The organism is Pseudomonas sp. 2995-3, from assembly GCF_002742565.1.
Lineage (GTDB): Bacteria > Pseudomonadota > Gammaproteobacteria > Pseudomonadales > Pseudomonadaceae > Aquipseudomonas > Aquipseudomonas edaphica.
On record NZ_LJSB01000223.1, the window covers coordinates 224,683 to 340,025 of the forward strand.

Here is a 115,343-nt window from a genome sequence, read left to right on the forward strand (position 1 = left end):
GGAAGTGGTGCCGCTGCTCAAGACCTACCCGTCGATCAAAATCTGGATCGCCGGGTGCAGCACGGGCGAGGAGGTGTACTCCATGGCGATCCTGCTGCGCGAAGAGGGTTTGCTGGAGCGCACCATCATTTACGCCACGGACATCAACCCGGCGTCCCTGGACAAAGCCAAGCAAGGGATTTTCTCCCTGGAGAACGTGCGTGCGTACACTGCCAATTATCAGCAGGCGGGCGGCCAACGTTCATTTGCCGACTACTACACAGCGGCTTACGATTACGCGATCTTCGACAAGACGCTGCGCGAGAACGTGACCTTTGCCGATCACAGCCTGGCAACCGATAGCGTCTTCTCAGAAACTCAGTTAATTTCATGCCGTAACGTATTGATTTATTTCAATAAAAAGTTACAGGATCGAGCGTTTGGGTTGTTTCATGAATCGCTGTGCCATCGCGGCTTCCTGGTGCTGGGCAGTAAGGAAACCCTGGATTTCTCCGCCTACAGCAAGCAATTCGAACCCTTGGTCAAACAGGAACGGATCTACCGAAAATCATGAGCGAGGCCGCAACTAACCCGCCACGCGGGATTGAAGCCATCGTCGTCGGCGCCTCCGCCGGCGGTGTTGAGGCGTTGCTGACGATTTTTGGTACGTTGCCTGACACCTTCAGTTTGCCGATTATTGCCGTGTTGCACCTGCCGGATGAGCGCCGCAGCCAGCTGGCCGAAGTCTTTGCGCGGCGCCTGAGCATTCCGGTGCAAGAAGCACGCGACAAGGAAACGATTACGCCAGGCACCCTGTATTTCGCCGGCCCCGGCTATCACCTGTCGGTAGAAAGCGACCGTAGCCTGTCGATGAGCCAGGAAGACCGCGTGCACCATTCGCGGCCGGCCATCGATTACCTGTTCGCCTCGGCTGCCGACACCTACGGCAACAGCCTGCTGGCGATTCTGCTGACCGGCGCCAACCAGGATGGCGCGCGTGGCCTTGCCCACGTCAAAGACTCGGGTGGCACCACCATCGTCCAAGAGCCCACAGAAGCACGTATCGCCGTGATGCCCTTGGCGGCGCTGGCCTTGCACACACCTGATCATATTCTCACCTTGAGCCGGATTGGCTCACTGCTGGCTTCCCTGGAATCTTCCCCATGTTAAGTACTGTCCAGGCCAAACTGCTGATCGTCGACGATCTGCCGGAAAACCTGCTGGCCCTTGAGGCGCTGATCAAGCGCGAAGATCGGCAGGTTTTCAAGGCCTTGAGCGCTGACGAGGCCTTGTCACTGTTGCTGGAGCATGAGTTCGCCATGGCGATTCTCGATGTGCAGATGCCCGGCATGAACGGTTTCGAGCTGGCCGAACTGATGCGCGGCACCGAAAAGACCAAGAACATCCCGATTGTGTTCGTCAGCGCCGCCGGCCGCGAACTCAACTATGCCTTCAAAGGCTATGAAAGCGGTGCGGTGGATTTTTTGCACAAGCCGCTGGATATCCATGCGGTGAAGAGCAAGGTCAATGTGTTCGTCGACCTGTACCGCCAGAGCAAGGCCATGAAACAGCAGGTCGAAGCCCTGGAGCGCAGCCGCCGCGAGCAGGAGCTGCTGCTGACGCGCCTGCAGGCCACCCAGGCGGAGCTTGAACAGGCTGTACGCATGCGTGACGACTTCATGTCGATCGTCGCTCACGAAGTGCGCACACCGCTTAACGGGCTGATCCTGGAAACGCAGCTGCGCAAGATGCACCTGGCTCGGGATAACGCCGCCGCGTTTACCCTGGACAAGATGCACGCCATGGTTGACCGCGACGAGCGCCAGATCCAGAGCCTTATCCGCCTGATCGAGGACATGCTCGACGTGTCGCGCATCCGCACCGGCAAACTGTCGATTCGCCCGGCGCGCTTTGACCTGGCGCAACTGGTGCGCAACCTGGTGAAAAACTTCGCCCCGCAAGTGGCATCCGCCGGTTCTTCGATGCACCTGGTTGCCGATGAACCTGTGGAGGGCAATTGGGATGAGTTCCGTATTGAGCAAGTGGTCACCAACCTGCTCACCAACGCTTTGCGTTACGGTGCCAAAAGCCCAGTGGATGTGCGTGTGTACACCGAGCACGGTGAGGCGCGCGTCGAGGTGCGTGACCGTGGCATCGGCATCAGCGCAGACAACCAGAAGCGCATTTTCCAGCAATTCGAACGCGTTTCGGCCAGCCATGTAGCGGCAGGCCTGGGCCTGGGGCTGTTTATTTCCGAGCAGATCGTGACGGCCCATGGCGGCACCATCGAGGTGGAAAGCCAGATAGGCGAGGGCGCGTTGTTCAGGGTGTGCCTGCCACTTGGCGAGCCGCAATGAAATCAATCGTCGCCTCGACGCAACCTCTGCGTGACCCCATGGTCGTACTTGCAGCAACTGACCGGACAAAGGCTTCCCATGAGTGAAGATGCACAAGATGTCGTACTGATCGTCGAAGACGACGAATCCATTATGTTTGTGCTGGGTGAATACCTGGCAGGCCTGGGCTACCGGGTGCTGAAGGCGATCGATGGGGAGCAGGCCTTCGAGATTCTGGCGACCAAGCCGCACCTGGACCTGATGGTCACGGATTACCGCCTGCCGGGCGGGATTTCCGGGGTGCAGATCGCTGAGCCTGCGATCAAGCTGCGACCTGAATTGAAAGTGATCTTTATCAGCGGTTACCCGCAAGAAATACTCGACTGCAACAGCCCGATCACGCGCAACGCGCCAATCCTGGCCAAGCCGTTTGATCTGGATACCTTGCAAGAGCATATCCAGCGCCTGCTGGCCTGAAGCAATAGGGCTGCCTCGCAGCAGCCCTATTGCTTGATCATCTCACGCACCTTGGCCGTCAGCAGGTCGAAGGTGAACGGCTTGGTGATCAGTTGCATCCCTGGGTCCAGGAACCCGCCGCGCACCGCCGCATGCTCGGCGTAGCCAGTGATAAACAATACCTTGAGCTCCGGGCGCAATTGCCGCCCGATTTCTGCCAGCTGTCGCCCGTTCATGCCGGGCAAGCCCACATCACTGATCAACAGGTCAATGCGTTGGTCGGATTCGATGATCGGCACGGCGGTATTGGCATCGCCGGCCTCGACAAAGGCATAGCCCAATTCCTTGAGCACTGCGCTGACCAGCACGCGTACGGCGGCGTCGTCTTCGACGATCAATACTGTCTCACCGGCATTGGCGAATGGCAGCAGTGCCGGGTTGGTGACGGCGTCCGCGACGTGCTCACCGATAAAACGCGGCAGGAACAGGCTGACTGTCGTGCCCTTGCCGACTTCACTATGGATGGTGACATGGCCATGGGATTGGCGGGCAAAGCCGTAGATCATCGACAAGCCGAGGCCGGTGCCCTGGCCGATCGGCTTGGTCGTGAAGAACGGGTCGAAGACGCGACCCAACAGACTTTCGGGAATACCACAGCCGGTGTCGCTGACGCTCAGTTCCACGTAATCGCCTGGCAGCAAGGTGCCATAGGCGGCCGTGAACACATTGTCGAGGTGGCGGTTGGTGGTCTCAACGGTCAGGCTACCGCCGCTGGGCATGGCATCGCGCGCATTGATCACCAGGTTGAGCAGGGCGCTTTCCAGCTGATTGGGGTCGGCCTCGGCGGTCCAGAGTTCATCGGTCAGACGCATGTCCAAGGCGATGCTTTCATTGATACTGCGTTGCAACAGTTCGCCCATGGAGCTGACCAACTGGTTGATCTCCACCGGCTTGGAGTCCAGCGACTGGCGACGTGAGAACGCAAGCAGGCGATGGGTCAGGCCGGCGGCGCGGTTGGCCGAGGTGACACCCAGGTCAATCAGACTGTCCAGATCGTCCAGTTTTCCACGCGCGACCCGCCTGCGCAGCAACTCCAGGCTGCCGATAATACCGGTAAGCATGTTGTTGAAGTCATGGGCGATACCGCCGGTCAACTGGCCGACAGCCTCCATTTTCTGTGACTGGCGCAAGGCTTCTTCGTTGTTGCGCAATTGCGCTGTGCGTTCTTCAACCTGCTGCTCAAGGGTTTCCAAAGTGCTTTGCAGGCGCTGCTCGCTCTCGCTCAAATCAACCAGGCGGTCACGGGCCTCGTATTGGCGGCGCCGCCCACGCAGTGCCGCGCTCACCAGACTGATCAGGGTTACTGGATGGAAAGGGCGCTCCAGGAAGGTCACGTTGCCCAGCAGGCCACTCAGGTGGGATGAGCCGTTCTGTTCACGGCCGCCATGGTGGGTCATCAGCACGATGGGCAAATCGGACCAGGCCGACTGCTCATGCAGGTAATGCAGCAGGGGCTCCAGATCGACACCGCGCAGGGCTTCAGCGGCAATCACCAACATACCGACGCCTTGCCCAAGTGCTTCGCAGAGTTCAGTCAGGTTCCCGGCAACCATGCCGGTGTAGCCGGCTTCCTTGAGCATCATCAGCGCCAGGGAGCCGTCACGGCCCAGTGGCGCGAGAATAATTGCGCGCTCGGAGAGGGGAGAAAGGCCGGTCACACGCCCTCTTCCTTGAGCAGTGGGGAACCGGCGCCCATATAAGTCGGGATACCGCGCAGTACGCCCTGGAAGTTGTCGAGCGGCTCGCCCACTGTCAAACCACTGCCGCCGATACGGTATTCACGAATGGTGGACTCGTGGCTGCCGGTACGTTTCTTGATGATCGAAATGGCCCGGCGAACCTTGCCGAGTGCTTCGAAATAACGCAACAGGATCACGGTATCAGCCAGGTAAGTAATATCGACGGGGGCCTGCATGTCGCCTACCAACCCATGTTGGGCCACCGTCATGAACGTCGCCGCGCCGCGACGGTTCAGGTACAGCAGCAACTCGTGCATATGCAGGATCAGAGAGTTTTCCTCAGGCATCGCTGCCTGGTAGCCGTTGATACTGTCGATGACCACGGTTTTGATCCCGCGTTCATCGACGCAACGCCTGACTCGGTGGGAGAATTCGCCTGGCGACAGCTCTGCCGCGTCCACCTGCTCGATCAGCAGGTTACCGGTGTCTTGCAGCGCGGCGAGGTCGATACCCATATTTTTCATGCGTTCGAACAACAGGCCCAGCTCTTCATCGAAAATAAACAGCGCAGCTTTTTCGCCACGCGACACCGCGGCGGCGGCAAAGATCATCGAGATCAACGATTTGCCGGTACCGGCCGGGCCGAGGATAAGCGTGCTGGAGCCGGTTTCTACGCCGCCGCCCATCAAGGCGTCCATTTCACGGATGCCACTGCTCAAAGTCTGACGCACGTAACCACCACGATGCTCGGCGGCCACCAGGCGTGGGAACACGTGGATGCCGTCTTGCATGATGGTGAAGTCGTGAAAGCCACCACGGTATTTCTGGCCACGGTACTTCACCACGCGGATGCGGCGGCGTTCAGCGCCGTAAGTGGGCGTCAGCTCTTCCAGACGAATTACGCCGTGGGCCACGCTGTGCACGGTTTTATCCAGGGATTCGGTGGTCAGGTCGTCAAGCAGCAGGACGGTGGCGTCGTAGCGCACAAAGTAGTGTTTGATCGCCAGGATCTGGCGGCGATAGCGCAGCGAGCTTTGGGCCAGCAGGCGGATTTCCGAAAGGCTGTCGACCACCACGCGGGTGGGCTTGATCCGTTCCACCACTTCAAAAATCTGCCGGGTTGCCTCACCCAGTTCCAGGTCGGAGGAATACAGCAGGCTTTGCTGGTGCTCGGCGTTGAGCAGGCTTTCTGGCGGGGTCAGCTCGAAGATGTGAATGTTGTCGTCCAGGTCCCAGCCGTGGGACTTGGCGCCCTGACGCAACTCGCGTTCGGTTTCTGACAGGGTGATGTACAAGGATCGCTCACCGTTTTTCGCGCCGGCTTGCAGAAAGTGCAGCGCTACGGTGGTTTTCCCGGTGCCGGGTTCGCCTTCCAGCAGGAACAGGTGGCTGCGTGATAGCCCCCCGGAAAGAATGTCATCAAGACCTTCGATGCCGGTGGCCGCCTTTTCACTGAACAGCTCTTTGGATGTAGACAAGAAGTGCCCTCGGGTCACGTACAAGTAAAGGGAGGCGCGTCGGCTTGGACGCGCCATATTTACTTGACCGTAGCGGGTTGTGGCGGTTCAACCTGTCGTATAAATCGTGGTGGATTTGTGACCTGCGCCAAAGCGCTGCTTGTGTGTGGGAGCTGGCTTGCCTGCGATAGCATCACCTCGGTTTATCTGTCAGACCGAGGTGTCTGCATCGCAGGCAAGCCAGCTCCCACATAGCGCGCGAAACTAAAGCCCCTGCTGCAACGCCGGATCATCCGGATTCTGCTGCTCCAGCTGCGCCAGTAACACCTGCACATTCTGCAACTGCCCGGTTTCCTTCCAATAGCTGACCAGCAACACACGCGCCTTGCGATTGGCGGGGTGGCGCTGGACGATTTCTTCCAGCTGACGCTGGGCGGCGTCCACCTCTTCCTGGTCGTGCAGCGTGGTGGCGAGGTCGAAGCGGTAATCCTGATTGTCAGGCTCAAGCTCCACGGCTTTGGACAGGCCAAGCAACGCGTATGGCCGCTCCCCATGGTGCAACAGCCACATGCCCAGGGCGTGTTGCAGGTAGGCCGACTCCGGATGTGCCGCCAATTGCCGCGCCAGCAACTGGCGGGACTCATCGGTCTTGCCCTGCTTATCGAGCAATTCGATTTGTGCGACCACAGCTTGCAGGTTGTCCGGTTGCAGGCGCATGGCCTGCTCCAGTGCATGTTGCGCGTCCGGCAGCAGGGCGCTGTGGATGTACAAGCGCGCGAGCTGAATCCAGCCTTCGGCGGTTTCGGGCTCAGCCTTGAGCTTTTTCACAAACTCATCGAGCACTTGCTGCAAAGGCCCGAAATACAGGCCCAGGGTATCCGGCGACAGGCCGAGCAGGGCATTGGCGGCGGCAAAACGCACGGCTTGTTCAGGATCGTCCAGTGCCGGGCCAAGCAGTAAGGTGCGTTGGCCGCTGGGCACCAGGCCAACAATACTGTGAATCGCCGCTTCACGAACCAACGGCGACTCATCAGCCAGGTCTTTATCCGCCAGCTTCAACGCCTGAGGGCTTGGGTAATTGGGCAGTTCGGCGTGCAATGCGGCGCGACGTTCAGGCGACAAGTCCGGGCGGCCCAACTGTTGATACAGCACACGGGCGGCGCCGGGTTCGCCGTTACGTGCTTGCTTCAACGCCTTGGCGTAACCATGGGCGATCGCCGGCGGCACGGCCACCGGAGTGGAGCGGGAGAAAAACCAGGTGACCAGGACAAGCAACAACAGGGCGCACAGGCCGACGATGGAGTAACGGCGTGACTTTGACATGCAGGCGTCCAAAAGCTGGGGGCAGCTAATCGCAAAGCCTCAAGCTTCGGTCAGACCACGACGAGTGTCAAACCCGTATCAGCCGAGCACGTATTCCACTGGTTCCAGAGCAGGAGGCAGATCGATCTCGCCCAGGGCGGCGAGAATCTCGCGCTCCAGGGTGCGCACTATCGCATTGCAGGGCAGATCGTTTTCATCAAAACCGAACGGGTCTTCCAGATCATCACCGATTTCATCCAAACCGAAGAACGTGTAGCTGACGATGGCGGTGAACACCGGCGTCAACCAGCCCAGCGGTTCGGCCATGGCGAACGGCAGCAAAATGCAGAACAGGTAGATGGTGCGGTGCAATAGCAGCGTGTAAGGGAAGGGCAGTGGCGTGCTCTTGATCCGCTCGCAGGCGGCCTGCACCAGGCTGAGGCTGACCAGCCGGGTTTCCAGCTGGGTGTAGCGCCATTCACTGATCACACCCTGTTCGGCCAGCCGCGAAAAGCGCGCGCCCAGTTGTTGCAGCACGTTGTCGGGGAGATTGGGATGCGCCCGGTCAACAGTTATCCAGGGTGTGATAACGCGGGCCTCGTCTTCACGGCGCAGGTGCGCGACCAGGCCGTGGGCAAACCCGCACACCCCACGCAGCAGGCTGGCGCGCTCGGGTGAGTTGCCCAGCACTTGGGTTTCGCGAATCAGCGAGCGCACCTCAATGATCATCTGCCCCAGTTGCTTGCGGCCTTCCCACCAGCGGTCGTAGCAGGCGTTGTTGCGAAAGCTCATGAAGATCGACAACGACAACCCGAGCAAGGTGAACGGCGTGGCATTGACCTTGGAGAAGTAGGCCGGGTGCAGGGTCTCCACCAGCACGATCACTGAAGCCAGCAACGTGACCATCAGGCTGCGCAAGGCAATGCGCTTGGCAATCGAACCTTTAAGGGAAAACAGGATACCCATGAGGTTGGGTTTGGGACGGACGATCATCGGGACACGGCTTCTTTGGCGGCGCAGGCCTGGAGATTAGGCGTTTGCGCCCAGAGCGTCCAATCACTGCGGCTGACCGGCTGATAAGCCGGATCAATGATTGGCCAAACCAGTCAGCCAAGTTGAAGGCTTTGACCATTGCCGCCAAAGCGCTCTAGAGCGACTATTTCAGCGATTCTCGTCGTGAAAAATGTCCTGAAAATAAAAACACACAAGGATTTGGAACCATGCGTGAGTATTTGGCTGCCACCACTGCCTTCGACTACCAGCACACCGTCAACGCCGCCCTGTCCGGCAACCTGCAAGCCCTGAATGCCTGTGTGGAGTGTTGCGATCGCCACGCGCTGCCGGGGCGCATTGCGTTGTTTTGGGAAGGTAAGGATGGGCGCAGCGCCAGTGTGACCTTCACCCAATTGCAGGACCAGGCGGCGCGCTTTGCCAATTTCCTCCTGGCCCAAGGCGTGCAACAGGGTGACAAGGTGGCGGGGCTGCTGCCACGCACGGCAGAGTTATTGGTGGTGGTGTTCGCCACCTGGCGTATCGGCGCGGTGTATCAGCCGCTGTTTACCGCCTTCGGACCCAAGGCCATCGAGCATCGGCTGAACAGCTCCGGCGCCGTACTGGTGGTCACGGATGCGGTCAACCGCCCCAAGCTGGCTGAAGTCGAAGGCTGCCCGACCATCGTCACGGTGGCCGGGGACAAGGGCGAAGGCATCGTGCGCGGCGACTACAGCTTCTGGGCTGAACTGCCGAACTATTCGAATACCTGCGAACCGGTGCTGCTGGGCGCAGAAGCCCCGTTCCTGCTGATGTTCACCTCGGGCACCACCGGCCCGTCAAAAGCCCTGTCGGTGCCGCTCAAGGCCATTGTCGCCTTCCAGAGCTACACCCGCGACGCGGTGGATTTGCGCCCCGAGGACGCGTTTTGGAATGTCGCCGACCCGGGCTGGGCCTATGGCATCTATTTTGGCGTGACCGGGCCGTTGTCCATGGGCCACCCGATTACGTTCTACGATGGGCCGTTCACCCTGGAAAGCACCTGCCGGGTGATCAATAAATATGGGATTACCAACCTCACCGGTTCGCCCACCGCTTACCGCCTGCTGATTGCTGGTGGCGAACAGTTCGCGCGCGCTATCAAGGGCAAGCTGCGTATCGTCAGCAGCGCCGGCGAGCCGCTGAACCCGGAAGTGATCCGCTGGTTTGCCGACAACCTGGGCGTGACCATTCATGACCATTACGGCCAGACCGAACTGGGCATGGTGCTGTGCAACCACCACGGCCTGGAACACCCCGTGCATGTCGGCTCTGCGGGCTTTGCCTCACCGGGCCACCGCATTGTGGTGCTCGATGATCAGAACCAGGAATTGCCGGCAGGCCAGCCCGGTATTCTCGCCATCGACCGTGAACAGTCGCCGATGTGCTGGTTCGCCGGCTACGACGGCGTAAAGACCAAGGCGTTTGTCGGCAAGTACTACCTCAGTGGCGACACCGTGGAGCTCAACCCGGACGGCAGCATCAGCTTTGTCGGGCGCAGTGACGATGTGATCACCACATCGGGCTACCGCGTAGGGCCATTCGATGTCGAAAGCGCACTGGTCGAGCACCCGGCCGTGATCGAAGCCGCTGTGGTCGGCAAACCCTGCCCGGAGCGCACCGAGCTGGTCAAAGCCTTTGTGGTGATCAACGAACAGTACCGCGCTACGCCCGAGCTGGCCGAGGAGCTGCGTCTGCACGTGCGCAAGCGTTTGGCGGCCCACGCCTACCCACGGGAAATCGAATTTGTCAGCGACTTGCCCAAGACCCCGAGCGGCAAGCTGCAACGTTTTATTTTGCGTAATCAGGAAATTGCGAAGGCACAGGCCATCGCCTGATCCACTTTTAAGGAAACAATGATGCAGATTGAAAACAAGGTATTCCTGGTCAGCGGCGGTGCTTCGGGCCTCGGCGCGGCCACCGCTGAGATGTTGATTGCCGCTGGTGCCAAGGTGATGCTGGTCGACCTGAACGCTGACGCTGTGGCGGCCAAAGCCAAGCAGCTGGGCGATAACGCCCGCAGCGCCGTCGCCGATATCAGCCAGGAAGCCGCCGCCGAAGCGGCCGTACACGCCGCCGTTGCAGCCTTTGGCGGCCTGCACGGCCTGGTGAACTGCGCCGGAGTGGTACGCGGCGAAAAAATCCTCGGCAAAAATGGCCCACACGCCTTGGCCAGCTTTGCCCAGGTGATCAACGTCAACCTGATCGGCAGCTTCAACCTGTTGCGCCTGGCGGCTGCCGCCATCGCTGAAACCGCGGCGAACGCCGATGGTGAGCGCGGCGTGATCATCAACACCGCGTCGGTAGCCGCCTTTGACGGGCAGATAGGCCAGGCGGCGTATGCCGCCTCCAAAGGCGCCATCGCCAGCCTGACCTTGCCCGCTGCCCGCGAACTGGCGCGCTTTGGCATCCGCGTGATGACTATTGCCCCGGGCATTTTCGAAACGCCGATGATGGCCGGCATGACCCCCGAAGTGCGCGATTCCCTGGCCGCGGGTGTGCCATTCCCGCCACGCCTGGGCAAACCGTCCGAGTACGCCGCGCTGGTACGCCACATCATTGAAAACAGCATGCTCAATGGCGAGGTGATCCGTCTCGACGGCGCCTTGCGTATGGCAGCCAAGTAAGGAGAACACCCCATGAACGATCCGATTGTTATTGTCAGCGCCGTGCGCACACCCATGGGCGGCTTCCAGGGCGACCTCAAGGGCCTGACCGCGCCGCAACTGGGCGCTGCAGCGATCCGCGCCGCCGTCGAACGCGCCGGGATTGCCCCGGATGCCGTGGACGAAGTGCTGTTCGGCTGCGTGCTGCCCGCGGGCCTGGGCCAGGCGCCTGCGCGTCAAGCGGCGCTGGGCGCCGGGCTGGACAAGGCCACGCGCTGCACCACCTTGAACAAGATGTGCGGCTCGGGCATGGAAGCGACCATCCTCGCCCACGACTCGCTGCTGGCCGGCAGTGTCGACGTGGTGGTCGCCGGCGGCATGGAAAGCATGTCCAACGCGCCGTACCTGCTCGACCGCGCGCGCAGCGGCTACCGCATGGGCCACGGCAAGGTGCTTGACCATATGTTCCTCGACGGCCTCGAAGACGCCTACGACAAGGGCCGCCTGATGGGCACCTTTGCCGAAGACTGCGCCGAGCACAATGGCTTCACCCGTGAAGCCCAGGACGCCTTCGCCATTGCCTCGCTGACCCGCGCGCAAGAGGCCATCACCCATGGCAGCTTTGCTGCTGAGATCGTCCCGGTGCAGGTCACCGTCGGCAAAGAGCAAAAGACCATCCTGCATGACGAGCAACCGCCCAAGGCCAAGCTGGACAAGATCGCCAGCCTGAAACCGGCGTTCCGCGAGGGCGGCACGGTGACGGCGGCCAACTCCAGCTCGATTTCCGATGGTGCGGCGGCGTTGCTGTTGATGCGCCAGTCCGAGGCGCAACAGCGTGGCCTCAAGCCCTTGGCGGTGATCTACGGGCATGCGGCCTTTGCCGACGAGCCGGGGCTGTTCCCGGTGGCGCCCGTGGGTGCGATTCGCAAGCTCATGAGCAAGACCGGCTGGAACCTGGGCGACGTTGACCTGTTTGAAATCAACGAAGCTTTCGCGGTGGTCAGCCTGGTGACCATGAGCAAGCTGGAAATCCCCCACAGCAAGGTCAATATTCACGGCGGCGCCTGTGCCCTGGGGCATCCAATTGGTGCTTCCGGTGCGCGCATCCTGGTGACGTTGCTCTCGGCCCTGCGCCAGAAAGGCCTCAAGCGCGGGGTTGCCGCCATTTGTATCGGCGGCGGTGAAGCCACGGCCATGGCCGTCGAATGCCTGTATTAAGGACTCAACATGCTGCCCAATGACGAACAACTGCAAATCAGCGAAGCGGCCCGGCAATTTGCCCAGGAACGCCTGAAACCCTTCGCCGCCGAGTGGGACCGCGAGCACCGTTTCCCCAAGGAAGCCATTGGCGAAATGGCCGAGCTGGGCTTTTTCGGCATGCTGGTGCCGGAGCAGTGGGGTGGTTGCGACACGGGCTACCTGGCCTACGCCATGGCCCTGGAAGAAATTGCCGCCGGCGATGGCGCGTGCTCGACCATCATGAGTGTGCACAACTCGGTGGGTTGCGTGCCAATCCTCAAATTCGGTAACGAGCAGCAGAAACAGCAGTTCCTCACGCCGCTGGCCAGTGGCGCCATGCTCGGTGCCTTTGCGTTGACCGAGCCGCAGGCAGGCTCCGATGCCAGCAGCCTGAAAACCCGCGCACGCCTTGAGGGCGACCATTACGTGCTCAATGGCTGCAAACAGTTCATTACCTCCGGGCAGAACGCCGGAGTCGTGATTGTGTTTGCCGTCACCGACCCGGCCGCAGGCAAGCGTGGGATCAGCGCGTTTATCGTGCCGACCGACTCGCCGGGCTACACGGTGGCGCGGGTTGAAGACAAACTCGGCCAACATGCGTCCGACACCTGCCAGATCCTCTTCGAAGACGTAAAAGTGCCAGTCGCCAACCGTTTGGGCGAGGAGGGCGAAGGCTACAGGATCGCCCTGGCCAACCTCGAAGGCGGCCGCGTCGGCATCGCCTCGCAATCGGTGGGCATGGCCCGCGCCGCCTTCGAAGCCGCGCGTGACTATGCCCGTGAGCGCGAAAGCTTCGGCAAGGCGCTGATCGAACACCAGGCCGTGGCCTTCCGGTTGGCCGACATGGCCACGCAAATCGCGGTGGCCAGGCAGATGGTGCATTACGCCGCAGCCCTGCGTGACAGCGGCAAGCCGGCCTTGGTCGAGGCGTCGATGGCCAAGCTGTTTGCTTCGGAAATGGCCGAAAAAGTCTGCTCGGCCGCCTTGCAAACCCTGGGCGGTTACGGTTACCTGAGCGACTTCCCATTGGAGCGGATCTACCGCGATGTGCGGGTCTGCCAGATTTACGAAGGCACCAGCGATATTCAGCGCATGGTCATCTCACGCAACCTTTAAGGAGCCGATACATGAGTTACGAAACCCTTTTGCTCGAAGTCCAGGGCCGCGTCGGGCTGATTACCCTCAATCGCCCGCAAGCCCTGAACGCCTTGAACGCCCAGTTGGTGAGCGAGTTGAACCAGGCACTGGACGGCCTGGAAGCCGACCCGCAGATCGGCTGCATCGTGCTGACCGGCTCGAAAAAAGCCTTCGCCGCCGGCGCCGACATCAAAGAGATGGCCGAGCTGACCTACCCGCAGATCTACCTCGACGACCTGTTCAGCGACAGCGACCGCGTCGCCAACCGCCGCAAGCCGATCATTGCTGCGGTCAACGGTTTCGCCCTGGGCGGCGGCTGTGAACTGGCCTTGATGTGCGACTTTATCCTGGCCGGTGACGGCGCCAGGTTCGGCCAGCCGGAAATCAACCTCGGCGTACTGCCCGGCATGGGCGGCACCCAACGGCTGACCCGCGCCGTGGGCAAGGCCAAGGCCATGGAAATGTGCCTGACCGGGCGCTTTATTGATGCCGTTGAAGCTGAGCGCTGCGGGATTGTGGCGCGCATTGTGCCGGCCGATGACCTGCTTGAAGAAGCGCTGAAAACCGCGACCTTGATTGCCGGCAAGTCCGTGCCGATCAGCATGATGGTCAAGGAAAGCGTGAACCGTGCGTTTGAGGTGAGCCTGTCTGAAGGCGTGCGCTTTGAGCGGCGGGTGTTCCATGCCGCGTTTGCCACCCAGGACCAGAAGGAAGGCATGGCGGCGTTTGTGGCCAAGCGCGCGCCGGAGTTCAAGGACCAGTAACCCGGCCGTAAACACTGAAGATCAAAATGTGGGAGCTGGCTTGCCTGCGATGCAGACACCTCGGTTTATCGGTTAGACCGAGGTGATGCTATCGCAGCGGTGCGACGATTCGACAAGCCAGCTCCCACATTGGTCTTGTGTGGCTTTTAGAGCTGGTAGTTCTTCAGCTCCCTGGCAATCACCATCCGCTGAATCTCGCTGGTGCCTTCGTAAATCTGCGTAATCCGCGCATCCCGGTATTAGCGCTCCACCGGGTAGTCCTCAAGATACCCATACCCGCCATGGACCTGCATCGCCGAGGAGCAGACCTTTTCGGCCATCTCCGAAGCAAACAGCTTGGCCTGGGAGGCTTCCGACAGGCACGGCTTGCCGGCGCTGCGCAGGCGTGCGGCGTGCAGGATCAGCAGGCGGGCGGCATTGAGCTGGGTCTGCATGTCGGCCAGCAGGTTGGCAATGCTTTGGTGCTCAATGAATGCTCGTTCCCACGCTCTGCGTGGGAATGCCGCCCTTGACGCTCTGCGTCAGCGCTTGAGGCGTGACGCAGAGCGTCACCGGATGCGTTCCCACGCAGAGCGTGGGAACGAGCAACTGGCAGTCAGAGCTGGTAGTTCTTCAGCTCCCTGGCAATCACCATCCGCTGAATCTCGCTGGTGCCTTCGTAAATCTGCGTAATCCGCGCATCCCGGTAGTAGCGCTCCACCGGGTAGTCCTCAAGATACCCATACCCGCCATGGACCTGCATCGCCGAGGAGCAGACCTTTTCGGCCATCTCCGAAGCAAACAGCTTGGCCTGGGAGGCTTCCGACAGGCACGGCTTGCCTGCGCTGCGCAGGCGTGCGGCATGCAGGATCAACAACCGGGCGGCATTGAGCTGGGTCTGCATGTCGGCCAGCAGGTTGGCAATGCTTTGGTGCTCGATAATCGCCTTGTTGAATTGCACCCGATCACGCGCATACGCCAGCGCCGCCTCAAAGGCTGCACGGGCGATGCCCAACGCTTGGGCGGCAATGCCGATGCGTCCACCCTCGAGGTTGGACAGGGCGATGGCCAGGCCCTTGCCGCGTTCACCCAACAGGTTGGCTTCGGGTACTGTGCACTGGTTCAGCGTGACGGCGCAGGTGTCCGAGGCACGAATGCCCATCTTGTGTTCGGTACGGTCGACCACAAAGCCTGGTGTGTCAGTGGGCACCAGGAAGGCAGAAATACCTTTCTTGCCCAGTTCCGGGTCCGTCACCGCAAACACAATGGCCAACTTGGCGCGCTTGCCATTGCTGACGAACTGCTTGGCACCGGTGATCACCCACTGGCCGTCGCGCAGCTCGGCGCGGGTGCGCAGGTTATGGGCTTCGGAACCGGCCTGAGGCTCGGTGAGGCAGAAGCAACCAATGGCCTGGCCGCTGGCCAGGTCAGCCAGCCAGGTGTGTTTCTGCGCATCGGTGCCGTAGTTGAGGATTGGCCCGCAACCGACTGAATTATGGATACTCATGAGTGCGCCGGTGGCGCCATCACCGGCGGAAATCTCCTCGACCGCCAGGGCATACGCCACGTAGTCGACATAGGTGCCGCCCCATTCTTCCGGCACCACCATGCCCAGCAAGCCGAGTTCGCCCATCTTCGCGACCAGGGCGTCATCGATCCAGCCGGCTTTTTCCCAGGCTTGCGCATGCGGGGCGATTTCGCCACGGGCAAAGTCGCGCGCCATGTCGCGAATCATCACTTGTTCTTCAGTGTATTCAATATCTTGCATGGCTTATTTCCCACTCTGCTTGAAGTCACTGAAGAAGCTCTCGACATGGCTGGCGTCCAACTCATGGATCGTCGCGGGGTTCCAATGCGGGGTTTTATCCTTGTCGATAATCAACGCGCGAACGCCTTCGATCAGGTCGCCGCGTTCGAACCACTGGCGATCCAGGTGCAATTCCAATGCGAAGCACTGCTCCAGCGACAAGCGCCGGCCACGGCGCAGCATCTGCAGGGTAACGGCCATTGCCAGCGGCGAGCGGGTCTGCATCAGGGCGGCGGTGCTGAGCGCCCATTCGTGGCTGTCGGCGACAGTGACTTGCTGCAGTTGCTCGACCATGCTCGGCACATCCGGCAACGCAAAGAAGTGGTCGATCACCGGGCGTAGCGCGGCCAGCGGGGCATCGGGCAATTGTTGTACCGCAAGTTTTGCCAATACGCCCTGAAGGTCCTTGAGCGGCGAATCCTGCCATTGCAGGTGGTCGAGCTTCTGGTCGAGTTCGGCGAGTTTCGCGCTGTCGATACACCAGTCCGCCAGCCCGCAGTACAGCGCATCGGCGGCGCGAATCTGCACGCCGGTGACCCCAAGGTAAACCCCCAGCTCGCCAGGGATGCGCGAGAGGAAATAGCTGCCACCTACGTCCGGGAAATAACCAATGGCCACTTCCGGCATCGCCAGGCGGCTGCGCTCGGTCACCACACGCAAGTCGGCGCCTTGCACCAGGCCCATGCCACCGCCGAGGACAAAGCCGTCCATCAGGGCCAGCACGGGCTTGTGGTAATGGTGAATTGCCAGGTCGAGGGCGTATTCCTCGACGAAGAAGTCCTGGTGCAGGCTGTCGCCCTGCTTGAAGCTGTCGTAGAGAGAGCGAATGTCGCCACCGGCGCAGAACGCTTTTTCACCGGCACCGCGCAGGACCACGGCATACACCTGCGGATCGCTCTCCCAAGCCAGCAGTTGTGTGGTCAGGCTGCGGACCATCTCCAGAGTGATGGCATTCAAGCCAGCGGGGCGGTTGAGGGTGAGGTGGCCAATATGGTTACGGACTTCGGCCAGCACCTCGCCCTGAAGAATCCTGGTGTGGCTTGCTTCGGATGAAACCTGAGCAGTCATCACTAACTCCCTGCTTTTATTGTTCTTTATCAAGATGTTCGCGCACGAACTATCTCGCGATCGTACCAGTGCAAATTTGCCCAGTACAACCCGGAATCATGCAGGTCGTTTTTGCATTTATGCAGCGCTGCGGCCACCCAGCACTTCACCGATGCTGCGGCGCCGGGCATGCCCTTCAGCCGCATGAATCAGTTGCTCCAACTCCGTCGGCTCCACATCAAAGAACCGTTCCATCTCGGCCAGGGCCAGTTTCAGATCGGCTGCCGTGATGGCGGCATCTGTCACCGGCGCTGTGCTGCCCAGGACCACGGCGGGCGATTCGATCGCGCCTTTGGGGTAACGCGTGCGTGTCACGTTGTTATAGGCCAGCGCACCGGCCAGCAGCGCGCCAGCCCCGAGCATCACCGGCCCCACTTCCTGCCAACCCAGGGCGATAGAGGCCGGATCGGCGAGCACCAGCGTCATGGCCAAGCCACCGGCGGGCGGGGGCAGGCAGCGCAGCCAGCAAATCAACACGACGGTCATGCCCGCAGCCAGGCATGCGCTGCCCAGCGTGCGGCCAAGCACCCGCGCCACCAGCAGAGCCACAACGGCAGCGCACAAGTAGCTGCCGATAATCGACCAGGGCTGTGCCAACGCACCGGAGGACACGGCAAACAGCAAAACCGCCGATGCCCCCAGCGGGCCGAGCAGGTGCAAGGCGACTTCCATACCGAATACCTGGGCACACACCCAGACACTCAATAGCGTGCCCAAGGCCATGCCAATGGCGGCGCGGCTCCATTCGACGGGGCGGGTATTGATTGCAGCGGGTAACCAGCGAGCGAGCATCGACACGATCCATAAAGCAGCAGACGAAAAAAAAGGCTCGCCTGGTTGCCCGGATAAGCCCTTTGAACGTTCCAACATTTGGGGGAGGAACCTGTGCAGTGTGCCGAGCTTGATGCCATGGCGCCAATGCATATTAATGAGGGTTAAATGCAAAAATAATGCAGTTAGTGACCCTCGTCATAGGTGATGCGATGCGTCGGTTGCGGCAGCGGCGTGCTGATGCGTCCGAGCACGCGGCTATCAGCCTCTTCGTTGAACAGCTGCCTTTGCAGGTTCTCTCGCAAGGCAGGGTCGTCGGCCAAAGGCCCCTTCAATGCCACCAAGGCATCGCGCAACGCCATCAAGCGATCCAGCCTCGGCGCAGGGATAAGCAACAGGTCTTCTGGCACGGCATTGCCCTTTTGATCAAGCAGGTCTGTGTGCGTGGAAGGCTGACGGCGCCCGGTAGTAGATAGTTAACGCACATGACAAAGGAGTCTACATTTGGGTTCCGGGCATCGAAAGGCAAAGTGCGCCAGCGTTTACGCATAGCCATGTAGGGGCTTTCCGGGCAGTCATAACGAAAAACGCCCACTCTTGAAGGAGTGGGCGCTGTTTCCGTCAGACCACTGTCAGCGTAATTACGGCGCGCTGACTTTCTCTAGATGGAGCAACACATACGGGTCTTTGTCGAACTCCCCGGTGAGTGTCGGGGTGATCGAACGCAAGCGCGGATCCTGCAGATTTTCGAAGTCTTTCGTGCTCATTACCAGCCATGCCGGACCTTGCAGTGGCGTCAGGTCTGCAGCCGACTGGGTAAACAGCGGCACCTTATCGCAGTTGAAGTTGACCATGAACTTGATGGCTTTTGCATCTTTGCCCAAGCCATGCAGCACCACGGGGGCCGGTTGCTGCATGATCTGTTCTTTGACGCCAAGGCTGAATGTGCGGGTGTCGTAAAGCGTACGCTCCAATGGCTCGACCACCACAATGTAGGTCGACCAGAGCGCCAGCACCGCCGCGAGTGCCGACCCCAGCGGGCGTAGACGCGCCTTGAGCAGTGACAGCAGCGACACTATTTGCAGCACGCCAAGCACGCCGAAGACCACGCCCAGGTTGTCCAGCTGTGCCGGGTAACGCTTGCGCGCCACCACCAGCCCGATCACCAGCAGCGCCGGCAGCAGCGTCCAGATGCCCAGCATCAAGCCGCGCAGCCAGGCGAACAGCCGCCCCTGGGTGACCTGGAACGGGTAGGCCGCAATGATCGCCGCCATGGGCAGCATCGGCAGGATGTAACGTGCCTTCTTCGCCTGAGGGACCGACAGGCCGAGCATCACCAGCAAACCTGCCGCCGCGCAATACAGCACCAGTTTCAGTGCCGGGTCGGGTGACCGACGACCGCCGATGGCGATTGCCAGGAGCACCAGCAACGCCAGCGGATAAGCCAGCGCGTAGTTGCCCATGGAACTGGTGAAGTAATACAAAACCCCGCTGGAACCTTCGGTGCCGTCCATACGCCCCAGGAACTGCATGCGGATCACGTCCTGCATGAAGTCTTCGCCACCACTGAGCTTGGCCAGCAGCAACAACAGGCCGACACACGCCGCCAGCACTGCCAGCGCGATAAAGCCGAAGGTGAACAGTTGGCGCCATTGGCGGTTGATCAGGTAATAGCTGCACAGCACGCCAGTGGGGATCACCAGGCCGATTGGCCCACGCACCGCAAAGCCCAGGATCAGCAGCAAAAACAGCCAATGCAAGCGTTTGGCTGCCCCGAAGTGGTCATGGGCATAGCCCAGATAGAACACGGTCAAGGCGATGGCCGCGAGCATCTGGTCCAGCGACACCGCGCGGGTTTCGCTGATGAAGGTGCTGCTGAGCAGCAGCATCGCGATGCTGAGCAAACCCCAGCGCGTGGAGTAGGGCGCCGTAAGGCGATACACCAGCACCACGATCACCGCCGAGGCGATGGAGGTGGGCAACCACGCGGTGAGGCTGCTGACCTCGCCAAACGGCAGGGACAACAGCCAGGTCAGCAGGGTCGAGGTCGCCAGGTAGTCCGCGTAAGGCTGGCCATAGGTGGTGGGGAAAAAACTCGGTCCATGGCGCAGCATTTCCTGGGCAAACACCACGAAACGCGAGTCAAAGCCGATGATTGCCTGGTGCCAGTTGCCGACAATAAACAGCACCAGCGCCAGGAGCCCGAGCCCCAGCGACTGATTGCGGATCGTTGCTGTAAGCAGCGGCGATTGAGCTTTGTTCACGTCTTTAGTCTTCCTTGGCTGGCGCTACCCAGTTTTGCTGTGGAATCGGCAGCTCGCAGGAGTCGCCACGGCCCATCGGGAAATATTTGAAGCCCTTGCGCGCCAGGCGCTCGCCGTCGTACAGGTTCCGACCGTCGAAGATCACCGGGTTTTTCAGGCGGGCGTGGATCAGTTCGAAATCCGGCGCCTTGAATTGCTGCCACTCGGTGCACACGATCAACGCATCGGCGCCGCTCAAGGCCGATTCCGGCGTGCCCAGCAGGGTCAGACGCGACTCGTCACCGTAGATGCGCTGGGTTTCCTGCATGGCTTCGGGGTCGAACGCACGGACATTGGCGCCGGCCGCCCACAGGGCTTCCATCAGCACGCGGCTTGGGGCATCGCGCATGTCATCGGTGTTGGGCTTGAAGGCCAGGCCCCACAAGGCGAAGGTCTTGCCTTGCAGTTCGCCTTTGAAATACGCATTGATACGCTCGAACAGCTTGCTCTTCTGGCGCTGGTTGATCGCTTCGACCGCTTCGAGCAGGTCGCTGGAGCAGTTGGCTTCCTTGGCGCTGTGGATCAGGGCGCGCATGTCTTTGGGGAAGCACGAACCGCCGTAGCCGCAGCCCGGGTAGATGAAGTGGTAGCCGATGCGTGAGTCGGCGCCAATGCCCAAACGCACGGCTTCGATGTCGGCGCCCAAGTGTTCGGCCAACTCGGCGATCTGGTTGATGAAGCTGATCTTGGTGGCCAGCATGCAGTTGGCGGCGTACTTGGTCAGTTCGGCGCTGCGCAGGTCCATGAAGATGATGCGGTCATGGTTGCGGTTGAACGGCGCGTACAAATCACGCATCACTTCGCGCACTTCTTCGCGTTCACAGCCGATGATGATGCGGTCCGGGCGGCGGCAGTCGGCAACGGCCGAGCCTTCCTTGAGGAATTCGGGGTTGGAGACGATATCGAACTCCAGGTGGCGACCGGCAATGTGCAGGTTTTTTTCGATATGGGCACGCAGGGTGTCGCCCGTACCGACCGGCACGGTGGATTTTTCCACCAGGATCACCGGTTCCACGCGATGGCGGGATACGGCATCGCCCACCGAAAGCACGTACTTGAGGTCGGCCGAGCCGTCTTCGTCCGACGGCGTGCCCACGGCGATAAACAGCACCTCACCGTGCTCTACGGCGAGTTTTTCATCATAGGTAAAGTGCAGGCGCCCGCTTTCCAGGTTTTCCTTGACCATCGCAGCCAGGCCTGGCTCGAAGATGGTCACGTGGCCTTTTTGCAGCGACTCGACTTTGCTCTTGTCCACGTCCATGCAGATCACATCGTGACCGACTTCGGCCAATACGGTGGCCTGTACCAGACCGACGTAACCGCTACCAAATACACTGATTTTCATGGGGCATTCCTGGGGCTTGCAACGCTAGCACGACGAGAGTTAATAACCAGAACACCGAGAATGACCAAGGCCACCCCCAGGGTTTTTGAAAGCGAAAAATGTTCGTTGAACACCGGCAGGCTGGCCGCCAGCAGGTACACCAGCGCGTAGCTGATGCTTAGCAGCGAATAGGCGCGGCCCAGGGGCAAGTGCTTGAGCGCGCCGAGCCAGCACAGCATCGACAGCGCATAGGCGATGATCGCCAGGATCACCACGCCCAGGGCGCCAAGATCAATCGATTGACTGTTAAACGCATTGAGCCACTCAGTGGGCAACGGCAGGCGCGTCATGCTCCAGCGCATGCCCAATTGAGCAGCACTGACCAGGCCAACACTGCCCAAGGCCAGGGCAAACCCTTGTGTGCGGCTCATACGTGACGACCTAGCAGCACAACGCCACCAATCACCAGCGCTACACCCAGCCAATGACGGCCATCGATCTGCTCATGGAAGACAAACCGCGCCATCAGTGTCACCAGCACAAAATTGAGGCTGAGCATGGGGTAGGCGATGCCCACTTCCAGGCGCTGCAACACCAGCAGCCATACCAGCAGGCCAAGGCCCAGGCACACCAGCGCCGACCACAGCCACGGCGAGCGCAGTTTCGGCGCCCAACCGTCGGGCTGGTCACGCCAGCTTTCTACCGCAAACTTTTGCGAAACCTGGCCCATGCAGGTGAGCAGACAGGCGCTCAACAGGAGAAGCAAGGTGATCATTGCGCAGCCTGTGGGAAGATCAGGATGACGATATTGCCTTGCTCATAGCGCTTGCCGTCTTGGGGCAGCAGGTTCACTTCGGCCACTTCATCGTCGCCCTTGACCCGCATGACGACGCCAACCGAGCCTTTTTTACGCGCCTCGCTCATCCATTGCTGGACGTCGGCGGTGCCGATCTTGCGATACGCAGTGTCTGGATAGGCAATGCCGTACTTCACTTCACCGACCGTGTTGTACAGCGCAACGTCCGGGCGGCCCAGGCGCCACGACAGCGCCGAGGCAGCGCCAAGGTCATTGCTGAGCAGTGCCGCGGTGGGTTGCAGTTCGGGCAAATGGTCGATAATGAACTGGTCCGGGGTCTTGTTATAAACCACCGAATGCGGAAGGGCAGCCGGCACCAGGGCCACCAGCAACCAACTGCCGATGGCCGGCGCAGCCCATAGCTTCAATGGGCGTGCAGCTTGCAGCAGGTTGACCACGATCCAGCCGAACAGGAACGTAAACACCAGCACCAGGCTGAAAGTCTCCTGACCCGGCTCATACACCGGTTTTTTCAATTGGAACCAACTGATGGCCAGCAACGCCACGATACCGATAGCCAGGTTCAACCAGCCGTTGATGCGCAAGGCGCGGCCATGGCCCTTGGCCAACTTGTCGCTTAGCGTCGAGCCCATCAACAGGGCCAAGGGCAGCAGGCACGGCATGACATAGGACGGCAGCTTGCCTTTGGCCAAACTGAAGAACGCCAGAGGCATCAACAGCCACAGCAGCAGGAACGCGGTCTTGGGCAGGCGCTTTTCCAGCCAGGCCTGTTTGACCGTGGACGGCAGCAGGGCGATCCATGGCAACGAGAACGCAACCATCAGCGGCAGGTAGAACCAGAACGGCTCGGCATGCTGGGCGTCATCGCCGGCAAAGCGTTGGATGTGCTCATGCCAGAAGAAGAAGTTCCAGTAGTCCGGCTCTTGCAGGTGCACGGCGAGTGCCCACGGCAGGCTGACGATAATTGCAACGGCCACAGCGACCACACCATAGCCAAGCAATTCACGAAAGCGTTTCTGCCAAATAGCGTAGGGCAGGGCGATCAACACTGGCAGCAGCCAGGCAAGAAACCCTTTGGTCATGAAGCCCATGCCGCAGGCAAAGCCGAGCAAGGCCCAAGACCCCAAGCGGCCGTTGCGCGTGGTGCTGTCGAAGCAGAACCACAGCGCAACGCCGGTGAGGTTGACCCAGAAGGTGAACTGCGGGTCCAGGTTGGCGTAACCACCAAGCAGCGCCACGCTGACAAAGCTCATGTACAGCACGCTGCTGACCAGGCTTTTTTGCGGGTTGTTCCACAGCCGGCGCGAGACCAGATAGACCAGCAGGATGCTCAGCCCGGTGCTCAAGGCCGACGCAAAGCGCACGCCGAACAGGTTCTGCCCGAAAATCGCCTGGCCCAGCGCGATCATCCAGTAGCCGGCAGCGGGTTTTTCGAAGTAACGGATACCCATGAAGTGCGGCGAGGCCCATTTGCCGGTCAGCAGCATTTCCTGGCTGATCTGCGCGTAACGGGTTTCATCCGGGATCCACAGGCCATGGCTGGCCAGTGGCAACAGGTAGAACACAGCAAACGCCAACAGGAGCAGGGGCAATGCCCAGCGCCGGATCATGCCTGCTGTACTCCGAGCCAACCCTCGCGGCCGCTGAGCGCGCCGCGTACCAGCTGTTGCTGGGGCAGGGTGGTCACATCCGCGGGCAACAGGTCGCCCAAGGGTTTGAAGTCAATGCCGCGCTGCCCGGCCTGGGCGAGCAGTTGGCGAAAATCTTCAGCCATCAGAATCCCTTCTACTTCTGCGTGGATCGTATAGACGTTCAGCTTCGACTCGGCGAACCGGTCAAGAATGAAGCCGTTGAAATCTTTGGCAGCCACCACCGGCCCGACGACTTCGTCGAAGGTCGGCAGGTCTACCGGAATTTGTGGGGTGCCCGCACTGCCATCGGCCAGGGTTGGGCGAAACAGGCTGGTGCCCCGGCAATCACTGTTGTAGCGAAAGTTGAAACCTTGCTTGGCTTGCACCACGCGCTCATCGGCACGCCAGCCGGCGGCTGCGGAACAGTCGATGCGCTCACCCAGGATGTCGCTCAGGGTGTCCACGCCTCGACGGATCTGCTCGACCAGCTGTGCGTCGCTCCAGCGCCCGGTGTTGGCTTGCCAGCCGTGATGGTCCCATGCGTGCAGGCCGACTTCATGGCCGGCGGCCTTGGCCTGGCGCATCAAGTGCCCCAGGTCACGGCCGATCGGCTTGCCTGGCCAGGCGGTGCCGGCCAGCAAGATGTCCCAGCCATAGAGGCCGGCAGCATTGGAACGCAGCATCTTCCACAGAAATTGCGGGCGGATAAGGCGCCACAAGTGGCGCCCCATGTTGTCCGGCCCGACGCTGAAGAAGAACGTCGCTTTTACCCCGGCTTCATCCAGGGATTCGAGCAACCGCGGCACGCCCTCACGGGTGCCACGGTAGGTGTCGACGTCGATTCGCAAGCCTGCCTGCATTACTTCTTGTCCGCGATTTCGAGCATGGCTTCTTTGAGGAAGAAGTCCAATGTGTTGCCGATGGTTTCGCTCATCTCAACGGTTGGCTCCCAGTTCAACAGGCGCTTGGCGTTTTCGATGCTTGGCTTGCGGTGCGCCACGTCCTGGTAACCGGTACCGTAGAACGCCTTGCTTTCTACGTCGCGGAAACCGGCGAACGGAGGGAAGTTGCTGCGCAGCGGGTGAGCTTCGAACTGACGCAGCAGTTCTTCGCCCAGCTGACGGATGCTGGCTTCGTTTTCCGGGTTGCCGATGTTGATGATCTGGCCGTTGCAGATATCGTTGTCGTTATCAATGATGCGTGCCAGTGCTTCGATGCCGTCGGCGATGTCGGTGAAGCAACGCTTCTGCTCACCACCGTCGAACAGGCGGATCGGGGTACCTTCCACCAGGTTCAGGATCAGCTGGGTGATGGCACGGGAGCTGCCGATACGTGCCGAGTCCAGACGGTCAAGGCGCGGGCCCATCCAGTTGAACGGACGGAACAGGGTGAAGTTCAGGCCCTTGTCGCCGTAAGCCCAGATCACGCGGTCCAGCAGTTGCTTGGAGACCGAGTAGATCCAGCGCTGCTTGTTGACCGGGCCAACCACCAGATTGGAGGTGTCTTCGTCGAAGTACTGGTCCTGGCACATGCCATAGACTTCGGAGGTCGACGGGAAGATCACGCGCTTGTTGTACTTGACGCAGTAGCGAACCAGTTTCAGGTTCTCTTCGAAGTCGAGTTCGAATACGCGCAGCGGGTTACGGGTGTATTCGATTGGCGTAGCGATGGCCACCAGCGGCAGGACCACGTCGCACTTCTTGATGTGGTACTCGATCCACTCGGAGTGGATGCTGATGTCGCCTTCCACGTAGTGGAAGTTCGGGTGGCTGCGCAGGCGCTCAATGGCGTCGGAGCCGATGTCCAGGCCGTAGATTTCATAACGGTCGTCACGCAGCAGGCGCTCGGACAGGTGGTTACCGATAAAGCCGTTCACACCCAGGATCAGTACACGAGTGCGACGTGGCTTGCGGCCGGACTCGGCGCCGCGCAGCACGGAACCGTCGACCAGGCCCAGTTCGTCAGCCAGGGAAGGGCCGGCCAGGTACAGGCCGTTTTCGTTGCGCTGGCCGAACTTGACCACCAGGGAATCTTCACCGCAGGCGATGCGCAGCGGGTTGACGCTGATCACACGGCCTGGCGCCAGGCCTTCGTTGCCCTTGACCACTTCAGCTTGCCAAACGATGAGTTTGTGCTCGCCGACAGCGCAGAATGCGCCTGGGTACGGTTGGGTCACGGCACGAACCAGGTTGAACAGCTCTTCAGCCGGTTTTTTCCAGTCCAGCTTGCCGTCAGCGGCAGTGCGGCGACCGAAGTAGGTGGCCTGGCTTTCGTTCTGGGCCGTTTCGGCCAATTTGCCTTGGGCCAGCTGTGGCAGGGCATCACGCAGCAAGTTGGTGGCCGCATCACGCAGTTTGGCGTGCAGGGTCAGGCCGGTGTCGGTGCGGTCGATAATGACTTTTTGCTGGGCCAGGATCGCGCCGGCATCGGCACGCTTGACCATGCGGTGCAGGGTCACGCCGGTTTCGGTTTCGCCGTTGACCAGCACCCAGTTGGCCGGAGCGCGGCCACGGTATTTAGGCAGCAAGGAACCGTGCAGGTTGAACGCGCCTTTTTTGGCAGTGGCCAGCAGGGCTTCGCTCAGCAGGTTGCGGTAGTAGAACGAGAAGATGAAATCCGGGTTCAGCTTGGCAATACGCTCGATCCACAGCGGGTGGTTGGCGTCTTCCGGAGCATGTACCGGGATGCCGTTGCGTGCGCAGAGTTGGGCGACGGAGCCGTAGAAATTGTTTTCCTTGGGGTCGTCGGCATGGGTGAACACGGCAGCAATGTCGTAGCCGGCGGTCAGCAGGGCTTCAATACCTGCACAGCCAATATCGTGGTAAGCGAAGACAACAGCTTTTGAATTCATGACGAAACCTGATCGGAAGGAGAAGTAGGAGAGTGGGAAGTTGTAAGGCCGTCGACCACGACGACCGGAGCCGGCTCTGCGGGTTGGTTACGCAGCACCTTTTCAATAAAGAACCGTGGACGGGCACGCACGTCACTGTACATGCGGCCCAGGTATTCACCCAAGAGGCCCATGCCGATGAATTGGCCGCCGGTGAACACAAACAGCACCGCGAACAGCACGAACATGCCTGAACCGGCCCATTCGGCGCCGAAGACCAAGCGCAGGAACACCAGCGCAAAGGCAAACAGCATGCCCAGTGCCGCGAGGCTGAAGCCGACGATGCTCAGCAGACGCAGCGGGGTGGTGGTCATGCAGGTCAGCAGGTCGAACATCAGGCTGATCAGGCGCATGGCGCTGTATTTGGACTCGCCATGCTCACGCTCGGCGTGGTGCACCAGGATCTCGGTGGTGTGCCGGGCAAAGCCGTTGGCCAGAATCGGAATAAAGGTGCTGCGCTCGCGGCAGGCCAGCATCGCGTCGACGATGGTGCGTCGGTAAGCACGCAACATGCAGCCGTAATCGGTCATGGCCACGCCGGTGGAGCGTTGCACGGCCAGGTTGATCAGGCGCGAAGGCCAGCGGCGGAAGGCCGAATCCTGACGGTTGTTACGCACAGTGGCGACGACGTCGTAGCCCAGGGCGGCTTGCTCGACCAGCCGCGGGATTTCTTCGGGCGGGTTCTGCAGGTCGGCGTCAAGGGTGATGACCACCTCGCCACGGCACTGCTCGAAGCCGGCCATGATCGCGGCATGCTGGCCATAGTTGCGGTTGAGGATCACCGCCACCACGTTGCTGCCGTCTTCTGCGGCAGCGTCTTCCAGCAATTGGGCCGAGTTGTCGCGGCTACCGTCATCCACCAGGATGATTTCGTATTCGTAAGCCAATTGCTTGCAAGCTGCAGTCGTGCGACGCAGCAATTCAGGCAGGCTCTCTTGTTCGTTGTAGACCGGGATAACGATCGACACGCAATGAATAGGGTAGGGTTTCAAAGATTCATGACCTCGGGGCTAGAACAATTGGAGCGTGAAAACAGCAGTAATCAGTCGGCAACAACGCCGGCCGATTAAATGTAGCGTGGGTGTGCGGCATTCGTTCGACTTTCCTGAGGACGAGCAACGGTTTCTTCCATGGGCTAGCAGAGTAAAGACGAAAACTATGAAAGGTAAAGCGTAATCAACAGGTTAGTCGGGGAAGACGCGGTTCGTTCTCAAGTCCTGCGGTCAAGATTAAGCGGAAAATTGTTGAACGAATATGAAAGGCGGATGAAAAACTCGTTTATTTGACAGGTAGACAGGTCGGGTTCAGCTAAACCGCTGAAGCGCCTGGGGATTGGTTCTGCAGGCAAAACCGCGACGGATTCTGCACCGCTGCGCAGGCGCGCAAGGTAATTCAACAAACTTCTCTGCAATGGCCCTCAAGTGCCGGTAAAGTAAGCCATCTCTTGCCAGGGTACTCGGATGAATAGTGTGCGGATTTTGCACGGCCAGTTGCGGCCTGCATTGATGGGCTTGTTGATGGTGGTGGCCTGTGTCACCACCGTTCGAGCCGACGATGGCGTGGCGCTTACCAGCATCGAGCAGGTGCCGGACGGCGTGGAAGTGCGCGGCAAACAGGTCGCGGCCTATACCTGGGACGACCACCAAGGCAAGAACTTGCTGGTACTCGCCGAGCAAGTCAGCGAGCGTGATGACGACGGTACCCAGTCGGCATTTGTCTACGCGGCCCAGTATTTGCTCGGCGGCGACCGCCCCAAGCGTGTCTGGATGCTCTATGACGATGTGCAGCATTGCGAATTCGATGCAGGGCTGCGTTTTGATATGGCGGCAACCAAGGTCACTGACCTTGCCGGCGATGGCATTACCCAGGCCACGGTGGGTTACTCGCGCACCTGCACCAGCGATGTCAGCCCGCGTGAGTTCAAGCTGATCATGCATGTCGGCAAGTCCCAGAAGTACCGCCTGCGCGGTGTCGATCGCGTCGGTGCAAGCTGGTGGGACGAGGATGCCGGTGCCCTGCGAGGTATGCCGCTGCCTACTGACTGCAGCGTTGCCGCACAGCAGGCACTGGTCAGCCAGTACAAGGAGCAGGGCACCGAGTTGCCGCTGCCGGGCTGTTATGGCGATGAAAGCGACTTTGCCAAAGCGCCGGACAGCTACCTGGCGTTCATGCGTCAGCACTGGTTTGCACTGATGCACAAACAGGATGCCGACTGGAGCCAATCCCAGGCGCAACCTCAGGCTGAAAACCCGACCGAGGACGACGAATCGGCGCCGTGATGTTGTGCCGTGATTTGGTGCCAAGCCCGGTCCTGAGTTAGACTCGACCTCCGCCAATTCACTAAATACCTCGATTAAACAAAGGCTTGAATGAGGTATTTAATCCAAAGGCTGATCTACCTTGACTGAGTCTATCCGCAACCCACTGACCCTTTACCTCACCCGCTTGGCGCCCTCCAGCCAACTGACGATGCGCTACGTGCTGCAAGATGCCGCCGACCGCCTGGGCTATGAAGATATCAACCTGGAAGAGATCGACTGGCACCTGCTGCAACCCGAACAGGTGATTGCGCTGGTCGGCGCATTGCGCGAGGACGGCTGCGCGCCGAACACTTCTTCGCTGTATGTGAATGCGGTACGCGGGGTGATGAACGAGGCCTGGCGAATGAGCCTGATCAGCCAGGACCACCTGTTGAAGATGCGCTCGGTCAAGGCCACGCCGGGCACACGCCTCAGCCAGGGCCGTAACCTGCGCCGCACCCTGATCCGCGAAATGATGGAAGTCTGTGCCGCCGACCCACGCCCTCAAGGCCTGCGGGATGCCGCCGTGATCGGCATTTTGTATGGTTCAGGCATGCGCAAGTCGGAGTCGGTCAACCTGGACCTGGCGCAGATCAACTTCGATGAACGCAGCTTGCGTGTGATTGGCAAAGGCAACAAAGAACTGATCAAGTACGCCCCAGCCTGGGCGTTCGACAAATTGCAGGCCTGGCTGGCGTTTCGTCGCGAGCAGCTCAAGGAAGGTGAGCAGGACGATAGCTTCCTGTTCAATCGTATTCGCCGTGGCAGCCATATCACCCGTGAACGCATCACCAAGCACGCGATTTACTACATCGCCCGTCAACGCGGTGAGCAGGTGGGCGTGAAGATCATGCCCCATGACTTCCGACGCTCGTTCATCACGCGGGTGATTGAAGAACACGACCTGTCGATTGCGCAGAAACTGGCGCATCACACCAATATCCAGACCACCGCCAGTTATGACGTGCGCGATGACAACGAGCGGCGCCGGGCGGTGGACAGGTTTGATTTGTAGCTTCCAGGTCAGACACTGATTAAAACTGTGGGAGCGAGCTTGCTCGCGATTGCGGTGTGTCAGTGACAGATTGACTGCCTGATACACCGCAATCGCGGGCAAGCCCACACATTAGGGCTATGTGAGGTTTAGAGAATCGGTTTGCCGCCAGTGACCGCGTACCGCGAGCCGGAGATATAGCTGGCTTCGTCTGAGGCCAGCAGCACATAGATCGGTGCCACCTCTACAGGCTGGCCTGGCCGCCCGAGCGGTGTTTCGCAGCCAAAGCTCTGCACATCCTTGTCGGGCATGGTCGCTACAATCAGCGGCGTCCAGATCGGCCCTGGTGCCACACTGTTGACGCGAATACCCTTGTCACCCAGCAACTGCGCCAGGCCACCGGTGAAGTTGGCAATCGCGCCTTTGGTGGCGGCGTAGGCCAGCAGGGTTGGCTTGGGCATATCGGAATTGACCGAACTGGTGTTGATGATCGAGCTGCCGGCTTTCATATGCGGCAGGGCCGCCTTGCAGATTCGAAACATCGCGGTGATGTTGATATCGAAGGTCTTGACCCATTCTTCATCCTCGATCTCTTCGAGGGTTTCGTGGGTCATCTGGAACGCGGCGTTGTTGACCAGCACATCGATGCGGCCAAACTGCTCGACGGTCTTGTCCACCAGCGCCTGGCAGTTGGTTTTTTGCGCGATATCGCCCGGCAACAACAGGCATTGACGGCCCGCTTCTTCGACCCAGCGTGCGGTTTCCTGGGCGTCTTCATGCTCATCCAGGTACGCGATGGCTACGTCGGCGCCCTCACGGGCAAAGGCGATCGCCACCGCGCGGCCAATACCGCTGTCGGCGCCGGTGATCAGGGCGATCTTGTTGGCCAACCGGCCGGAGCCTTTGTAGCTCTTCTCGCCGCAGTCGGGGTACGGGTCCATTTTCTTCTGGGTGCCCGGTACGGACTGGGCTTGAGGCGCGAAGGGTGGGCGAGGGTAGTCGGTCATGTCTAACTCCATAGAACGTCAAAGGTGCTATGGAGTTAGGTGTTTTGCCGCCCGCGATAGTTGTAATGGATGGGCCACGCCCCCGACGAATGGCGTCAATCACGCGCCAGGTGAGCCGGCAAACGACGCAGGGTCCATAAGGTCACCAGCATCGCCGCCACCGCACACAGCGCGATGCCGACCAGCATGGGCGCAGGTGTATGGTCGGCAAACACGCCAACCAGCGTCATGGACACGGCCGCCGTGATCATCTGGATAGCACCGAGCAGCGCCGAGGCAGAACCTGCGACTGCGCCGTGATCTTCCATGGACAACACACCGGCGGCCGGCAATAACAGGCCGAGAAAACCGAAACCGATAAACAGCAGTGCCATCATCAAGGCGAGGTTGTCACTCCACAAGGTGGTGACGGCCAGCGCGCTCATAACCACCGCCACGCCGATCACCGACCCGCGAATCAGCGGCGCCAGGCCAAAACGCGCGCTCAGGCGTGCGGTCAGTTGGCTCATGGCGAAGAAGGACGCGGCGTTTACTGCAAAACACAGGCTGAATTGCGTAGGCGTCAGGCCGAAATACTCGATGTACACGAACGGCGCGCTGCCGATAAACACAAAGAACGTCGCCAAGCCAAACCCGCACACCACCGACAGGCCGGTGAATACCGGGTCGCGCAGCAAGGCGCCGTAGCTGCCGATCGCACTGCCCAGGGTCTTGCCCAGGCGGCGTTCGGCAGGATGGGTTTCGGGCAGTTGCACAAAGGTCATCACCAGGCACAACAGCGAAACCACTGCGAGCACCACGAACACTTCACGCCAGCTCCAGAGTGAAATCACCACGCTGCCGGCCAAGGGCGCGAGGATCGGCGAAACACTCATCACCAGCATCAGCAGGGCCATCAACCGTGCGGCTTCGTGGCCGGTGTACAGGTCACGCACCACCGCCCGTGGGATCACCATGCCGGCGCAGGCGCCAAAGGCTTGCAGGGCACGAAAACCAATCAGCACTTCAATCGTCGGCGCCAGCGCACAGCCGACGCTGGCCACCGCAAAAATCGCCAGGCCCGCGTAAATCGGCGGCTTGCGACCGTACACATCGCTGATCGGCCCGTAAAACAACTGGCACACGCCAATGATCATGAAGAACACCGTCAGGCTCATCTGCACGGCCGCCGGCGACGCCTGCAGGCTGGCACCCAGGGTGGGTAGCGCAGGCAGATAGCTGTCGATGGCGAAAGGGCCGATGGCGGTGATCAACCCGAGCAACAAGGCGAGGTGGGCAATACTTCGAGACATGGGGGTTCCGGGTCACAGCAAAAGATCGGCCAGCTTAGTGAGCTGTACCTGGGCACACAAGATGATGCTTACACAGACGCTACATTTTCCTGCGGCTTGACTGATCTTCATAAAATAAAGATTGAATAATCACACTTAATGTTATTTAAATAACAAAACAAGAGCGCTACGACCTGCCTGGTCGTGCCGCAACAAGGTGAGATAGCAATGGGCAAGATCGCAGTCATCGGCAGCAACATGGTGGATTTGATTACCTACATCGACCGCATGCCGGACCAGGGCGAAACCCTGGAAGCGCCGGGCTTTGCCCTGGGGTGTGGCGGCAAAGGCGCCAACCAGGCGGTGGCGGCAGCCAAGCTTGGCGCGCAGGTGCTGATGCTGAGTAAAGTCGGTGACGACATGTTCGCCGACAACACCCTGGCCAACTTCCAGCGTTTTGGTATCGACACCCGTTACGTGCAGCGTGTGCCGGGCGTCTCCAGCGGCGTGGCGCCGATTTTTGTGCGGGCCGATTCCCATAACAGCATTTTGATCGTCAAAGGCGCCAATGCGCATTTGTTGCCAGCGGACATCGAGACGGCCGCTGCCGACCTGCGTGAATGCACGCTGATCGTGCTGCAACTGGAGATCAACCTGGACACGGTCTACTACGCCATCGAATTTGCCCGCCGTCATGGCATTACGGTGCTGCTCAACCCGGCGCCGGCCCTGGCCGACTTGAGTGCCGAGCACCTGGCGCAGTTGGATTTCCTGATTCCCAACGAATCGGAACTGGCGTTGATCACCGGTCGCGTCGTGGACTCGCCGGACTCGGCCCGCAGCGCCGCGCGTACGTTGGTGGCCAGCGGCATTCGCCACGTGATCGTCACCCTCGGCGAGCACGGCGCGCTGTACGTGGGCGAGGAGGGCGAGTTCCAGGTGCCCGGCCAGCGGGTGGTGGCCCGCGACACTACCGGCGCCGGTGATGCGTTTATCGGTTGTTTCATCCAGCACTGGAGCCGCGACGGCGCTATTCGCCAGGCCATGGAGCAAGCGGTGGCGTATTCCGCCTGTTCGGTCACAGCGCTGGGTACACAGACCTCCTATCCCGACGCCGAAGCGTTCGCCCGTTTCCAGCAACAGCGGTAAGACTCTCAACCCAGCCCGGAGAACAATAATGAACAAACCTGCGCTGCAACAGACACCCGATGGCTTCTATCTGAACCGCACGCCCTGGTTCGCGTTTATCCTGCTGTGCAGCATTTTTGCATTGTGGGCTGCAGCGGCGAGCATGAACGACGTGCTGATCGCGCACTTCAAGAAAGCCTTCCTGCTCAGCGATTTCCAAACCGCCTTTGTGCAGTCGGCGTTTTACCTGGGGTACTTTTTCGTGGCGATTCCGGCCGCGATGGTGGTGCGCCGCTTAAGCTACAAAAGCACCATTCTGATCGGCCTGTTGCTGTACATGCTGGGCTGCCTGTTGTTTTTTCCTGCGGCGTCCACCGCCAAGTACGGCATGTTCCTGCTGGCCCTGTTTGTGATTGCCGCCGGTCTGTCGTTCCTGGAAACAGCGTGCAATACCTATTCAACCCTGATGGGTCCACGGGAAACCGGGACGCGGCGCTTGAATATCTCGCAAACCTTTCACCCGTTCGGCGCCATGGCCGGGGTGTACGTGGGCAGCTTTGTGATGTTCAAGGACACCGATGCCACCACCGAGCAACTGACGCAGATGAGCGCCTCCGAGGCGGCGGTGCAGCAGTTGCAGATGATCCAGTCCACGCTGTTGCCCTACAAATGGATGATCGCCGTACTGGTGCTGATGTTCATCCTGATCGCCATTACCCGGTTTCCGGCCTGCAAGGGCAATAACCCCGTCGACAATAAATCCGGCAGCCTGCGCCAAAGCCTGGGCCGCCTGTGGCGCAACCCGCGTTTTACCTTTGGTGTACTCGCGCAGTTTCTGTATGTGGGTGCGCAAGTCGGCGTATGGAGTTTCACCATTCGCCTGGCCATGCAGATGGGCGGCATGAATGAGCGCAGCGCTTCATGGTTTTTGCTGACCACGTTTGCCGCCTACTTTGTCGGCAAGATGATCGCCAACCTGCTGATGCGCCGCCTGCACCCGGCCCGGGTATTGGCGATTTATGGCGTGCTGTGCATTGTGCTGCTGGCCTACACCATCCTGGTGCCGAACATTTCCGCAGTATATGCGGCAGTTGGCGTGAGCATTTTTCTCGGCCCGTGCTGGCCAACCATCTACGGCCTGACCATCGATGGCCTGGGTGAGGACACCGGTGTCGGCGGTTCATTACTGGTGATGAGCATTGTCGGTGGCGGGGTGATTCCGATCTTCCAGGGCCTGTTGTCTGACGCCAGCGGTGGCAACATGCAGTTGGCCTACAGTGTGCCGTTGCTGTGCTTTATCGTGATCGTGATGTATGCGCTCAAGTGCATGCGCCAGTCGGACAGCGTGCCGTCGGGTGCGGCGGCGGTGGCCTCATGAACACGCGTATCCCGTTGTATCCGGTGCTGTTCAGCGAGCAGGAAAAGGTCTTGCTACAGTCCGAAGACTTTAAGGTCAGCGCCTGGGTTTACCCGTCCGGCGTGCTGGCCGTGGGCCTGGAGAACAGCCGTGGACGCCTGGTGGTGTTGCCTTATCAAGGGCAGATGATCTGGTCGGCGGTGTTCGACGGCTGCGACCTGACCATGACCAACCTGTTCGAGCAGCCAAGGCCCAGCCCGACCGTCATTGATACTTATGGCTGCTTTATGTTTCACAGTGGCCTGCTGCGCAACGGTTGCCCGGCGCCGGATGACACCCATGCCTTGCACGGCGAAATGCCCTGCGCGCCCATGGACACAGCTTGGCTGGAAATAGGCGAGGGCGTCCTGCGCCTGGGTGGCACTTACCAATATGCCAAGGGCTTTGGCGATCGCTACAGGGCAACCCCAAGCGTGACACTGCGCGCGGATTCAGCCCTGTTCGATATCGATATGGACGTCACCAACCTGGCCGGCAAGCCCATGGAACTGATGTACATGGCCCATATGAACTACGCCTATGTGGCCGGCGCGCGGTTTGTCGAGCCGCTGGGCATGCAGCGCCTGCGCCTGCGCACCAGCGTGCCGGACCACGTCAAGCCCACGCCGGACTGGAGCGCCTATATGGCGCAACTGGCCGAGCATCCGGCGCAGTTGGCGTGTCTCGACACACCGGCGTTGTACGACCCTGAAATCGTGTTTTTCTTCGACGACGTGGGCACAGACGCCAGCGGCCATGCACATTTTCTGCTGGACCACCCGAATGGTGCGGCGTTTTACACCCGTTATCGCCCCAAGGAGTTCGAGCACGCCGCACGCTGGATCCTGCACTCACCGGACCAGCAAGTGGCGGCGTTCGTACTGCCGTCAACCTGTGAACCCGAAGGTTATAACGCCGAAAAAGCCAAAGGTCACGTGCGTGTGCTGGCGGCCGGGGCCAGCGCTTCGTTCAGCGTGACCACCGGCTACTTGAATGCGCGGGAGCGCCAAACGTTGCTGGGTTAAACCAGCAATTGCGCGCCGCTGGCCTGGATGGCTTCTTTGTACGCTTGGGGGATTTTCTTGTCGCTGACCACGTATTGAAAGTCTGCAAGGCTGGCAAAGTGCGCAGTGCGCACCGTGTCGAACTTGCTGAAGTCCGCCAGCAGCACGCGCTGCTGGGCTTGGCGCAGGACCTTTTGCTTGACCTCGACTTCATTGAAGTTGAAGCAGGTCACGCCAAATTCCTGGCTGACGCCCGCCGCCGTCACAAAGGCCCACGTGAGGCGCACGCTGTCGAGAATGCTGCTTTCGGCGCTGCTTTCAAACACCTGGTTCTTGCGGTGAAAGGTGCCGCCGCACAGCACGATATGGCAGTTGGGCTTGTTCTGCAGCTTGAGCAACACGTTCAACGAGCTGCACACCGCGGTGAACTCCAACTCGTCGGGGATGAAATCAATCACAAACGGCGAGGTGGTACCGCAGTCAAAAAATACCGTGTCGCCGGGCTGTATCAACCGCGCAGCGAGTTTGCCGATGCGGCGTTTTTCTTCGACGTGACGCGTGCCTTGGTCGGCGACCCGGTAATCACCGGCCTCACTGCCGACCCGTGTGATGTAGCCACCGAGCAGGCGCAAATGCTCGCTGAAGTGGCTGAGGTCGCGGCGCAGGGTCATCTCGGAAACATCCAGCAGCGCCGCCATTTCCCGCAGGTGAATGGCGCTCTGGTCCTGCAGGGCTTGCTGGATAAGCTTGAGTCGCTCGGCTTTTTTACTGTCCACGGGCATTCCAGGGCTTGATTGTTTGTGTTAACTAAGTAACATTAATTGTGAATATTGTAACGCTTAATGTGAGCACCGCAACACGCGGCACACCACCATTGGCAACATACAGGCAAGGGCACGTTATATGAATACGCTTCAACCCGCAGCATTGGCCAAGTACATCGATCACACCTTGCTGGCCCCCGATGCCACCCGTGAACAGATTCGCACCTTGTGCGAAGAAGCACAGGCGCACGGCTTTTATTCCGTATGCCTGAACTCGGGGCAGGTGCCTTACGCCGCGTCCTGCCTGACCGACGATCGCGTGGTGATCTGTGCGGTGGTGGGCTTCCCATTGGGCGCCGGCCTGAGCGACACCAAGGCCTTCGAAGCCGAACGGGCGATAGCCGCCGGGGCAGGGGAGATCGACATGGTGCTCAATATCGGCTGGCTGAAGGAAGGCCTGCTTGAGGCCGTGCGCGAAGACATAGCCATGGTGCATAAAGCCTGCGGCGCCGTGCCATTGAAGGTAATCCTGGAAACCTGCCTGCTCAGCGACGAACAAAAGATCCAGGCCTGCGAAATCTGCCGGGATTTGGGCGTGGCGTTCGTCAAGACGTCCACCGGGTTCAGCCGCAGTGGTGCCACAGTTGAGGACGTGGCACTGATGCGTAAAACCGTGGGTGCCAAGGTTGGGGTCAAGGCCTCCGGTGGCGTGCGTGATTATCCGACGGCGGTGAAGATGATTGAGGCCGGGGCTACACGTTTGGGCAGCAGCTCGGGGGTTGCAATTGTGGGTGGGGAAATGGCGGCGGTGGGCGGTTATTGAAGCTTTTCCTGTACGGGTAAATACATATCCGTCAGGGTACTGACGGATATGCGCACGACCAATTTTATGTGGGGGCATTTGCAGAAAGCTGCTGTTGAGAATAGAGTAGCCAATAGCCACCAGTGGTCAACGCTCACTAAACCCAAAGTGACCTGGTATCGGAATTAATTTCAAAGGAATAAATACTTGAACTCAGCCACCAAAGGAATGGATAAAGAGATCAATAAGGCCAACCAGTTTACTTATATTATTGGTAATAATGGCGTCGGCAAAAGCCTGAAACTTGAGCTGGACGCCCAACTCGAAAGCAAACGCACTGACGTCGTTGTAATCTCCTCTGGCTTAAGTGATAAGTTTACATGGGGTGGGACAACAAAGCTGCGCAAGGCCGGCAGTTATACTTACCTTGGCAATCGTACAGTCGGCAATGCAATACATATCAATACAATTTCAGCCAATGCAACACTTAACTATGTGCAGTGCTTAAAAAGACAAACACAGGGTGCTTTTCTAAACTTACTAAGTGATATCGGATTTGATCGCCGTATCGGTATTATGCCAAGAGAGGTCAGGAAGCGTAAAAATATTGAGCAAGCGTCATTCGAGCCTGCAGAATTGAGCATGGATTTTGTCGCAGCCAATGAAGCCGTGCTTTCAAACAAAGCAAAACCTTTTGATCTTGTCTTGACCAAAAAAAATGGCTTACCGATGCAGTTTGCGAAATTTAGCTCAGGTGAGCAAAATATGATTTCAATGGCGCTAAAAATTTTATCCAGGCGCGCGTCAAACGTTATTTTTTATATTGATGAACCTGAAATCAGTCTGCACCTTGAATGGCAGCTTTCATGGCCAAAACTAATGCATGAGTTGATCGTCGATTTTTCGGGCTGCAAATTTATCGTCGCCACTCACTCTCCCGTTATGATTGTCAGTGCCTTAACGTCGGGCGCAACGTGTTACAACATGTGCAGCGATCGCTTACTGCGACGAATCAACAGTAGCGAGCTTAATATCGAGGCGCTAATGTTTGGCGAGTTCCACACTTTAACACCTCACAACAAGGCTATTTATGAGCAATATGCCCATGTTTTGCATATGGCGCTCAATTATGCGAACTCTACAATAGCTGGCGGCCATGACGTGGCGCAGGCGGGTCGCATTGAACGAGAGGTGGATAAGCTCATAGAGAAGGCTCACGCTGTATCTGCGCTGTTACAAGACAAGTCTGAACTGATTCAATCTGTTAAAGAGTTTGAAGGTGCTATAGAAGAACTTATGACGAGGGCGGCAAAAGGCGAGGGGCGCCTATGAACGCAGATTTAAAGAGATTTGTCTCGACGCTGTACCCTAACGTAAAACTCAAAAGAGACTTGGCGCTCGACCAAATTCGAAATTTCGATCGTTGTGCTAGAGGTAACTACCCTCCCTTAAAATCCGCTTGGTCCGTATTTTACAAAACTGGATACGGCAAGGAAATTCATCGGGCACTGGGAGATCATTTAAAAGAGAAGCAGCAGGGGTACTGCTGTTACTGTCAAGACAAAATATTCAGCCGTGTCAACGGTAATATCGAACATGTATTGCCTATCAAATGGTACCCCATGTTTGCTTTTACTTATAATAATTTGGCGCTCGCCTGTGCGACATGCAATGCCTTTAAATCCTCGTCTGATTGGTACCACCTCAATGCCATAACACTTCTTTATCAAGGTAATGTATTTGGATCCTACCATCCTAATATCGATACCTATGATGACCATATTGTAATGTTTCATATCAGAACCAACCATTTGCATCTCAGAACCTTCGTCGGAAAAACGCCCAAAGGCAAAAAAATCTGCAGTGATTTACTTGAGAAGGTATCAATTTTCTCTCTAAAAGAAACTGGGAATCCTATTGTGGCCAAAACACTTCAAGCATTGAATTACTATATCGAGCAAAACCCAGACGCGATGAGTGATGACCTAACGGCTATCATGAATCGACTGTATTTAAAGATTTAAATATAACTCAACTAAATAGATATTTAGCATAGTTATAATTGATATGAATATACCCCGCAGGAGAGGGCATACTCAAAGAACATTCGGCAGGCTCGTGCCAGTCAGGATTCGGTTGTCTGGGCCTATGAATTCGAATTCATCGCTGTAAGCATAAATCTGTCTAGTCGCATCGCGGATAGTTCTGCTGTTAAAAGCGGCAACAGCTTCTCTGTCTAATGAAACCATTCTTTCTGTGGCCTCATAATCACCGATTACAGCAAGACTCTTATTCAGTGGAATAAATACCCTCACATCTTTTGACGCAAACCCAAGCCCCCAGCCATCGTCAATTCGAAATGCGTGAGGTATGAGGTGTACGGGGTAATCTGAGGTGATAAACCCTGGTGAATCATCGCCGGCTTTAAGAAAAATCCATTTTCGATCGAGCAGGCATTGATGAATATCTCCAATAATATTCAGCTCCAGTGACGCATGTTTAGATGTATTCATCTCTAACGCGGCAGCAGCCCCAGGTGATTTCAAGCCTTCCTGTCCCAGTGCCGAGATAATAAGTATCTGGTGAAGAGGTTGGACGCTCTCGGCAAATGACTGCCTATCACGTGGATTTCTAGTCGCGAAAAGGGAAAAAAGCAGCAGGACAGCCTCCCGATCCATCGCATTTGAAAAGTTACTGCATTCTAAAAATCGCTTGAGTGCAGCAAGCGAAGGTCCCTCAAGCTCGCTTGCATAGGCCTTCTCAAGAATATTGGGATCTGAATGGCCGTGTAACCGGTTAAAGTGATCCTCTCCAGCGACCTTTTTCACGTTTTGCGGAAATTCTTTTTTGGCATCAAGGTCAACGCAATGGACGACATCATGCTTGCCTGATTTCGCAAAACCTCTCAAGTATCCAGCTGAAACATAGTGGTGGTAGATCGGTTCGTTCATATCAGACTCATATTCGTTGCCATTCGATTTATTGAAGGTAGCTCATGCGCCTGATTTTCGCGTCCGCGAAAACGACGGTAGCAGGCAGTGCCAGGCTTCAAATCTGACCGCCAGAGCCCCTCAGCTCCGTATAGGATGGTTCGCATAATGTATATTATGTTAAATTATGTATCACGCACTGGCGATGGTAAGTCAGCACCGCCACGCACTCAGTATGCAGCCCGCCCCGATCCAAGGCTGGCCCACGGTTCGCCAATCCCCCACGACGAACCGCACTCCGATTGGATTACAGCGTATAAGAAATGCCCATTTGCACCGTACGCGGCTCACCGGGATAAGCGTAGAAGTTCAGGAACGAGCCTTCGTCGTATTCACGGTTGAACAGGTTCTTCACGTCGAGGTTGAGTCTGACCTTTTCGTTTACCTTGTAATAACTGAGCAAGTCGACGACGGTGTAAGGCCCCATCGAGAACGTGTCATTGGCGGTCTGCCCGGCACGCTCGGCTACGTATTTTCCACCTGCGCCAAGGCCAAACCCTTTGAGCGCGCCATCCTGAAACTCGTACACGTTGAGCAGGCTGAAGCTATTGCGCGGAATATTCGCCAGACGTGTTCCGGAGCGCACGGTGGTGTCCCTGGTCACTGCGGCATCCACATAGCCATAGCCACCGATCATACGCCACTCGGGCGTCAGGTTGCCGGCCACGTTCAGGTCGAAGCCGCGGCTGCGGACTTGCCCTGTCGCGACATTGAAGGCCGAATCAACCGGGTCGACACCCTGGACATTTTTCTTCTCGATCTGATAGATCGCCGCGTCGACGCTCAACTGACGGTCCAGCGCTTCCCACTTAACCCCCACTTCGTAGGACTTGCCCTTCTCCGGCTCGAATCCGCCGCCTTGACGACTGGCACCCGTGTTGGGCTTGAACGAGCGCGCGGCGTCCGCGTAGATCGCAACCGTGTCAGTGAGGTCATACATCACCCCGATGCGCGGCGTGACGGCGTTGTCGGCGGCGTTCCAGCTTCTCACACCGGGCACGTAGGATTCGTACTGGTGCTCGAAGCGCTCAAAGCGCGCACCGGCGAGCACCTTTAAACGCTCGGTCAGCGCCACTTGATCCTGGACGAAGGCGGCGTAAGTCTTGAGGTTTTCTTTGTCGTGGGTGGGCGTACGCGTCAGCGCCGGACGTGGCTGGCCATAGACCGGGTTGAAGATATCGATTGGGAAAGCCCCCGCCGCGCCGCTGGAGCGTTGGATGATCGACTTGTAGTCGTAATCCTCATACTCGATGCCGGTCAGCAACGTGTGATCAAGGCCGCCCGTGGAAAAGCGCCCGGTCAGGTTCAGTTGATAGTCCTGGTCGGTCCAGTCCAGCTTGCGGTAGTTGAAGTTGCGCTGGAGGGTTCGCCCATCGGCGTTGAGGCTGGTGGCATTGTTTGCCTCAACACCATTGCCCTTCATCGTACCGTCCAACCACTGCATACCACCGCCCAGTGTCCAGTTGTCGTTGAGTAGATGCTCGAAGCGCACCTGAGCCATGTTGTTATCGTTGTGCAGGTTACCGGCGTACTTTTCACCCCAGAAGGTCTCACGGGACGGCGTGCCACCCTGGTTGGCGAAGCGGGTCAGGCCTCGATCCAGCGGATGATTGTTACGCATGAAGTCGCCTTCGAAAATCACCTTGGTGTCGTCGCTGACCTGCCAGCTCAGTACCGGCGTGACCCCATAGCGTTCGGTTGAGACATGGTCGCGGAAGGTGTCGCCGCCCTCTCCCACCACGTTGAGGCGATAGGCCAGGCGGCCTTGCTCATCCAGCGGGCCGGAGGCATCGAGGGTGCCGCGCTTCATACCCTGATCATCCACCTGGCTACCCAATGTGACCGTACGTTCAGGCAAAGGCTGTTTGGAGACCACGTTGAAGGTACCGCCGGGATCGCCGCGCCCATAGAGCATCGTCGCTGGCCCACGAAGCACTTCAAGGCGCTCAATGCTGTTGGCGTCCGGCATGCTGGGATAGCCCCGGTTGATCGGAAAACCGTTGCGGTAGAACTCTGCTGTTGTAAACCCACGCACCGTGAAGCTGGTAAGCCCCTGGCCACCGAAGTTGTTCGCTCGGCCGACGCCGCCGGCATAGTCCAGGGCCTCCTGCAGGCGAGTCGCGCCAATGTCCTCGACCACGTCCTTGGGCACGACGCTGATGGACTGTGGCGTCTCATGAATTGAGGTGTCTGTGCGCGTGGCACTGGCAGAGCGTGTGGCGCGATACCCTTTGACAGGCCCCTGAGCCGTCTCGGCGTCTACGTCTCCCGTGACGTTGATGGCTTGCAACTCAAGGCTGGCATTTTCGCTGCCGGCAACCTGCGCCCAGGCAACAGGGGCAACCGCCTGAAGTACGCAGAGAGAAATCAGGGTATGACGCATGGGTTTTGGACCTAATGGATGAGCGGACGGGAAGGTAAACCTGCCTGGATTCGGGAGGCATGATATACCAGCAGATCTCATTTGCAACTCATTCTCATTTGAAGGTTTTCGAGTATCGGCTGTGTACCTCTGCCATCCCAGGGCCGGGATGGCAGGAGCAATTTCTCTAACCTGCTTCGACTGCCTTAAGGACCTTGTAGATCTCGGAAATCACCTGCCCCGTCGCCTGTTCAATCGCCCCTTCATTACGGCACAAAACCCAGCCCTGATCACCCGCCGCTCGCAAAAACGCCTGGGTACACTCGACATGCTCCTGCAGCGTATGGATCAACGTACTGCCCATCCCGCGCCGTCGTTGCGCGACCCTCGACCATGAAATCTCGGGGTCGGTGATAACGCCCACATGCAGGTCTGGCACTCGCACGTGTCGGTCCAGGTTTAACTGCAATATGTCGGCGAACGGGACTGTCCGGCGAAACGCGGCATCTGAGGGGTACCAACGGTCTATCAGGATAATGCTGTCGGCTGGCTGTTTAGTCAGCACGTGCCGGGAAATCCAGAGCCGACTATCCGCAAAGCGCTCACACACTCTCCACTCCGAATCATCGGTGGGGTTTCTGGCGTGTGCGTTGACCAGGGCCATGGTTTCAGCCCTGTAGGGATCGCTTTTTCTCTCGCAAAGACGGATCACCTTTTTGTTGTCTGCCCGCAGTGCTTGGGTAACGGCTTCCAACAGCGTGGTTTTCCCCGTGCCTTTAGGCCCATCCAGGGAGACAAATAATGGACGATTCATGCTTCACGTAATGATGGATAAGTGATGAGCACCTTAACGTAGTTTGAAGCCGATGACGCTTGTCGATGCTATGGCTCACGCAGCAAAAAAGACGTGCCCCATGCCAACGGCTCCAACCCCAAGTGCACCGCCAGGCTCTGGCCGATATCGGCAAAGCTGGCTCGCTCGCCCAACCACCCCGCCGCCACGCCTGCACCATAAGCCAGTACGGGCACATGCTCACGGGTATGGTCGCTGCCCGGGCGCGAGGGGTCGCAGCCGTGGTCGGCGCTGATGATCAACAATGTCTGCGAGTCCATCAACGCCAGTAATTCCGTCAGCCTGCGGTCGAAGGCTTCCAGCGCGGCAGCGTAGCCGGCCAGGTCTCGGCGGTGTCCGTAGAGCATGTCGAAGTCGACGAAGTTGGCAAACACCAGGCTGTTGTCAGGTGCTTCCCGGTAGGCCTTGAGCGTGGCGTCGAACAGCGCGTCGTTGCCATCGGCCTTGTACAACCGGCTGATGCCTCGGTGAGCGAAAATATCGCCAATCTTGCCCACCGCGTGCACGGTGCCGCCGGCGTCGCAGAGGCGATCAAGCAGCGTCGCTGACGGTGGCGGCACGGTGTAGTCGCGGCGATTGCCGGTGCGCCGGAACTGGCCCGCGTGCTCCCCGGTGAACGGTCGGGCAATGACCCTGCCGACCGTGTATTCATCACACAAGGTGCGCGCGATTTCACACACTCGGTACAGCGCTTCAAGGCCGAAATGGCTTTCATGGGCGGCGATCTGCATCACGCTGTCGGCCGAGGTGTAGCAAATCGGCTGCTGGCTGCGGATGTGTAATTCACCCAAATCGTCCAGCACCGTGGTGCCCGAGGCATGGCAATTGCCCAGGATGCCCGGCAACCCTGCCCGCTCGATCAGGTCGGCCAGCAGTTGGGGTGGAAAGGACTCGGTCGGCTGCTCGAAATAACCCCAGTCAAACAACACTGGCACGCCCATCATTTCCCAATGCCCGGACGGCGTGTCCTTGCCGGATGATTGCTCGCGCGCATGGCCAAAGGCGCTGATCGGTGCCGCATCGCCCCAGTTGCCTGGCAGCGGGCCATTGCCACTGGCCGCCGCTGCGGCGCCCAATCCCAGCTGGCCCAGGTTCGGCAGGTTCAAAGGTCCCCGTCGCAATGGCCCATCGGCCTCACCACGGGCACAGGCTTCGGCGATATGGCGCAAGGTGTCGGCGCCGGTATCGCCAAACAGCGCGGCGTCGGCACTCGCGCCGATGCCCAATGAGTCCAGCACTAATACGATGGCCTTGCTCATAGGATTGCCTGGATCAATTCGCGCGCGGCCAGGCGTTCACCGCCCAGCCGATACGCTGCGCGTAAGGCGGATGCGCCCTGCCCGGCCTGCTCTTGGGTGCGCGCGTGAACCCAGCCCAGGGGCCGTTTTGCATTCACCTGTTCGCCGACGAAGGCCAACTCGCTGAAGCCCACGGACAGGTCCAGCACGTCGTCCGGATGGCTGCGTCCACCGCCCAATGTCACCACCGCCAACCCCACGGCGCGGGTGTCGATCTCGGTGACACAGCCCTCCTCCTCGGCCCACACCGGCACCGACACGACCGCCTTGGGTAAATGTTCATCGGGTTTGTCGGTAAAACCCTGCGGGCCGCCCAGCGCAACAACCATCTGCTCAAATCGCTGCAAGGCCGCGCCGCTCTGCCAGGCTTGAAGCAATTGATCACGGGCCTGGGCCTCGTCCCTCGCCAGGCCGGCCATCGTCAGTGCCTGTGTGGCCAGCGCCAACGTCACTGCCCACAGGCGTTCACTGCGCACCTCGCCCTTGAGCAAAGCGACCGCTTCAGCCACTTCCAGGGCATTGCCGGCACTGCGGGCCAGCGGCTGGTCCATGTCGGTGATCAGGGCACGGGTGTTGACTCCGGCGCCGTTGGCCACTGCGACGATGCTGGCGGCCAGAGCTCGCGCCTGCTCAGGTTCAGCCATAAAGGCGCCGTTGCCGGTCTTTACATCCATGATCAACACATCGAGGCCGGCGGCGAGCTTCTTGCCGAGGATCGACGCGGTGATCAGGTCTATCGACTCCACCGAGCCAGTCACATCGCGGATCACGTACAAGCGCTTGTCCGCGGGTGCCAGGTTGGCGGTCTGGCCGATGATCGCGCAGCCGACTTCAGCCACCACCGCGCGCAGGCGTTCGGTGCTGGGTTGGCAGTCGTAGCCGGGGATGCTTTCGAGCTTGTCCAGAGTGCCGCCGGTATGCCCCAGGCCGCGCCCGGAGATCATCGGCACGTAACAGCCACAGGCCGCCAGCAAGGGCGCGAGCAACAAGCTGATCATGTCGCCGACGCCGCCGGTGGAATGCTTGTCGACAATCGGCCCCGGCAGCTCCCACTTCAGTATTTGACCGGAATCGCGCATTGCCTCGGTCAAGGCAATGCGTTCGCTCACGTCCATGCCCTTGATGAACACCGCCATGGCGAACGCCGCCACTTGCCCATCGCTGAGGCTACCGTCGGCAATGCCGGCGACAAACCGTTGAATGTCGATAGCGGCCAGGGCATGCCCGTCGCGCTTACGGCGAATCACTTCTTGTGGCAACCACATACTGTGCTCCTTACAGCGAAATGAAAAAGCCGACAATCGCCGCGCTCATCAGGTTCGAAAGCGTACCGCCGATCATGGCCCGCAAGCCCAGCCGCGCCAGTTCTTGACGCCGTTGCGGGGCGATACCCGTGAGGCCGCCCAGTTGGATGGCAATCGAGGACAGATTGGCAAAGCCGCACAGGGCGAAGGTGACGATCACTTGGGTGTGTGCCGACAACAGCGGCACCCCGGCTGCGGCGGCCTTGTCCGCGGTCAGGTAGTTGGCCAGGTCGGCATAGGCGACGAACTCGTTGAGCACCAGTTTTTCCCCGATAAAACCGCCGGCCAGCACTGCCTCATGCCACGGCACCCCGAGCAGAAAAGCGATCGGCGCCAACACGTGCCCGAGCACCAGTTGCAAGGTCAGCTGCGGGTAGCCAAACCAGTTGCCCGCCCAGCCCAGCAGCCCGTTGAACAAGGCGATCAGCGCGATAAACGAAAGCAGCATGGCGCCCACCGCCAACGCCAGGCGCAAGCCGACCTGCGCGCCCTCGGCAGCCGCGTCGATGATATTGGTCGGCCGATTCTCGGCCTGCCCCAGCTCTTCAATCACCTCGTCGGTGCGCGCCGCTTCGGTTTCCGGTTCCATAAGCTTGGCCATCAACAACGCCCCCGGCGCCGACATGAAACATGCGGCGATCAGGTATTTGAGTTCCACCCCAAGCCCGGCGTAACCGAGCAGCACCGAACCTGCTACCGCGGCAAAACCGCCGACCATCACCGCGAACAACTCAGAGCGCGTCAGCTTGGCAATGAACGGCCGTACCACCAGCGGCACCTCCGACTGGCCGATGAAAATCGCCGACGTCACCACCATCGACTCGACGCGACTGGTGCCCAGCAACAGACGCAGGCCGCCGCCCACCAACCGGATAATCCAGCCCATCACGCCGATGTAATACAGCACCGAGATAAAGCTGCCGAAGAACACAATCATCGGCAACACTCGGATAGCGAATACAAACCCGCCATTGCCGAACACTTCAAACATATGCGGTGAACTCAAACCGCCGAACAGAAACTCGATGCCTTTGTTGGCGTAGAGCTGCAGGGAGGCTACCGCGCCCGACAGCGCGGCGAGCACCGTCTGGCCCCAGGGCACGTACAGCGCAAAAGCGCCGATCAGGACCTGGATCACAAAGGCGACCGAAACCGTGCGCCAGTTGATCGAGCGTCGCTGGTGGGATAAAGCAATGGCAATGACAATAAGGGTCGCTATTCCGACAAGACTGATCATGCAGGCGTCTCAATAATGGACCGAGCGGACACAGGCCAATTGGCCTGCCCAGGATTAGAAAGCGTCGAAAGCACCCGGCAACAATTGCGCCAGGGTCCAGGTACGCGTGGTGGCAGGGTCACTGCCCTGGCAAATCACCACTGCATCCTTGGCCATCAACTCCAGCATCACCTGGCGGCAGGCACCGCAAGGGCTTATCAGTGAAACGTTGGGTGCGTAAACCGCGATGGCCCTGAAACTGCCCGGCGCATGGCCCTGGCTGATGGCACTGAACAAAGCGCTGCGTTCGGCACAATTGGTCAGCCCGTAGGAGATGTTCTCCACGTTGCAGCCCAGTACGACCTCACCATCGGCGGTCAGCAATGCCGCGCCGACCGGAAACCTGGAATAAGGCGAATACGTGCGTTCGGCCGCCCGCTTGGCCTCTTCCATCAAACGCTGTTCAATTGTCATTTACAGGGGCATCCCATTTTCTTGCGAGCACGTCCAGGACGGTCGTGACGCTCTTATGGGTGTTATTAAAATAACATTTGGTGTGAATACTCAATCTTTATTTTTGCCTGCGGGCAAAACCCGGATCTTTACTTTCGCGTAAATCCTCCATGCCCTAGGTATGCTCCGCTTTTACTGCCTGACACTGCCTTCGGGGTGCCTGCCAGCGCCTGCGCCACCCTGGGTCCTGGATGAAGCAAACGCATTCAAATGGGGCGCGGCGATCGTAATGCCGGATTTTTTGCGAACAACAAGGATTGAGATGAATATCGGCGCTGTTGAAGATCTGCTTAACGAGTTCCATCTCTGGTATGACGTGGACCAACAGGCCAAACGTCGCTACCAGGCGCAATTGGCCCCTGACTTTCAGCTCATGGCGTTTTTGCGAAGCGACGAGAACGCCCTCTCCGCCTATCTGAGCTTGCTGCTCGATCCGAATGGCGCACACGGGCAGAGTGATCTGTATTTGAGCAGCTTCCTGCGTCTGTTTCAGGATCAGAAATTTCACCCCGCGCCAGCGGAACACAAAAGCAACCACACGGAGTTCAGGCTGCCCAGCGGTCGCCGTCTGGACATGTACCTGCGCTTCAGTTCTGGCAGCGTAGCAATCGAGAACAAACCTTGGGCGCCCGATCAACCCAACCAATTGCTCGACTACGCAATCTACCTTAACAAGCAGCATGGTGATGAGTGGTTGCTCATCTACCTAAGCAATGGTGATGTTTGCGAACGCAGCCTCCCCATGGGCACGCCAGCCTCACTCGCTGAACGGATCGTCACCTTTGATTTCTTCCGTCTCAAGGCGTGGCTCGAAGACTGTGCGCGTCATACGCGGGCAAACTCAGTAAGGGTGTTCGTTGAGGCGCTCGCCCAGTTTGTAGATCAACACATCAATGGAGAACGGCATTTGGATACAACCCAGGAACTCACGCGGTTGTTGCTGCGCAATGACAAAAACATCAAGGCTGCATTCTTGATTTCCCAGCAGTTGCGTGAGGCCAAGCGCGAAATGTGGCGAGGCTTTCTGGCTCACCTGAAACTCAACCTTAGTCACTTAAATGCTGAGTTGTTTTGGGACCAGACATTGCTGGACGGTTCGCCGCAAGGGTCGTTCAGTATTCGTTTTGATCCCTCACACCTGTTTGGCCTCGGCTGGGCGTTTGATCGGGGTAATCACGGCAGGCTCTATTTCGGGATATGCCGCTGGGACGAAGGTGAACATGCTGAGCTGGATGTTCAGCGGCTCGGTAAACACATGGACGCACTGTGTGATGTGTCAGGCGGCACGACGAAATGGTGGCCCTGGTGGACATACGACGCCCGCGCATTCTCCTCGCTGCCCATTGCATCGGACTGGAGCGTTGATCCGGATGCCTGGCTAATGCTAAATGACCGTGAGCAGACGGGTTTTGCCTTTCAGGTCATCGAAATGGTCAAGCGTGTGCAACTCGAGTTTGACTGGACACTGCTCAACCCTCGACAGGGTTGAGCCCGTTGTAACCTCGAGTCTGTTATTGCGGGTACGGTGGCCTGCGCTGATAAGTTGCAACAGGCCACCCGCGCCCAAAACCCTCTACGCAACGCCCAACCCCAAACTCTCGCGTAACGTCGTGCCTTCATACGCCGCGCGATAAACCTCCAAATGCCTGTTTATAAGGACAGAGAAGATGAGGGACTGATCACCCCGCATAAAATACTCACAATGCATATAATAAACACAGAACAATGCGGATAATGCATTTTATAGCCATCGGTTCCGCTGAAACTCAGGTACCGACATTGCATAGCGCCCGGCACCACCTACACTGGTTTGAGTCCAGCGTCCCTGATGTACCTGCAGTCATTGCTCAATAAAAAAACAGTTAGCCAACTGATTAATAGAGTCAACATGAAAGAGCAGCCTCGGCAGCGTGTATCACACGTTCTCGCTCCGCTTAGCCTCCTGTGCCTGGCCCTCGCCGGCTGCACCGTCGGGCCGGATTTCGCCCGACCCGATGTGGCCGCGAACGCCGACTATTCAAAAGAAAAACTCACCACCACCGCCCACGCCGATATCGACACCGGTGGCGCCGCGCAGCGGCTGATCGCCGGGATGGATATTCCTGGCCAATGGTGGACGCTGTTTCGTTCGCCCGCCTTGAACGCATTGGTCGAAGAAGCCTTGAAGGCCAACCCGGATGTGAGCGCCGCGCAAGCCGCTTTGCGCCAGGCCAACGAGCTGATCTATGCCGATCAAGCTTCGTTGTTCCCGTCGGTGAGCGGCAATGTGCAGAAGGCCCGTGAGAAAGTCTCGGGAGTCACCTCCGGCGTGCCGCAATCGCCAATACTGACCGTCAGTTCAGCGTCGCTGAGCGTCTCCTATGCCCCGGATGTGTTTGGCGGTACGCGCCGGCAAATCGAGTCGACCACGGCGCAGGCCGAATACCAGCGCTTCCAGCTGGAGGCGACTTACCTGACCCTGACTGCCAATGTGGTCAATACCGCCATCAGCCTCGCGTCTGTGCGTGATCAAATCGCGTCTACCGAGGAAATCATCCGCCTGCAGGGCGGCCAGCTTGACCTGCTGCAAGCCCAGCGGCGTTTGGGGGCGATTGGCGATTCCGACGTGCTGACCCAGCAAACCGCACTGGCGCAAACCCGTGCGACCTTGCCGCCGTTGCAAAAGCAATTGGCGCAGACACGCAATCAGTTGATGGCCTACCTGGGGCGCTTCCCGAATCAGGACCAGGGCGAACGCTTCAACCTGGCGTCCTTGCAGCTGCCCGAAGAACTGCCGGTGAGCCTGCCGTCGGCCATTGTGGGCCAGCGCCCGGATGTGCGTTCCGCCGAGGCTCAACTGCATCAGGCCAGTGCCAATATCGGCGTGGCTGTCGCCAACCAGTTGCCGCAGTTCAGCATTACCGGCTCGCTGGGCTCCACGGTGGCAAGCGGCACCAAACTGTTTTCATCGGGCTCCGGCGTGTGGAGCCTGGCGGGTTCAATCACCCAGCCGATCTTTGACGCTGGCGCACTCGAACACCGTAAACGCGCAGCCGTGGCCGCTTACGACGAGTCGGCGGCGCGTTATCGCGGCACGGTGGTGACCGCCTTCCAGGACGTGGCCAACGCACTGCGGGCGCTGGAAGCCGACGCCGACTCGCTCAACCAGCAGGTCGTGGCCGAGCGCTCCGCGCAGGCCAACCTGGATCTGGTCCAGGCCCAGTTCCGTCTCGGCGCGGTGGCCTATATCAACCTGCTCACGGCCCAGCAGACCTATCAAAACACTGCACTGTCACGCGTGAAGGCCCAGGCCGCCCGCTACAGCGACACCACGGCGCTGTTCCAGGCGTTGGGTGGCGGCTGGTGGAACCGTACGGATGTGAACCCGGATACCAAGGGCAGCCCGGATCGCTTCGGCCTGCCGTCGTGGCAGGAAATCATGCCGGCCAAGAGCAAAGCCGCGCCGGCCGATGCCGCGCGGCTCAACTGAATCAACAGTGAGAAACCCCATGGCTGAAGTCACCCCTGTCTCTGCCCCACCACCGGCCCCCAATGGTCCGCGCAAGCGGCGACTGTGGCGGCCGATGCTGATCATGATCGTGGTGGTGCTGGTGATTGTCGCGATCATTGCCGGGGTGAAGTTCGTGCAGATCTCGGCGCTGATCGCCCAGTCCAAACAGCCCTTGCCTGCAGCGGTGGTGACGGCGATGCAGGTGCCATTCAGCGATTGGCAACCCAGCGTCTCGGCAGTGGGCTCGATGAAAGCCGTGCGCGGCGTGGATGTGACCACCGAGGTGGGCGGCATTGTGCGCACCATCGGGTTTAAGCCGGGCCAGGATGTCGAAGCCCAGGCACTGCTGGTGCAGTTGAATGCCGACTCCGACATCGCGCAACTGCACTCGCTCGAGGCCACAGCCGACCTCGCCGTCATCGTGCTCAAGCGCGACAAGGCGCAACTGGCGGTCAACGCCATCTCCCAGGCCCAGGTCGACACCGACACCGCCGACTTGAAAGCCAAGCTCGCCGCCGCCGAGCAGCAGCGCGCGCTGGTGGCGAAAAAGACCATTCGCGCACCGTTTGCCGGGCGCATCGGCATCACCAGCGTCAACCCCGGCCAATACCTCAACCCCGGCGACAAGATCGCCACATTGCAGACGTTTGATCCCATCTACATCGACTTCAGCGTGCCGCAAACGCAGATGGAGGCCATCGCCATTGGCCAGGGCGTCGCGGTAACGGCTGACGGCCTGTCCAACCAGACGTTCAAGGGCCGCATCAGCACCATCGACACCCAGTTCGATGCCACCACGCGCAACGTCACCGTCGAAGCAACGGTTGAAAACCCCAAGCAAAACCTGGTGCCCGGCATGTTTGCCCGTGCCGTGGTCAGCTCGGGCGCCACCCAACGCTACCTCACCGTCCCGCAAACGTCGGTGACCTACAACCCGTATGGCACCACGGTGTTCATTGCCACCTCGAGCAAGAATGACAAGGGTGACGAGGTGCTCACCGCGCAACAGACCTTTATCAAGACCGGGCCGACCCGTGGCGATCAGGTCGCGATCCTGTCCGGCGTCAAGGAAGGCGATCTGTTGATCACCAGCGGCCAGATGAAGCTCAAGAACGGCTCGCCGGTGAAGGTCGACAACAGCGCCGCACCGCTGAACGACCCGGCGCCGACGCCCCAAGAACATTAAAGGTGTCCCATGAAGCTTACCGATACCTTTATCCAGCGACCGGTGTGGGCCATCGTCGTCTCGCTGTTCATTCTGATCCTGGGGCTGCGCTCGATTTTTGAACTGCCGGTGAATCAATGGCCGCGCACCGAAAATACCGTGGTCACCATCACCACCTCCTACTACGGCGCCGACGCCTCCACGGTCGCCGGTTTTATTACCCAACCGCTGGAATCGGCGATTGCCCAGGCCCAGGGCATCGACTACCTGGCTTCGTCGAGCATCACCGGCATCTCCACCATCACCGCCACGCTGCGGCTGAACTACGACGCCAGCAAAGCCCTTACCGAGATCAACACACAGGTCAATTCGGTCAAGAACCAGTTGCCGGCGCAAGCCCAAGAGCCGGTGCTGACCATTGCCGTGGGGCAGACTACCGACGCCATGTACCTGGGTTTTTACAGCGACACGCTGCCGACCAATAACATCACCGACTACCTGGTGCGGGTGGTCAAGCCCAAGCTGGATTCGATCCAGGGCGTACAAACCGCCGAGATCCTCGGCGGCCGCCAATTCGCCCTGCGCGCCTGGCTGGACCCGGACAAACTGGCGGCGCATAACGTCACCGCGCAGGACGTGTCCACGGCGCTGGCCAACAATAACTACCTGTCGGCCGTTGGTTCGACACGTGGGCAAACCGTGACGGTCGACCTCACCGCCGGCACCGATTTGCACACGGTGGATGAGTTCAAGCGGCTGGTGATCAAGCAGAAAGGCGATGCGCTGGTGTACCTGGAGGATGTGGCCACCGTCACCCTTGGCGCCGAGAACTATGACAGCAGCGTGGCGTTTTCCGGCAAGCGCTCGGTGTTTATTGGCATCAAGGCGGCGCCCACCGCGAATATCCTCACCGTCGCCAGCAGCGTGCGCGAAGCCTTCCCCGAGTTGCAATCGCAACTGCCGGCCGGCGTGCGCGGCGAAATTGTGTATGACTCCACCGCGTTTATTAACACCTCGATTTACGAGGTGGTGAAGACCCTGGTCGAAGCCATGATCATTGTGTCGGTGGTGATCTACCTGTTCCTCGGCTCGTTCCGCGCGGTGATCGTGCCGTTGGTGGCGATCCCGTTGTCGTTGGTCGGCACCTTCTTTGTGATGTACCTGCTGGGCTATTCGATCAACCTGCTGACCTTGCTCGCACTGGTATTGGCCATCGGCCTGGTGGTGGACGACGCGATTATCGTGGTGGAAAACGTCGACCGGCACATCAAGGAAGAAGGCAAAGGCGTGCTGGAGGCCGCGCTGGTGGCGGCGCGGGAGTTGGGCGGGCCGATCATCGCGATGACTGTGGTGCTGATTGCCGCCTATGTGCCGATCGGGCTGCGCAGCGGGCTGACGGGCGCATTGTTCAAGGAGTTCTGTTTCTCGCTGGCGGGCGCTGTGACCGTGTCGGCCGTGGTGGCGTTGACCCTTTCACCGATGATGACCTCCAAGTTGTTCAAACCAGGGCAGGAGGAAGGTCGTTTCGCGCGCAAGCTCGATGACTATTTTGATTGGTTGCGCAAGCGTTACCACCGCGTGCTGGCGGGCGGCCTGAATATCTGGCCGGTGCTGGTGACCTTTGGTTTTGTGCTGTTCTTGCTGGTGGCCGCCAGTGGCATGACGGCCAAGAGTGAACTGTCGCCCACCGAGGACCAAGGGCTGGTGTTTATGCAGATCAAAGGCCCACCCACCGCCTCACCGCAGCAGATGGAGCGGATTGCCGACCAGGCATTCCAGATCGCCAATAAAGAGCCGGAATACGCGCAGATGTTCCAGCTCACCGGCCTGCCCGCGCTCAACCAGGGCCTGGGCGGCGTGCTGCTTAAAACCTGGGATGAGCGCACACGCTCCCAGGCCCAACTGATTCTGGATTTGCAGCAAAAGTGGAACCAGGTGCCGGGCGCCACCATTGCCGCCTTCCCGCTGCCGTCGCTGCCGGGCGCCCAAGGGCTGCCGGTGCAGTTTGTGATCACCACCACCGATTCGGTGGAAAACCTCAACGAAGTGGCGCAGGCGGTGATGGCCGAGGCACAGAAACAGCAGCTGTTCTGGTTCTCCGACATGGATTTGAAACTCGACAAACCTCAAGCCAAGCTGGTGGTGGACCGCGAAAAAATCGCCGCGCTGGGCATGACCCAAGCCGATGTAGGTGCCGCGCTGTCGGCGGCACTCGGCGGCAATTATGTGAACTACTTCTCCACCGCCGGGCGCTCCTACAAAGTCATTCCCCAGGTGCTGCAAGTCGACCGCCTCAACCCGGACCAGATTCTCGATTACTACATCCGCACGCCATCGGGCAGCATGATCCAGGCGCGCACGGTGGCGCACATCGAGACCTCGACCCAGCCGGAATCGATCAACCACTTCCAGCAACTCAACTCGGCAACGCTATCGGGCGTCAGCGGCGTGGCCCAGGGCGAGTTGCTGGCCAAGCTCAATACCATCCTCACCAACGTGGCACCGTCGGGCTACACCTCGGATTTCTCCGGCGAGTCGCGCCAGTTCATTCAGGAGTCTGGCGGCTTCGTCGGGCTGCTGTTGTTTTCGATCCTGATCGTTTACCTGGCGCTGGCGTTCCAGTTCGAGAGCTTTCGCGACCCGGTGGTGATTCTGTTCTCGGTGCCGCCTGCCCTGTTCGGCGCCCTGGCCTTTATCACCATGGGCTACGCCTCGATCAACGTGTACACCCAGGTCGGTTTGGTGACGTTGCTGGGGCTGATCACCAAGCACGGCATCCTGATCGTGCAGTTTGCCAACGAATTGCAGCGCGCTGGTCACAGCAAGCGTGAGGCGATTGAAGAAGCGGCGGCGGTGCGGCTGCGGCCGATCCTGATGACCACCGCCGCCATGGTGTTGGGCGTGGTGCCCTTGGTGTGGGCGTCGGGCGCTGGCGCTGCGGGGCGGCATGATATGGGCCTGGTGATCTTCAGCGGGCTGTCGATCGGCACGTTGCTGACGCTGTTTATGGTGCCGGCGATGTATATGTTTATTGGTGAAACCCATCATAAGGACGTCGAACAACCGGGATCCGTGCCCGTGGCGGTGCCTGACCACAGCCGGTAACCTGAGCGCTCACCCACGCTGACCACCGAGGCGGCACTTGGATTATTTCGCTGCGCTAACCGCCTTTGTCGAGGCCGCCGAAGGCAATAATTTCTCCCGGGCGGCTGAGCGACTGGGCATCAAGGCCTCTACCGTCTCGCGCTATGTGAAGGATCTTGAGCAGGACTTGGGCATCGCCCTGTTCAACCGCTCGACACGCACGCTGCACCTGACCGAAGGCGGCCAGACGTTTCTGCTGCACGCCCGCCGTGTGCTGGATGAGCTGGAGCAAGCCAAGGCGGCGACCTCGGCGCTCAACCAGCAACCCCGTGGGGTGCTCAAGCTCAATTTGCCACCGGCGTTTGCCCGGCACCATATCCTGCCGGTCTTGAACGTGTTCCTGGTGCGCTACCCGCAAATCAAGCTGGAATTGGTGCTGGATAACGCCCAAGTCAACCTGATTCATGCAGGCGTTGACCTGGCCATTCGGATTGGCGCCCTGCCCGACTCAACGCTCAAAGCGCGCAAGATCTGCGCGGGAAAGTACCTGCTGGTGGCCAGCCCGGGGTTTTGTGAGCAATACGCGGCCCCAGCGACACCGGCAGACCTGGCCGGCCTGCCGGCCATCCTGAGCGCGCATGATGTTGCCTTCGAGGCCGGTGGTGAAGTCCTGCCGCTGGTATACGGCGACTGTATCCGCATCAACGACCTGGACGCGCAGTTGCTCGCTGCACGCCAAGGCTTGGGCTTTGCCTTGCTGCCTGATTGGCTGGTGAGCAAAAGCGTTGAGACGGGTGAGTTGCAGGTCTGGTTGCCGCACTGGAGCATTCTGGGGGCTGAACAGGCGTTTGCGGTGTGGTTTGTCTACCCGCCCAAGCGGATCGTGTCGTCCAAGGTGCGCTGTTTTATCGACTTTGTCGTCGAGCAGCTGGGTGAAACGCCCTATTGGAAATAAGACCGACCTGAGCGGCTCGTACTAAAGCAAAACCTGTGGGAGCTGGCTTGCCTGCGATGCAAGCACCTCGGTACATCAGGCATACCGAGTTGATGCAATCGCAGGCAAGCCAGCTCCCACATTTTGACCGAGTACTGTCAGCTGAAGCGGATATCCAGCGCCCGCAGGTAGGTTTGCAGCCCGGCGTCCTGGATAGGGATCAGGAATGCCTCGGTGTCTGACTCATTGAAGTGCGCATGCCAGTAACCCGGCGGTGTCACGAACGCCAGCCCCGGCGACCAGTCCACCCGCACCGGATTACGGATCTGGCCATCAGCGTCCAGCTCCGTGCCCACCAGCGAATAGCAACCCTCGGGGCAGTTAATGATGAAGTCCAGCGCAATCGACTGGTGCCGGTGCGGCTTCTGGATCGAGCCCGCCGGCAGAATGCCGTACATGGCCCAGAGCACATGCGTGACGGTTCGGGTTTGGGGGAAATTGCGGTTGCCCAGCAAAATGCTGATGCGGCTGCGGTCCTGGGCGCGAGGGTCATCCGCCGCTTCCCGCAGCTTCTGGTTGGCCAGCGCGGCGGGGTACAGCGTCGGCACAAAGCGATCAGTGCTGCGCGTCACACCCAGGTAGCGCAACAGCGGTTCATCATGCACGTAGTACAGGCGTGCATCCTGTGACGCGCTGAAACGCGCAGGCTGCAGGCCAGGCAGCGCGATAAAGCAACCGCTGGACCATTGGATGTCATGTTCGCCCTGAACCACGCGGCCCTCGCCTGCGATGACATAAAACACCTGTGAGGTCGCATTGGGGTGCAGGTCCAGGGCATCACCGGCGTTCAAGCGGATAAAGTTGGCGCACAACCCTGGCCCGGTCGCCGGGCCTTCACAGCCCAGCGCTTGGCTGAGGTCCAGCGCGACCACCCGCGAGGCGCCGCTGTCGTAGAGCGAGGCCGGGAAGCTGTGGTAGGGAATCCGGGTAATCAGGTTGGCGCTGATCGGGTTGGCCGCCTTGCTGTACTCGAAGTACTCGGCGTCCACTTGCTCGTTTGGCACTGTATCGGTCAGGTCGGGTTTGAACTCGCTGTTCATGGTTCACCTCAGGCTTGGGCGGGTTTAAATCCACTATAGGCATTGCGCTTGCGGGGATTAAGCACTCCGCCGGCACAGCAGTTGTGCAGGATGGGGCGGCTTTGCCCTGCGACGGTGCAATCGGCCTGTCCAGCGCCTGAGCGTGAACCGATGATCCATGTGTTCGGCGCCTGTCTCATGCTCAAACGTCATAATCCCTGGTTCCTCTGCGTGGTAATCTTGGCGCCACCACGAATAGACATTGATCGTCACATGACGATGACCAAAGCCAGGAAAGAACATGCCAAAGATTTCTCACTCAGCGTTGCGCCGCAACTTCCGTGAACTGCTTGCAAAACAAATCTGCGTTGAAACCGCCTCCGTCTTCGACCCCATGTCCGCGCGCATCGCCGCCGACCTGGGCTTTGAAGTCGGTATCCTCGGTGGTTCGGTCGCCTCGTTGCAGGTACTTGCAGCCCCCGATTTTGCGTTGATCACACTGAGTGAGTTCGTTGAACAGGCCACCCGCATCGGCCGCGTCGCCCAACTGCCGTTTATTGCCGACGCCGACCACGGTTACGGCAACGCTTTGAACGTGATGCGCACCGTCGAAGAGCTTGAGCGTGCCGGTGTGGCCGCGCTGACCATTGAAGACACGCTGTTGCCGGCGCAGTTCGGGCGCAAATCCACCGACCTGATTTCCGTCGAAGAAGGGATCGGCAAAGTGAAGGCGGCGCTTGAAGCGCGTGTCGACCCTGAACTGTCGATCATCGCGCGCACCAACGCCGGTGTGCTGCCGACCGAAGATGTGATCGCACGCACCAAGGCCTATGAGAAAGCCGGTGCCGACGGCATCTGCATGGTTGGCGTCAAAGACTTCGACCACCTTGAGCAGATCGCCGCCAACCTGACGGTGCCATTGATGCTGGTGACCTACGGCAACCCACAGCTCAATGACAGTGAGCGTCTGGCGGCCCTGGGCGTGCGCATCGTGGTGGCCGGCCACGGCGCCTACTTTGCGTCGATCAAGGCCACTTACGACAGCCTGCGCGCCCAGCGCAAGCTGACCAGCAGCACGTCCAACCTCAGCGCTACGGAGCTGACCCATACCTACACGTTGCCGGAAAGCTATGTGGCGTGGGCTGAAGAGTTCATGGACGTTAAAGAGTAATTGCCGCAACGGTGCTGATTGTTGCAATCAGCACCGGATACTCATGGTGAGGGCTGCTTCAATCAATCCTCCAGCGTTCCCCGCGATTATTACCCGTGCCTTTGTAGCCGCCGTCTCCATCCGGCTCCCAGCCGCCCCCCGCATTCAAGCCGGTGCCGATAAAGCCACCGCGACCATCGGACTCAAGCCCCCTGCCCTCGTTCTTGCCGGTGCCTACATAGCCGCCCCGACCATCGGACTTGTACCCACGCTTGCGGTACTCGCCGGTGCCCTCATACCCGCCGTTGCCATCGGAGCGCCAGCTGGCGCCTGAGGCCTTGCCGTCGCCACGGAAATAGCCTTTGCCGTCAGACCGGTAATCCTCACCCGTGTTAAAACCTGTGCCCTTGTACCCGCCCGAACCGTCCGGGCTGAACCCGCGGCCATTGTTGTAGCCGATGCCTTTGAGGCCACCGTCATCGGCGGGAATATAGCCTTTGCCGATATTTTTACCGGTGCCCCTGAGTGATCCATCTTCTTGCAACGCGTAGTCACCGCCCAGGTTTCCCCCGGTACCTCTAAGGCCGCCGTGGCCGTCCGGCTCATAACCGTTCCCTGTATTGATGCCGGTGCCAATAAAACCTTCGGCCGCCAGCGCTGAGGCACTAAGCCCCAATAAAACGGTAGCGAGCAGGATACATGACGCTTTTTTCATGAGGCCTCTGGTCCTTTCAGAGAGGATGATGGGCGCCATGATAGGGCATGGGTTCTGCGCCGCAACTGCAACCCAAGTAAAACAGGCAACCATTGTGGCGAGGGCGCTTGCTCCCGCTGGGGCGCTAAGCGTCCCTGAAAAACGGGCCTGCTGCGCAGTCCAGCGGGAGCAAGCTCCCTCGCCACAGTGATGGTGTTGCGCCTTACGTCAGTAATTGGCGTTGGGATTTCCCACGTCCACCTTCTCGCAGTGTGTCTTTCACGCCACTCTGGGAAGGATTATTGGAGCGCAAGTGCAACAGTCTTGTTACAAACAAATAATTAGGCGCGCGCAAGCAAATCGCCACTACTGATGGCGACTTAAAAGTATCAACATGGATATATATTTATTGATATCAGCTTAAAAAATCCGCCGCAGAGCCTGCGGCGGCAAACCAAAGGTTTTGTCGAAGCAGAGCGGCTAAGACCCTGTCAACGCTACACCCATGGGACATTAAAAGAGGTGAAGTTTAATTAATCGAGTTTAATCCTCGGCACCGCTGCTGCCCTCGAAAAATATGATAAAAATCAGCTTCGACAACCACGTCGAGCACAATAAAAACAGCATTACGCTCACCTGAAACATCTGCCATACAACCTTAAGCACTATCCAAGCATGCGGTGTTTCTGTGCACGCGTTAATTATTCCGGGGAACTAACAACATGATCAAACAGTGGTGCCTGTTAACGCTGGCGGTGTGCGCCAGTATCAGCCAAGCGGCCCTCGCCGAGTCAGTCAGCGACCAGGCCGATTCCAAAGGTTTTATCGACGGCAGCAGCATTACCGGGTTATTGCGCAACTATTACTTCGACCGCGACCGCCAAAGTGGCAAGGCCGACAACCGCGACTGGACCCAAGGCGCGATGCTCAACTACGCCTCGGGCTTTACCCAGGGCACCATCGGTTTTGGCGTGGATGCCTACGCCTACGGCGCGATGAAACTCGACGCCACCCACGCCGATGCCGGCACCGGTGAATTACCGACCAACCGCAATGGCGACCCGGAAAATGGCTATGGCTCAGTGGGCGCTGCGGTAAAGATCAAGGTTTCCAAAACCCAGCTTAAATTCGGTGACATGCAACCCACCGCGCCGGTATTCGCCACCGGCGGCACGCGCATTCTGCCGCAGACCGCCACCGGGTTTGACCTGACCAGCAGCGAAATCGCAGGCCTGGACCTGGAAGCCGGGCACTTCACCAGCACCAACAGCGGCATGACCAGCAACCATGACCACGATATCTACGCGACCTACGCCAACGTGGCGGCCAACAGCGCAAGTTTTGTCGGCGGCAAATACACCTTTACCCCATCGTTGAGCGCGACCCTGTATGCCGGTCAGCTGGAAGACATCTGGCGCCAGTACTACACCAACCTCAACTACGTGATCCCACTGGGGCATGACCAGTCACTCGCGCTGGACGGCAACCTGTACCGCACCCTCGACACCGGCAGCGCCAAGGCCGGGGCCATCAACAACACCACCTACTCGGTGGCGGCGGCCTACTCGTTCCTGGCGGCGCATACCCTGACGCTGTCGTTCCAGAAAGTCCACGGCGACACGCCGTTCGACTACATCGGCACCGGCAACAATGGCGCGGGCGAAGGCGGCGACTCGGTGTTCCTGGCCAACTCGATCCAGTGGGGCGACTTCAACGGGCCGGGCGAACAGTCGTGGGGCATCCGTTATGACCTGAACATGGCCAGTTACGGCGTACCGGGCCTGAGCTTCATGACCCGCTACGTCAACGGCTCGGACATCAATGGCACCCACACCCCGACCAACAGTGCCTACGCCGGCGACTATGGCGCCGACGGCGACCACCACGAGACCGATGTGGAGGCCAAATACGTGCTGCAAAGCGGCCCGGCGAAAAACCTGTCGTTTCGTGTGCGTGACGCCATGGTTTCATCCAACGCCGACCAACGGGACGGCAAGTTGAATGAGCTGCGGGTGATCGTCGACTATCCGTTTACCCTGTTGTAATCATTCCAGGCTCAGCCGCTCGCGCATCCCTGCGCTGGCGGCTGGACCGGCCTGCACCACGCAGCGATCCCACCCCACTACCGAGCCTTCGGCGGTTGCCATCATCGGCTCCAGCAACTTCCCGGTCTCGCGCTCCACCACCTCCACGCTGCGGCCTTCTTCGGCGTAATGCCGATTGCCCCACGCCACCAATGCCATCAGCACCATACGAAAGTCCTCGCCCTTGGCTGTCGGCACGTATTCGTAACGTGGCGGCCGCTCGCTGTAGGCGCGGCGCTCAAGCATGCCGGCCTCCACCAAACCATTCAGGCGGCGCGTCAGCATGTTCGGCGCGATGCCCAGGCTGCGCGAGAACTCATCAAAACGCCGCAAGCCGTGCAGCGCGTCACGCATGATCAACATGCTCCACCACTCCCCTACCCGTTCAAGACTGCGGGCGATGGGGCATTCGTCGCTGATAAGGGATTTGCGTTGCATGGACGTTCCTGGCTGCGGGTGCAAAAGTGTGTGACCCCATGTTACTTTCATCATGATAGTGACGTCCACAGCTGTGTATCCCTCAAGCAACAGGAGTCGATTGATCATGAGTAAACGTATCGTCGTGACAGGCATGGGCGCGCTGACGCCGCTGGGGTCGAGTGTGGAATCCACCTGGCAGCGCTTGTTGAACGGGCAATCGGGCATTCGTCGCCTGCCCGAAGAATTGATCGGCGACCTGGCCGTCAGCATCGGTGGCCAGGTGCAAACTGTGCTGCAAGACCCCGAAGCCGGGTTTGATCCCGATCGACTGCTGGCCGCCAAGGAACAGCGCAAGATGGACCGTTTTATCCTGTTCGCCCTGGCCGCTGCGGATGAAGCCCTGAAGCAAGCCGGTTGGGCGCCAGAAACGCCGCAAGAGCAGGAACGCACAGCCACCATCATTGCCTCCGGCGTCGGCGGTTTCCCGGCGATTGCCGAGGCGGTGCGCACCACCGACAGCAAAGGCCCACGGCGGTTGTCGCCGTTTACCATTCCATCGTTTCTGAGCAACATGGCCGCCGGGCATGTGTCGATCAACTATGGCTTGAAAGGCCCATTGGGCGCACCGGTGACCGCCTGCGCGGCGGGTGTACAGGCGATTGGCGATGCGGCGCGAATGATCCGCGCCGGGGAAATCGATGTGGCGGTGTGCGGTGGCGCGGAAGCGGCGATTCATCGGGTCAGCCTTGCCGGCTTTGCTGCCGCACGGGCGTTGTCCAGCGACTTCAATGACACGCCGGAGCTCGCTTCGCGGCCGTTCGATCAGGCGCGTGATGGTTTTGTGATGGGCGAAGGCGCAGGGATCCTGGTCATCGAAGCGCTTGAGCACGCCCTGGCACGCGGCGCGCAACCCATTGCCGAACTGGTCGGGTATGGCACCAGCGCCGATGCCTATCACATGACCGCAGGCCCGGAAGACGGCGATGGCGCGCGGCGGGCAATGACGCAAGCATTGCGTCAAGCCGGTATCGAGGCGTCCCAGGTGCAGTATTTGAATGCGCATGCAACGTCGACACCCGTGGGTGACAAAGGCGAACTGGCAGCCATCAAGACCGTGTTCGGCGCCAGTGGCCACCCGGCCATCAGTTCGACCAAATCCGCCACCGGCCACCTGTTGGGCGCCGCCGGCGGCATTGAAGCGATCTTCACCGTCCTCGCACTGCGCGATCAGATTGCGCCGATAACACTTAACCTCGACAACCCGGATGCGCTGGCAGACGGCCTGGACATGGTGCGCGGTAAGGCGCGGCCCATGCCGATTGAATACGCGCTGTCCAATGGCTTCGGTTTTGGCGGGGTGAATGCCAGCGTGCTGTTCCGGCGCTGGGTGTAGTTTGCCCCTGCCGTAGATTTCGGGGACCATGGGCGCCTTTCTGCAACCGCCAACAAGAGGCGCCCATGGCCAACCACGACCTGTCCTTCACCCCCGACCCGGATGCCGACTCCATCTCCAGCGACGTCATCGGCTTCAATGGCATCCTGGTTTCCACCCAAATCCCGACGCACGCCGACGGCAGCCTGGAACTGGGCGATATCACCCTGCAAAGCGAATGCACCCTGCAAGCGCTGAAGGTCGCGCTGGAGAAAGCCGGCAGCTCCATGGACCGGGTGATGCACCTGACCATCTACCTCACCGACATGGCTGACCGCGCGGCATTCAACGAAGTCTACAAACGCTTTTTCGCCAAGCCCTGGCCCGTTCGTGCCGCCGTTGGCGTGGCTGCCTTGGCGGTAGAAGGCATGCGCGTGGAAGTCACCGCGATGGCCGCCAAAGCCTGAGTTCCAAGCCTCAGCACACATCCACTGTGGGAGCTGGCTTGCCTGCGATGGCATCACCTCGGTATGCCTGATGTACCGGGTTGCCTGCATCGCAGGCAAGCCAGTTCCTACATGACAGCCCTGCGGTAGATGCCGGTCAGGCATTTCACAGCTACAATGCGCGCCTCAACCGTGACAAGCCTGACTAAAAAAACTATGTCCTTGCCCAAGCACCACCTGGAATTGCTCAGCCCTGCCCGTGATGTCGCCATTGCGCGCGAGGCTATCTTGCATGGCGCCGACGCCATCTACATCGGCGGCCCAAGCTTCGGCGCGCGCCATAATGCGTGCAACGAGGTGAGCGATATCGCTCAACTGGTGGAATTCGCCCGCCGTTACCACGCCCGCGTGTTCACCACCATCAACACCATCCTGCATGACAACGAGCTGGAACCTGCGCGCAAGCTGATCCATCAGCTCTACGACGCTGGTGTCGATGCCTTGATCGTGCAAGACCTGGGCGTGATGGAGCTGGATATTCCGCCCATCGAGTTGCACGCCAGCACCCAGACCGATATCCGCACCCTGGCCCGCGCCAAGTTTCTCGACCAGGCCGGTTTCTCGCAGTTGGTATTGGCCCGTGAGCTGAACCTGCAAGAGATCCGCGCCATCGCCGACGAGACCGATGCCGCCATCGAGTTCTTCATTCACGGTGCGCTGTGCGTGGCGTTCTCCGGGCAGTGCAATATCTCCCACGCACAAAATGGCCGCAGCGCCAACCGTGGCGACTGCTCCCAGGCCTGCCGCCTGCCGTACACCTTGAAAGATGACCAGGGCCGCGTCGTGGCCTTTGAAAAACACCTGCTGTCGATGAAAGACAATAACCAGAGCGCCAACATCCGCGCCCTGGTCGAAGCCGGCGTGCGTTCGTTCAAGATCGAAGGTCGCTACAAAGACATGGGCTATGTGAAGAACATCACCGCCTATTACCGCCAGCGCCTTGATGATGTGCTCGAAGACCGCACGGACCTGGCCCGTGCCTCCAGCGGCCGTACCGCGCACTTCTTCCTGCCCGACCCGGAAAAAACCTTCCACCGTGGCAGCACCGACTATTTTGTCACCGACCGCAAGGTCGACATCGGCGCCTTCGATACCCCAACCTTTACCGGCCTGCCGGTGGGTGTGGTGGAAAAAGCCGGCAAGCGCGACTTGCAGGTGGTCACCCATGAGCCGCTGTCCAATGGCGACGGCCTCAATGTGCTGGTCAAACGCGAGGTCGTGGGGTTCCGCGCCAATATCGCCGAGCCTAAAGGCGAATTTGAGGAGGACGGTGAGAAGCGCTATCGCTACCGCGTCGAGCCGAATGAAATGCCGGCCGGATTGCATCAACTGCGCCCGAACCATCCGCTGAACCGCAACCTCGACCATAACTGGCAACAAGCGCTGCTCAAAACCTCCGCCGAGCGCCGCATCGGCCTGGCCTGGGTGGCACGTCTGCGTGAAGACCAGCTTGAAGTCACCGCCACCAGCGAAGAAGGCATCAGCGCCAGCGTCACCCTGCCCGGTCCGTTTGGCGTGGCCAACAAGCCGGAACAGGCGCTCGACACCCTGCGCGACCTGCTTGGCCAACTCGGCACCACCGAGTACCACGCCACGCACATCGAGCTGGATGCGCCGCAGGCGTTCTTCATCCCCAACTCGCAGCTCAAGGCCTTGCGCCGTGAAGTGATCGAAGCACTGACTGCCGCACGCGTTGCCGCGCACCCGCGTGGCGGGCGCAAAGCTGAAACCTCACCGCCGCCGGTCTACCCGGAAGCGCACCTGTCGTTCCTGGCCAACGTCTACAACCAGAAGGCCCGTGATTTTTATCACCGTCACGGCGTCAAGCTGATCGACGCGGCCTTCGAAGCCCACGAAGAAACCGGCGAGGTGCCGGTGATGATCACCAAGCACTGCCTGCGTTTCTCGTTCAACCTGTGCCCTAAACAGGCCAAGGGTGTGACCGGCGTGAAAACCAAGGTGGCGCCGATGCAGTTGATTCACGGCGACGAAGTGCTGACCCTCAAGTTCGACTGCAAGCCATGCGAGATGCACGTGGTGGGCAAGATCAAGGGGCATATCCTTGGGCTGCCGCAGCCGGGCAGTAAGGTGGAGCATTTCAACCCGGAAAACATCATCTTTCAGGGCACGCACTAGCCCTTGGGGCGCGGGGCCACCACCAGCCCCGCTGCAACCCCGCTGCCGCCAGCAGGATTGCGGCCACGCCCAGCCATTGCAGCCAGCCCAGGCGATGGCCGAACGCAATCCAGTCAACAAAAATCGCCGCAATCGGATAGATAAACGACAGTGCCCCGGTGATGGCGGTGGGCAGTTTCTGGATCGCGCCGTACAACAACACGTACATCAAACCGGTGTGTACCACCCCAAGCGTCACCAGTGCAGCCCACGCATTGGTTGACACCGGCAGGCTGTTCCAGGGCACCAGCGGCGCGAGTAACAGTGCGCCGGTTGTCACCTGGATCAACGCCATCAAATGCGGCGGCACTTCCTTCAGGCGCTTGATGATCAGCGCGGCAATCGCATACAAAAATGCCGCCCCCAAGGCCAGCGCAATACCCGCAAGGTAAGCCTCGCCACCGCTTTGCTGCTCACCATGGGCGGTGACAATCGCCAACATGCCGAGGAACGCGACGCTCAACCACGCCATTTTCTGCACGGTGATTTTCTCACCGAGAAATACCGCGGCCAGCATCACCAACATAAACGGCTGCACGTTGTAGACCGCCGTGCTGATTGCAATTGAGGCGTGGGAATAGGATTCGAACAACAGCAACCAATTGCCGACGATGGCCACGCCACTGAGCATCGCCAAGCCGAACTTGGCCCTGGTGAGCAATTCAAGCCGCAGATAACCCAGCAGAGCGCAGACCAGCAACAAGGCCAGCGCGCCGATCACGCAGCGCCAGAACACCACCTCGATCACCGATACACCAGAGACCAATACAAACCAGCCGATGGTGCCCGAAATCAGCATGGCGGCGACCATTTCCCACGACCCGCGACGGATAGATGTGTCCACGATGAAAGCTCCTCAAGTGAGGCGCAATTATGGCAATCTGCTGGTCAGCGGCTCCAGCGACTAAAAAAGGCAAAACCCTTTATTCACCTTTTGTTATTAGGCAGGCAGCATGATTGACACCATCGACCAGCAACTGATCAGCGCCTTGATGGACGACTCGCGCCTGTCGCTCAAGGCCTTGGCGGGCATTACCGGGCTGTCATCGCCCAGTGTCGGCGAGCGCTTGCGACGCCTTGAAGAGCGCGGCGTGCTCACCCACTACACGGTTGATATTGACCCCAAACACTTCGGCTACCTGCTGCAAGCCATCGTGCGTATCCGCCCCCTGCCCGGCAAGTTGCAGGAGGTGGAGCGCCAGATCCAGGCAATCCCCGAGTTCACCGAGTGCGACAAGGTCACCGGCGACGACTGCTTTATCGCACGCTTGCATGTGCGCACCATGGACCAGCTCGACAGCCTGCTCGACCGCCTTAACGTGTATGCCGAAACCAACACGGCCATCGTCAAGAAAACCCCGGTAAAACGCCGTTTGCCGCCTCTCGCCGATTAGTGATTTTGCGTCATTAAAGCAGTGACGCAATCGCTATTCTGTCATCACTGGCCGATCTTTATGCTGGGCTCCACTCAATGGAAACCACAGGTATAAAGCTCATGTATGTGATTACGGGTATTACCGGCAAAGTCGGCGGCGCACTCGCGCGTAACCTCATCAAAGCTGGCCAGCCGGTGCGCGCGGTGATTCGCGATGCGGGCAAAGCAGCTTTTTGGGCCGATCAAGGTTGCGAAGTAGTGTTTGCGCAGATGGACGACGCACAGGCATTAACCGAAGCGTTCATGGGCGCAACCGGCGTGTTTATCCTGCCGCCTCCCGGGTTTGATCCGCAGCCGGGTTTTCCCGAAGCCCGTGCGGTGATTGCCGCAGTCAGCCAGGCGTTGCAGGCAGCTGCGCCGAACAAGGTGCTGTGCCTCTCGACCATCGGCGCCCAGGCTACTGAGGTCAACTTGCTGACCCAGCGTACCCTGATGGAACAGGCCCTGAGCGCACTGGACATTCCGGTGACCTTCCTGCGTCCCGCGTGGTTTATGGAAAATGCGGCGTACGACCTGATTACTGCGCGGGAAACCGGCGTGATCCACAGCTTTCTGCAACCTCTGGACAAGTCGGTGCCGATGATCGCCACGGCGGATATCGGCACCCTCGCCGCGCAGTTGCTGCAACAGGCGTGGGCCGGCCATCAGGTGGTTGAACTGGAAGGCCAGTGGGTCAGCCCCAACGACATCGCCCAAGGCTTGTCACAGGTGCTCGGCCGCGACGTGCACGCTGAAGGGGTGGCGCGTGACACCTGGGAAGCATTGTTGCGCGCCCAGGGCGCTCAGAACCCTCTGCCACGTATGCGCATGGTCGATGGATTCAATGAAGGCTGGATCTGTTTTGAGCATGAGCAGGTGCTTAAGGGGGAAACATCGTTGCTGACGGTGCTGCGTGAGTTAGCCGATACAATCGTCTGAAACAGCGACGCTTATTGCCTTTGAATATAAAAAACTGTCAATTTTCACAGGTGCTCAGCTGAGTACGACTTGTTAGCGTTGTGCATCACTGGAGAGAATCCAATGCTCATAACTACGCTAAGGATGCGAGCTTTGAAGCACAAGTGCTCAAATCTGGCGGGCCTATGCTGGTGTATTACTCAACGATAGCCACAATGATCTATAACGCTGCAGAGGACGATCAACATGTCAAATCCTATCAACGGTTTTTACGACAGCGGTGTCAATGATGAATACACCTTGGAAATCGACTACTTTCGCGAGAAGGACGGCTATTTCAGTGGCTATTTTAGTGATCGGATCTTGGGGGAAAAGCAAAACGTGAATGGGCACTATCATTTTTATAGCGACGGCAGGCAGGAGACTGTACTTGAATTTTCAAGTAACGCCGGTTCCTGGAGGTTGGAGGCGGACTTCGTTAATGGCGAACCCTCTTTTACTGAGTGGAGTGCAATGTTGAGCGATGTGCAAAAAAGAAATTTTTATCGACGTTAATATCGGGGGCAACAAAGGAGTGCGTAACTACGAGACTCTTGAATCAAACGTTCAAAAATTTTGCAGCATCCAAGAGCCCCCTGAATTTACAGTGCCGAGCCTCTAACAGTTTCTGTTGCAGAGGGTTCGGCAAATACCTCGCCTTGACCGGCATCCCCGCCGTAAGCAAATCCGCGCCCTGCCCAATCGCCATAAACCCCAGCTTCGCCGCCCCCACAGACGCGCTCAATTCACTGCCGTGCAGCGTGAAGATCTCCCGCTGGAGGATATTGGCCAGCAACTGCGCCCAATACGCACTCCGTGCCCCGCCGCCGACCAAGGCGCAGGCGGTCACGTCGGCACCGGTCGACTGCACCGCACGCAGCGCATCGAGCAAGCCGAAACCTACGCCTTCCATCACCGCATAACCGAGCATCGCCGGGGTGCAGTCATGCCCCAGGTTCATAAACCCACCGCGCAATAACGGGTCGTTGTGCGGCGTGCGTTCACCGGCCAGGTACGGCAGAAACAACGGCGTCGACAGCGACACCGGCTGCTCGATGGGCAACTGCGCCTGCACCTGATCCAGCAATGTTTGTTCATCCGGCTGGCCGGTCAAGCGCGTCACCCAGCGCAAGCAACTGGCCCCGGCGAGCATGGCGCCCATGGTGTACCAGCGGTTGGGCAAGGCGTGGCAGAAACTGTGCACGGCACTGGCCGGGTTGCCGGCGGCGTGGTCGGTGATGGCGACGATGGCCGCGCTGGTGCCCAAGGTGATAAAGCCGTCACCGGCATTGATCGCACCGATGCCGACCGCCGCCACCGGGTTATCGCCACCACCACCGGCAATCACCACCTCGGGCGACAGGCCCAACCCGCTTACATTCAGTACACCGCTCGCCGCACCGCCCTCCACCAGCCGGGGCATGTGGGCCAGCGTCAGGCCGGTGGCGTGGAGCATCGGCGCAAACCATTCACGCTGCGCGACGTCCAGCCACAGGGTGCCGGCGGCATCCGACATATCGCTGATGCGCTCGCCTGTCAGGCGTAACCGCAGGTAATCCTTGGGCGACAGCACACACTCAATCGCCTTGAATACCTCGGGTTCATGCTGTTGCAGCCACAGCAGTTTGGGCGCCGTCAGCCCGGCCATTGGCAGGCTGCCGGTGGGTTCGGCAAACCCGCTGCCCAGTTGCGCGGCCTGGGCCACCGCGCGTGCGTCATCCCACAGGATAGCCGGGTACAGCACACGATCATCCTTGCCCAGCAATACCGCGCCATGCATCTGCCCGGACAGGCCGATGCACGCCACACGGGCAAACGCCGCGTGCTCGCGCAACTGCGCCAGCGCCTGCAAACAGGCCTGCCACCAGTCTTCGGGGGCCTGTTCAGACCAGCCGCTGTGGCGGCGCAACACACTCAGGCGCACACCGGCGTGGGCCAGCACGCTACCGTCGACGTCCATCAAAATCGCCTTGAGCTCTGACGTGCCGAGGTCTATGCCGAGGGAAACAGGGTTGCGCATACGTCAGTTATTCCACTTCAATACAGCCACAGGAGTCACGCCGTTGCAGGCTCGGCGCCAGGCGCACGCTTTGGGTGGGTGCGCCGGGCGTGGCCATGCGTTGCAGCAGCATATGCACCGCGCGGGCGCCCAGTTCCTTGACCGGCTGGGCGATCAAAGTCAGGCGTGGCACGAAGAAATCCGCCCAGTCAAAATCATCAAACCCCACCAGGCCCATCTGGCCGGGCACCTCAATGCGTGCATCACGCAGGGCGTGCATGGCGCCCAGCGTCATCAGGTTATTGCCGGCCATGATTGCCGTGGGTGGCACCGGTAACGCCAACAACTGCGCGGTTGCTTGTCGCGCAGGCGCGCTGTTGGAACCGCCGTTGACCAGTAACTGTGGGTCGAACACCAGCCCCGCTGCCTGTAACGCCGCACGGTAACCGGCCACGCGTTCATCGGTAGTGCTCAGCCCTTCGCGCCCGGCAATAAAGCCGATGCGCCGGTGCCCATGTTCAATCAAGTGTGCGACCAGCGCCTGGGTGGACTGGGTGTTCTCCACCCCAACCTGATCAAACTGCTCGCTCATCATGCGGTCCACCAGCACCGTCGGCATCTCGTTGGCCTGCAGATATTCCAACGCGCTGGAGCCGGTCGACGGCGCCAATAAAATCCCGTCGACCCGCCGGTGATGCAGCGCCGTGACCACCCGCAATTCCTGCTCCGGGTCGTCGTGCGGGTCGGCAAACAGCATCATGTAGCCGTGGCGGACGCACTCGGTTTCAATCGCTTGCACGGTTTCGCTGAAGTAATGGTTGGACAGCGCCGAGATCGCCACGCCAATGGTATTGGTGCTCGAACGCGCCAGCGAGCGCGCCAGGGTATTGGGGATATAGCCCAACGCCTGGATCGCGCGCTGCACCGCCTGCACCGTGGCCGGGCTGACCTTGCGGGTGCCGTTCAACACGTGGGACACGGTCGAGGTGGACACCCCGGCCCGGCTTGCCACGTCATCCATGGTGACCACGACGCTTCCCCCTTTAACTCAATGTTTACTCGACCAGCCGCTGTACGTCGCAACGTTGTCGCGGGTGATCAGTTTTGGCGTGAGCAGGGTAACCGCTTCGGCCGGGGCTTTGTCATTGAGAATGTCATTGCCGACGTTGACGGCAGTCTGGGCCATGGCCCAAGGGTCCTGGCTGGCAGAGGCCTGGATTTGGGTGTCGGTCTTCAGCGCGTTTTCGATATCCGGCGCACCGTCCACCGAAGTAATAATGATGCCGCTGCGCTTGAGCTGTTTGGCCGCCAGGTCGCTGCCGATGGCTTGTGGGTCATTGATCGCGAACAAGCCGTCAATTTTCGGGAAGCGCGTGAGGTAACCCTGCATCACATTCAAGCCACCTTCGCGTGAGCCTTTGCCGTCCTGGTCATCGGACAGCACCTTGATGTCCGGTGCACCGGCCAATGCCGCTTTGCAGCCTTTGACGCGGTCGGTCACGGCGGTCACTTGCGGGCCGTTCTGGATAATCACATTGCCCTTGCCCGCCAGCTTGTCCACCAGGAACTGGCAGGCCAACTTGCCGGCTTCGACGTTGTCAGTTTGTACCGTGACGTTTACGCCTTTGGCGTCCACATCCACCGCCACTACCACAATGCCGGCATCCCTGGCTTTCTTGATGGCCGAGGCCATGGCCGATGGGTCGACGGCATTAAGCAGGATCAGGTCAACCTTGGATGAGATGAAGTTGTCGATCTGGGAAAACTGCTTGCTCAAGTCATAGTCGGCCGACACCGAGGTGACTTTTACAGCGGGGTTCAGCTCTTTGGCCCGCGCAGTGGCGCCGTCGGCCAGGGTCACGAAATACGGGTTGCCCAGCGAGCCCATGCTGATGCCCAGGGCTTTGAGTTCGCGGGCTTCGACGCCATGGGACATCAAGGCAGCCAAGGCCATAACGGGAAAGATACGTTTGAAGTTCATACCGGTCTCTCTTGTGATTGTTGTTGAGGTGAATCAGGTTCGTACGCCGGACTGGCGATAGCGATCCAGCGCCACCGCGCCGATGATCACGATGCCCTTGATGATGTACTGCCAGATATCCGATACCCCCAGCAGCACCAGGCCGTTGGTGAGTACCGCGATAATCAGTGCGCCGATCAGCGTGCCACCGATGGTGCCCACGCCGCCGGTAAAACTGGTGCCACCCAGGATCACCGCCGCAATGGCATCCAGCTCATAGGATTGCCCCAGTTGCAGGCCGTTGGCGGCGAACAGGCGCGAGGCGCTCATCACGGCGCCAAGCCCGGCCAAAGCGCCGGACATGGCATAGACAAACAGCAGCACTTTCCACACCTTGATGCCCGACAGCCGCGCCGCCTCCGGGTTGCCGCCCACCGAATAGATCTGCACGCCCATCACGGTGCGGCGCAATATGAACCAGGACAGCAGCACCACAGCCACGGCGATGATCACCAGCCACGGCACGCCGAGCACGGAGTCATTACCGATAAACGCAAACGGCAGGTCGGGGTTGAACACAGTCTTGTCATCGGCCAATAACCGCGCCAGGCCACGCATGGCGGTCAGCGCACCCAGGGTGACGATAAACGGCGGCAGCCGCATGAAAGCGATCAGCCCGCCGTTGACCAAGCCCAGCAACAGGCCAAAACCAATGCCCGCCGCAATCCCGAACATGCCGAACTGCGGCGACATCGATGCCTGCAAGGCCACCACTGCAGACGCCGCCAGAATCGCGCCCACCGACAGGTCAATACCCGCCGTCAGGATCACAAAGGTCATGCCCGCCGCCAACACCACATTCACCGAAGCTTGCTGGGTGATGATCGACAGGTTCTGCACCGTGAGGAAGTTTTCGCTGGCCAGGGCAAAGCCCACCAGCAGCAAGACCAGCACGGGCAGCATGCCGACGGTGCGCATCAGCTCACGCACGCGTTCGGCCTTGCCGGTTGTTGCAATCATTGAATCAGCCATGGGCAGCCACCTGATCGCCACCAGTGGCGAGGTCGATAATTCGTTCCTGGGAAATGACGTGGCCCGAAACCCCGCCGACTTCGGCCACTAACTGGCCTTCGCGCATGATCAGCACACGGTCGCAGGTGCCGATGATTTCCGGCAGCTCGCTGGAGATCACCACAATGCCCACACCGGCCAGCGCCAGTTGGTTGATGATGCGGTAGATCTCGGACTTGGAGCCGATGTCCACGCCGCGAGTCGGCTCGTCGAGGATCAGCACATGCGGCTTGACCTCCAGCAGCCGCGCCAACAGCACCTTTTGTTGATTGCCGCCGGACAGTGCGCCGACATTGACCTTGCCCGACGCCACGCGAATCGACAGTGACTTGATCGCATCATTGGCACGTTGCGCCGCGTGCCCACGGTCCAGCACGCCACCGGCATGCGCATCCGCCACACAGGCGCACACGTTGATGTTGTCGGCCACGCTCATGTCCAGGAACAGGCCTTGAGCCTTGCGGTCTTCGGTGAGGTAGACGACACCTGCGCGAATCGCATCCGCCGGGTTTCGCAGTTGGGTGACGGTCTTGCCGACCACTTCCAGGGTGCCGCAGGTGCGCGGGTCGGCGCCGAAGATCAGCCGTGCCAGTTCCGTGCGCCCTGCCCCGACCAGCCCGGCAATGCCCAGCACTTCACCGGCGTGCAGGTCGAAACTGCAATTGCGCACGCGTTTGCCGTCGGCCATGTCGCGCACGCGCATCACCACGTTGCCGGGGTTGTACGCGGCGTGTTCCTTCTTGTAGAAGCCTGACAGATCGCGGCCGACCATCATCTTCACCAGCACTTCGGCCGACAGCGCATCGCGGGTCAGTTCGCCGATGTACTGGCCGTCGCGCAGCACCGAGACCCGGTCCGACAACTCGTAGATCTCGGCCATGCGGTGGCTGATATAGATGATCGCCAGACCCTGGCTGCGCAGTTGTTTGATCAAGGCAAACAGCCGGTCGGTTTCGCGCGATGACAGCGGCGTGGTCGGCTCGTCCATCACCAGAATGCGTGCGTGGGCATGCAGGGCGCGGGCGATTTCAACCAATTGGCGCTCGGCAATCGACAGGTTGCTGACGGGCGTGGCGGGTTTGAACTCGGCGCCCAGGCGTTGCAACACTTCGATGCAACCTTCCTGCATACCTTTGCGGTCGATGGTCCAGCCACGCCGCAGTTCGCGGCCCAGGTAGATGTTCTCGGCCACGCTGAGGTTTGGGCACAGGCTCAGTTCCTGGTAGATCACGGCGATGCCGAGGGTCTTGGCTGTGGCGGGGTCGAAGGTGGCGACGGGCTGGCCGTCGATGCGGATTTCGCCGCCGGGGTCGGCCTGGTAAGCGCCGGAGAGGATTTTCATCAAGGTCGACTTGCCGGCGCCATTCTCACCCATCAAGGCGTGGATTTCACCGGGGTAAACCTTCAGGCCGACATTCTTGAGCACGCGCAAACCATTAAAGGTTTTGCTGATGCCCTGCATCTCAAGCAAGGGTTCAAGGCTCATGGATGAGCTCCTGGATTTATTATTTTTGTAATCGAGTGTTGCCGACTCTATGCCAGATGCATTTCCGTACGCAAGCGCTTGCGCGTGCATTTTTTTGTTTGATTAAACGTTTCATCAAGCGCAAAACGAAGAAATTCGCCCTGCGCGCCCGAAAATGATTACCCGATCACGCCGACGCTCCACGCCCACATTTGACCGGGTCGAGCCAATAGCCTTCAGCCGCGCTCACGCGGGATCAGGCTCTGCAGTTGCGTGGCCAGGAAGTTGGCATCGAAGGCAAAGGTGTCCGGGTCTTTCAAACCATTGGTTTTCTTCCACAGCCAATCGTTTTTATCGGCCGGCAACACCAGCGACACACTGCCGTGCCGAGCAGCGGTAAGGCCCATCACCGACACCGATATCAAACCACCGGCCCCCATCACTTCCGGGACAAACTCCACGGGCTTGCCGGTGATATGCACGGTGAGTTTTTCGGTCTTGAAGGTCGAACTCTCGGCCGGCAGGCCCGGGCCGCTGGCGACGTAGGCTTCACGCTGAACCTCGAGCAAACCAACGCGCTTGACCGGTTCCAGCCACTGTTCGATCTGCCCGAACAACTCACCGAGCTTTTGTGCCCAGCGCGCTGACTGCAGGTCAAACTGCTGTTTTTTATGCGCTTCGCTGTCGGCGTAATGACGAAGCATCTCGCCCAGTTGCTGTAGATCGTCCATTGCCATTTTCCTTGGGTTAACCAGGTTGCGAGCGGTGATCATGGCAGATGCGGCGGCTGACCGTTTGATTAACGCCTGCGCAACTGCACCGGTAATTTCGCCGGCAACTGCGTATGACTAATCCGTGGCCTGTGGGTAAGGTGAGGCAACATTTCTGTTCCGGAGCATCGCATGCGCACCATCGGCCTTATCGGCGGCATGAGCTGGGAGTCCAGCGCCGAGTATTACCGCATCATCAACCAGCGGGTGCGCGACCAGCTCGGGCCGCTGCGCTCGGCGCAACTGTTGATGTACAGCGTGGACTTCGGTCCGGTGGAACAAGCCCAGCACGCCGGGCGCTGGGATGACACCGCGCTGATCCTCGAAGACGCCGCGCGCCGCCTGCAAGCGGGTGGCGCCGACTGTGTGGTGCTGTGTACCAACACCATGCATTTGGTGGCGCCGCGTATCGAGGCGGCGGTATCGATTCCGTTCCTGCATATTGCCGATGCAGCAGGAGCGGCAGCGGTCGAAGCCGGCACCTTGACCGTCGGCCTGCTGGGCACCGCGTTCACCATGGAGCAGGACTTTCTCAAGGCCCGCCTGGCCGCTCAGGGCTTGACCGTACTCGTGCCCGACGCGCACGAGCGCGAGGCCGTGCACCGGATCATTTATGAGGAGTTGTGTGTCGGGGTGATCAGCGAGGCTTCGCGCCAGGTTTATCAACGCGTGATCGAGTCATTGGCGGCACAGGGTGCCCAGGCGATCATTCTTGGCTGTACGGAAATCGGCCTGCTGATCAAGCCACAACACAGCCACCTGCCGTTGCTGGACACCACCGAGCTGCATGCGCAGGCTGCGGTGGCGTTTGCACTGGCGGATTAGGCCGATTGGCGCAGGCGCGCCATGCTGACGGTGTCGACAAACTTGCCATCACGCAAAGCGTAATCGCGCAACAGGCCTTCGACTTCGAAGCCGAACTTTCGGTACAGGCCTTGCGCGGCTTGATTGTCGGCGTACACCGTGAGTTCCACGCGGTGCAGGTTCATCCAGTTGTCCGCCACGTCCAGCGCGGCCGCCAACAACCTGGAACCCACACCCTTGCCCTGCCAGGCCGTGGCCACGCCCATGCCGAACGAGCCGACATGGCTGCGCCGCACCCGCAGGGTCTGCTCCAGGCCAAGCTGGCCGATGACCTCGCCGCCATGCACCGCCACCAGCTGTAGCCGCCGCTCATTATCCAACGCCAGCTTGTTGCGCCAGGCCTCCACCGATTGGTAAGGCATTTGCAGCACCTGACGGCACACGGCCGGTTCGTTATAGAGCGCAGCGACGCCTTCGAGGTGGGCTTCGGTAAAGCGCTGGATCACGATATGGGGTTCAGGTGTGTGCATTGCGTTTCATCCTATGAAAGACAAGTGGCCGGCCAGTGTAGGGGCCGAGGCTGCATGCTGGCTAGGGTGGGAGCCGGGCTTGCCCGCGATGCAGGCAACTCGGTCGGTCTGTTACGCCGAGTTACGCGGTCAAAATGTGGGAGCTGGCTTGTTAACTGCGCTGGCTGAACGCTGTGCGCCATACCCGCGCTATGTCCACCGCGCGCTCGCGCAACAGACGCGGCGCCTCGCTGCACGCCTGTTCCAGGCTCATTGGGCCTGATGGCAAGGCGAAGGCGGCGTCCACACCATGGGCGTACATTTGCTCATAGCCTTCGCCCAAGGTGCCGGCAATCACGATGACCGGTACGCCATGACGTTGAGCAATCCGTGCCACACCAAAAGGTGTTTTGCCGCGCAAGGTCTGGGCGTCGAAGCGGCCTTCGCCAGTGATGACCAGGTCCGCACCACGCACGGCCGAGTCCAGGCCGACCAGCTCGGCGACCACCTCCACGCCCGCACGAAACTGCGCGCCGAGAAAGGCCTTGGCGGCAAACCCCAAACCGCCTGCCGCGCCGCTGCCCGGTTCATCGCGCACGTCTTTGGGCAGCACCTGGGCGCAGTGATCGGCAAAGTGCCCAAGCGCCGCGTCAAGCTGTTCGACTTGCTGTGGGTTGGCGCCTTTTTGTGGGCCGAAAATGGCAGAGGCGCCCTGCGGCCCGCACAGTGGATTGTTGACGTCGGCCGCGATTTCAAAACGCACCTGGGCCAAACGTGGGTCCAGGTGTTCCAGGCTGATGCTCGCCAGGTTTGCCAAGGCCAGGCCGCCGGGCGCAAGGGCCAGACCCTGAGCGTCGAACAACTGCACGCCAAGCGCCTGCATCGCGCCCGCGCCGCCGTCGTTGGTGGCGCTGCCGCCAATCGCCAGGATGATGCGCTGCGCACCGGCATCCAGGGCGGCGCGGATCAGCTCGCCGGTGCCGAATGTGCTGCTGATGCAAGCATCACGCTGGCCCGTCGGTACACGTTGCAAGCCACTGGCTTCGGCCATTTCGATCATCGCGGTATGGCTGTCGGCAAGCCAGCCCCAGCGTGCCTCCACCGCCTCGCCCAGTGGCCCGTTCACCGTTTCGCGACGCAGTTCGCCATGGCAGGCGGCGAGAACCGAGTCCACCGTGCCTTCACCGCCGTCGGCCATCGGGCACTGGACTACCTGTGCATCCGGCCACACCTGCGCGAGGCCGTCGGCAATCGCCTGGGCTACGCCTTCGGCACTCAGGCTGTCCTTGAATGAGTCGGGGGCGATGATGATTTTCATGGGCTTTCTCCGGTTTTTATAACGCCCATGCTGCCAGTTGCCATCGGCAATGACGCCGGTCCGATGCACAAGTGCGGGAGAGGTTTGTTGTTCATTGCGACAAAGCCTGGGGCAATAGCTGCACGCCAAGGTACAGCGCGAGCATGCCGTCAAGGGTCAGCGGGTCGACGCCGCTGAGTTCGGCAATGCGTTCCATGCGGTAACGCAGGCTGTTGCGATGAATGCCCAGGGCGTCGGCACAGGCCTGGCTTTGGCCATCGTGTTCACACCAACTGCGCAAAGTAGCCAACAGCTGGCCGTTGGTGTCCCTGGCCAGGACTTTGCGCAAGGGGTTGAGCAGTTCGTCCAAGGCATCGTCGTTGCGATGACGCCAGAGCATCACCGGCAGGCGGTAGCGATTGAGGGTCAACAGCTGCGATTGCGGCAGGATATCGCGACCATAGGCCAGTAGATCCCCCACACGCCGGTAACAACGACGCAGCCCGGCGAGGCCATCGGCCTGCCCGCCGACGGCGACCCGCAAGATATTCCAGCCCAGACCCTGAAGCTTTTCCAGCAGCCTTGGGTTATCCACTTGAGCCAACGCAGGCCGGCACCACAACAACGAGAATTGTGCGGAACTCACGCACCAGCTGTCCGGGTAACGGCTGGTCAGCCAGGCACTTAATGCCTCCGCCGATTGCCCTGCGCCCAACTCGAACAGGTAGGGCGTGCGGGCCAGCTGAGGCTTGAGCCCCAACTGCTGGGCTTCATCCACCAGGCGCGGCGAGTTACCGCTGTCGGCCAGCAGCAAGGCCAGCAGGTCATCACAGCGTTGGCGCCGCCATTGCTGCTCGGCTTGCTGATGGCGATGGCTCACCAGCATTTCGGCGGTCATGCGCACCAGTTGCGCGTAGGTGCGCAGCAACGCCGGCTCGCCGGTAATGCCCAGCACGCCGATCAGGCGCTGGTCGTGCATCAACGGCAAGTTGATACCGGGCTGCACGCCCTTCAGGTGTTTGGCGGTCTGGCCGTCGATCTCCACTACGCGACCATTGGCCAGCACTAACTGCGCGCCTTCATGGCGAGTGTTGATTCGCTCCGGCTCGCCACTGCCCAGAATCAGCCCCTGGCTGTCCATGACGTTGACGTTATAGGGCAGGATCGCCATGGTGCGATTGACGATATCCTGCGCCAGGTCATGATCGAGCTCGAACATGAGGCTAAGTTCCTTGAAAGGCGCGGTTGTTCATGGGGTGTTCATCCTGTTGTTCAGAGGCACAGCGCAAAGCCTGCTTGACTGTGCGCGGGCACAAAGACAGCACCCAGCAAGGTGGCCGAGACTCTTTGGGCGATCAACGTTACCCTCGCATCGCGAAAAATCATAATAAAGAGAGACTGCCATGTCACAGAGCGCCGCTGCCACACTGGCCACCGATGACGATAAAAACGCCATCTACAAGCGCATTACCCTGCGCCTGATCCCCTTCATTTTTATCTGCTACTTGTTCAACTACCTGGACCGGGTGAACGTTGGCTTTGCCAAGTTGCAGATGCTCGATGCGTTGAAATTCAGCGAGACCGTGTACGGCCTGGGGGCCGGGATCTTCTTTATCGGCTACGTGCTGTGTGGTGTACCGAGCAACCTGGCGCTGACCAGGTTCGGCCCTCGACGCTGGATTGCACTGATGATGATCGTCTGGGGCACGCTTTCCACCTGCCTGCTGTTCGTCACCACTCCCAGCCACTTCTACGGCTTGCGCCTGTTGACCGGTGCCGCAGAAGCCGGGTTCTTCCCCGGCGTGGTGCTGTACCTCTCGCAGTGGTTCCCGACCTTTCGCCGTGGGCGGATCATGGCATTGTTCATGTCGGCAATTCCGGTGTCCGGCCTGCTGGGCAGCCCATTTTCCGGCTGGATCCTCAACCACTTCGCCGCCGGCCAGGGCGGCCTTGCGGGCTGGCAGTGGATGTTCCTGCTGCAAGGCATTCCCACGGTGATCCTGGGCGCCCTCGCCTACTTCCTGCTCAGCGACAGCTTTGCCAACGCCAAGTGGCTCACGCCCCATGAACGTGCAGTGCTGGAAGCCGATCAGGCGACGGACTTGGCCAACAAACCGAAAACCACCACCGATTCGCTCGGCGAAGTGTTCAAGAACCCGGCGATCTGGGCGTTCGGCCTGATCTACTTCTGTATCCAGAGCGGCGTGTACGCCATCAACTTCTGGCTGCCATCCATCATCAAGAACCTGGGCTTCAGCGATAACCTGGTGATTGGCTGGCTGAGTGCGATTCCGTACCTGCTGGCCGCCGTGTTCATGCTGTTGGTGGGCCGCTCCGCCGACTTGCGCAAGGAACGTCGCTGGCACTTGGTGGTGCCGATGTTGATGGGTGCGATTGGCTTGGTGATTGCGGTGAACTTCGCCACCACCCCGGCGCTTGCGATTCTCGGCCTGACCATCGCCACCATGGGTGCCCTTACCGGCCTGCCGATGTTCTGGCCGGTACCCACTGCCCTGCTCAGCGCGGGTGCGGCGGCTGGCGGCCTGGCGCTGATCAACTCCATGGGGCAGATGGCAGGGTTCTTGAGCCCGTATATCGTCGGCTTTGTGAAGGATGCCACCGGGTCCACGGACATGGCGCTGTACCTGCTGGCGGCGGTGATTGTGGCCGGCAGTGTGTTGGCGTTGCGCATGACCCGTACCTTGAAGGTATAACGCAGTCTCTTTGAGGGCTGGCTTGCCTGGAATGCGCGTCGGTATCTAGGTAAGTCTTGGCCTCGGCTGGGCCGCTCTATCGCAAGAGCGGGAGGCATAACCGTTATTGGGGTGATGGCGCAACTCTACGCCGCGGTTACCCCAATACCAGTTATGCGCCTCGCCCGACCGCCCACCAGCGCGGCAACAACTGCCGCACACGGGCCTCGCCAAAGCGATCATCGATCAACATCACCACGCCTTGGTCCTGCTGGCTGCGGATCACCCGTCCCGCCGCCTGTACGACCTTCTGGATACCCGGATACAAATAGGTGTAGTCATAGCCCGCGCCGAAAATCGCGCCCATGCGCGCTTTCATTTGCTCGTTGACCGGGTTCAGTTGCGGCAAGCCCAGTGTGGCGATAAAAGCGCCGATCAAGCGCGTGCCGGGCAAATCGATGCCTTCGCCAAACGCGCCGCCCAGCACGGCAAAGCCAATGCCCCGGCTGTGCTGGGTGAACTGGTCCAGAAACCCTTGGCGTTCGGCTTCGGCCATGCCGCGTGACTGCAGCCACAGCACAATCTGCGGGTGCCGCTCGGCCATCAACTGCGCCACTTGTTGCAGGTAATCAAAACTTGAGAAAAACGCCAGGTAGTTGCCCGGTTGCGTGGCAAATTGCTCGGCAATCAGCTCGACAATCGGCGCCAAGGAGGCTTGGCGATGCACAAAACGCGTGGAGATCGCATCGACGATGCGCACCTGCAGTTGCTCGGCCTGGAACGGTGATTCCACATCGACCCACGCAGTATCGGCAGGCAATCCGAGCAAGTCGGCGTAATAGTGGCGCGGGCTCAGGGTGGCGGAGAACAGCACGCTGCTGCGGGCGGCGGTCAGCCTGGGGCGGATGAACTCGGCGGGCACCACGTTGCGCAGGCACAGGGTCGAGGCGCTGCGCTTGCCGAACTGGCGCTGGCTGATATCGAAGATGAAGTGTTCATTGAACAGCTCTGCCACCTTGGCAAACTGCAACGCCTCGAAATAGAAGGTTTGCAGGTCGCCGCTGAGGGCCAAGGGGTGGTCGTTGAAGTAATCGCCCATGGCGCTGGTGCACAGGCTTAAGGCCTGCAGCAGCTTGTCGGGTTTGCTGGCGTAGGCCTGGTACGGTGCGACTTGGTCCTTGTGCACGGCGTTCCATTCGCGGTTCAGGCGCTGCAACGGTTTTTTCAACGGCTCAGGGGCGCTGTCGCGCAGGGTCTTGAGGCTGTACTGATCAAGGCTGGCGCTGTACATCGAGCGGGCGCGCTCCACCAGGTTGTGGGCTTCGTCCACCAGCACGGCGGCGCGCCATTGGTTCAACTGGGCCAGGCCGAACAGCATGGCGCCGAAGTCGAAATAGTAGTTGTAGTCGGCGACCACCAGGTCGGCCCAGCGCGCCATTTCCTGGCTCAGGTAATACGGGCAGACGTCATGGGCCAACGCCACCTCGCGCAGGTTGCGCTGGTCCAACAGGCGCACCTTGGACGCCGCCACGCGTGCCGCCGGCAAGCGATCATAAAAGCCCTTGGCCAACGGGCAGGAGTCACCGTGACAGGCTTTGTCCAGGTGCTCGCAGGCCTTGTCACGCGCCACCAGTTCGAGCACGCGCAGCGGCAAATCGGGGCTGCTGGTGTAGAGCACGTGCGCGGCGTCGAGGGCCAACTTGCGCCCGGGTGTCTTGGCGGTCAGGAAAAACACCTTGTCCAGCTGCTGCGGCGCCAGCGCCTTGAGCAGCGGGAAGATCGTGCCGACGGTCTTGCCAATGCCGGTAGGCGCCTGGGCCATCAGGCAGCGGCCCGTGCTGACGGCCTTGTAGACCGACTCGGCCAACGCACGCTGGCCGGTGCGAAACTGCGCATGGGGAAACGCCAGCGCCTGCGCGGCGTCGTTGCGCGCCTCGCGGTGCTGCATTTCCTGGCGCGCCCAGCCGAGGAACAGCGCACATTGCTGGTTAAAGAACTGCTCAAGGTCGGCCGCTTGAAAGCGCTGGTTCAGCAAGGTTTCACCTTCGCCAACAATATCGAAGTACACCAACGCCAGGTCGATTTCCTGCAGGCCGAGTTTGTGGCACATCAGCCAGCCGTACACCTTGACCTGCGCCCAATGCAATTGGCGATGGTTGGCGGGTTGCGCGTCGAGGTCGCCGCGATAGGTTTTGACTTCTTCCAGGCGATTGCTGTCCGGGTCGTAGCCGTCTGCCCTGCCCCGCACTTTGAGCTGCTGGTATTCGCCTTCCAGGGCTACTTCATTCTGGTAATGGGCACTGCGTCGTGAGGCCACCGTGCGATGGCCGATAATGCCTTCCTGGGCGCTGGGCGACGGCGTAAAGCGCAGGTCCAGGTCGCCGACCTTGGCCGTGAACTCGCACAGCGCGCGCACCGCAACGCTGTAGCTCAAGCGGTTTGCGCCCAGCGCACATAACAGACAGTCACCGGCATCTGGTATTCGCCGCAGAACTCCAGCCAGCGCAGTTGGTTGTCCTGCAGTCGGTCACCAGGGCCTTTGACTTCGATCATGCGGTAGGTCTTTTGCGCCGGCCAGAACTGGATCAGGTCCGGCATGCCGGCGCGGTTGGCGCGGATATCCAGCAGCAGGCGTTCAAACCAGTAACGCAGGTGTTCGGCCGGCAGGCACGTCAGGGCTTGCTCCAGCAGCTCTTCGCTGAGCAGGTTCCAGAACACGAACGGCGACTGGATGCCCCATTTGTCCACGTAGCGCTGGCGGATGGTGGTTTTGTAACGCTCATCCGTAAGCTGTTCGAAGCACGCGGCGAACAACACAGCCCGACGTTGATGAAAGTCTTCGCTGTGCAGGTCCACCGGCCCGCGCTGGAACGGGTGGAAAAACGAACCCGGCAGCGGCGCGAAAATCGCCTCCCAGCACAACAGCCCGAACAGCGAATTGATCAGCCCGTTTTCGACGTAATGCACCGGCGCATCGGGCGCGCTCAGGTGCGCCTGCACGCAGGATTCCACCGACATCAGCGGCGCCTGCACCAGCGCCAGGTCCAGGCGCGTGACTTCACGTGGCTTGACCTTGGGCAGCGCCGGTTCACCGAGCTTGCGCCGCAGGCGTGGCAGCACGCGCAGCAGGTGCTGCTGTTCGGCAGCGCTTTGCGGTGCTTGCTGCGCCGCGCACGCCAGGGCCATGGCTTGAGCGTAATCCTCCTGGCGTTCGAGCACGCGAATCAACCGCGAGCGCGCGCCGGGATAGGTGCAATCACGGTAGATCTGCGCCGCCAATTCCAGCTCGGCACTGCGTTCGCAATAGTGGCCGATCTGGAACAGTAACTTGGCCCGACGTTTTTCCAGCCACGGGTTATCCGTGGCAAGCAGCACGATCTGCGCCAGTACCTCGTCCAACGCCTGGCCGGCTTCGAAGGCCTGCTGGCATTGGTGCAGATACAGAAAACCGTGCACATCGTCACGGCTGCGCAGGCCACGGGACTCGGCGCAGAACTCGACTTTTTCGTAGGTGTAGATGCCCAGGTCAGCCAGCACGAACTCCGACCAGTCCTGGTGCAGGTTGCCGAAGAACATCAGCCGCAGGCGGTCGCACAGGTCCATCACGGTGAGGCTGTAGAGCGTGTCGCTAAGTTCGGGGCACCACTGGGCAAAGCTGCGTGACTCAGTGAACTGCGCCGCCAGCCCTTCCAGCCAGTCGGCCTTCTTGCCTTTGGGCTGGTCAATCCACGGCGCGAAGGCGGCGAGGATTTCGCCTTTTTGCAGCAGTGCGAACAATTCATCAAAACCCAGTTGGCCCTGCTGATCCACCCAGCCCTGCTGCACCAGTGCAAGCGCCGCCGCGTGAGTGCAGCCAATTTCGAGGTAATTGAGTTTGCTCGCACGAAAATGCGCGCCCTTGCGCATCACCATGCGCACCAATAACGCCTGGGACGGCTGCGGTAACCTGTCAAATTGCTGAATAAACTGCATTTCATCCGGGTCGAGCAAATCGGCATAACGCTGCCCCAGCCACAGCAGGACTTGGCGGAAGTTATGCAGGTAATACAAGGGATCGTCGAGGGGATTGGCCATGTCGCGCACTGATCAAATACTGGTTATGCATACAGAGTGCCGCCAGCGGCGGGCTGTTGCAATCAGTAATAGATAAATGGCCCACGCAACTTTTTGTATAAAAGTGATCAGATAGGACAGTTGATGGCGTAACATTTGTGGCCCGAAGCCTTAGGCGCGGGACTTTTCAGGGTTAAAGGTAAGGGTAATGAACATGAAGAATTTGGGTCTGCCGCTGGTTGCACTCACTTTTCTGCTAATGGCCGGTTGCTCCACGCAAACCGTAGTGACATTGCAAAATGGCACGCAGTATTTGACCAAGGACACCCCCAAGACCAAGACAGCCGATGGGTTCTATGAATTCACCGACATCGCCGGCAAGCACATCCGCATCAAGGCTGATGACGTTGCGACGGTACGCAGCGAAAAGTGAAAGCAATCGCCTGAACATAAAAAGCCCCGCAATGCGGGGCTTTTTGTTTGATCGTTCCCTCACTCCGCGTGGGAATGCAGCCCAGGACGCTTCGCGTCCCAAAGCGTGACGCAGAGCATGGGAACGATCAGTACCGGTAGTACGGGTGGTAATACGGGTGATAGTAGGGATGGTAGTAATACGAGTGGTAGTACGGCCGGTAGCAGCATGGGCCAGGATAGGCCGGGTACACCGCGCACCCGCCCAAGCCCAGTAGCACCAAGGCGCACAGCAGCAATCGAAGTCGGGACATGTTCGGTTCCTCACATGACGCGCGAAACAGCTCGCGGGTAGTGATTAAACGCGTGAGGCCTGCCGGACCCGTCGCAGCGTTGCGCCGCTGGTCGGTGAAGATTTATTTACCGAAGGATTTTCGCCAACCCGGCGTTCAACCGATAAGCCGCCTTCATCTTCGAAGGCGGTAGAACGGAGAAAGACGGCCATGGCACTCATGTCCCGGACGGTACGCGCGCTGTTACTCATCCCCCTGAGCCTGGCGGCGCTGGCCAGCGCGCCGGCGTTTGCCGATACCATCATCATTCGTCAGCCGCCGCGGGTCATCGTGGTTGCTCCCCCGCCGCCGCCGGTTTATTACGGGCATTGGGGTTACGCCCCACGGCCTTATTACTACCCACATCATGTTTACAGCTATGGCTACGGCTACCCCCACCGGCCGTATTGGGGCGGTGGCTGGCGGGGGCAACACTGGCACTGATCAGCCGATGCTGACGCCATCCGCCCACAGGCCGCCGTGCCCGACGCCGACCAGGGTCACCGAGTCGGCGCCAAAGGTCAACACCGTGTCTGCGCCGACCACTTTGGCATGGTCGCGCAGGTCGGTGCTGCCCTCCACATTCTGGAACACCAGCTTGTCCGTGGTTTGGTAGCCAATCACCCGATCATTGCCAAAATGGCCGCTGAACAGGAAGGTGTTATGCCCGCTGTTGTCGCGGATTGTGTCATTGCCTTTGCCACCTTCGATAAAGTCTGCGCCCTTGCCGCCCTGGATCAGGTCATTGCCGTGGCTGCCGATAATGAAGGTGTTGCCCTTGTGCGGTTCGGCATTGCGGTTAAGGTCCTGCACCCAGGTGGTAGCCCGCGCCGGGTCAGACAGGTTGGCGACAATCACTGTGGAGTCGCGGGTCATCTGGTCGTAGAAGCCGGACTCGAGGATGCGCGTCATGCCGTCGCCATAACCGGTGGGCAAATGTGAGACCCAGGTCGGCAGGTTGACGATCGAAAACGGCAGGATATTCCACAACGTCGAGGCGTAGTGGTCGTTGAAGCTGACGATATTGTCGGTGGTCGACTCGTGGGGTTTGTCGTGCACGCCCAGGGACGACAGGTTGAAGGATGAGCCGTCGAGCGCGCGGAACACCGGGTCGTTTTCGTAGCCGATATTGAGCACTTTATCGCCCGCGCTCTGGGTCGGTGAGGCATAGGCCACGTAGTTGGCGTCCTTGTAGAACCCCGACCATTTGTTGTTGCTTAAATCTGCCATGCTGTTGACCGCCAGCCCGCCCAGGCTGTGGCCGCTGACGACCACGTCCTTGCCGCTCAGGCCATGGGCGCCGGCATAGTCGGCGACATTCTTGAGCAAGCCGCCAAAGGCTTCGCCCGCATAGTTCTTTGCATAATCCTTGGGGCCGAAGGCCGCCAGCAGGTCGCTGATTACGTCGCCGATGGAGTCTGTGATCAAGCTTTCCCGTGGCCCCGACGTGCCGCGGAAGCCGATGCCGATTTCGAGCAGTTTGCCGGCGTCATCGTACTTGCCCAGCACCTCGACCTGGGCGGTGGTGTAACCGGCTTTTTCGCCAAAGAAGGTGCCGCGCGCATCGACCTTGCCGCCATAGCCCAGGTCACTGGCGCTGATAGGCGTCCAGCCGGCTTTTTGCACCGCATCAAGCGCGGCCTTTTCCGAGTCGGGGTTCCAGGGAATCCCCGGGATCACCCCTTGCGAATTAGTACTGCCCAGCAACGCCCCCACCAGCGTGGCCGGCAAGCCAAGCCCCAGGCCGTTGTGCTGGTAACCCACGGCAAAGCCGTTGTCCAGGTTGTGGTAGGAATACAGCGTGATCGCCATGGCATCGGCGAACAGTGTTTTGGAGCCCTCGGTGCCGAGGTTTTTATAGTCAAAGATACCCATGGTAGTGCCTCTCTGTTGTTGGATTTGTAGAGAAAGCGAAAACACGTGTGGCCCTCGTAGTGAGTGAGCCTATGTGGGAGCTGGCTTGCCTGCGATAACCTCACCTCGGTACAACTGACCGACCGAGGTGTCTGCATCGCGGGCAAGCCCGGCTCCCACATAAGCCCAAACCCATACAAGGTGTGAAGCCTTTTAGAACGCCCAGTCGAGGCTCAACCCCACCCCGTGGACCTTGTCCTTGCTGGCCAACAGGCCGTTGTAATCAAAATTGACCCGCGCATCCTTGCTCAGCGCCAGGCTGACCCGCGCACCGACCAACGCGGCGTCGCGCACCATCGGCGCACTTTCCACTGCGAACGCAGGGCCGCCCGAGGCGAACGCCAGGTGCTGCTCGGAATCGGTGCTGCTCAGGTTGTGCTGCCAGCCCAGGGTGCCGGACACTTCCAGTTGCTGGTGATCGTTCACGTTAAAGGTCTTCAAGGCGCGCACGCCCAGGGTGCTCAGCACCACATCGCGGGTGTCGTCATGGCCTTTGAGCGCGGCGGCGTCACCCTTTTCGGTGAACCCATCAGTGTCCAGATGCACATAGGCCAGGTTGGCGAATGGCTCCAGGGCCAGCGGTTGCAGGTTGACGCGGTAAGCCGCCTCACCAAACACCTGGGTGCTGCTCGCGTCCACTTTGACCTTCTGCTTGCCGGCCACATCACCGTATTGCAGGTCACGCTTCACATCGGCGCGATGCCAGCTGTAGGTCGCCCCACCGCTCAGGCGCAAGGCACCGATTTCATGCCCTGCATAGGCACCGAAGTGGTAGCTGTCGACCGAGGCACGGGAATGGGTGTCGTTGCCCATGTTCAAGGAGGTGTCACTGTAGCCAGCGACCAAACCGATACGCGTCGAGTCATCCAGTGCGCCATCCACACCGGCGAGCATGCCGCCCAGCGACGTGGTGTAGCCCGCGGTGTCGCTGCGGCTGTCGGTCTTGCCCCACGCGCCCAAGGCCTTGACCCACACGTTGCCACGGCTGTCGATGGTTTCGCTGCTGGCGCCCATCTCGCCATTGCGCAGGCGTTCGCCAACGGCTTCGCGCACGTAACGGCTGTCGTTGATTAACGCACTTTGCAGTGCCGGGTAGATTTCGCCGGAGAGCTGCTGGAACGCGCCTTGGGCCGAGGCCGCATTGGGCGCCAGCAACAGGCTTTCATATACCGCATTGCCGGCGCCCAATTGGTCCGCCGCCGCCGCGACCGCACGCTGGTTCGGCGTGACCGCAACACTCGCGAAGCTGTTGGTGCGTGCCACGTCCAGTTGCACGCCGTTGGCGGCATAGTTCAGCGTGCCGCCGATAAACAGGTAGTTCGGCAGCACCGCGCCGAAGCTGCCGGTAATACCGCCTGCGGCTTGCAGGATGTTGTACTGGCGGCCAATCAGGCTTTGCGCCTGGGCGTTGGTTAGCAGCGTCGGGCTGTTCTCCAGGGCCAGGGTCACGGTACCGCCATTGAGTGTGGCGGTGCCACCGGCCACAATGCGGTCGCTGCTGGTGGGCGACAGCTCAACCGCGTAGGTCGAACCCGCATCAAAGGTGACATTGCCTGCCACATTCAAGGTGCCGATGGAGTTGCCCGGCGCCACGGTGCCGCCGCTTTTGGCAGTCAGCGAGCCGATACGGCCCGAGCCACCGAGCACGCCGGCCTGGCTGACGGTGACGTCGGAAGTGACCGAACCATTAATCGCCAGCAAGCCCTGGTTGACCAGGGTCGGCCCGCTGTAGGTGTTGGTGCCGCTCAGCACCAACGTACCGATGCCTTGCTTGGTCAGGCCGCCATGGCCGGAAATGTCATTGCTCCACACATCCAGGCCGCAATGCACGTCGGTGCACAGACGCTGGGTCGGTTTACCGGCATCAACCACCGCACCAATGCCTGGCAGGTCGGCGACAAACTGGCTGCTGCCATAGGCGCCATCGATACGGAACTCAGCAGGAATATCCTCAGCGGTCACGAACATCCCTGGCCCGTTGACTGCTTTGCCCAGGTTGATCATGCCCCAGCCATACAGCGCGTCGATGCCCGGCGCGCCAAGGTCGGTGGCGGTGGTTTTGAGCACGGTGGCGACCTGCTCGCCGCTCATGTACGGGAAGCGCTCCATCAGCACCGCCGCTGCGCCGGCCACATGGGGCGCAGCCATGGAGGTGCCGTTTTTGTTGGCCCAGTCGATGGTCAGGTTGCTCAGGTCGGTGCCGTTGATGATCGAACTGAAGATTTTGGTACCGGGTGCCGACACACAGAAGCTCGCCGCATAACCGCAACGTGACGAGAAGGTGCTGATCACATACGGGTTGGCACTCGCGGTGTCCGGGTTTTGCTGCAAGGCGGCTACCGACAGCCAGTTCGGTGCAATTTCCGGCACAAAGTACGCAAGACCCGACATCGCGTCCGGGTTGTTGCGGTTGTAGTCGTTACCGGCGGCAAAGATGGTCAGCACGCCGCTGCGGGCCGCATCGATTGCGCCTTGGTAGGCGCCGCCGGCAAGCGTGCCGAGGATCGGCCGGATGTTGTTGAACTGCGCCTGGGCTTCATTGACCGTGAAGTTGGGGTACGCCGGATCGCGGCCGCCCTTGGCGTATTGATCGCCAATGCCGATGCCCCAGCTGTTGTTGATGATGCGTGCGCCGCTGGCCACCAGCCCATCCCAACCGGCCTTGTACACCGCGCCGTCGTTGCCGAGGATGATCCCGTCTTCCGGGCCTGGGTCGCCGTTTTCGGCGCTGAGGATCTGCGCATTGAACGCCACGCCATGCATCGGCCCGCCGTCACGGTTACCGGCGGCAATCCCGCCGACGTGGGTGCCGTGGTTACCCAGCTTGCCGTTGGAGTCCTTGGACGGCGTGCCGTCATAGCGGAACGCATCGCCGGCCTTCACCGGGATATACGGGTCGGTGTATTGGCGGATGCCCTCGGTGACAATCGTCACCACCTTGTTGGGGCTGGCGAACTCCGGGTGCTGCGCATACACCGGCTGGTCAAAGATGCCCAGCTTGACGCCTTTGCCGGTGTAGCCGGCGGCATACGCAGTGTCTGAATGGATGGCGCCCAGCCCCCAATCGGCCTTGAACTCGTTGCTGCGCCAACTGGCGGCATCGCCCAGTTTGCCGGTTTCCACATAGGGTGCGGCCTGGGCGGTCCCCAGACTTGCCAGGCAGCACAGCAACGCGCCGTATGGCACGCAGCTCAAAGCCTTGAGCGGGTAGCCCGGGCCTGTGTGAGTGGCGGTATTTAACCCTGGTTTGCGTTTGTTCACGGTGACCTTCCTTAGTTTTCTTATTGCACTTTTTTGGAAATCCAACCTGATCGTTCCCACGCTCCGCGTGGGAATGCAGCCCAGGACGCTCTGCGTCCAAAGCGTGACGCAGAGCGTCACAAGAGGCATTCCCACGCAAAGCGTGGGAACGATCATCGCTGCGGCGTGTTTAGAACTGCCAGTTAAGGCTCAGCCCCACGCCTTGGGTTTTCGCACGCCCACCCAACTGGCCGTTGTAATCCAGGTTGACCCGCGTGGCCTTGCTCAGCGCCAGGCTGGCCTGCACACCGACCAGCGCGGCATCGCGCAACAACGGCGAACTGCGCACGGCAAAAGACGGCCCGCCGGCGACAAACGCCAAGTGTTCTTCGGATTCAACCGCCGTCAGGCTGTGCTGCCAGCCCAGCGAACCGGACAGTTCCAGCTGCTGATGGTCATTCAGAGGCAGGGTTTTCAAGGCCCGCACACCGAGGGTGCTGAGCACCGCATCGCGCCGATCGCTGCCACGTTCCAGCGCCGCCGCAGCGCCTTTTTCATGAAAGGAATCACTGTCCAGGTGCACATAGGCCAGGTTGGCGAACGGCTCCAGCGCCAGCGGTTGCAGGTGAATGCGGTAGGCAGCTTCAGTGAACAACTGCGCCGTGCGCGCATCCAGCTTGGTCTTTTGCTTGCCGCTGACTTCGCCGTACTGCAGGTCACGCTTTACGTCGCCGCGATGCCAGCTGTAGGCACCACCCACGCTGACGCGCCAGTCGCCCAGTTCACGCCCGGCATACGCGCCGAAGTGGTAACTGTCGATGGACGCCGACGAGTGCGTGCCACTGCCCATGTTCAGCGAACTGTCGCTGTAGCCGGCAACCACACCCACGCGGGTCTGTTCATCCAGCGCGCCGTCCACACCGGCGAGCAAACCGCCAATCGAGGTGGTCGAGCCTGCCGTTTCGCTGCGGCTGTCGGTCTTGCCCCAGGCGCCAAGGGCCTTGAGCCACAGGTTGCTTTCGCCGTTCACCGGCACATGGCGCAGGCGTTCACCTACAGCATCGCGCAGCTGCAGGCTGTCGTTGATCAGCATCGCGCCAATCGCCGGGTAGATCTCACCCGACAGTTGCTGCAAGCCCTGGCGGGCCGTGACCACCGAGTCCGACTGCAACAGGCTTTCATACACCGGGTTGCCGGCGCCCAACTGCTCGGCCGCCGCCGCGACACTGCGCTGGTTGCGCGTGGCGGCAACGCTGGCGAACGCAGCGTTATTGCGCCCCACATCCAACTGCACGCCGTTGGCGGCGTAATCAAGGGTGCCGCCGAGGAACAGGTAGTTCGGCAGCACCTGGCCAAACTGGCCCTGAACGCCGCCCGCCGCCTGGAGGATGGTGTACTGGCGGCCGATCAGGCTTTGCACTTGGCTCTGGCTGAGCAGTGTGGGGCTGTTTTCCAGCGCCAGGGTCACGGTGCCGCCGCCCAGCACGGCTTTGCCGCCTGCGACGATGCGGTCGCTGCTGGTGGGCGTGAGTTCCACCGCATAGGTGGAGCCTGCGCCCAGGTTCACATCACCGGCTACCTGCAAGGTGCCTACCGAATTACCCGGTGCCACGGTGCCACCGCTGTTGACGCTCAAGGCGCCGATGCGCCCGGAACCGCCGAGGGTGCCGCTGTTGTTGACGGTCACCGCCGAGGTCAGCGAACCATTCACGGCCAGCAGGCCGCCATTCACGCTGGTGGCACCGCGATACGTGCTGTCGCCGCTGAGCACCAGGCTGCCGGCGCCGGATTTGATCAGGCTACCCTCATACACGCGGTTGGCCGCAGCCTGATCACGGGCAGTGCCAACGGCGTAATCGGTCTGGTCCTGCTGGCTGGCATTCGCGCCCACGCCGTTCTGCCAACCCTTGTCGATCAGGGTTTGCTGCCAGGCGCTGTGTTCGGCGCGGTCTTCGGCCTGGCGCTGAACCAAGGCCTGGTCGGAGATACCATTGCTCCACACATCGCCCTGCCCGGCCGCCAAGTTGACGTTCATTGCGCCGAGCAATTGCCCCGGGCCATGCATCGCTCGGCCAAGGTCCGGCACGCCCCAGCCGACGATGGTATTCGGTGCTTGAGTGACAGAGCCGTCGAGTTGCGTGGCAGTGGTCAACAGTACCTGCAACGCCTGTTCATTGGTCATGTACGGGTAGCGCTCCATCACCAGCGCCAGCGCGCCGGTGGCATGCGGTGCCGACATCGAGGTGCCGGACTTGACCCCATAACCGCCATCGGGAATGGTGCTGTTGATCAGCGCGCCAGGCGTAGAGATGCACCAATATTTGGCGATTCCGCATTTGTTGTATTTCTGGTTATTGGCTTTATCCAGGCCGGACACCGCCAGCCAGTGGCCTTCCAATTCCGGCTGGAAATACGGCAAGGCCGAGCGCACGCTGGCATTCGCATACCCGCTGTTGCCGGCGCTGAACACGTTGATCACCCCGGCCTTGGCCACATCCGCCGCGGCATCCAGCCAGGTGCCCTGGTTGTAATGCTGGGCATAGGCGGCGTGCAGGTCGCCGAGGGTCTGGTAGCTGACATCCTTGGGCTGGCTGCCCCAGCTGTTGTTGATGGCGCGCACGCCGGAATCCACCAGCGCGGTATACACCGCCTTGAAATACTTGGGGTCCGGGGTCGGGCCAAACAGGAAGCTGTCGTTGGCGTTGGTGTTGCCCACGTAGATTTGCGCGTTGTAGGCCACACCGTGCATGCCCACGCCATCACGGGCTGCGCCCATGGTGCCGGTGACATGGGTGCCGTGGGAATCATTGTTGGGGTTGAGTGCGCCGGTGGTGCTGAACGGCTTGCCATCGACGTAGGTGCCGCTGGCGGTGACAGCGTGGTAGCGGTCTTTGGAAGCTTCAGGGTGGTTGGGGTCAAAACCCGAATCCAGCGCGCCGACTTTGACCCCGCTGCCGGTGATGCCGGCCGCATAGGCTTCATCCGCCTTCATGCGCCCCAGGCCCCAGTCGCTCTGGAATTCGGCGGAGCGCCAACTGGCGGGGTTACCCGCTTGGCCGTTTTCGGTATAGGCCGCCTGTGCCGCAACGGACAACAGGAGTAACGAGCCTGCGGTAAACGGTTTGAAACGTGGTGAATGGGTGATCATCTAACCCCTCCTTATTCTTCTTATGGATGCTCATTTCACCGGGCCGAAAGCCTCATCGACTTTCGCCAGGTCGGTGTCGCGCAAGTTGCCCGCGTAGTAGTGCAATTTGGTCCAGGCCATCAGGTAGTCGTAGCGGGCCTGGGCCAGGTCGCGACGGGTGCTGTACAGCTGCTGCTCGGCGTTCAGTGCGTCGAGGTTGACCCGCTCGCCACCGAGGATGCTTTGCTTGGTCGACACCACCAGCGCTTCGGCCGAGGTCAGGGCCTTTTGGTACGCACGCAATTTGCTCACGCCCGACAGGCACGCACTGAACTGGCGGCGCAGTTCGATCAGGGTTTCGCGGGTCTTGCCTTCCAGCTCGTACTCGGCCTGTTCCATGCCGCGGCTGGCCTGGCGAGTGGAGGCGGAGATCCCGCCACCGGCGTACAGCGGCAGGCTGACTTCGACACCGATGGTGTTGGTGTCGTAGCGCTGGTTGTAGGTGTTGCCGCTGTCGGACTCCTGTTTGCGCGAGCTGGCATACGCGGTGATCTTGGGCAAATGCCCGGCGCGGTTGCGCTCCACTTCATAACGCGCCACTTCCACGGCCTGGCGCTGGGACGCCAGCGTGGGGTTATTGCTCAGCGCCAGTTCATGCCAGGTGTCGTAGTTGGCCGGGGTCAGGGTGAAGGCAGCAAAGCTCTGGTTCAGCGGCGCCAGGTCGTGGATGTCGACGCTTTGCACGCCGATCAACGCCCCCAGTTCGCGCAACGACGCGTCCTGCTCGTCCAGCGCCTGGATCTCTTCGGCGGTGGCCAGCTCATAGCGCGACTCGGCCTCGAGAATGTCGGTGCGCGTGCCTTCGCCCTGCTGGAACAGGTGCTGGTTCTGCTGGAACTGCTGCTCGTAGGCCTTTTTCTTAGCGCGGGCGATGTCGATCTGGTCCTGGGCAAACAGCGCCTGGGTGTAATAGCTCAGCACCCGCACCAGCAACGCCTGGCTCTTGTCGCGAAAGCTTTCATCGGCGAACAGCGCCTGGGCCACGCCCTTGCGATAGTTGGCATAGGCTTCGTAGTCGAACAACGGCTGTTGCAAGCTGAAGGTCGAGCCATAGCTGTTGTAGTTGCGGTCGTCGCGATAACTGCCGCCGCGCCCGTCCGGCAGGTGCGCCTCGGAGTTGTTGCGGCCCTTGTTGTAGTTGTACGACAGCCGCGGCAGCAGCCCGGCACGGCCAATGGTGCGGTTCTCCAGGCCCGCGTCGCGTTCCTTGATGGCGCCCAGAAACACCGGATCGTTACGCAATGCCTGCTCGTACACATCAAACGGCCCCATGGCTGCCTGGGAAACGCCGCACACCAACATCAACGAAATGAACACAACGCGCATGCTCATTCCTCAGTCAACGCAGAACCGGCGCGATCGAGCAGCGGTTTGAACAGGTAGTTGAGCAAGGAGCGTTCGCCGGTGCGTACAAACATCTCGGCGGGCATGCCCGGCTTGATCACCAGGCCGTGAAGTTTTTCCAATGCAGCCTCGCTGACCGTGGTGCGCAGCACGTAGTAAGGCTGGCCGGTCTTTTCATCGAGCATCTGGTCGGCCGAGATCAGGCTGACTTCGCCCGGCACGCGTGGTGTGCGGCTTTGGTTGAAGGCAGTGAAGAGGATATCGACCGGCAGGTGGGTGCCCACTTTATCGACCAGATGCACCGGCAGGCGCCCTTCCACCTCCAGGCGCGTGCCCTGGGGCACGATCTCCAGCAGGGTTTCACCGGCGCGCACCACGGCGCCCTCGGTGTGCACGCTGAGGTTGACCGCAATGCCATCGGCCGGTGCATTGATTTCGCTGTGCTGCAAATCAAAACCCGCTGAGGTCAGTTGCTGTTCCAGGGTCAGGCTGCGCAGTTGTGCGTCGGCCAACTGGCTGCGCACTTCTTTCTGATACTCCTCACTGTGCTGCTGCAATTTGAGGCGTGATTCGAGAATGCCCTGCTCAACGCGGCCACTTTCGCCAGTGTTTTGCGCCAGGTCCTGTTGCACCTGGGACAGTTGGCGCTGGTAGTCCAGCAAGCGGTTGCGCGGGATATAGCCGTTGTCGGCCAGGGGTTGCAGGTTGGCCAGTTGGTCGCGCAGGGATTGCGCCTGGGCAGACAGGTCGGTACGGGCGCGGCGCATGCCGCTCAGTTGCGAGGTGGCACCGTCGATGTTGGCGCGAATACCGGCTTGTTCACGGGCAAAGGCTTCACGGCGGCTGCTGAACAGCTGGCGTTGGCCTTCCAGCACCAGGGCCAGGGCCGGGTCGGGGTTGGCGCTCAGCTCAGCGGGAAAGGTAATCGCCGCTTGGTTGTCACGCTCGCTCTGCCAGCGTGCCACGCTGGCCCAGGCCATGCGGTACTGGGCTTGCAGCGACTGCACGTCGGCCTGGTTCTGGGTCTGGTCGAGGCGAAACAGCGGCTGGCCCTGTTTGACCAACTCGCCCTCCTTCACCAGGATCCGGCTGACCACCCCAGGGCTGAAGGTTTGCACGGCCTTGCGCTTGCCCGAGACCACCACCGTGCCTTGCACCGGGATGCCCTGGTCCAAGGGCGCGAGGCTGGCCCAAAGGAAAAAACCACCGGCGCCGACAATCGTCAACCACCAGCCCATCTTTACGAAAAAACCGGCATCACGTTCTTTAAAGCGGGGCTCTACAGTAAGGCTGCTCATGCGCCTGGATTCCTTCCGGTCTGGTACTGACGGCTAAGGCTCACACCGGCCTTTTCCCGTGGCGCTTCCTGCTGTTGCTGGCCCGACAACGCGCGCAGCACTTCCTGGCTGGGGCCGAAGGCCTGCAATTGGCCTTCACTGAGCACCAGCAACTTGTCGGCCTGGGCCAACGCCGAGGAGCGGTGGGTGACCAGCACCACGCTGCTGCCCTGGGCTTTCATCTGCACGATGGCACTGGCCAAGGCGGCCTCGCCCACGGTGTCGAGGTTGGAGTTGGGTTCATCCAGCACGATCAAACGCGGCGCGCCATACAGCGCACGCGCCAGGGCCACCCGCTGCTTCTGGCCGCCGGAGAGGCCGCCACCGTTGTCGCCCAACACGGTGTCGTAGCCTTGCGGCAGACGCAGGATCAACTCATGCACACCGGCCTGTTGCGCGGCTTTCACCACCCGCTCCGGGTCGGCTTCACAAAAGCGCGCAATGTTGTCGGCGATGCTGCCGCTGAACAGTTCGATGTCCTGGGGCAAGTAGCCGATATGCGGGCCGAGGGCGTCGCGGTTCCAGCGATGGATATCCGCGCCGTCCAGGCGCACGGTGCCGGCCAGGGTTGGCCACACGCCAACCAGCACACGGGCCAGGGTCGATTTGCCCGAACCCGAAGCACCGAGCACGCCCAGCACTTCACCGGCGCCGAGGTTGAAACTGACCTGTTGCAAGGTCGCCACACGCCGCCCCGGCGGGCCGGCGCTGACGTGCTCGAAACTCACCTGGCCCTTGGGCGCCGGCAACGCCATTTGCTCGGCTTCGGGTGGGAATTCACGCAGCAGGTCGTCAAGGCGTTGGTAAGCCAGCTTGGCCGAACTCCACTGCTTCCACACCGCAATCAATTGGTCGATAGGGCTGAGTACACGGCCCATCAGGATGGACCCGGCGATCATCATCCCGGCGGTCATCTCGCCCTTGATCACCAGAAAGGCGCCCAGGCCCAGCACCAAGGATTGCAGGCACAGGCGCAGGGATTTGCTCAGCGAGGTAATCACCGAGCCGGTGTCGCTGGCCCGGTTCTGAAACCCGAGGAACTGCGAATGCACCGCGAACCAGCGTTTACGCAACGCGCCGAGCATGCCCATGGCCTGGATGGTCTCGGCGTTGTGCAAGTGGCTGGTAGCCAGCTGGGTTGATTGTTGGGAAAAAACACCCGCCTCGCCCAGTGGTTTTTTGGTCAGGTATTCATTCAGGCACGCCAGCGCGATCAACAACACAGCGCCCGCCGTGGCCAACACGCCCAGCCACACGTTGAACAGGAAAATCACAAACAGGTAGATGGGAAACCACGGCGCATCGAAGAACGCGAACAACGCAGGCCCGGTGATGAATTGGCGGATCACGGTCAAATCGCCCAGCGATTGCCCGGCATGCCCCTGCCCGCGTTGCAGGTTGCGTTCAAACGCGGCTTTGTACACGCGCAAGTTGAAGCGCCGCTCCAACTGGCTGCCGATGCGAATCACGACAAAACTGCGCAGTACTTCCAGCGTGCCGATGAAGACAAAGAAACCCACGACCATCAGCGTCAACATCACCAGGGTGGTTTCATTCTGGGAGGACAACACACGGTCGTACACTTGCAGCATGTAAATCGACGGCACCAGCATCAACAGGTTAATCAAGGCGGTAAAGCAGCCGATGCTGATCAAAATACCCTTGTATTCACCCAGCGCCCTAAATAAGGGCGCAACCACATTGGACTTCGCCATAGTGTCTGTTCTTCCCCGAAGCCAATGACGCGCAATAGTTGCCCGTGCCCTGAAGTGGGCGGCCAACTATTAAACTCTTGTTATAAGCTTATAACTTTTTAATTAAGGTGTTCGTTGCAGCACAACTTCCGGTATTGAAGGCGTGCGCCCTTTGTATTCACCGTCTTTCTCGCGATTCAAATGAATAATCCCGCTGCCCTCTGCATTAAAAAGCCAGATACCGTCCGGGGTCGGCGACCAAGTCAGGGGCTTTTCCCTCAGCCATAGCTCGGCGCAGGCGACATCACCGGCCACGGCGTTGGGCTCATCCAACAGGTCGAGCGCACACACTTGGTCCTGTTGCTGCAATTGCCAATGGCCGGCCAATTGCGCGGTGGTGGGTAAAACCAGACTGCTCGCCATGACGTGGGCTCCTGCCGAAACGAACAACACCTGTGAAGCACAGGCGATCAAATGGGAAAAACGCGGCATCTGCTGCTCCATCCTGAGAGCGCGGCGCCGGGGCGCCGCGCGCTTTACATCAGGCTACGATGTCGCTGGAGACTGCCTGGCCGACGGTGGTGACGAGGAAGTCCGCCACGCCGTGCCCGGAGAAGTCCACCGCCAAGGTGCCCAGGTTAGTACCCGAGGCATAGCTCAGTACAGCATCGCCGGCATGCCCGGTGAATGCATTGACGAAGCTCAAGCCTGCACCTTTGGTGATGCCGGACAGGTCGATCTTGTCCGAACCGGAGGTGAAGTCAAAGATCTTGTCCGCCGCACCCGGCTTGGAGTCGGAACTGGCACCGTACACGAAGGTGTCATTGCCGGCGCCGCCCCATAGTTGGTCCGCACCGCCACCGCCGTAGATGATGTCGTTGCCGGCACCGCCTTTGATGATGTTGGCGGCGTTGTTGCCGATGATCAGGTCATTGCCCGAACCGCCGAACGCGTTCTCGATGGTAACGCCCTTGGCGATGGACACGTTGCCCACCAGGCCGCCAACGTCGGAGAACGAGGCCTCATTGAGGTTGATCTTCTGGTTTTGGGTGAAACCGGAGAAGTCCAGGGTGTCGTTGCCGCCACCGTCCCATACCGAGAACACCAGCTTGTCGGCATTGGACGTGGCGCTGAGGAAGTCACGCCCGGTGTTGGAGTTGAAACCGTAGGTGGTGTCGCCGGCGCGGGTGGCGTAGTTGGCGCCGTAGAGCTTCTGGATCGCGGCAATGTCGTCGATCAGCGGGCCGGACGAATAGGCTTCGACCCCGCCTTTACTGAAGTTCTGGTTGGTGTTGCTCTCGCTCCAGTAACTCATGACGCTGTAGCCACGCGTGTCCTGTCCATAGTCCGCGTCTTTGTACGAAGGGTTGCCGGTCCCGGCGTTGTAGTCGCCAGGGTGATCGAGGCCCAGGGTGTGCCCGATTTCGTGGGTCAGGGTCTGCCGGCCATAGTTGTTCAGGTCCGGGGTCTTGTTCGGTGTGTAACTGTTGTTGGTCAGGTACCAGGAAGTACCGTCCAGCCCGCTCTCGTTGTACTTGGCATTGGTGCCAGGCAGGTAAGCGAAGGCCGCTGCGCCATCCTGGCCGCTGCTGTAGTTGCCAAAGGTCATGTGGAAGTCACCGCCCGAGGATTTCTCGGTGAAGGTGACGTTGGCCACATCCGCCCAGGATTGCATGGCCAATGCGGCCTGTGCTTTCTGCTGGGTGTTGAACTGGCTGAACCCGGAGATGCCATGTTTGTTCATGGTGGCCGAGGAAGCCGAGGTCAGGAAGGTGTAGGTGAGGTCGATCTTGCCGTTGCCATCAATGTCCCGATACGCAGCATTCTCGCGCAACAGGTGGTCGGCGGCCTGGTCCACTGTGAACGAGGGCTTTCCATTGACCGTGAGGTTACCGCCACGGTCATACAGATGGCTGAAGCTATCGATTTGCGAGTAAGCAGTGCTGGCTTGCGCGGCAGATACAATAGCTTTGTCTTTTACTTTTGACATAAACGTACTTCCTTGTTTGCAAGTGCATCAGTCTTTGTTCGATAGGAACCTCGCGGGCGAGGATCGTCCTATCACTCGCCTCTTTTGAAGGCGTATCGAAACTGACACAACTTGAAATCTTTCGTCTACAAATATTTCCGCAACAAAAATGTGACGTAGATTCAACTTAAGGAAGTCGCACACAGCGTTTGCTGGGGGTAATTGCGCTAGCGCCGCAAATCGCCGCCGACTGTTATTTAAATATTAAATAGCGGTAAAGCCGCTCTTGCTGAGCGGCCCTCTTTAATAATGGATCCAATATATTGACACGGTGTCATAGTTCAATATTAAAGAGCCATCACCCGCACTATTAAAGTGCGTGCCCCCCATTACCGGGACAGACTCCAGCCGCACTTGTTTAACGCGCCGATTAATACTTCGTCGGCAAGTCCGGGCACCGTGATGCCGTCTTCCGTCGTCATGTCCTCGCCCGCCAGGATCGCGTTGATAATCGCCTCCTCCACCGCCTCTGCGGCGGCACTGAACAAGGGCGAAATATGGTCGTTGTTGACCATGCGCAATACGCTGCTGAGTGCCAGGTCCTTGCGCCCGTAATCTGCCGGTGGCAGGCCGTGATTGCCGGTGGCGAAGGCCAGGAACAGGTCGCCACTGGAATCCTCGGTACCGCCACCCGTGCGCGCGATACCGATGGAGGCGCGTTGCGCCAGGCGCTGGCATTGATGGGGCAGCAACGGCGCGTCGGTGGCGATGATCACCACGATCGAACCCATGCCCGGCGTGCCGCGCTCGGCGAAGGGTGATGGAATGTCCATCAACTGGCGCCCGACCGGGTAGCCATCCACGCGCAGCTCCTGGCGCTTGCCATGGTTGGCCTGCACCAGCACGCCGACGGTCCAACCGCCCTGCTCCTCTGGCACACGCCGGGATGCCGTGCCGATGCCGCCCTTGAACTCATGGCAGATCATGCCGGTGCCGCCGCCGACGGCGCCCTCTTGCACCGGGCCGCCCTCGGCCGCGTCCAGCGCCTGGCGCACATGTTCAGGCTTGACGTGCTGGCCCCAGATATCGTTGAGCAGGCCGTCGTAGGTTTCCATCACCACCGGCATGCACCAGTACACCGCCGGGTCCGCCAGGCGCTCGCGCTCCAGGGCAATCAGGCTGTCACGCACAATCCCGATGCTGTGGGTGTTGGTGATAGCGATGGGTGTGGTCAGCAGCCCCGCTTCGCTGATCCACTCAAGGCCGGTGGCGTCGCCATTGCCGTTGAGCACGTGGTAGCCGGCGAAACACGGTTGCTGTCGCGCCTCCCCGGCGCGCGGCTGGATCACGCTGACGCCGGTGCGCACCTGCTTGCCGTCGATGCTGGTCTTGAGCGTGGCGTGCCCCACCCGGACACCGGGAACATCGGTGATGGCATTCAATTTGCCGGGCGTGCCCAGCCCCAACGTAATGCCCAGTTGACGTGCTCGCATACCCACTCCTTACAATTTCTGAAACGCCGGACTCGTCCGGCCAGTGATGCAATACAAAATCACCGACAAGGCCAGCAAGCCGATGATGATCATGATGTCGCGCACCGACGCCGCGGCGATCAGGGTCACCAGCAGGTAACCGGCGCCCAGTACCGCCAGCACTGCCGGCAGCGGCCATAACGGCATGCGATAAGGGTGCTCGCGATCACGCAGCAGCACCCGGCTCATCAGCGCGCTCAACGCCACCACCAGGTACACCAGGATGATCAGCAATACACTGAAGGACGTCAGGTCCGCCAGGTTCGAGCTGAAACTCAACAGCGCCGAAGGCACCGCCAGGAACAGCGTCGCCAGCCATGGGGAATCCCAGCGCGGGTGAATACGCGTGAACAGCGCGTTGATGCGCGGCGTCCACAGCGCATCGCGGCCGCTGCTGAACACCACTCGACCAATCTGGATGACGATGGCGACAATCGCGTTGAACACCGACAGGAAGATCCCGGCACTGACCAGGCGTGACAGGGTTTCATTGCCGTGGCTGGTCAGCAGATAGCCAATCGGGTCAGGGCTGCTGATCATCGCGCTCAGCGACGGCGCGCCGATCAGCAGTGCCGTGATCGGCACCAGCTCGATCACCACCACCAACCCCAGCGACCACAGCACCGCTTTGTGCACGCCTTTGCCACCGCACTTCATGTCTTCGGCCAGCAATACCGCAGGACCATACCCATTGAACGAGAACAGGCCGATGCCGACGGCGCCAATCACCAATGCCCAGGGCGCCAGGTGCAGCACGCCGTTTTCGACGATCTGCGGCTGGAACAGCACGCTGGCGGGCTGCACGGGATTACCAAAGCCGATAAACACGATCACCAGCAACGCCGCCACTTCCAACAGCAGGCAGGTGCCGGTAATCCAGGCATTGAGCTTGATATTGAGGATGCCCAGGGCGTAGCTGCACACCACGATCACCAGGGCGACGGTTTGCGAGTCGAATTTTGTGCCCAGGGCGTTATTCAGGTACGTCGCGGCCCCTGTGGCCAAGACCGGCGGGATAAACAACAGCATCACCAGCACCGTCAGAAACGTCGCATAACCGGCCATGCCGCCAAACACTCGCTTGGCATACACATATTCACCACCGGCGCTGTTATGGGCGCGACCGAGTTCGGCGTAACAGAAGGCGAACATCAGCGCGAGCAAGGCCGCCATCACAAACGCCATGAACACACCACTGCCCGCCTGCTGGATGGCAAACGGCGCAATCACGAATACGGAGCTGGCCGGCGTGACCGCCGAAACCGTGATGGCCACCACATCGAAAACACTCAGCGTTGGCTTGAGCACGCCGTCTGGCGCGGGGGAAGCACTCATATCGTTATCCTCTGTCGTTATTTTTGGTAGGAGGCAGAAACGAAAAAAGTCGGGCGGTTGCGAGATATGTTTCTCGCTGGATGACGGCAAAGTAAACGCTGTGTTTATGCGGGCCAATTCCCCTATTGGCGTACTCCCCTTGACGATACTCGGCAAAAGCCGAACCCTTGGCTGATCTATTGAGGGCTGGAGCCGTGTTTATGAGCCTGTTCAGAGAGGTCGGCATGCACGCAGGCCTGGGCCGCACCGTCGCACACCTGGGCACCGAGCACTTCTGGAAGCAGTTGGTGCTGTTGCTGCACCAATGCCTGCCGTTCGATAACGCCCTGGCGATTTTTTACCCCCTCGATGGCCCGCCCGTGGCCCTGGAAGAATACGACGCCCAGCCCAGCAGTAAACCGGCCTCGATGCTGGTGTACCTCAATGGCCTGTACCTGATCGACCCGTTTTACCAGGCTTACCGCGAAGGTTATGCCAGCGGCGTGTATCGCCTGGAGGAAGTGGCACCGGACCATTTTCGCCAGAGTGAATACTTCCTCAACTACTTCCACGACAACGTGTTGGAAGACGAGGTGCAATTCATTCTGCAGTTACCGGGTACAGGCACGCTGTCTTTGTCGCTGGGCATGCAGCGACGCTTCAACTTTGAAGAGACCGGGTTGATGACCACACTGGCGGCCTGGGTGCTGCCGTTGATGCAGCAGCACTGGCAGCAAAGCACCCAGCGTGCGCCGGCGATGGACACGCAGATTCGCGATGCGCTGAGCCATTTTGGCAGCGGTGTACTGTCGGAGCGCGAGCTGGAAGTGGCGCGCCTGGTGCTGCGTGGGTTCTCATCCAAGGCCATGGCCGAGCGTTTGAAAATCTCGCCGGACACGGTCAAGGTGCATCGGCGGCACCTGTACGCAAAGCTGGATATTTCGTCGCAGCCGGAGCTGTTTTCGTTGTTTATCCAGTCGTTGGGGCATGATCTGGAAAACCCCTGAAAACCGGCATTGCACAGTCAAAATGTGGGAGCGGGCTTGCCCGCGATAGCGGTGTGTCAGTCACCCACTAGCCGACGGACAGGTCGCAATCGCAGGCAAGCCAGCTCCCACAGGCGCTCAGTGTAACGCCTAGCGTCCGGTACGAATGGTGTTCCACACCCGCGTGCGAATCCGGTCGATGTTCAGCGGCATTGCTTCCAGGGCGAACAACTTGCCCATCATTTCCGGGCTTGGGTACACCTTGGTGTCGGCCTTGATTGCAGGGTCTACCAGGCTGTCAGCCGCCGCGTTGCCGTTGGCGTAGTGCACGTAGTTGGTGATGCTGGCCATCACCTCCGGGCGCAGCAGGTAGTTCATGAACGCGTAACCGGCTTTTTCATCCGGGGCGTCGGCGGGCATGGCGACCATATCGAACCAGATCGCGGCGCCTTCCTTGGGAATGTTGTAGCCGATATTCACACCGTTCCTGGCTTCCTTGGCGCGGCTTTCGGCCTGCAGGATGTCGCCGGAGAAGCCGACAGCCACGCAGATGTCGCCATTGGCCAGGTCGGCGGTGTACTTCGAGGAATGGAAGTAGGCCACATACGGACGCACTTTCATCAACAGGCCTTCAGCCTTTTTGTAGTCCTCGGCCTTCTTGCTGTGGGGCGGCAGGCCCAGGTAATTAAGCGCCGCCGGCAGCAGTTCCGGGCCGTTGTCGAGAATCGCCACGCCACATTTTTGCAGCTTGGCCATGTTCTCGGGTTTGAAGATCAAGTCCCAGGAATCCACCGGCGCGTTGTCGCCGAGCACCGCCTTGACCTTGTCGATGTTGTAGCCGATGCCGGTGCTGCCCCACAGGTACGGGAAACCATGCTCGTTGCCCGGGTCGTTGTTTTGCAGAGCCTTGAGCAGCACCGGGTTGAGGTTTTTCCAGTTGGGCAGCTGGCTCTTGTCGAGTTTTTTAAGGGCGCCGCCCTGGATCTGCCGAGCCATGAAGTGGTTGGACGGAAACACCACGTCATAGCCGGATTTGCCGGTCATCAACTTGCCGTCGAGGGTTTCGTTGCTGTCGTATACGTCGTAGGTAAAACCGATGCCGGTTTCTTTCTGGAAGTTCTTGGTGGTGTCCGGCGCGATGTAGTCCGACCAGTTGTAGATCTTCACCGTCTCGGCGGCCTGGCTGATAGTGGCCACCAACATCAAGGGCAACAGGGCAATGGCTTTCATGGTTCGATTTCCTGGCGGTTTTAGGGCTGTTTTTATGGCAGGCGATCAAGGATCAAAGCGTTACAGAATCAACACGTAGGTCTTGCGCACGGTCTCGTGGATGTCCCAGATACCGGTGCTGTTGGCCGGCAACATCAGTGCATCGCCGGCGTGTAGGTGAACGACTTCACCGTTGTCGGGGGTGAAGGTGCAGCGGCCCTGGATAAAGTGGCAAAACTCCTGGGATTTGATCTGCCGACGCCAGCGGCCTGGGGTGCATTCCCAAATGCCGGTTTCGACGCCATCGTTGCGCTCAACGCTTAAGGTCGAGGCTACGGCGATCGGCTCGCCCAAGGGCACGGCCACCGGTGACGAGTCCGGCAGGTGGGCGTTCAGCGTGTCTTTGAAGTGAGTGATGCTCATGGGTTTTCCCGTGTGAGTGAAACGGCCTAATGCATGAAACCTTCCATGAACCCGGCCACGCCGGTCGCCAATTTGCGCCGCCACGGCGCGCTGTTGGGGTTGGCGAGCACCTGGTCTTCATGGACAAAACTGCGAATGATCGCGTTGTAACCCAGCCAGCGGCAGGGTTCGGGCTCCCAGGCCTTGAGCGCGTCCAGGCCACGCTCGCGGATCACCCAGGGCTGGATGGTCAGCGGCGTATCGAGGCCGAGAATCATGTCGGCCAGGGTGCGGCCTCCGAGGTTGGTGGCACCTACGCCCTCCCCGCCATAACCACCGGACAGCGCGATGCCGGTGGTGTGATCGCAGAGCATGTGCGGCCGGAAGTTGCGCGACATGCCGAGGTTGCCGCCCCAGGAGTGGGTAATCCTGACGTGTTTAAGCTGTGGGAAGAGTTCGCTGAACAGGTAGCGGCGCAGCTCCACTTCGCTGGTGGTCAGGTCGAAGTTGTGGCGCAGCTTGCCGGCAAACTGATAGCCGCCACGGGCGCCGAATATCAGGCGGTCATCCGCCGAACGCTGGCCGTAGGTGACCTGGCGGCTGCTTTCGCCAAAAGCCTGGCCTCGGCTCAAGCCAATTTCATCCCAGGTGCTGGCCGGCAACGGCTCAGTGGCGACAATCAGGCTTTGCACCGGTAACTGATAGCGCCCCAGCGGCGGCAACGTGGTGGCGTAGCCCTCAACCGCCGGCACTACCCACGCGGCGCGCACGCTGGCATTGGCCGTGCGCACGCTGCCTGACTGCCAATGGGTGACCGGGCTGTTCTCATAGATCGTCACGCCCATGCTCTCCACCACCCGCGCCAGGCCGCGTACCAGTTTAGCGGGGTTGATGGTTGCGACATGGGGCGCATAGATACCGCCATACGGCTTGGCGATGCGGATTTGCTCGGCCAGCTGTTGCGGGCTCAGCCAGCGGTAGTCCGCTTCGGTGAGGCCCTGGGCGTGGAGCGTGTCCAGGTAACGGCGCAGGCTGCCTTCCTGCTCCGGGTAACGCGCCGCGCAGTACAGCACGCCGCCTTTGCGGTAGTCGCAGTCGATGCCTTCACGGGACAGCACCCGGGCGACCTCGTCGGGGATGCCATGCAACAGGTCAAACGAGGCGCGCCGTTGTTGCGCTGACAGGCCGGCCAGCAGGCGGTCTTCGCCCAACAGGTTGCCCATCAGCCAGCCGCCATTGCGGCCAGACGCACCGAAGCCTGCTGTCTGCGCTTCGATAATCGCAATCTTCAGCTCCGGAGCCTGGCGCTTGAGGTAGTAGGCGGTCCACAACCCGGTGTAGCCGGCGCCGATAATCGCCACATTGACGTCCAGGTCGTGCGCAAGGGACGGCCGCGCCACCAGCGGGTCGTCCAACTGGTCCATCCATAAACTGATGTTGCGCCATGCCGGCATGCCAAGCTCCCCAACCTCATTTCGATAGGCTGGATCCTAGAGCGCGGCGTTATGGGCTGTCTTGCGCGCGTGCACGCAGAGAAATTTGTTTGACGTAGGCCTTGGGCGATTGCCCGGTGTGCTGGCGGAACGCGCTGTAGAACGCCGACAGCGAATTAAAACCGGCGGCAAAGGCCAGGTCATCGACCTTTATCGGCGGCACAGCCTTGTCCAGCGCAGCCAGCAGGTGTTGGAGCCGGGCCTGGTTGACGTAACGGTAGAAGCTCTGCCCCAGCACCTGGTTAAGCAGGTAGGAAATCTGGTTGCGGCTGTAGCCACACTCATTGGCCACACGTTGCAGGTCCAGCTCCGGGTCGAGATAGGGTTGCTTGAGTTCGAAGTACTGCTGCAGATCGTTGGCCATATGCCCCAATTGTTGGGGCGACAGGCCCAGGCGGCTGACTGTCGGGCGCAGGGTTTGGGTCGGCTGCTCATGCACCAGGGAGGCGTACTCGTTGACGCGCCAGATCAACCCATCGCGCACGGTAATCGCCTCACTGGTGCGAAATGACACCAGGCCCTGGCCGCCGCGCAGCGTAATGCGGTACTGGATAAACGCGGTGTCGCCGTCGGCGCGAATGCGGTCGATGTGCTCAATCGCCTCGTCGGCGCCACGCGGCATGCTGGCTTGCAGGTACTCGCGCAACTCGGCCTGACCCACCACGCGGTTTTGGAAAAAGTCGTGGTACTGAATGTCGGGGTGGTAGTAGGACATCACGCCATCCAGGTCGCGATGGCGCCAGCACAGGTGATGGCGCAACACCAGATCGCCGGTGGCTTGGGTTTGTTCGTACTCTTCACTCAAGACGGGCTGCATGGAAGGCTCTGCGGCGGGAATGCCTGGGAGATTGCCGAATTTGCCGGCGGCATTCAATGGTCAATTGGAACTTCTGACTAATGGCCTTTTGCCTGGCTTTGAGTAAGAAATGATCCACGTCATATGATCGCAAAAGAACTGCCGAACGGCCCCTAAAAAGTCACCGCGCGCTTGCGAACGAATGCTATTTTGAAGGTCTTGATGCCACGACCAGTGAAGGTCATGGCCCCCTGCCGCGAGCTAAAGGAAGCGCTCAATGAACAAGGTGGGCAACATGAACAAAGTGACATTTCCCAACGCCTGCCAGCTGATGCGCTGGCATTTTCATCCGATGGGCTTCGAGGGGAGTATGGACGCCCCGGGCAGTATGGTTGCGCGCCTGTTCGACCGGGCCAGCGGCGAGACGTTGATCGCGATTGCCGGCATTCCTTGCGCCACGGTGATGAATGCGGCCGATGTGGAGCGCATCATCGAAGCGGTGGAGGATGAGCTGGAGTGTTTTGTGCCGCCGCTGTCGTTGCGGGCGTGAACCCGATTTAACAGGTAAATCTTAACCAATATGGGAGCGGGCTTGCCCGCGATGGCGGAGTGTCAGTTTGCAAGGTTGCCAACTGATCTACTGCTATCGCGGGCAAGCCCGCCCACACATTGGGTACTGTGTTTAGCTGCTAGCTGCGTTGGTCATCAAAAAACGCCTTTCGCCCATCGACCCGCTCCGAAGCCCTGGGCACATTCACGCCCTGGCCTTCCGGCTTCTCCACATACCAGTAGCAATGGCTCACCGCCCGGGTAATCCCGACATACGCCAGGCGCAGCACTTCGTCTTTCTGCGCGCTGTCGTAGGGCTCGCTGTCGCCGTCCTTGCCCAGGCCCGCCATGCGGTAAACCTGGTTTTTGTAAGGCGAGCTGGTGACGTGCTGGCAATCCCCGAGCAGGAATACCGCGTCTGCTTGCAGGCCCTTGGCACTGTGATAAGTCAGCTGTTTGAGTCGGCGATCCTGTGGATTCAAGCTAGAATCCACATTAACTACAGACTGAATATGCTCTTGTATCAATAACTTATCGCTACTTTTTCGATAAAGCATTAGCACTGTATTACCGCGCTGATAGTGCTCCAGCAACTGCCGCCCCAGTGCGGCGTCGTCCCGTTCCAGTACCACGACGGGTTCCAAAGCCTTGGGCTCGCCACTGGCCTTGGCCTTCTTGCCGGGAATCGCCGGGGCCGTGCGTACCACATGTTCGGCGGCGTCGATGATGTGCTGGTGGCTGCGGTAGTTCTCGCTGAGCATCACGCGGGTGGTGCTGGGTGACGGGAATTCCTGGTTGAACGCCATGAAGTACTTGGGTGAACTGCCGCGCCAGCCGTAGATCGACTGCCAGTCATCACCCACGCACAGCAACGACGAGCGTTGCGCCCCGCGCCCTACGTGCATCGCCGGGCCACGGCTGCGAATCTCGCGCAGGCTGGCGCGGATCCACGAGACGATCTGCGGCGATACGTCCTGGAACTCGTCGATCATCAGGTGCGACATCGGCCGTAGCAGTGAATCGCTGAGCAGCTTGAGGTTCTCCGGGGTGTTCTCACCGAACAGCGAAAACATGCGGTTATAGGTCATGATCGGCGGCGATTGATCGAGCAAATGATCTTCCAGCGCCTTCCAGAAAATGCTCAAGGCTTCAAAGTAGCCCCGATCCGGGTCGTCCTTGGCGAAGCTCATTTGGCCCACAGCCGTTGGCACATCCAACCCGAGATTCTCGATAAACCCGGCCGCCATCACGAAACTGTCCAACAGCGGCGCCGAGGCCAGCTCGCCCTTGACCTTGTAATCAAAGCCAGGCCCAGCGCTGGCATCGCCCGCCAGGCTGCTTAAAAGGCGCTTTGATGATTCATAGTTATCTAGCCATATCAGTGGCTTGCGACAGAAAGCTTGAAACAAGGTGCGCTTTACCGCCCATTCGGCCCGCACGGAAAGCTTTGCATTCGGCCGGCTGATCTGAGCGTTTTCCCGCGGATCAAAACCCAGTACTACCCAGGCATCCAGTTCCGCGATGTAGCCGTGGCAGTGAAATTGCGCACCATTGATTTCGAAGGTCTGGCGACTGGGCTCTATGCCCTTGATCGGCCAGGCGCCGGCGCGAAACCACAGGTCCTCGATCACGTCACAGAGTTCTTCATCGCGCTTGGCTGCCAACTCGGTGACAGCGATGCGTTTCTGCACGTCGGGGTGGTCGCGCTCCAGTTCCTTGAGTTGCAGGCCATGACGGGCCAGTGGTGCGATCAGCTCGCGAAAGCGCGCATGGCGGCCATGCAGCCGGTGATAACAAGTGTTCATCTGTTGGCGCTGGGCGTCGCTGATACGCAGGTCGAAGGGGTTGCTGTCGGCATCGTCGAAACCGCTGCTGAGGTTTTCAAACGCTTGCAGCCGCTCGAAGCCCGGCAGGCTGCGCACCATCGGCAGAATGCGCGAATGAAAGGTACGCACCACGGCCTGGGCTTCTTTGAAACCAAGGGGCTGGCCCCACAGGCCGAGAATTTCCATGAGCTTGTTGATGAAGTCTTTGCGCGATTCGCGGGTGAAGGTCACCACGGTCATCGAACTCAGCTCAAAGCCCAGATAGTGGTTAAGCAAGAGGATGCGCAGCACCAGCGAGGTGGACTTACCCGCCCCGGCACCGGCAATCACTGAGGTCGATGGGGTGTCACTGAAGATCATCTTCCATTGCGCGGCACTGGGCTGGGCGTGGGCCGGTAGCAGACGTGCTACGTCAGCCTTCATGCGCTTCTTCACGTCGGCCGTGAGTGGCAAGCGCCAATCGTCGAACAAGCTGTCATCCACCCCCGGTGCGCGGTGCTCGTCGGGGCGAAAGTCGCGGATCAGCAACACCTGCCGACCTTCCTCGAGGCCGTCGGCCTTGCCTTCGCGATAGCCATATTCCACGCCGGCTTCGTGCCCGCTGCGAAAGCCGTCCGCCTGGCCGTGCAGCCAGGAAAACCGATGCTGGGCACGCAAACGCGTCAGGCCATGGCCAAACAAACGGGCGGCGAGCCGTTTCAGCAGGGGCATTTCTGCCAGGGGACGCAGTTCGGGGGGCAGATCGGGGGTTTGTTGCGGCACGCGGACTCCAGCGATGAGGTTGGTTCTGGCGAAGGTGCCATGGTCGCCGGAATCGGCGCGCAGTTCCAGCCAATTGCTTTGTTGTCATGCAGTTAGGCGATGAAGTAAAAGTCAAAACGCCAGCAATCAATCGAATAAACAGATTGGAATCCGGCATTTTTTACGCTTTTTATCGATCATGTACTGCTGGATGATAGCCACCATCCACAGGAGACCCATCATGCTTGAACTTCGACCATTCACTACCCTGGGCGGCGCCCATCATGGCTGGCTCGACGCCCATCATCACTTTTCCTTCGCCGAGTACCACGACCCCAAGCGCATGCACTGGGGCAACCTGCGGGTGTGGAACGACGACATCATTGCGCCCGGCACGGGCTTCCCGCAGCACCCGCATCGCGACATGGAAATCATCACCTATGTGCGTGAAGGTGCCATCAGCCATGCCGACAACCTTGGCAATAAAGGCCGCACCGAAGCGGGCGACGTACAGGTCATGAGTGCCGGCACGGGGATTGCCCACAGCGAATACAACCTGGAAGCCATGCCCGCCAAGATTTTCCAGATCTGGATCATCCCGAATGAAGCCGGGCTGCCGCCATCATGGGGTGCCAAGCCGTTTCCCAAGGGCAATCGCGAGGGTTTTGTGACCCTGGCCAGCGGCAAGGCCGGTGACACTGAAAGCTTGCGCATTCGGGCGGACGCACGCCTGGTGGCGGCTAACCTGAAGGCTGGGGAAAGCGCCGAGTATCGGCTGGACAGCGGGCGCCGGGCGTATCTGGTGCCGGCGACGGGAATCATTGAAGTCAATGGCCTGCGTGCGCAAGCGCGAGACGGTGTGGCGGTGGAAGATGAGCAGGTGTTGCGGGTAACAGCAGTTGAAGACAGCGAAATCGTGTTAGTAGACCTGGCCTGACCTTCAGCCCGAACCCAATCAACTGTGGGAGCTGGCTTGCCTGCGATGCGCACAACTCGGTACATCAGGTACACAGAGTTGATGCAATCGCAGGCAAGCCAGCTCCCACATTGCGTCAGTTAGAACTGATGGCGCCGTCTACCAGCACCTGCGCCTCTTCCACCAACTGCTTGAGGTGGTCTTCACCCACAAAGCTTTCAGCGTAGATCTTGTAGATGTCCTCGGTGCCCGATGGCCGTGCGGCGAACCAGCCGTTTTTGGTCATCACTTTCAAGCCGCCGATTGCCTGGTTATTACCCGGCGCGTGGCTGAGGATCTGCTCGATGCTCTCCCCGGCCAGTTGCGTGGAGGTGACCTGCGCAGGCGACAGCTTGCCCAGCAACGCTTTCTGCGCCGGGGTCGCCTTGGCGTCGACACGAATCGCGAACGGCTCGCCCAGCGCGTCAGTCAGGCCACGGTAGATCTGGCTGGGGTCCTGGCCTTTGCGCGAGGTCATTTCGGCGGCCAGCAAGGCCGGGATCAGGCCATCTTTGTCGGTGCTCCACACCGTGCCGTCCTTGCGCAGGAACGACGCGCCGGCGCTTTCTTCGCCGCCAAAGCCCAGTGAGCCTTCGAACAGGCCATCGGCAAACCACTTGAAGCCCACTGGCACCTCAAACAGGCGACGGCCGATACGCGCCGCAACCCGATCAATCAAGCCACTGCTGACCACGGTCTTGCCCACCGCAGCATCGGCGCGCCACTGCGCACGGTTCTGGAACAGGTAATCAATCGACACGGCGAGGTAGTTGTTCGGTGCCAGCAGGCCACCCGAGGGCGTAACGATGCCGTGGCGGTCGTGGTCCGGATCACAGGCGAAGGCGACGTCGAAACGGTCCTTGAGGCCGATCAAGCCTTGCATCGCATAGCTGGAGGACGGGTCCATGCGGATCTGGCCGTCCCAGTCGACGCTCATGAAGCGGAAAGTCGAGTCGACCTCGGTGTTCACCACGTCCAGGTTCAAACGGTAGTGCTCGGCAATCGCCGACCAGTAGCGCACCCCTGCTCCGCCCAACGGATCCACGCCCAGGCGCAGGTCGGCGCTGCGGATGGCGTCCATATCGATCACATTGACCAGGTCGGCCACATAGCTGTTGAGGTAGTCATGGCGATGGGTGGTGTCGGCCTTGAGTGCCTGGGCGTGGGTAATGCGTTTAACCCCGGCCAGTTTGTTGGCCAGCAGCTCGTTGGCCTTGGCTTCGATCCACTTGGTAACGTGGGTATCGGCCGGGCCGCCATTGGGCGGGTTGTACTTGTAACCGCCACTTTGTGGCGGGTTGTGCGACGGCGTAATCACGATGCCGTCTGCCAGGCCGCTGGTACGGCCACGGTTGTAGCAAATGATGGCGTGGGAGATGGCCGGGGTCGGCGTGTATTCATCGCCTTCAGCCAGCATCACGTGCACGCCGTTGGCGGCCAGCACTTCCAGGGCACTCGCGCCCGCTGGAGTCGACAGTGCGTGGGTGTCCAGGCCGACGAACAAGGGACCATTGATGCCCTGGGCTTCACGGTACAGGCAAATAGCCTGGCTGATAGCAAGTACGTGCCATTCGTTGAAACTCAGCTCGAACGAGCTGCCACGGTGACCGGAAGTACCAAAGGCCACGCGCTGGGTGGAGATCGCTGCATCAGGCTGGCCGGTGTAATAGGCCGTGACCAGTCGCGGGATATCCACCAGCAACTGAGCTGGCGCCGGCTTGCCCGCAAAAGGACTGATTGTCATGCATAAACCTCGAGAAAGAAGGATTCGGAAAAAATGACAGTTTACTGAGAGTTGGACTACTGCGCGACGGTATTGATCCTACAAGACACAGAGAAATTTCATGCATCTAGCTGATCTGTGCATCACGTAGCGCCTCGCCCACCAAGGCCAGGGCAATGTCCAGGTTGGGCTGCCCATGGAAGGTGCTGCTCAACCGCAGATGCTGGTGATGCAGGCCGCACAGGCTGAACAACTCACCGGGCGCCACGACTACCTGACGGGCCAGCAAGGCGTGGAAAGCCTTGCGCATGTCCACCGCCCGGGAGGCGCCCAACCAAAAGGTGGCCCCGCCCGCCGGCATTCGGTAAGTCACTTGATCAGCCAGGTGCCGACCCACAAGTTCGCCCATTTCGCGCGCCTGCTCACGCAGCAGAAGGCGTAAGTGGTGCAAGTGCTGGTCGATCTTGCCGCTGTGGTACAGGCGCGCAATCGCGCGCTGGCGAATTGAGGATAGCCGGAACGAGCGCAGCAGGAACTGGCGCTGCAACTCACCGCTTAAGTGCCGCGACAATGCGTAGCCAAACGGCGCCTCTGGCCCGAGTATTTTCTCGAAAGAGGCAAACACCACCAACCGCTCAGGGTTGACCAGATCGCGCAGGGCAACCGGTGCCGGCTTGAATCCCAGTTCGCCGCAGGTATCGTTTTCCAATAGCCAGCAATCGTACCGATCGAGCAGTTGCGCCACCTCGAGGCGGTCTTGGGGCTGCAAGGCAAAGGCTGACGGCAAGCTGATCGACGACGACAGCACGACCAATTGCACTGATTCGTGACGCAGCATCCCTTCAAGCAATGCCAGTTCCAGGCGGCCATCCTCGCCCCAGGGCAGTTCAAGGACACGTACCCCGGCATCCTGCAGCAGGCGCAGGATCGACCACTCGCAGGGTGACTCGACCACCACCGAGGCACCGCGCAAGCCCAATACCTCGATAAGGATGTCGAGCACACCGCGCAAGTCCGCGCCGATGTACACGTCATCAGCATGCCAGCAGCGGGTGGGTGATGAGGTGTAGCGAGCCGCCAGTGCGGCTCTTAGTTCCCACACCCCGCAGGGCTGTGACCAAGGCTGCAGATGCCCAGGATACTGGCGCACCAACTCGCGCTCCAGGCGCAGCAAGGTGCCGTCCAATGATGCCAGCAAGGCCGGTTCATCGCCGCTGAGCACTGTCATGCCCGGGCGCCGGGACGCCACATAGAGACGCTCGAGCAGATCCCCGCTGGGACACGCCACGGGTCCACCGGCGAGCGGCCAGGCGTAGTACCCCGACTTGGCCACCGAATACACCCTGCCCTCCTTTTCCAGCAACGAATA

The 115,343-nt window shown here is 60.3% G+C and carries 96 protein-coding genes and 1 pseudogene (2 of these 97 only partly in view); 37 read left to right on the plus strand and 60 right to left on the minus strand.

Annotated elements, in window-relative coordinates; translation table 11 throughout:
* The 4 genes from AOA62_RS22010 to AOA62_RS22025 form a co-directional block, all read left to right on the plus strand.
* Positions 1 to 553 carry the 3' portion of a protein-glutamate O-methyltransferase CheR gene (locus AOA62_RS22010; RefSeq protein WP_026013819.1) on the plus strand. The gene continues 263 nt to the left of window position 1, outside the view, so the window shows 553 of its 816 coding nt (coding positions 264-816); its start codon lies beyond the left edge, outside the window; the stop codon is at positions 551 to 553.
* Complete coding sequence (locus AOA62_RS22015) at positions 550 to 1,149, plus strand: chemotaxis protein CheB (RefSeq protein ID WP_017138794.1); 600 nt, start codon at positions 550 to 552, stop codon at positions 1,147 to 1,149. Before AOA62_RS22010 ends, AOA62_RS22015 begins: the two co-directional genes overlap by 4 nt.
* Complete coding sequence (locus AOA62_RS22020) at positions 1,143 to 2,336, plus strand: hybrid sensor histidine kinase/response regulator (RefSeq protein ID WP_017138793.1); 1,194 nt, start codon at positions 1,143 to 1,145, stop codon at positions 2,334 to 2,336. Before AOA62_RS22015 ends, AOA62_RS22020 begins: the two co-directional genes overlap by 7 nt.
* Positions 2,337 to 2,414: 78 nt before the next feature.
* Positions 2,415 to 2,792, plus strand: coding sequence for a response regulator (locus tag AOA62_RS22025; protein ID WP_003217591.1), 378 nt, complete (start codon positions 2,415 to 2,417; stop codon positions 2,790 to 2,792).
* A gap of 26 nt (positions 2,793 to 2,818) precedes the next feature.
* Here AOA62_RS22025 and AOA62_RS22030 read toward each other — a convergent pair whose 3' ends face one another.
* The 4 genes from AOA62_RS22030 to AOA62_RS22045 form a co-directional block, all read right to left on the minus strand.
* Positions 2,819 to 4,489 (minus strand): ATP-binding protein, encoded by a 1,671-nt coding sequence (locus AOA62_RS22030; RefSeq protein ID WP_099549741.1) that lies wholly within the window; start codon positions 4,487 to 4,489, stop codon positions 2,819 to 2,821.
* Positions 4,486 to 5,988: an ATPase domain-containing protein gene (locus tag AOA62_RS22035; RefSeq protein WP_017138791.1), complete on the minus strand. Its 1,503-nt coding sequence runs from the start codon at positions 5,986 to 5,988 to the stop codon at positions 4,486 to 4,488. The genes AOA62_RS22030 and AOA62_RS22035 overlap by 4 nt, the downstream gene beginning before the upstream one ends.
* A gap of 243 nt (positions 5,989 to 6,231) precedes the next feature.
* Positions 6,232 to 7,290, minus strand: coding sequence for a HEAT repeat domain-containing protein (locus AOA62_RS22040; protein WP_017138790.1), 1,059 nt, complete (start codon positions 7,288 to 7,290; stop codon positions 6,232 to 6,234).
* Positions 7,291 to 7,368: 78 nt separating this feature from the next.
* On the minus strand, positions 7,369 to 8,262 hold the full coding sequence (locus tag AOA62_RS22045; RefSeq protein WP_099549742.1) for a bestrophin family protein: 894 nt from the start codon (positions 8,260 to 8,262) through the stop codon (positions 7,369 to 7,371).
* Between the two features lie 227 nt (positions 8,263 to 8,489).
* Here AOA62_RS22045 and AOA62_RS22050 point away from each other — a divergent pair, with 227 nt between their 5' ends.
* The 5 genes from AOA62_RS22050 to AOA62_RS22070 are packed head-to-tail and all read left to right on the plus strand — an operon-like array spanning position 8,490 to position 14,044.
* Positions 8,490 to 10,136, plus strand: a complete 1,647-nt coding sequence (locus AOA62_RS22050) for an AMP-binding protein (RefSeq protein WP_017138788.1) — start codon at positions 8,490 to 8,492, stop codon at positions 10,134 to 10,136.
* A 21-nt stretch (positions 10,137 to 10,157) separates the two neighbouring features.
* Positions 10,158 to 10,925 carry an SDR family NAD(P)-dependent oxidoreductase gene (locus AOA62_RS22055; RefSeq protein WP_099549743.1) on the plus strand — a complete coding sequence of 256 codons (768 nt, stop codon included), beginning with the start codon at positions 10,158 to 10,160 and terminating at the stop codon, positions 10,923 to 10,925.
* A 12-nt stretch (positions 10,926 to 10,937) separates the two neighbouring features.
* Complete coding sequence (locus AOA62_RS22060; RefSeq protein WP_099549744.1) at positions 10,938 to 12,122, plus strand: acetyl-CoA C-acyltransferase; 1,185 nt, start codon at positions 10,938 to 10,940, stop codon at positions 12,120 to 12,122.
* 9 nt (positions 12,123 to 12,131) lie between these two features.
* Positions 12,132 to 13,259, plus strand: coding sequence for an acyl-CoA dehydrogenase (locus tag AOA62_RS22065; RefSeq protein ID WP_099549745.1), 1,128 nt, complete (start codon positions 12,132 to 12,134; stop codon positions 13,257 to 13,259).
* 11 nt (positions 13,260 to 13,270) lie between these two features.
* The gene (locus AOA62_RS22070; protein WP_017138783.1) at positions 13,271 to 14,044 is read left to right on the plus strand and encodes an enoyl-CoA hydratase; all 774 of its coding nucleotides are present in this window, start codon (positions 13,271 to 13,273) and stop codon (positions 14,042 to 14,044) included.
* A gap of 146 nt (positions 14,045 to 14,190) precedes the next feature.
* Here AOA62_RS22070 and AOA62_RS22075 read toward each other — a convergent pair.
* The 13 genes and pseudogenes from AOA62_RS22075 to arnC form a co-directional block, all read right to left on the minus strand.
* Positions 14,191 to 14,535: pseudogene (locus tag AOA62_RS22075) on the minus strand (acyl-CoA dehydrogenase family protein); the annotation flags it as partial.
* A 104-nt stretch (positions 14,536 to 14,639) separates the two neighbouring features.
* Positions 14,640 to 15,791 carry an acyl-CoA dehydrogenase family protein gene (locus AOA62_RS22080; protein ID WP_099549746.1) on the minus strand — a complete coding sequence of 384 codons (1,152 nt, stop codon included), beginning with the start codon at positions 15,789 to 15,791 and terminating at the stop codon, positions 14,640 to 14,642.
* 3 nt (positions 15,792 to 15,794) lie between these two features.
* Positions 15,795 to 16,898, minus strand: coding sequence for an enoyl-CoA hydratase/isomerase family protein (locus tag AOA62_RS22085; protein ID WP_099549747.1), 1,104 nt, complete (start codon positions 16,896 to 16,898; stop codon positions 15,795 to 15,797).
* Positions 16,899 to 17,015: 117 nt separating this feature from the next.
* Positions 17,016 to 17,729 carry an HPP family protein gene (locus tag AOA62_RS22090; RefSeq protein ID WP_099549748.1) on the minus strand — a complete coding sequence of 238 codons (714 nt, stop codon included), beginning with the start codon at positions 17,727 to 17,729 and terminating at the stop codon, positions 17,016 to 17,018.
* A gap of 164 nt (positions 17,730 to 17,893) precedes the next feature.
* Complete coding sequence (locus tag AOA62_RS31535; RefSeq protein WP_256349256.1) at positions 17,894 to 18,082, minus strand: type VI secretion system contractile sheath small subunit; 189 nt, start codon at positions 18,080 to 18,082, stop codon at positions 17,894 to 17,896.
* 267 nt (positions 18,083 to 18,349) lie between these two features.
* Positions 18,350 to 19,972 carry a glycosyltransferase family 39 protein gene (locus tag AOA62_RS22095; protein WP_099549749.1) on the minus strand — a complete coding sequence of 541 codons (1,623 nt, stop codon included), beginning with the start codon at positions 19,970 to 19,972 and terminating at the stop codon, positions 18,350 to 18,352.
* A gap of 4 nt (positions 19,973 to 19,976) precedes the next feature.
* The gene (locus AOA62_RS22100) at positions 19,977 to 21,356 is read right to left on the minus strand and encodes a UDP-glucose/GDP-mannose dehydrogenase family protein (RefSeq protein ID WP_017135719.1); all 1,380 of its coding nucleotides are present in this window, start codon (positions 21,354 to 21,356) and stop codon (positions 19,977 to 19,979) included.
* Positions 21,353 to 21,766 (minus strand): 4-amino-4-deoxy-L-arabinose-phosphoundecaprenol flippase subunit ArnF, encoded by a 414-nt coding sequence (gene arnF, locus AOA62_RS22105; RefSeq protein WP_017135718.1) that lies wholly within the window; start codon positions 21,764 to 21,766, stop codon positions 21,353 to 21,355. The genes AOA62_RS22100 and arnF overlap by 4 nt, the downstream gene beginning before the upstream one ends.
* Entirely contained in the window at positions 21,763 to 22,110 is a 348-nt protein-coding gene (arnE, locus tag AOA62_RS22110) for a 4-amino-4-deoxy-L-arabinose-phosphoundecaprenol flippase subunit ArnE (RefSeq protein WP_017135717.1), read from the minus strand. The genes arnF and arnE overlap by 4 nt, the downstream gene beginning before the upstream one ends.
* Entirely contained in the window at positions 22,107 to 23,762 is a 1,656-nt protein-coding gene (gene arnT, locus AOA62_RS22115) for a lipid IV(A) 4-amino-4-deoxy-L-arabinosyltransferase (RefSeq protein ID WP_017135716.1), read from the minus strand. The genes arnE and arnT overlap by 4 nt, the downstream gene beginning before the upstream one ends.
* The gene (gene arnD, locus AOA62_RS22120) at positions 23,759 to 24,643 is read right to left on the minus strand and encodes a 4-deoxy-4-formamido-L-arabinose-phosphoundecaprenol deformylase (protein WP_099549750.1); all 885 of its coding nucleotides are present in this window, start codon (positions 24,641 to 24,643) and stop codon (positions 23,759 to 23,761) included. Before arnD ends, arnT begins: the two co-directional genes overlap by 4 nt.
* Positions 24,643 to 26,634, minus strand: a complete 1,992-nt coding sequence (arnA, locus tag AOA62_RS22125) for a bifunctional UDP-4-amino-4-deoxy-L-arabinose formyltransferase/UDP-glucuronic acid oxidase ArnA (RefSeq protein ID WP_017135715.1) — start codon at positions 26,632 to 26,634, stop codon at positions 24,643 to 24,645. Before arnA ends, arnD begins: the two co-directional genes overlap by 1 nt.
* The gene (gene arnC, locus AOA62_RS22130; protein ID WP_099549751.1) at positions 26,631 to 27,665 is read right to left on the minus strand and encodes an undecaprenyl-phosphate 4-deoxy-4-formamido-L-arabinose transferase; all 1,035 of its coding nucleotides are present in this window, start codon (positions 27,663 to 27,665) and stop codon (positions 26,631 to 26,633) included. Before arnC ends, arnA begins: the two co-directional genes overlap by 4 nt.
* Positions 27,666 to 28,133: 468 nt before the next feature.
* Here arnC and AOA62_RS22135 point away from each other — a divergent pair, with 468 nt between their 5' ends.
* Positions 28,134 to 28,952, plus strand: coding sequence for a M949_RS01915 family surface polysaccharide biosynthesis protein (locus AOA62_RS22135; protein WP_099549752.1), 819 nt, complete (start codon positions 28,134 to 28,136; stop codon positions 28,950 to 28,952).
* 121 nt (positions 28,953 to 29,073) lie between these two features.
* Complete coding sequence (gene xerC / locus AOA62_RS22140; RefSeq protein WP_099549753.1) at positions 29,074 to 29,988, plus strand: tyrosine recombinase XerC; 915 nt, start codon at positions 29,074 to 29,076, stop codon at positions 29,986 to 29,988.
* Between the two features lie 128 nt (positions 29,989 to 30,116).
* On the opposite strand, the gene AOA62_RS22145 is transcribed toward xerC, so the two are convergent.
* Together AOA62_RS22145 and AOA62_RS22150 are read right to left on the minus strand one after the other, a co-directional pair.
* Positions 30,117 to 30,974, minus strand: a complete 858-nt coding sequence (locus AOA62_RS22145; RefSeq protein ID WP_099549754.1) for a glucose 1-dehydrogenase — start codon at positions 30,972 to 30,974, stop codon at positions 30,117 to 30,119.
* A gap of 95 nt (positions 30,975 to 31,069) precedes the next feature.
* The gene (locus AOA62_RS22150; protein WP_017135711.1) at positions 31,070 to 32,266 is read right to left on the minus strand and encodes a multidrug effflux MFS transporter; all 1,197 of its coding nucleotides are present in this window, start codon (positions 32,264 to 32,266) and stop codon (positions 31,070 to 31,072) included.
* Positions 32,267 to 32,473: 207 nt separating this feature from the next.
* On the opposite strand from AOA62_RS22150, the gene rbsK reads away from it, so the two are divergent.
* The 3 genes from rbsK to AOA62_RS22165 are packed head-to-tail and all read left to right on the plus strand — an operon-like array spanning position 32,474 to position 35,794.
* Positions 32,474 to 33,394 carry a ribokinase gene (gene rbsK, locus AOA62_RS22155; RefSeq protein WP_017135710.1) on the plus strand — a complete coding sequence of 307 codons (921 nt, stop codon included), beginning with the start codon at positions 32,474 to 32,476 and terminating at the stop codon, positions 33,392 to 33,394.
* 28 nt (positions 33,395 to 33,422) lie between these two features.
* On the plus strand, positions 33,423 to 34,751 hold the full coding sequence (gene fucP / locus AOA62_RS22160) for an L-fucose:H+ symporter permease (RefSeq protein ID WP_099549755.1): 1,329 nt from the start codon (positions 33,423 to 33,425) through the stop codon (positions 34,749 to 34,751).
* Positions 34,748 to 35,794, plus strand: a complete 1,047-nt coding sequence (locus AOA62_RS22165; protein ID WP_099549756.1) for an aldose 1-epimerase family protein — start codon at positions 34,748 to 34,750, stop codon at positions 35,792 to 35,794. Before fucP ends, AOA62_RS22165 begins: the two co-directional genes overlap by 4 nt.
* On the opposite strand, the gene deoR is transcribed toward AOA62_RS22165, so the two are convergent.
* Positions 35,791 to 36,549, minus strand: a complete 759-nt coding sequence (gene deoR / locus AOA62_RS22170) for a DNA-binding transcriptional repressor DeoR (RefSeq protein WP_017135707.1) — start codon at positions 36,547 to 36,549, stop codon at positions 35,791 to 35,793. The two genes, AOA62_RS22165 and deoR, sit on opposite strands and share 4 nt — an antisense overlap.
* Before the next feature lie 127 nt (positions 36,550 to 36,676).
* On the opposite strand from deoR, the gene deoC reads away from it, so the two are divergent.
* The 3 genes from deoC (at position 36,677) to AOA62_RS31540 (ending at position 39,363) form a co-directional block, all read left to right on the plus strand.
* Positions 36,677 to 37,360 (plus strand): deoxyribose-phosphate aldolase, encoded by a 684-nt coding sequence (gene deoC, locus AOA62_RS22175; protein ID WP_099549757.1) that lies wholly within the window; start codon positions 36,677 to 36,679, stop codon positions 37,358 to 37,360.
* Positions 37,361 to 37,546: 186 nt separating this feature from the next.
* Positions 37,547 to 38,671, plus strand: coding sequence for an AAA family ATPase (locus tag AOA62_RS22180; protein WP_143521900.1), 1,125 nt, complete (start codon positions 37,547 to 37,549; stop codon positions 38,669 to 38,671).
* On the plus strand, positions 38,668 to 39,363 hold the full coding sequence (locus tag AOA62_RS31540; RefSeq protein WP_143521901.1) for an HNH endonuclease: 696 nt from the start codon (positions 38,668 to 38,670) through the stop codon (positions 39,361 to 39,363). The genes AOA62_RS22180 and AOA62_RS31540 overlap by 4 nt, the downstream gene beginning before the upstream one ends.
* Before the next feature lie 72 nt (positions 39,364 to 39,435).
* On the opposite strand, the gene AOA62_RS22190 is transcribed toward AOA62_RS31540, so the two are convergent.
* The 7 genes from AOA62_RS22190 to AOA62_RS22220 form a co-directional block, all read right to left on the minus strand.
* Positions 39,436 to 40,290 carry a DUF4238 domain-containing protein gene (locus AOA62_RS22190; RefSeq protein WP_099549760.1) on the minus strand — a complete coding sequence of 285 codons (855 nt, stop codon included), beginning with the start codon at positions 40,288 to 40,290 and terminating at the stop codon, positions 39,436 to 39,438.
* Between the two features lie 286 nt (positions 40,291 to 40,576).
* Positions 40,577 to 42,712 carry a TonB-dependent siderophore receptor gene (locus AOA62_RS22195; protein WP_099549761.1) on the minus strand — a complete coding sequence of 712 codons (2,136 nt, stop codon included), beginning with the start codon at positions 42,710 to 42,712 and terminating at the stop codon, positions 40,577 to 40,579.
* A 166-nt stretch (positions 42,713 to 42,878) separates the two neighbouring features.
* Positions 42,879 to 43,505, minus strand: coding sequence for a dTMP kinase (locus AOA62_RS22200; RefSeq protein WP_099549762.1), 627 nt, complete (start codon positions 43,503 to 43,505; stop codon positions 42,879 to 42,881).
* Between the two features lie 68 nt (positions 43,506 to 43,573).
* The gene (locus tag AOA62_RS22205) at positions 43,574 to 44,803 is read right to left on the minus strand and encodes a phosphopentomutase (protein WP_099549763.1); all 1,230 of its coding nucleotides are present in this window, start codon (positions 44,801 to 44,803) and stop codon (positions 43,574 to 43,576) included.
* A complete protein-coding gene (gene deoA / locus AOA62_RS22210; protein ID WP_099549764.1) occupies positions 44,800 to 46,107 on the minus strand; it encodes a thymidine phosphorylase in 1,308 nt (435 codons plus the stop codon). The genes AOA62_RS22205 and deoA overlap by 4 nt, the downstream gene beginning before the upstream one ends.
* A gap of 10 nt (positions 46,108 to 46,117) precedes the next feature.
* Positions 46,118 to 47,383 (minus strand): NupC/NupG family nucleoside CNT transporter, encoded by a 1,266-nt coding sequence (locus tag AOA62_RS22215; RefSeq protein WP_017135630.1) that lies wholly within the window; start codon positions 47,381 to 47,383, stop codon positions 46,118 to 46,120.
* Between the two features lie 54 nt (positions 47,384 to 47,437).
* Positions 47,438 to 47,836: a cytidine deaminase gene (locus tag AOA62_RS22220; protein WP_026013575.1), complete on the minus strand. Its 399-nt coding sequence runs from the start codon at positions 47,834 to 47,836 to the stop codon at positions 47,438 to 47,440.
* Between the two features lie 301 nt (positions 47,837 to 48,137).
* On the opposite strand from AOA62_RS22220, the gene AOA62_RS22225 reads away from it, so the two are divergent.
* The 5 genes from AOA62_RS22225 (at position 48,138) to AOA62_RS22245 (ending at position 56,569) form a co-directional block, all read left to right on the plus strand.
* Positions 48,138 to 49,364, plus strand: coding sequence for a PD-(D/E)XK nuclease family protein (locus AOA62_RS22225; RefSeq protein WP_099549765.1), 1,227 nt, complete (start codon positions 48,138 to 48,140; stop codon positions 49,362 to 49,364).
* Between the two features lie 399 nt (positions 49,365 to 49,763).
* Positions 49,764 to 51,344 (plus strand): efflux transporter outer membrane subunit, encoded by a 1,581-nt coding sequence (locus AOA62_RS22230; protein WP_099549766.1) that lies wholly within the window; start codon positions 49,764 to 49,766, stop codon positions 51,342 to 51,344.
* A 94-nt stretch (positions 51,345 to 51,438) separates the two neighbouring features.
* Positions 51,439 to 52,551 (plus strand): efflux RND transporter periplasmic adaptor subunit, encoded by a 1,113-nt coding sequence (locus tag AOA62_RS22235; protein WP_177033254.1) that lies wholly within the window; start codon positions 51,439 to 51,441, stop codon positions 52,549 to 52,551.
* A gap of 9 nt (positions 52,552 to 52,560) precedes the next feature.
* A complete protein-coding gene (locus AOA62_RS22240) occupies positions 52,561 to 55,635 on the plus strand; it encodes an efflux RND transporter permease subunit (protein WP_099549768.1) in 3,075 nt (1,024 codons plus the stop codon).
* Between the two features lie 37 nt (positions 55,636 to 55,672).
* Positions 55,673 to 56,569, plus strand: coding sequence for a LysR family transcriptional regulator (locus AOA62_RS22245; protein ID WP_099549769.1), 897 nt, complete (start codon positions 55,673 to 55,675; stop codon positions 56,567 to 56,569).
* Positions 56,570 to 56,706: 137 nt separating this feature from the next.
* Here the strand turns inward: AOA62_RS22245 and AOA62_RS22255 are convergent, their stop codons facing one another.
* Positions 56,707 to 57,648 (minus strand): cupin, encoded by a 942-nt coding sequence (locus AOA62_RS22255; RefSeq protein WP_099549770.1) that lies wholly within the window; start codon positions 57,646 to 57,648, stop codon positions 56,707 to 56,709.
* Positions 57,649 to 57,928: 280 nt separating this feature from the next.
* On the opposite strand from AOA62_RS22255, the gene AOA62_RS22260 reads away from it, so the two are divergent.
* Entirely contained in the window at positions 57,929 to 58,798 is an 870-nt protein-coding gene (locus tag AOA62_RS22260) for an oxaloacetate decarboxylase (RefSeq protein WP_017135623.1), read from the plus strand.
* 58 nt (positions 58,799 to 58,856) lie between these two features.
* Here AOA62_RS22260 and AOA62_RS22265 read toward each other — a convergent pair whose 3' ends face one another.
* Positions 58,857 to 59,492 (minus strand): hypothetical protein, encoded by a 636-nt coding sequence (locus AOA62_RS22265; protein ID WP_099549771.1) that lies wholly within the window; start codon positions 59,490 to 59,492, stop codon positions 58,857 to 58,859.
* Positions 59,493 to 60,193: 701 nt separating this feature from the next.
* Between AOA62_RS22265 and AOA62_RS22270 the strand changes: the two genes are divergently transcribed.
* On the plus strand, positions 60,194 to 61,516 hold the full coding sequence (locus AOA62_RS22270; protein WP_099549772.1) for an OprD family porin: 1,323 nt from the start codon (positions 60,194 to 60,196) through the stop codon (positions 61,514 to 61,516).
* On the opposite strand, the gene AOA62_RS22275 is transcribed toward AOA62_RS22270, so the two are convergent.
* Complete coding sequence (locus AOA62_RS22275; RefSeq protein ID WP_017135619.1) at positions 61,517 to 61,993, minus strand: helix-turn-helix domain-containing protein; 477 nt, start codon at positions 61,991 to 61,993, stop codon at positions 61,517 to 61,519.
* A 106-nt stretch (positions 61,994 to 62,099) separates the two neighbouring features.
* Here AOA62_RS22275 and fabF point away from each other — a divergent pair, with 106 nt between their 5' ends.
* The 3 genes from fabF to AOA62_RS22290 all read left to right on the plus strand — a co-directional run bounded on the left by fabF (position 62,100) and on the right by AOA62_RS22290 (position 65,989).
* Positions 62,100 to 63,368 (plus strand): beta-ketoacyl-ACP synthase II, encoded by a 1,269-nt coding sequence (fabF, locus tag AOA62_RS22280; RefSeq protein ID WP_099549773.1) that lies wholly within the window; start codon positions 62,100 to 62,102, stop codon positions 63,366 to 63,368.
* Positions 63,369 to 63,433: 65 nt separating this feature from the next.
* Positions 63,434 to 63,814 (plus strand): RidA family protein, encoded by a 381-nt coding sequence (locus AOA62_RS22285; protein WP_017135617.1) that lies wholly within the window; start codon positions 63,434 to 63,436, stop codon positions 63,812 to 63,814.
* A gap of 195 nt (positions 63,815 to 64,009) precedes the next feature.
* Positions 64,010 to 65,989, plus strand: coding sequence for a U32 family peptidase (locus tag AOA62_RS22290; protein WP_058420323.1), 1,980 nt, complete (start codon positions 64,010 to 64,012; stop codon positions 65,987 to 65,989).
* On the opposite strand, the gene AOA62_RS22295 is transcribed toward AOA62_RS22290, so the two are convergent.
* Entirely contained in the window at positions 65,967 to 66,872 is a 906-nt protein-coding gene (locus tag AOA62_RS22295) for a DMT family transporter (protein WP_099549774.1), read from the minus strand. The two genes, AOA62_RS22290 and AOA62_RS22295, sit on opposite strands and share 23 nt — an antisense overlap.
* Positions 66,873 to 66,981: 109 nt before the next feature.
* Between AOA62_RS22295 and AOA62_RS22300 the strand changes: the two genes are divergently transcribed.
* The 3 genes from AOA62_RS22300 (at position 66,982) to AOA62_RS22310 (ending at position 68,915) form a co-directional block, all read left to right on the plus strand.
* On the plus strand, positions 66,982 to 67,422 hold the full coding sequence (locus AOA62_RS22300) for an Lrp/AsnC family transcriptional regulator (RefSeq protein ID WP_099549775.1): 441 nt from the start codon (positions 66,982 to 66,984) through the stop codon (positions 67,420 to 67,422).
* Between the two features lie 101 nt (positions 67,423 to 67,523).
* Positions 67,524 to 68,381: an NmrA family NAD(P)-binding protein gene (locus AOA62_RS22305; protein WP_099549776.1), complete on the plus strand. Its 858-nt coding sequence runs from the start codon at positions 67,524 to 67,526 to the stop codon at positions 68,379 to 68,381.
* 225 nt (positions 68,382 to 68,606) lie between these two features.
* Positions 68,607 to 68,915 (plus strand): hypothetical protein, encoded by a 309-nt coding sequence (locus AOA62_RS22310; protein ID WP_099549777.1) that lies wholly within the window; start codon positions 68,607 to 68,609, stop codon positions 68,913 to 68,915.
* Between the two features lie 43 nt (positions 68,916 to 68,958).
* Here the strand turns inward: AOA62_RS22310 and xylB are convergent, their stop codons facing one another.
* The 6 genes from xylB to AOA62_RS22340 all read right to left on the minus strand — a co-directional run bounded on the left by xylB (position 68,959) and on the right by AOA62_RS22340 (position 75,625).
* Positions 68,959 to 70,419, minus strand: a complete 1,461-nt coding sequence (gene xylB, locus AOA62_RS22315; protein ID WP_099549778.1) for a xylulokinase — start codon at positions 70,417 to 70,419, stop codon at positions 68,959 to 68,961.
* A 7-nt stretch (positions 70,420 to 70,426) separates the two neighbouring features.
* Positions 70,427 to 71,428 (minus strand): LacI family DNA-binding transcriptional regulator, encoded by a 1,002-nt coding sequence (locus AOA62_RS22320; protein ID WP_026013574.1) that lies wholly within the window; start codon positions 71,426 to 71,428, stop codon positions 70,427 to 70,429.
* An 18-nt stretch (positions 71,429 to 71,446) separates the two neighbouring features.
* Positions 71,447 to 72,379, minus strand: a complete 933-nt coding sequence (locus AOA62_RS22325; protein ID WP_099549779.1) for an ABC transporter substrate-binding protein — start codon at positions 72,377 to 72,379, stop codon at positions 71,447 to 71,449.
* Between the two features lie 33 nt (positions 72,380 to 72,412).
* Positions 72,413 to 73,390 carry a ribose ABC transporter permease gene (locus AOA62_RS22330; protein ID WP_099549780.1) on the minus strand — a complete coding sequence of 326 codons (978 nt, stop codon included), beginning with the start codon at positions 73,388 to 73,390 and terminating at the stop codon, positions 72,413 to 72,415.
* Complete coding sequence (locus AOA62_RS22335) at positions 73,383 to 74,915, minus strand: sugar ABC transporter ATP-binding protein (RefSeq protein WP_099549781.1); 1,533 nt, start codon at positions 74,913 to 74,915, stop codon at positions 73,383 to 73,385. The genes AOA62_RS22330 and AOA62_RS22335 overlap by 8 nt, the downstream gene beginning before the upstream one ends.
* 215 nt (positions 74,916 to 75,130) lie before the next feature.
* Entirely contained in the window at positions 75,131 to 75,625 is a 495-nt protein-coding gene (locus AOA62_RS22340) for a hypothetical protein (protein ID WP_099549782.1), read from the minus strand.
* A gap of 171 nt (positions 75,626 to 75,796) precedes the next feature.
* Between AOA62_RS22340 and AOA62_RS22345 the strand changes: the two genes are divergently transcribed.
* On the plus strand, positions 75,797 to 76,489 hold the full coding sequence (locus tag AOA62_RS22345; RefSeq protein WP_099549783.1) for an aspartate/glutamate racemase family protein: 693 nt from the start codon (positions 75,797 to 75,799) through the stop codon (positions 76,487 to 76,489).
* Here the strand turns inward: AOA62_RS22345 and AOA62_RS22350 are convergent.
* The 3 genes from AOA62_RS22350 to AOA62_RS22360 all read right to left on the minus strand — a co-directional run bounded on the left by AOA62_RS22350 (position 76,486) and on the right by AOA62_RS22360 (position 79,493).
* Entirely contained in the window at positions 76,486 to 76,998 is a 513-nt protein-coding gene (locus AOA62_RS22350; protein WP_017135604.1) for a GNAT family N-acetyltransferase, read from the minus strand. The genes AOA62_RS22345 and AOA62_RS22350 overlap by 4 nt on opposite strands.
* Before the next feature lie 151 nt (positions 76,999 to 77,149).
* Positions 77,150 to 78,295, minus strand: coding sequence for a glycerate kinase (locus tag AOA62_RS22355; protein ID WP_099549784.1), 1,146 nt, complete (start codon positions 78,293 to 78,295; stop codon positions 77,150 to 77,152).
* 91 nt (positions 78,296 to 78,386) lie between these two features.
* Positions 78,387 to 79,493 (minus strand): sugar diacid recognition domain-containing protein, encoded by a 1,107-nt coding sequence (locus tag AOA62_RS22360; protein WP_017135602.1) that lies wholly within the window; start codon positions 79,491 to 79,493, stop codon positions 78,387 to 78,389.
* A 184-nt stretch (positions 79,494 to 79,677) separates the two neighbouring features.
* Between AOA62_RS22360 and AOA62_RS22365 the strand changes: the two genes are divergently transcribed.
* Positions 79,678 to 80,988 carry an MFS transporter gene (locus tag AOA62_RS22365; protein WP_017135601.1) on the plus strand — a complete coding sequence of 437 codons (1,311 nt, stop codon included), beginning with the start codon at positions 79,678 to 79,680 and terminating at the stop codon, positions 80,986 to 80,988.
* Between the two features lie 151 nt (positions 80,989 to 81,139).
* Here AOA62_RS22365 and AOA62_RS22370 read toward each other — a convergent pair whose 3' ends face one another.
* Together AOA62_RS22370 and AOA62_RS22375 are read right to left on the minus strand one after the other, a co-directional pair.
* The gene (locus AOA62_RS22370) at positions 81,140 to 83,401 is read right to left on the minus strand and encodes an ATP-dependent DNA helicase (protein ID WP_099549785.1); all 2,262 of its coding nucleotides are present in this window, start codon (positions 83,399 to 83,401) and stop codon (positions 81,140 to 81,142) included.
* Entirely contained in the window at positions 83,398 to 85,041 is a 1,644-nt protein-coding gene (locus AOA62_RS22375) for a VRR-NUC domain-containing protein (protein WP_017135599.1), read from the minus strand. The genes AOA62_RS22370 and AOA62_RS22375 overlap by 4 nt, the downstream gene beginning before the upstream one ends.
* A gap of 187 nt (positions 85,042 to 85,228) precedes the next feature.
* Here AOA62_RS22375 and AOA62_RS22380 point away from each other — a divergent pair, with 187 nt between their 5' ends.
* A complete protein-coding gene (locus tag AOA62_RS22380; RefSeq protein ID WP_017135598.1) occupies positions 85,229 to 85,453 on the plus strand; it encodes a YgdI/YgdR family lipoprotein in 225 nt (74 codons plus the stop codon).
* Positions 85,454 to 85,580: 127 nt separating this feature from the next.
* On the opposite strand, the gene AOA62_RS32065 is transcribed toward AOA62_RS22380, so the two are convergent.
* On the minus strand, positions 85,581 to 85,745 hold the full coding sequence (locus AOA62_RS32065; RefSeq protein WP_164487936.1) for a hypothetical protein: 165 nt from the start codon (positions 85,743 to 85,745) through the stop codon (positions 85,581 to 85,583).
* Positions 85,746 to 85,934: 189 nt separating this feature from the next.
* Here AOA62_RS32065 and AOA62_RS22385 point away from each other — a divergent pair, with 189 nt between their 5' ends.
* Positions 85,935 to 86,207, plus strand: coding sequence for a hypothetical protein (locus tag AOA62_RS22385; RefSeq protein WP_017135597.1), 273 nt, complete (start codon positions 85,935 to 85,937; stop codon positions 86,205 to 86,207).
* Here the strand turns inward: AOA62_RS22385 and AOA62_RS22390 are convergent, their stop codons facing one another.
* The 10 genes from AOA62_RS22390 to AOA62_RS22435 form a co-directional block, all read right to left on the minus strand.
* Positions 86,208 to 87,638 carry a polyurethanase A gene (locus AOA62_RS22390; RefSeq protein ID WP_017135596.1) on the minus strand — a complete coding sequence of 477 codons (1,431 nt, stop codon included), beginning with the start codon at positions 87,636 to 87,638 and terminating at the stop codon, positions 86,208 to 86,210.
* Between the two features lie 192 nt (positions 87,639 to 87,830).
* Entirely contained in the window at positions 87,831 to 90,938 is a 3,108-nt protein-coding gene (locus tag AOA62_RS22395; RefSeq protein WP_099549786.1) for an autotransporter domain-containing protein, read from the minus strand.
* 169 nt (positions 90,939 to 91,107) lie between these two features.
* Entirely contained in the window at positions 91,108 to 94,065 is a 2,958-nt protein-coding gene (locus AOA62_RS22400; RefSeq protein WP_099549787.1) for an autotransporter serine protease, read from the minus strand.
* 30 nt (positions 94,066 to 94,095) lie between these two features.
* The gene (locus tag AOA62_RS22405) at positions 94,096 to 95,430 is read right to left on the minus strand and encodes a TolC family outer membrane protein (RefSeq protein WP_017135593.1); all 1,335 of its coding nucleotides are present in this window, start codon (positions 95,428 to 95,430) and stop codon (positions 94,096 to 94,098) included.
* Between the two features lie 2 nt (positions 95,431 to 95,432).
* Positions 95,433 to 96,746 carry an HlyD family type I secretion periplasmic adaptor subunit gene (locus tag AOA62_RS22410; RefSeq protein WP_017135592.1) on the minus strand — a complete coding sequence of 438 codons (1,314 nt, stop codon included), beginning with the start codon at positions 96,744 to 96,746 and terminating at the stop codon, positions 95,433 to 95,435.
* Positions 96,743 to 98,500 (minus strand): type I secretion system permease/ATPase, encoded by a 1,758-nt coding sequence (locus AOA62_RS22415; RefSeq protein ID WP_099549788.1) that lies wholly within the window; start codon positions 98,498 to 98,500, stop codon positions 96,743 to 96,745. Before AOA62_RS22415 ends, AOA62_RS22410 begins: the two co-directional genes overlap by 4 nt.
* A gap of 102 nt (positions 98,501 to 98,602) precedes the next feature.
* Complete coding sequence (locus tag AOA62_RS22420; protein ID WP_026013573.1) at positions 98,603 to 98,971, minus strand: protease inhibitor Inh/omp19 family protein; 369 nt, start codon at positions 98,969 to 98,971, stop codon at positions 98,603 to 98,605.
* A gap of 49 nt (positions 98,972 to 99,020) precedes the next feature.
* A complete protein-coding gene (locus AOA62_RS22425) occupies positions 99,021 to 100,469 on the minus strand; it encodes a serralysin family metalloprotease (protein ID WP_099549789.1) in 1,449 nt (482 codons plus the stop codon).
* A 368-nt stretch (positions 100,470 to 100,837) separates the two neighbouring features.
* Positions 100,838 to 101,941, minus strand: coding sequence for a P1 family peptidase (locus AOA62_RS22430; protein WP_099549790.1), 1,104 nt, complete (start codon positions 101,939 to 101,941; stop codon positions 100,838 to 100,840).
* A gap of 9 nt (positions 101,942 to 101,950) precedes the next feature.
* Complete coding sequence (locus AOA62_RS22435; RefSeq protein ID WP_017135587.1) at positions 101,951 to 103,315, minus strand: APC family permease; 1,365 nt, start codon at positions 103,313 to 103,315, stop codon at positions 101,951 to 101,953.
* Positions 103,316 to 103,515: 200 nt separating this feature from the next.
* Here AOA62_RS22435 and AOA62_RS22440 point away from each other — a divergent pair, with 200 nt between their 5' ends.
* Entirely contained in the window at positions 103,516 to 104,301 is a 786-nt protein-coding gene (locus tag AOA62_RS22440; protein ID WP_099549791.1) for a helix-turn-helix transcriptional regulator, read from the plus strand.
* Positions 104,302 to 104,430: 129 nt separating this feature from the next.
* Here the strand turns inward: AOA62_RS22440 and AOA62_RS22445 are convergent, their stop codons facing one another.
* Genes AOA62_RS22445 through AOA62_RS22460 form a run of 4 tightly spaced genes read right to left on the minus strand, consistent with a single transcriptional unit; the run spans position 104,431 to position 108,201 of the window.
* A complete protein-coding gene (locus AOA62_RS22445; RefSeq protein ID WP_099549792.1) occupies positions 104,431 to 105,510 on the minus strand; it encodes a polyamine ABC transporter substrate-binding protein in 1,080 nt (359 codons plus the stop codon).
* 60 nt (positions 105,511 to 105,570) lie between these two features.
* Positions 105,571 to 105,912: a cupin domain-containing protein gene (locus tag AOA62_RS22450; RefSeq protein WP_099549793.1), complete on the minus strand. Its 342-nt coding sequence runs from the start codon at positions 105,910 to 105,912 to the stop codon at positions 105,571 to 105,573.
* Between the two features lie 26 nt (positions 105,913 to 105,938).
* Positions 105,939 to 107,345, minus strand: coding sequence for an FAD-binding oxidoreductase (locus AOA62_RS22455; RefSeq protein ID WP_099549794.1), 1,407 nt, complete (start codon positions 107,343 to 107,345; stop codon positions 105,939 to 105,941).
* A gap of 49 nt (positions 107,346 to 107,394) precedes the next feature.
* Positions 107,395 to 108,201 carry an AraC family transcriptional regulator gene (locus tag AOA62_RS22460; RefSeq protein WP_099549795.1) on the minus strand — a complete coding sequence of 269 codons (807 nt, stop codon included), beginning with the start codon at positions 108,199 to 108,201 and terminating at the stop codon, positions 107,395 to 107,397.
* Between the two features lie 256 nt (positions 108,202 to 108,457).
* Here AOA62_RS22460 and AOA62_RS22465 point away from each other — a divergent pair, with 256 nt between their 5' ends.
* Positions 108,458 to 108,730: a DUF1652 domain-containing protein gene (locus AOA62_RS22465; RefSeq protein ID WP_026013572.1), complete on the plus strand. Its 273-nt coding sequence runs from the start codon at positions 108,458 to 108,460 to the stop codon at positions 108,728 to 108,730.
* A gap of 139 nt (positions 108,731 to 108,869) precedes the next feature.
* Here AOA62_RS22465 and AOA62_RS22470 read toward each other — a convergent pair whose 3' ends face one another.
* Entirely contained in the window at positions 108,870 to 111,317 is a 2,448-nt protein-coding gene (locus tag AOA62_RS22470; RefSeq protein ID WP_099549796.1) for a UvrD-helicase domain-containing protein, read from the minus strand.
* A gap of 220 nt (positions 111,318 to 111,537) precedes the next feature.
* Between AOA62_RS22470 and AOA62_RS22475 the strand changes: the two genes are divergently transcribed.
* Complete coding sequence (locus AOA62_RS22475; protein WP_099549797.1) at positions 111,538 to 112,233, plus strand: pirin family protein; 696 nt, start codon at positions 111,538 to 111,540, stop codon at positions 112,231 to 112,233.
* 115 nt (positions 112,234 to 112,348) lie between these two features.
* Here the strand turns inward: AOA62_RS22475 and pgm are convergent, their stop codons facing one another.
* Positions 112,349 to 113,995, minus strand: coding sequence for a phosphoglucomutase (alpha-D-glucose-1,6-bisphosphate-dependent) (gene pgm, locus AOA62_RS22480; RefSeq protein WP_099549798.1), 1,647 nt, complete (start codon positions 113,993 to 113,995; stop codon positions 112,349 to 112,351).
* 106 nt (positions 113,996 to 114,101) lie between these two features.
* Positions 114,102 to 115,343, minus strand: partial view of a PLP-dependent aminotransferase family protein gene (locus AOA62_RS22485; RefSeq protein WP_099549799.1) — the 3' portion only. 165 nt of this gene lie beyond the right edge of the window; only the last 1,242 of its 1,407 coding nucleotides appear in the window; its start codon lies beyond the right edge, outside the window; it ends in the stop codon at positions 114,102 to 114,104.

Bases quoted from the DNA above. Each gene is read 5' to 3' on its own strand.
- fucP (WP_099549755.1), top strand. From the start codon at position 33,423: ATGAACAAACCTGCGCTGCAACAGACACCCGATGGCTTCTATCTGAAC.
- deoC (WP_099549757.1), top strand. From the start codon at position 36,677: ATGAATACGCTTCAACCCGCAGCATTGGCCAAGTACATCGATCACACC.
- AOA62_RS22290 (WP_058420323.1), top strand. From the start codon at position 64,010: ATGTCCTTGCCCAAGCACCACCTGGAATTGCTCAGCCCTGCCCGTGAT.
- AOA62_RS22415 (WP_099549788.1), bottom strand. From the start codon at position 98,500: ATGGCGAAGTCCAATGTGGTTGCGCCCTTATTTAGGGCGCTGGGTGAA.
- AOA62_RS22090 (WP_099549748.1), bottom strand. From the start codon at position 17,729: ATGCTCGCTCGCTGGTTACCCGCTGCAATCAATACCCGCCCCGTCGAA.
- AOA62_RS22355 (WP_099549784.1), bottom strand. From the start codon at position 78,295: ATGAAAATCATCATCGCCCCCGACTCATTCAAGGACAGCCTGAGTGCC.
- AOA62_RS22255 (WP_099549770.1), bottom strand. From the start codon at position 57,648: ATGAACAGCGAGTTCAAACCCGACCTGACCGATACAGTGCCAAACGAG.
- AOA62_RS22440 (WP_099549791.1), top strand. From the start codon at position 103,516: ATGAGCCTGTTCAGAGAGGTCGGCATGCACGCAGGCCTGGGCCGCACC.
- AOA62_RS22390 (WP_017135596.1), bottom strand. From the start codon at position 87,638: ATGGGTATCTTTGACTATAAAAACCTCGGCACCGAGGGCTCCAAAACA.
- AOA62_RS22215 (WP_017135630.1), bottom strand. From the start codon at position 47,383: ATGATCAGTCTTGTCGGAATAGCGACCCTTATTGTCATTGCCATTGCT.
- AOA62_RS22150 (WP_017135711.1), bottom strand. From the start codon at position 32,266: ATGTCTCGAAGTATTGCCCACCTCGCCTTGTTGCTCGGGTTGATCACC.
- AOA62_RS22200 (WP_099549762.1), bottom strand. From the start codon at position 43,505: ATGAATCGTCCATTATTTGTCTCCCTGGATGGGCCTAAAGGCACGGGG.
- AOA62_RS22045 (WP_099549742.1), bottom strand. From the start codon at position 8,262: ATGATCGTCCGTCCCAAACCCAACCTCATGGGTATCCTGTTTTCCCTT.
- AOA62_RS22475 (WP_099549797.1), top strand. From the start codon at position 111,538: ATGCTTGAACTTCGACCATTCACTACCCTGGGCGGCGCCCATCATGGC.
- arnT (WP_017135716.1), bottom strand. From the start codon at position 23,762: ATGATCCGGCGCTGGGCATTGCCCCTGCTCCTGTTGGCGTTTGCTGTG.
- AOA62_RS22055 (WP_099549743.1), top strand. From the start codon at position 10,158: ATGCAGATTGAAAACAAGGTATTCCTGGTCAGCGGCGGTGCTTCGGGC.
- AOA62_RS22425 (WP_099549789.1), bottom strand. From the start codon at position 100,469: ATGTCAAAAGTAAAAGACAAAGCTATTGTATCTGCCGCGCAAGCCAGC.
- AOA62_RS22305 (WP_099549776.1), top strand. From the start codon at position 67,524: ATGTATGTGATTACGGGTATTACCGGCAAAGTCGGCGGCGCACTCGCG.
- AOA62_RS22190 (WP_099549760.1), bottom strand. From the start codon at position 40,290: ATGAACGAACCGATCTACCACCACTATGTTTCAGCTGGATACTTGAGA.
- arnE (WP_017135717.1), bottom strand. From the start codon at position 22,110: ATGATCACCTTGCTTCTCCTGTTGAGCGCCTGTCTGCTCACCTGCATG.
- AOA62_RS22205 (WP_099549763.1), bottom strand. From the start codon at position 44,803: ATGAGCAAGGCCATCGTATTAGTGCTGGACTCATTGGGCATCGGCGCG.
- AOA62_RS22270 (WP_099549772.1), top strand. From the start codon at position 60,194: ATGATCAAACAGTGGTGCCTGTTAACGCTGGCGGTGTGCGCCAGTATC.
- AOA62_RS22330 (WP_099549780.1), bottom strand. From the start codon at position 73,390: ATGGCTGATTCAATGATTGCAACAACCGGCAAGGCCGAACGCGTGCGT.
- arnF (WP_017135718.1), bottom strand. From the start codon at position 21,766: ATGAGCCGCACACAAGGGTTTGCCCTGGCCTTGGGCAGTGTTGGCCTG.
- AOA62_RS22335 (WP_099549781.1), bottom strand. From the start codon at position 74,915: ATGAGCCTTGAACCCTTGCTTGAGATGCAGGGCATCAGCAAAACCTTT.
- AOA62_RS22240 (WP_099549768.1), top strand. From the start codon at position 52,561: ATGAAGCTTACCGATACCTTTATCCAGCGACCGGTGTGGGCCATCGTC.
- AOA62_RS22195 (WP_099549761.1), bottom strand. From the start codon at position 42,712: ATGCGTCATACCCTGATTTCTCTCTGCGTACTTCAGGCGGTTGCCCCT.
- fabF (WP_099549773.1), top strand. From the start codon at position 62,100: ATGAGTAAACGTATCGTCGTGACAGGCATGGGCGCGCTGACGCCGCTG.
- AOA62_RS22145 (WP_099549754.1), bottom strand. From the start codon at position 30,974: ATGACCGACTACCCTCGCCCACCCTTCGCGCCTCAAGCCCAGTCCGTA.
- AOA62_RS22340 (WP_099549782.1), bottom strand. From the start codon at position 75,625: ATGGACGATCTACAGCAACTGGGCGAGATGCTTCGTCATTACGCCGAC.
- arnD (WP_099549750.1), bottom strand. From the start codon at position 24,643: ATGCAGGCAGGCTTGCGAATCGACGTCGACACCTACCGTGGCACCCGT.
- AOA62_RS22020 (WP_017138793.1), top strand. From the start codon at position 1,143: ATGTTAAGTACTGTCCAGGCCAAACTGCTGATCGTCGACGATCTGCCG.
- AOA62_RS22025 (WP_003217591.1), top strand. From the start codon at position 2,415: ATGAGTGAAGATGCACAAGATGTCGTACTGATCGTCGAAGACGACGAA.
- AOA62_RS22350 (WP_017135604.1), bottom strand. From the start codon at position 76,998: ATGCACACACCTGAACCCCATATCGTGATCCAGCGCTTTACCGAAGCC.
- AOA62_RS22135 (WP_099549752.1), top strand. From the start codon at position 28,134: ATGAATAGTGTGCGGATTTTGCACGGCCAGTTGCGGCCTGCATTGATG.
- AOA62_RS22225 (WP_099549765.1), top strand. From the start codon at position 48,138: ATGAATATCGGCGCTGTTGAAGATCTGCTTAACGAGTTCCATCTCTGG.
- xylB (WP_099549778.1), bottom strand. From the start codon at position 70,419: ATGCGCAACCCTGTTTCCCTCGGCATAGACCTCGGCACGTCAGAGCTC.
- AOA62_RS22300 (WP_099549775.1), top strand. From the start codon at position 66,982: ATGATTGACACCATCGACCAGCAACTGATCAGCGCCTTGATGGACGAC.
- AOA62_RS22275 (WP_017135619.1), bottom strand. From the start codon at position 61,993: ATGCAACGCAAATCCCTTATCAGCGACGAATGCCCCATCGCCCGCAGT.
- AOA62_RS22345 (WP_099549783.1), top strand. From the start codon at position 75,797: ATGCGCACCATCGGCCTTATCGGCGGCATGAGCTGGGAGTCCAGCGCC.
- arnA (WP_017135715.1), bottom strand. From the start codon at position 26,634: ATGAATTCAAAAGCTGTTGTCTTCGCTTACCACGATATTGGCTGTGCA.
- AOA62_RS22165 (WP_099549756.1), top strand. From the start codon at position 34,748: ATGAACACGCGTATCCCGTTGTATCCGGTGCTGTTCAGCGAGCAGGAA.
- AOA62_RS22455 (WP_099549794.1), bottom strand. From the start codon at position 107,345: ATGCCGGCATGGCGCAACATCAGTTTATGGATGGACCAGTTGGACGAC.
- AOA62_RS22445 (WP_099549792.1), bottom strand. From the start codon at position 105,510: ATGAAAGCCATTGCCCTGTTGCCCTTGATGTTGGTGGCCACTATCAGC.
- AOA62_RS22365 (WP_017135601.1), top strand. From the start codon at position 79,678: ATGTCACAGAGCGCCGCTGCCACACTGGCCACCGATGACGATAAAAAC.
- AOA62_RS22465 (WP_026013572.1), top strand. From the start codon at position 108,458: ATGAACAAGGTGGGCAACATGAACAAAGTGACATTTCCCAACGCCTGC.
- AOA62_RS22060 (WP_099549744.1), top strand. From the start codon at position 10,938: ATGAACGATCCGATTGTTATTGTCAGCGCCGTGCGCACACCCATGGGC.
- AOA62_RS22400 (WP_099549787.1), bottom strand. From the start codon at position 94,065: ATGATCACCCATTCACCACGTTTCAAACCGTTTACCGCAGGCTCGTTA.
- AOA62_RS22460 (WP_099549795.1), bottom strand. From the start codon at position 108,201: ATGCAGCCCGTCTTGAGTGAAGAGTACGAACAAACCCAAGCCACCGGC.
- AOA62_RS22230 (WP_099549766.1), top strand. From the start codon at position 49,764: ATGAAAGAGCAGCCTCGGCAGCGTGTATCACACGTTCTCGCTCCGCTT.
- AOA62_RS22265 (WP_099549771.1), bottom strand. From the start codon at position 59,492: ATGAAAAAAGCGTCATGTATCCTGCTCGCTACCGTTTTATTGGGGCTT.
- AOA62_RS22310 (WP_099549777.1), top strand. From the start codon at position 68,607: ATGTCAAATCCTATCAACGGTTTTTACGACAGCGGTGTCAATGATGAA.
- AOA62_RS22385 (WP_017135597.1), top strand. From the start codon at position 85,935: ATGGCACTCATGTCCCGGACGGTACGCGCGCTGTTACTCATCCCCCTG.
- AOA62_RS22235 (WP_177033254.1), top strand. From the start codon at position 51,439: ATGCTGATCATGATCGTGGTGGTGCTGGTGATTGTCGCGATCATTGCC.
- deoA (WP_099549764.1), bottom strand. From the start codon at position 46,107: ATGTGGTTGCCACAAGAAGTGATTCGCCGTAAGCGCGACGGGCATGCC.
- AOA62_RS22040 (WP_017138790.1), bottom strand. From the start codon at position 7,290: ATGTCAAAGTCACGCCGTTACTCCATCGTCGGCCTGTGCGCCCTGTTG.
- AOA62_RS22065 (WP_099549745.1), top strand. From the start codon at position 12,132: ATGCTGCCCAATGACGAACAACTGCAAATCAGCGAAGCGGCCCGGCAA.
- AOA62_RS22085 (WP_099549747.1), bottom strand. From the start codon at position 16,898: ATGACTGCTCAGGTTTCATCCGAAGCAAGCCACACCAGGATTCTTCAG.
- AOA62_RS22080 (WP_099549746.1), bottom strand. From the start codon at position 15,791: ATGCAAGATATTGAATACACTGAAGAACAAGTGATGATTCGCGACATG.
- AOA62_RS32065 (WP_164487936.1), bottom strand. From the start codon at position 85,745: ATGTCCCGACTTCGATTGCTGCTGTGCGCCTTGGTGCTACTGGGCTTG.
- AOA62_RS22375 (WP_017135599.1), bottom strand. From the start codon at position 85,041: ATGGCCAATCCCCTCGACGATCCCTTGTATTACCTGCATAACTTCCGC.
- AOA62_RS22260 (WP_017135623.1), top strand. From the start codon at position 57,929: ATGCCAAAGATTTCTCACTCAGCGTTGCGCCGCAACTTCCGTGAACTG.
- AOA62_RS22450 (WP_099549793.1), bottom strand. From the start codon at position 105,912: ATGAGCATCACTCACTTCAAAGACACGCTGAACGCCCACCTGCCGGAC.
- AOA62_RS22325 (WP_099549779.1), bottom strand. From the start codon at position 72,379: ATGAACTTCAAACGTATCTTTCCCGTTATGGCCTTGGCTGCCTTGATG.
- AOA62_RS22050 (WP_017138788.1), top strand. From the start codon at position 8,490: ATGCGTGAGTATTTGGCTGCCACCACTGCCTTCGACTACCAGCACACC.
- AOA62_RS22070 (WP_017138783.1), top strand. From the start codon at position 13,271: ATGAGTTACGAAACCCTTTTGCTCGAAGTCCAGGGCCGCGTCGGGCTG.
- AOA62_RS22360 (WP_017135602.1), bottom strand. From the start codon at position 79,493: ATGTTCGAGCTCGATCATGACCTGGCGCAGGATATCGTCAATCGCACC.
- AOA62_RS22015 (WP_017138794.1), top strand. From the start codon at position 550: ATGAGCGAGGCCGCAACTAACCCGCCACGCGGGATTGAAGCCATCGTC.
- AOA62_RS31540 (WP_143521901.1), top strand. From the start codon at position 38,668: ATGAACGCAGATTTAAAGAGATTTGTCTCGACGCTGTACCCTAACGTA.
- AOA62_RS22405 (WP_017135593.1), bottom strand. From the start codon at position 95,430: ATGCGCGTTGTGTTCATTTCGTTGATGTTGGTGTGCGGCGTTTCCCAG.
- AOA62_RS22420 (WP_026013573.1), bottom strand. From the start codon at position 98,971: ATGCCGCGTTTTTCCCATTTGATCGCCTGTGCTTCACAGGTGTTGTTC.
- AOA62_RS22100 (WP_017135719.1), bottom strand. From the start codon at position 21,356: ATGAAAATCAGTGTATTTGGTAGCGGTTACGTCGGTCTGGTACAGGCC.
- AOA62_RS22410 (WP_017135592.1), bottom strand. From the start codon at position 96,746: ATGAGCAGCCTTACTGTAGAGCCCCGCTTTAAAGAACGTGATGCCGGT.
- AOA62_RS22220 (WP_026013575.1), bottom strand. From the start codon at position 47,836: ATGACAATTGAACAGCGTTTGATGGAAGAGGCCAAGCGGGCGGCCGAA.
- AOA62_RS22285 (WP_017135617.1), top strand. From the start codon at position 63,434: ATGGCCAACCACGACCTGTCCTTCACCCCCGACCCGGATGCCGACTCC.
- AOA62_RS22430 (WP_099549790.1), bottom strand. From the start codon at position 101,941: ATGCGAGCACGTCAACTGGGCATTACGTTGGGGCTGGGCACGCCCGGC.
- AOA62_RS22435 (WP_017135587.1), bottom strand. From the start codon at position 103,315: ATGAGTGCTTCCCCCGCGCCAGACGGCGTGCTCAAGCCAACGCTGAGT.
- pgm (WP_099549798.1), bottom strand. From the start codon at position 113,995: ATGACAATCAGTCCTTTTGCGGGCAAGCCGGCGCCAGCTCAGTTGCTG.
- rbsK (WP_017135710.1), top strand. From the start codon at position 32,474: ATGGGCAAGATCGCAGTCATCGGCAGCAACATGGTGGATTTGATTACC.
- AOA62_RS22380 (WP_017135598.1), top strand. From the start codon at position 85,229: ATGAACATGAAGAATTTGGGTCTGCCGCTGGTTGCACTCACTTTTCTG.